This is a genomic window from Uliginosibacterium silvisoli, assembly GCF_036017035.1.
Classification (GTDB): domain Bacteria; phylum Pseudomonadota; class Gammaproteobacteria; order Burkholderiales; family Rhodocyclaceae; genus Viridibacterium; species Viridibacterium silvisoli.
This window is the reverse complement of sequence record NZ_JAYXHS010000002.1, coordinates 345,671-459,662: the sequence shown is the minus strand read 5'-3', so window position 1 is coordinate 459,662 and position 113,992 is coordinate 345,671. Positions and strand designations below refer to the sequence as shown.

Below are 113,992 nucleotides of genomic sequence, written 5' to 3'. Positions count from 1 at the left end.
ACCAGATCACGTCACCCTGCAGGCTCGAACTCAGCAAGGTCAATAACAGCATGGTGGCACCATAGGCCCACAAGCCGATCCCCGCCGAGGCGGTTGCCATATGACCCAGCTTGACCAGCGACACCACCACGCCAAGCATCAGTACCTCGACCATGGCCCAACTGGATACGGCCATCAACACGCGGAACAGCGGTGCGAAGCCCGGTGCACGAAAACCGAAGCGCAGCGGTAGCAGCAGCCACAGCAGCAGCCCCGTCAGAAGAGCGGGCGCCAGTACGGCAGTGACCAGCACCAGCAGCCCGACCACCGTCTCCCCCTGCGCATGCAGCTGCCAGATGGAGGCCAGCATGGTGGCGTCCATGCGCTGCGCCTGGAACTCCAATGTCATGACGGGGAAGATATTGCCGAGAAGGAAACTGACCACCGCCGTCAGCGCCAGCGCCACCGGTCGGTCGAGACCGTGCGCTACCCAGCGCAGCAAGGCGGCGTCACAGCGCTGGCAGTGCAGGCTACCACCGCGCGGCACGGCCTCCGCATGCTGCAACAGATCGCATTCGTGACAGACAATCGTGCGCAGCCGCGCGGGCACATCGCCACTGTTTTTATCTCGTTCGCCTCGATCCACGCATCACTCCCCACGACGAAATTCATTGAAGCACGACATCACCACGGGCACCAAGCTCTGCACGGGCGAACAGCGCGCCGCCGCAGCGACCATGCGCATTCCATGCAGCCAGCAGGGGCATTCGAGAGCGGGGAGAAGCGACGCTTTCGGCTAGAATCGAGCTGATTCGCGGCCATGCCTCCCCCGCTCTCCCTTTCCATCCGCACTTCACCCACACCATTACTTCGATTGCGCTTTGCAGGAATCAATAATGCCCACCACCCAGACACAGACCCACATCGACGATGTACGCATCCGGGAAATCAAGGAACTCGCCTCGCCCGCACAGGTGATGGAAGAGTTTCCTGCCAGCCAGCACACCGCCGATGTGACCTTTGCCGCCCGCAGCGCCATCCACCGCATCCTGCACGGCGCGGATGACCGCCTGCTCGTCGTCATCGGGCCCTGCTCGATCCATGACACGGCCGCCGCCATGGAGTACGCCCACAAGCTCAAGGAGCAGGCCGATCGCCTGCAACATGACCTGCTCGTCGTGATGCGTGTGTATTTCGAGAAGCCCCGCACCACGGTCGGCTGGAAAGGCCTGATCAACGACCCTTACATGGACGACAGCTTCCAGATCAACGAAGGTCTGCGTCTGGCGCGCAAGCTGCTGCGCGACATCAACGAATTGGGCCTGCCTGCCGGCACCGAGTTCCTCGACATGATCACGCCGCAATACATCGGCGACCTGATCGCCTGGGGCGCCATCGGTGCGCGCACGACGGAAAGCCAGGTGCACCGCCAGCTCGCATCCGGCCTGTCCTGCCCGGTCGGCTTCAAGAACGGCACCGAAGGCGACGTACGCATCGCCATCGACGCCATCAAGGCCGCCCAGGCGCCGCACCACTTCCTGTCGGTGACCAAGGCTGGCCATTCGGCCATCGTGTCCACCGCCGGCAATGAGGACTGCCACATCATCCTGCGCGGCGGCAAGGAGCCCAACTACGACGCAGCCAGCATCGACGACGCCTGCCGCAAGCTTGCAGCAGCCGGCGTGCCTGCCAAGCTGGTGGTCGACTTCTCCCACGGCAACAGCCGCAAGCAGTACGCGCTGCAGATCGAGGTCGGCAAGGACATCGCCGGGCAACTCGCCGCGGGCGAAGAACGCATCATGGGCATCATGTGCGAATCGCATCTCGTCGAAGGCCGTCAGGATCTGCTGCCGGGCAAGCCGCTCGAGTATGGCAAAAGCATCACCGACGCCTGTATCGGCTGGGACGCAACGGTCGGCCTGCTCGACATGCTGGCCGAAGGCGTACGCCAGCGCCGCGCCCGGGTTGCTGCCAGCGAGTAAGCGCATCCGCAACAAGCAATGAAACAACAAGGCCCGCTCATGCGGGCCTTGTCATATGGACGAAATCTTTGATGCCCCTTTTGAGGCCCGCGCGCGGCAAGTGCGACGAAACGTCAGCGGTGAAACATTTCTCCCGAATTGACGGACTTGCCTAAAATCAAACAATCCGTCTGGACGGATTCCCCTGCTGCACCGCAAAAGTCTAACATCACGACAGATCTGATCGCGCCGGCAAGGCGCCCCCCAGCCAACTCATCCGTGAAGACGCACATGCAAACATTCTTCGTTGCCCCTACCCGCCAGGACGTCGGCCTGACATCGATTTCTCTCGGCGTCATCCGCGCCCTGCAACGCGAAGGCCTGCGCGTGGGTTTCTGCAAACCGATTGCACAGGATGATTCGAAGACCGAGCTGTCGGCGCATTTCGTGCGGACGATCTGCAATATCGAAAGCCCGCCAGCCCTGGCGCCGTCGCGCGTCGTCGCCAAGATCGCCGCGGGCGGTACCGACGAGTTGCTCGAAGAAATCGTCAGCCTGTGCATGAGCGCCGCGCATGATGCCGACGTGCTGGTCGTCGAAGGCCTGCATACGGACAAGAGCAACAGCTTCCCCTCGCACCTGAACGTCGACATCGTGCGCAGCATGCATGCGGAGATGATTCTGGTCACCAGCGCCGAGGGCGACACCGCCATTGCCGAAGTGCTGCTCACGGCAGGCCAGTTCCGCAATGAGGGATGCAGCGTCGCCGGGGTGATCATCAACAAGGCCCCCACCGACTTCAAGGCCGGCGCCGCGCAGACTGCGCTGGGCGATTTGCCGCTGTGGGGCGTGGTGCGCTTCGACCCGGCACTGCTGGCACCGCGCACGCTGGACATGGCGCGCCACCTCGAAGCCGAGATTGTTGTAGCGGGCGAAATCGCGCAACGGCGCGTGCTCGACATCGTCGTCGCCGGCCGCTCGGCCCCGGAGGTGGTGAATCGCCTCAAGCCCGGCGCTCTCATCATCAGCTCAGGCGATCGCGAAGACATCATGCTGGCAACCGCTCTGGCGGCCAGTGGTGGCATCCAGCTCGCCGCCCTTGTGCTCACCCATTCCAGCGTCATCGACCCGCGCATCCGCAAGCTTGCCGAGCATGCCTTCGGCAGCGGCCTGCCCATCCTGCGCACACCGCGCGACAGTTTCGGCACGGCCAGCGTGATCAGCCGCTTCCCGACCGCGGTGCCGGAAGACGACACCGCGCGCATGGAAGCCGTGCTCGATTCGATTGCCGAACAACTCAATACCCAGGCCCTGATGACAGGTGTGCGCGTGCCGGCGTCCACCCATATGTCGCCGCCAGCCTTCCGCTATCGCCTGATCCAGCAAGCACGCGCGGCAAAGAAGCGCATCGTGCTGCCGGAAGGCGACGAGCCGCGCACGATTCGCGCCGCCATCATCTGTGAAGAAAAGGGCATTGCCGATTGCGTGCTGCTGGGCAAACGCGAAGTGATCGAGAGCGTCGCTGCAGCGCAGGGCGTTACCCTGCCGGAGACGCTGGAGATCGTCGATCCCGACACGGTGCGCGCGGACTACGTGGATGCCATGGTCGAGCTGCGCAAGAGCAAGGGCCTCACGCCGGGTCAGGCACTCGAGCAACTGGTCGATACCGTCGTGCTCGGCACCATGATGCTGGCCACCGGCAAGGTGGACGGCCTCGTGTCAGGCGCCGTGCACACCACGGCCAACACCGTGCGCCCTGCCCTGCAACTGATCAAGACAGCACCGGGCTCGTCCATCGTGTCGTCGGTATTCTTCATGCTGATGCCCGACCAGGTGCTGGTGTATGGCGACTGTGCGATCAACCCGAACCCCACCGCCGAGCAACTGGCGGACATCGCCATCCAGAGCGCTGACAGCGCACGAGCATTCGGCATCGACCCCAAGGTGGCAATGATCAGCTACAGCACCGGCGTGTCGGGTGCCGGTGAGGATGTCGAACGCGTGCGCGACGCCAAGGACATCGCTCTCGGCAAACGCGCCGACCTCGTCATCGACGGTCCGCTGCAATACGATGCGGCATCGGTCAAGGAAGTCGGCAAGAGCAAGGCACCGAACAGTGCTGTCGCCGGTCAGGCAACCGTCTTCGTCTTCCCCGACCTCAACACGGGTAACACCACCTACAAGGCAGTGCAACGCAGTGCCAACGTGGTGAGCGTCGGCCCCATGTTGCAGGGCCTGCGCAAGCCGGTGAATGACCTGTCGCGCGGCGCGCTGGTGGACGACATCGTGTTCACGATTGCGCTGACGGCGATCCAGGCGAAGATGGACGACACGGAGAAAAAAACGAAATAAGTAGCAGGCTCAAACCGTTTCCGCGCTGGTATCGTAATGGTCAATCGAATCAGCGCGGAGAGATGAGTTTCATGAGCGTGACCCGTATCAGCAACTTCGAAGCCCGTGCCGGCATGGCGGAAAAGTTGCATGCTTTCCTCAAAACCATCGTGCCGCTGGTGGAAAAAATGGCGGGCTGCCAGTCCTGCGAATTGCTGCGAAACCAGCAGAACCCCAGCGCCTTTGTTGTCGTCGAAAAGTGGAACTCGGTGGAAGAACACCGTGCCTCACTGAAGAACATACCGCCCGAATTGCTGAGCGAGGCCATGTTGCTGCTCGCCGGCCCGCCGACCGGCGCCTACTATGAGCCGCTACTTGCTGCGCAGTTTGCGAGGAGAGCCTAGCCCGGCACTGGCTTAAGCAGCGTCAGCTCATCACCTTGCCTTCCTCCTGCGCCACAGGGTGCGCAGCAGCCACACGCAGGGAACGGCTATGAGCAACCATGGCAACACTGCGGCAATGAAGGTGATCACACCGCCGATGCTGCTCATCAGTACGCGCCCGGCCTGATGCCATGCAGATACGACTGGCGCGAAGAAGCTTTGCTCGGCGATGGAAGGCCGCGCCTGGAACTGGATGTTCACCGCGACCTTCTCCGTCTGGTTCGCCAGCGCCTTGCGCAGACCGCGCATGCGGTCGAGCTTTGATTGCGTCTCGGCCAGCTCGCGTTCCACTTCCAGCACATCCTTGATACCGCCGGGCCGGCTCGCCAGCATGGCGCGCAAGCGGTCGCGCAACTCTGTCAGATTCGCGATGCGCGCTTCCGCATCCACCACCTCCCCTGTCTTGTCCTCCGCCTGGCGCTGGTGCTGGATCACCTTGCCGCCATTGTCCAGCCCGCCAAGGAAACCATTCAGCGCCTCCGGAGGAATACGCGCCGACAGGTTGGCCGATGGCGGTGCGTACGCATCGCCATGGGACAAGCTTGAACTCAGCACCTCGCACCCGGCAGCCTCGCAGCGCCGTATCGTGTCCTCGAAAACCCTCTGCAACACTGCGCTCTCCGTCTCGACCGTCAGCTGATGACTGAGCGCGATGAAGCGCTGCGCCGGAGCCTGCGCGAGCTTGCTCATGCCGCCTCCCGCGGCATCCCGAGACGCCATCGCAGGCGCCGGTGACGCTGCCGGTGCGGCTTCCGCCGCAGCGTTGGCAGGCATCGTGGAAACGTCCTCCCTGGCGCTACAGGCACACAGCAACATCACTACCGCCATGGCCAGACTTCTCGATACAGATTTCATGCAGGTCTCCGATAGGTCGGGCGCTTGTAGCAACCCGGATTGAATTCAATCATCGCGGCGCACGTCACGACTGCGCCGTCACACGTAAACGAACCAGCAGCCATGACGGGGTTAAACGGCCAGAAAAAATCCGCGGCCTCATCTGCATCGGTGGCACCTTGATGCAGCAGACTTCGCACTATCCAGCCTTCACTTGCGAAAACACTGGCGCCGCCATGGTGCATCGCAATACCCTTGCAACACCTTTCAGGCCTTAATCCGGTGCTTCGAGGCAGGACTCCCGCCCCGATTGGTGCATGCGCCGAGCGCACGCATCTTGCTTTAAGGCTAAAGCCATACATTTCCAGCGGAGAATCACGTGTCGATCCACGTCAAACTGACCCACGTCACCCACTACCGCTATGACCGCATGGTGGGCCTGAGCCCACACATCGTGCGTCTGCGTCCAGCTCCACACTGCCGTACGCCCATCCTTGCATACTCACAGCGCATCACTCCGGGGGAGCATTTCCTCAACTGGCAGCAAGACCCGCAGAGCAATTACATGGCGCGACTCGTCTTCCCCGAGAAGACACGCGAGCTGAAGGTCGAGATCGACCTCGTTGCAGAACTGTCTGTCATCAATCCATTCGACTTCTTCCTCGAGCCCTCTGCCGAGAAATTCCCGTTCCAGTACGAACCGGAACTCAAGCACGATCTGATGCCTTATCTGGCAAAGCTGCCCGCGACGCCGCGCTTCGCCAAATGCCTGAGCGGCATCAATGTGACGGCGACACCGACGGTCGACTTTCTTGTCTCCATCATCCAGCAGCTGCAGAACAACATCAGCTACCTGATCCGCATGGAGCCCGGTGTGCAGACGCCGGAGGAGACGCTGACCAAGCTCTCCGGCTCATGCCGCGATTCAAGCTGGTTGCTCGTACAACTGCTGCGGCATCTCGGCCTTGCCGCACGCTTCGTCTCTGGCTACCTGATCCAGCTCACGCCGGACGTGAAATCCCTCGACGGCCCGAGCGGCACCGAAGTCGACTTCACCGACCTGCATGCATGGTGCGAGGTCTATCTGCCGGGCGCGGGTTGGGTCGGCCTGGACCCGACCTCCGGGCTGTTTGCCGGCGAAGGCCACATCCCCCTTGCATGCACGCCGGAGCCCTCTTCTGCTGCACCAGTATTCGGCTTCAGCGACGAGGCCGAGTGCGAGTTCGAGCACATCATGAAAGTCGAACGCGTGTGGGAAGCCCCACGCGTCACCAAGCCTTACACGCCCGAGCAATGGGCTGCCATCGAAGCGCTCGGCCACACCATCGACGCCGATCTGGACAACAACGACGTGCGTCTCACGATGGGTGGCGAGCCGACCTTCGTGTCGGTCGACGATCGCGACGGTGACGAGTGGAACACCGCGGCGGATTCGCCGCCCGAGAAGAACACCAAGCGCCTGCTTGGCGCAGAGCTGCTGCATCGCCTCAAACCCAAGTACGCCCCGCAAGGCCTGCTGCACTATGGCCAGGGCAAGTGGTATCCGGGCGAGCAGCTGCCGCGCTGGTCGCTGACCTGCTTCTGGCGCAAGGACGGCGAACCCGTCTGGCATAACCCGGAAATGATCGCGGATGAGCACAAGGATTACGGTGCCGACCCGGCACTGTCCGCGCGCTTTCTCGCCGAGATTGCGGACACCCTCGGGGTAGATGCCAAGTACGTGTTCCCGGCCTTCGAGGACACCTGGTACTACCTGTGGCGCGAGCGCAAGCTCCCCACCAACGTCGACCCCTTCGATGCAAAGCTTGACGACGAAATGGAGCGGAAGCGTCTGCGCAAGATTTTCGAGCAGGGGCTGGACAAGACCGTTGGCCACATCCTGCCCATCGCACCCGCGCTGAACCGCATGACAGGTGCCCCGCGCTGGACCTCCGGCCCATGGTTTCTGCGCGCCGAGCGCTGCTACCTCGTGCCGGGCGATTCGCCCATGGGCTACCGCCTGCCGCTCGACTCCATGCCCTGGGTGAGCAAGGGTGAGTATCCCTATATCCACGCCATCGATCAGAGCGCGCCGCAAGCGCCGCTGCCACTCTACGCTGTCATTCGCCAACAGTTCCAGGTGCCCGGCGCGGTCGAGACAGATCGCCTGAAAGCCGACGCAGCAGCCGCAGCCAGCGCCGCCATCGCCGCGCTGGATGGCACTGCCCCTGCGCTCAACAGCAAGGCGACCACTTCGCTCTCGACCTTCGACCGCGTGCCGGCACCCAACGAGTCCGCATCGTGGATTACGCGCACCGCCATGTGCGTGGAAGCACGCAAGGGTCGCTTGTACATCTTCATGCCGCCGATGCAGCAACTCGAGGATTACCTCGAGCTTGTCGCTGCAGTGGAGTCTGTCGCGGAACGTCTTGGTGCCCCGGTCATCATCGAGGGCTACGAGCCACCGCGCGACACGCGCCTGGAGAGCTTCCGCATCACGCCCGACCCTGGCGTGCTGGAAGTCAACGTCCTGCCATCCTCGTCATGGGAGCAAATGGTCGATCGCACCAAGCACCTCTACGAACAGGCTCACCTCACACGACTGACGTCCGAGAAATTCATGCTTGATGGGCGCCACACCGGCACCGGCGGCGGCAATCACTTTGTTCTGGGCGGCGCCACCGTCAACGACTCTCCCTTCTTGCGTCGTCCGGACTTGCTGCGCAGCCTGATCTCGTACTGGCACAACCACCCGTCACTGTCCTACCTGTTCTCCGGCCTGTTTGTCGGCCCGACCTCGCAGGCGCCGCGCATCGATGAGGCGCGCAACGACTCCGTGTATGAGATGGAGATTGCCTTCCAGCAGATTCCTGCGCCGGGCAACTACAGCCCGCCGTGGCTGATCGACCGCATCCTGCGCAATCTGCTGATCGACTCCAGCGGCAATACCCATCGCAGCGAGTTCTGCATCGACAAGCTGTTCTCGCCTGACGGCCCGACCGGTCGCCTTGGCCTGCTCGAATTGCGCGCCTTCGAAATGCCGCCGCATGCGGAGATGAGCCTCGCGCAGCAACTGCTACTGCGCGGCCTGATCGCACGCTTCTGGCAGAAGCCGTATGCGCCGGAACGCCTGACACGCTGGAACACGGAGCTGCATGACCGCTTCATGCTGCCCTATTTCATCGACAAGGACTTCAACGACGTCATGACCGAGTTGCAGGAATTCGGCTACGACTTCAAGGCAGAGTGGTTCGCGCCACACCTCGAATTCCGCTTCCCCAAGTACGGCAGCTTTTCTTCGCAAGGCGCGAAGATCGAGCTGCGCATGGCCCTCGAGCCCTGGCACGTCATGGGTGAAGAAGGTTCCTCAGGCGGCACCGTGCGCTATGTCGACGCCTCGGTCGAGCGCTTGCAGGTGCATGTCAGTGGCCTGGCATCCAACCGCTATGTGCTCACTTGCAACGGTCGTTCGGTACCGCTGGCGGGCACGGGAAATATCGGAGAGTTCGTCGGCGCAGTACGCTACAAGGCGTGGGCGCCACCGTCGGCCCTGCACCCTACCATCGGCATGCATAGCCCGCTGGTGTTCGATCTCGTCGACACATGGATGGACCGCTCGATGGGCGGCTGCACCTATTACGTTGCTCACCCGGGGGGTCGGAATTTCGAGACATACCCGATCAATGCGTACGAGGCAGAAGGGCGTCGACTCGCAAGGTATGCCGCGATGGGCCACACGCCGGGCAAGATCACGGCGAGCAAGGAAGCGCTCAATCCGAACTTCCCGTTCACGCTGGATTTGCGCAGGTAGGCTGCATTCGCCACAAAAGAAAATGCCCGCTTGCGCGGGCATTTTCTTTTCAATCAGACATCAACATCTATGCAGCAACGCGTTTGCGACGACGTGACATCGCGACGCCTGCAACGCCCAGACCTGCCAATGCGAGAGTAGCCGGCTCAGGTACCGCTGCCGTGCCGTAGGAAACGTTGTCGAAGGCCGTGAAGGAATTGTTCGTCGTGATGGACAGGCTGGTGAATGCAGTATCGCTCGTAATACCGAAGAAGCCATACGAGGAAGATGGCGAGGTGAGCGCAAAGCTCAGCCCGTTGCTCAGCGTAATGCTCAGATTCACGGCATTGTCATAGAACGCACCGAAGTCGAAACTCAGCGCGTTGATAGCTGAGCCAAACGACATTCCGTGGGTGGAGCCCTCCATGTCAAGGTAACCGCTTGAATGGTAGGCAGCGTCGTAACTGATTCCGTAGACGGAATAGATAGTGCCATTCGTCGTGAAGTGGATGCCCGAGCTGTCATACGATGAACCGCGATAAGCCTGGTCACTCCCCGCATTGAAGTCAGCGGTCGTCACGGCAGAAGTGTTCGCAAGCCATGCAGCCCGGCTCGTGTAAACGATGGGCGTCGCGTGCGCGATGCCGACCATGAAGAGGCCAAAAATTGCGCTCGCTGCGAGTTTCTTTATTTTCATTATTCTTCCCTGAGGTTGGGTTGGTTGGGGGGCACGCAGATACACGCGTGATGCCTGAATGCTAACAAGGACCAAGCCTGGCCATGTCCCGGAACATGCGCGCCGCAGGAACTTTGTCACGCGGCGCGAATCTCGAACCTCAGGCTTCCGCCTTCGGCGGGCGACATGACGAATCCCCCGGGACTTGCCCCCACCCGCACGACCCGCGCCCCGGAAGATCCATTGATGACTCTCGTCAGATACAGGAGGCTGATGCTGCATGGCTGCGCGTCTCCCACCGCGAAACCTGAACACATCAACCTGGCTCATAGTCATAACGGCATCAGGAGGTACGTAGAGATGATCCGGATTGCCAGCGTGCTGGTGGCACTCGCGGGAATGCTGACCGGATGCAGCCTGCATGGTCTGCGCGAGCAACTTGCGGAGCCCCTGAAGCTGGCCGTGCTCGGTGGCCGCGTCGTCCCGTCGCAGCCTCTGCCACGGAATACGCCACTACGTGTCGCAGCAGTAAGTAGTGACACGGCAGCGCCTGTGCTTGCACACGACGTGCTGCTAAGAGAGGCAGGCGAGTTCGAACTATTCCTTCCCGCGGGCCGCTATCAACTCCTCGCTTTCGCGGATCTGAACAACGACGGACGCGCCACTCCCGATGAGCCCGCCGCGCGCCAGGAGGGCCTCACATTGAGCGTGGGCGAATGGCGTATGGATCTGGTGCTGCGCCTGGAAGATGCGCCTCCCGAGGAGCACCCGGCAGTCAGCACGCTTCACGCCAGACAAGACACGCTGGCCGGCGCACATGCCGTGCTCGAAGACCCGCGCTACGGTCACGACTACGCACTCGCCATGGGCTACTGGAACGGCGCGGCATTCCTGCGCGAGATGGGCAGCAATGTGCATGCGCTGCAGGTCTTCGACCCGGCACGCATCCCGGTACTGTTCGTTTATGGCGCGCGCGGAGATCCGCAGGACTGGCGTTACCTGATCGATCAGCTGGATCGCAAACGCTTCCAGCCCTGGTTCTACTACTACCCATCCGGGGTGCCGGCACGCATCACGGCGCCGTTGCTGGCGCGCAAGCTGGCCAGCCTGCAGCGTCAATACGATTTCGACCGACTGTACGTGGTGGCACACAGCGCAGGAGGACTGCTGGTTCGACACATGCTTGTAGAGTCAGCACCCATGCCATGGCTCACACGCTTCATCTCGATTGCAACGCCTTGGGGCGGCGAACCGATTTCCGCCTTCGGCCTGCGTCATTCGCCGGTCATCGTACCCGCGTGGGAAGACCTCGTGCCGGACGGGAAATTCATCGCGGAGCTCTATGAAAAACCACTACCACCGCACGTTGAACACAGCCTGCTCTACGGACAACGCAGCGGCTGGCCTCTCTTCCTGGATGACAGTGATGGCTCGATCCCGCTCAGCAGCCTGCGCGACAGGCGCGCACTATCTGGAGCGCAACGCGTAGAAGCCTTCGACGAGACGCATCGCAGCATCCTCGTCAGCGCATCAGTGGCAACGCGGCTCAACACCTTGCTACAAGCCCCATGAGCGGGACATTCGTGCTGCAGGCTCAGACGGGCGCGTACGAGAGGCGAAAAAAATCGCTGCCCCGGAAACCGGATGCAGCGACTTCTTGGGACCTCCAAGGGTCTCTTGGAACCTCTCCGCTCAGGGCAAGGTGATCGTCACATTCGCCATGCGTGGTGCGAGTTTGACGACCTGCTGATAGGCGCCAAGCGTCTGGCCGGTTTCGTGATCAAGATAGGCACGCAAGCCGATGAAACCAAGCACGCCCATCAAGGCCATGACGCTGGCGATCACCCACATCGGCACCTCGTTGCGCAGCGCATGCTTGACGCGGTCAGGGATCGCCCAGTGCGGCGCAAAGGCTGCACGCTTGCCCTTGTGATGCGCGACCTCGTCGCCCACGCGCGCAACGAGATAGTTGAGCTTCTCCGGCCCTTCCAGCATGTACTTGCCGCGAAAACCATGCAGCAGGCAATGATGGAACACCTCCAGCGCCTGCACGCGACGCGCGCCTTGCGCACGCAGCTCTTCGAGCTTCACGAAAAACTGCTCCCCCGCCAGCTGCTCGCCGAACAGGGTGAGCTGCAAGGGCTGACGCTCCCATGCATCGCGAATGCTGAAGCCTGAACCCAGCACCGCCTCATCGACCGCCGCGCAGAAAGCGTACTTGGCAACATAGATATCGTCCGTCGAGGCGTTGCTACGCCGCGCCTCTTTCTCGAAATCATCGAGGAAGCGCTTGATGCGTTCGCGAAAGGAGTCGACCTCGATCGGGGCACAGCGGTTGTTCAGCAGGAACAGCAGGTAAAAGCCGTCGTGCATCAGGTCGGCAAGGCTACGCGATGCGCGAGTCACGCCTTCTGGGCGGGCTTGCGCCGGCGCGTTGGCAAAAAGTGTTGGGGCAGACAAGCTCATTCAATCACCGCCATGAGTTCGAGTTTGAGTTCCTTGAAACCGGAAGGCACGTAGATCGCGATGCTCTGTGCCTGCAGCATGCGATCGAAGATCGGGCCGTGCGGTTCGATTGAGAAGTAATAGCTGCCGGGCCGTACTGGGATCGACGCAGGCACTTGCGGCGCCGCCATCAACTTCACGCCAGGCATGGCAGACAGGACGAGTTTTTCGACATCGTCAGGTGAGCCAAGCTTGAGTCGCATCGGCACGGCATCTACCAGTTCCGCCGGCGGCATGTCGGCGCCCACGGCGAGATACAGCGAAGCGCCGGACAATTTCTCCGACTCCAGGCGGCCATGGAAATGACCGGGCTTGGTCTCGCTAAGGTTGATCGTAACGAAGCGTGCGGAAATCACCGTGTTGATCAGCTCGCGGATGATCTTGTCCAGCGCGAGGAAAGCAGGCCCCGGCTCGAGATGGTCATACGGCGGCAAGTCTGTCAGCGCGTAGGCTTTCGAGAAAGTGAGTAGCTGACCAGCGAGTCCGAGCAGGCTTTGATACAAGCGCTCCGGGTGCAGCTGCGGATGATGGAAGTAATGCGACAGCTGTGCAAAGGCCGTACTGGCCGTGTGCAGCAACCAGAAGGAGGCCACATCGCCCGAGCGGAACTCGATGACGTGCTTAGATGGCTCGCGATGGTGGCCGTAAAGCGCATTGCACTTGGCCTGCAACATGTCCAGCGTATTGCGCAGGAGCATGCTCAAGGTCGGCAAGGCTTCGATACGCAGTGCCGGCGGCATGAACATCGCATCGAACTCGAAACCGCCCGTCGCAGTGCGTCGCACGCGCGCGATGGGAATCGACACGAACTGCTCGCGCGGTTCATGGTCGGCAAGAAGCCGTGCCTGCTTGCGCAGCACTGTCAGCTCGGTGCTCACCGCCTGCGTGTAGAGATCCGGCGCAGGCTCGCCACCTTGCGCATAGCGCGGCGTATAGGCACCTGAAGCGGCGCTACGACCTGACGCGCCGAAGTTGCCACCATCTTCGCGCAAGAAGGGCAGCGCCAGATGAAAAACCAGCCCATCGGCGGGGACGTCAATGTCGGCAAGATTGCGCGCCTCTGGCAATCCATCCACCTCCGGCGCATCGAGCGTGTCGCCATCCGGCCACACCACCTGCAGCTCCGAGAAACGCAGCACGCCGTTCTCCAAAGCGCGCCGATCGAGGCGCTGCGCAACCACCCCCCACAGATAGGGATGAGCCGCCCGCATGGCAGCCGCCACACGTTGCTCGTGATAGAGATCCTGTTGCTGGAAATGTTGAGGCTTCAGGAAGAGCCCCTCGCCCCACAGGAGCTTCTGCACAGTTTTCACGTAAGTACTTCCAGTATCAAAAACGACTCAGGGCTGACAGCGCACGCCTGTCAGCGAACTCACATCATTGATCTTCGCGCCTGACACGTTGCCCTGGGACACGGTCAGCGCGCAGCCATGCACGCCCACGATGACGCCCTTGGCATTGGCGGCATCCACCGGGAAGGTGTAGCGCCAACGCTCGGTGCTTGGCGCACGAAACAGTGCTGCCACTGCAAGGAATGCGGTGTCAGCGGGCAGCTTCTCCTTGAACTCCAGCTTCTGTCCGGGCACCAGCATCACCTCGCGCACATCGAGCAGGTCCTGTCCAAGCGTCGCCTTCTCACGCGCGGGATCCATCAGAGTCTCGTAAGACGTGCCCAGGAAGCTGGCGTTGTTGCGAAGTCGATAGAGCTTCACGACAACGGCATTCGAACGCCCTTGTGCATCCGTGTTCAGCCCCGCACCCGCGAAGATATTCAGCGGTACTTCCTTGAGAGCTTCGGGCTTGGCCTCGGAAGGTTTGACGAGGCCAACGATCTCGAGCGCCGTCGACGCCGCTGCAGTCGCAACCTGGATTGCACCCGTAGCCGCACAGCCGGAAATAAAAACACCAGAAACAACAACAATGGCGAATTTTATATTCATCTTTATATTATTTCGACTCGATACAAACGATCGTATGAATTACAGAATCTGGCAAAAATACAAACTCGCCTCCGGATCGTTCATCTTCACGGCGAATAAAAAAGTCAACTCGACAATAGCATTTTCAATAAAACCCGTCTTTTATCCTAAAAGCATATTCTGATTTTATGATGGCCTTACCGTTCATCGGCCAGATCAAACCGCTCGCGAAACAGGATTATTAGGCAACTCAAAAAAAATTCGATGTAAATAAATATCAAGAAGCGTTTTGATGTGAAATTAAATACATATACATCAACAACTTGAACAAAGATAAACGGTTACACACCAACACTCATCAAGCATCGTCAACAGCGCTACAGTCTGATCGGATACATCGTTTTTGTACACGCATGTGCCCAATGGAGCATATCTACATCGACTAATGCGAGTGCTATGATCGCCACCGAATTCGATTGCCAGCGTACTCATAAGTCATAAATAGCTGGCAGTTGTTGTTTTTATCAAATATGTCGGTGCAAGCATTTGTGATTCATTCAATTAAAAAACAGTCGCAGAATGCGATATTAATTTTTGTCGCCATGTGGGTGGCGGCATGCAGCTCCGTGCCGTCGGGCAATGAATTGCCCGACAGTGCGAAATTGATGCAGGAAGGCACCCAGCTTCTCGAACAGGGGCAGAAGGAAAAAGGGCTTGCCGTACTCTCTGCAGCAGCCCGGGCCAACCCAGCTTCGGCCGACCCTTGGGTCAAGACAGCACAGACTCAGTTCGACGCGGAGAACTATCCGGCCGCAATCGTCGCAGCAGACGAAGCACAGAAGCGCGACCCTGCCCGCAAGGAAACCAAGGCGATCGCCGTGGTTGCCAGCCTGCGTGTCGCTGTACGCGCCTTGACCGATATGCGCGAAGACTCGGCACTACGTGGCAACACCCGCTCCGAGGCAGAGAAACTCGCACGCATGCTGCGCGAGACGCTGGGGCAGGACGTGCTCGTGCCGATTCCGCAGCCGGAAGAGCCTCGCGCAGCAGTGAAGCGGCCGCCCGCTACCACCCCCGCGCCTGCCACACCGACACAGAGTTCGCGCAGCTCGAGAAAGGTCGAGCCTGCGCCGGCAAAACCCGCTGCGACGCCACCAGCGTCGGCAGGCGGCGATGCCAACCCGTTCAGCGTACTCAAGTAGCCATTCAGCGCTGCGCGCGCGAGTCAGCGCAGATAACAACATTTCGATTTTGCAAGAGGGAGAACCACCGTGGCCAAGTCCGAAAGTACCCAGAAGAAGCTCCAGCGTGTGCGTCCGCCACGCGTTCAACTGTCTTATGACGTCGAGATTGGCGACGCGATCGAACAGAAGGAGCTGCCTTTCGTGGTCGGTGTCCTTGGGGATTTCTCCGGCAATCCGGAAGAGCAGCAAGCACGCCTGCGTGACCGCAAGTTCGTCAGCATCGATGGCGACAACTTTGACGACGTCATGGAAGGCATGGCACCGCGTGCGGTATTCCGCGTGCCGAACAAGCTGTCAGACAAGGGCGGCGAGATTGGCATCGAACTCAAGTTCAAGGCCATGGAAGACTTCCGCCCCGAATCCGTCGTGCAACAAGTCGAGCCATTGAAGCAGCTGCTCGATGCACGCTCGAAACTGGCAGATCTGCGCGGCAAGCTGGCCGGCAACGAGAAGCTCGACGACATCCTGCAACAAGTCCTGACCAGCACCGAGCAACTCGCCGCGCTGAGCCAGGAAGCCGGCAAGAAGGAATAAGACATGAGCGCAGAATTCGCAACCATCCAACGCACGGAAGCTGCGGAGGAAACCAGCCTGCTGGATCGCATCGTCGCGGACAGCAAAGTCGCCAAATCAGCCGCGGAGCACACCCGCGCACGCGACCTGATCGGCGAACTCGTCTCGCAGGTGATGGAAGGCACCGTCGTCATCTCCGAGAATCTCTCGGCGACACTCGATGCACGCATTGCCGAACTGGATCACCTGATCTCCGAGCAACTGTCCGCCGTCATGCACGCACCGGAATTCCAGAAGCTGGAAAGCAGCTGGCGCGGGCTGGAGTATCTGTCGAAGCAGACCTCCACCAGCTCCACGCTGAAGATCAAGGTCTTCAACACGGCAAAGAAGGATCTGGTCAAGGACTTCAAGTCGGCCATCGATTTCGACCAAAGCGTGCTGTTCAAGAAGGTTTACGAGGAAGAGTTCGGCACATTCGGCGGCTCACCCTTCGGTGCGCTGATCGGTGACTTCGAAATCGGTCGCCAGCCCGAAGACATGTACTTCATCGACCAGATGTCGCATGTTGCTGCAGCTGCACACGCGCCTTTCATTGCCGGCTCCTCGCCCGAACTGTTCGGACTGGAGAGCTTCACCGACCTGGGCAAGCCACGGGATCTCGGCAAGGTGTTTGATACGGTCGAGTATGCAAAGTGGAAGTCTTTCCGCGAAGGCGAAGACTCACGCTACGTCGGCCTGACCCTGCCACACTTCCTCGGTCGCCTGCCCTATCACCCCAAGGACGGCACGCCGACCGAAGGCTTCAATTACGTCGAGGACGTAGACGGCACCGACCACAGCAAGTACCTGTGGGTGAACGCCTCCTACGCATTCGCAGCACGCCTGACGGACGCGTTCGATCTGTTCGGCTGGTGCGCAGCGATTCGCGGCGTCGAGGGTGGCGGTCTGGTTGAAGACCTGCCAACGCATACCTTCAAGACGGATGACGGCGAAGTCGCACTCAAGTGCCCGACGGAAATTGCCATCACCGATCGCCGCGAGAAAGAACTCTCGGACCTGGGTTTCATTCCCCTCGTGCATTGCAAGGGGACGGATTACGCCGCCTTCTTCGGTGCGCAATCCACGCAGAAAGCCAGGAAGTACAACACCGACGCTGCGAATGCCAACTCATCGCTGTCGTCGCAACTGCAGTACATCTTCGCCGTGTCGCGCATCGCCCATTACCTCAAGGCAATGATGCGCGACAAGATCGGCAGCTTTGCTTCGGCAGGCAACGTCGAGACCTATCTCAATAACTGGATTGCGCAGTACGTGCTGCTCGATGACGGCGCATCGCAGGAAGCCAAGGCCCAGTTCCCGCTGCGTGAAGCATCGATCCAGGTCTCTGAAGTGCCAGGACGTCCGGGCGTCTATCGCGCGGTCTCGTTCCTGCGCCCGCACTTCCAGCTCGACGAGCTTTCCGTATCGCTGCGTCTGGTTGCCGAGTTGCCGCAGTCGGCCAAGGGCGGCTAAACCGGCCTTCGAAATCCACACCCCACGTCCAATCGTTTTTCTCACACCGCAAGGGAGATGTAAGTGAAAGATATCTACATTCAGTTCAAGGGCAAGTTCGACATCAAGGGCGAGTCCCGCGATAACGACCACAAGGAGTGGATCGAAGTCGGCTCCTGGACACACACCATCGCCCAGCCGAAGTCGGCAACCGCTTCGACCGCCGGTGGCCACACTGCAGAGCGTTGCGAACATGGCGACATGGTCTTCGTGAAGGACATGGACCTGACCTCGCCACGCCTGTGGGAAGGTTGCTCAGCTGGTCACACCTTCGATGAAGTCACCATCGACTTCATGCGTGCCGACGGCGACAAGCGCGTCAAGTACCTCGAGATCAAGCTCAAGCACGTGCTGATCTCCTCGGTCACGCCGAGTGTTGGCGACGGCGGCATTCCCACCGAGAGCTTTGCGCTGACGTACGCTGCCGTGCAGTGGACCTACACCGCTCAGGACATCAAGGGCGGCACCAAGGGCAACAAGATGGCCAAGTGGAGCCTCGCGAAGAACACGGCAACTTACGACGTGTAATTCCACGTTCGCGAACTCTTACTGATCGCGATACGGCATGCCGCAGGAGTTCCCCCGCTTCTGCGGCATCGCCACCCGGCACTCGACAACATGCGTTGTCACCCGCTTCACCGCAACTCAATCTTCCTTAGAAACGACCTGGCCATGGCGGGATTCTTACCGACGCTCTTCGAGAGACTCTCCGATGACGCGCCACACCGCGAGGCCGAAACCAACCCGCTGCGTCGCTGGAATGTCGACGAACTCAAGGAGTCCGTCGCGCGCGACCTGGAGTCGCTCCTCAACACGCGCGCCTCGATGTTCGACACCCAGTTCGAGCGCTTTCCCGAGTCCCACAATTCGGTCGCCAGCTACGGCATGGGTGACTTCGTTGGGCTGAGTCTCGCCAATCCCACCGACCGCGATCTGATCTGCCGTACGCTCGAGCGCACCATCGCATTTCACGAGCCGCGACTGCGTCACGTAGAAGTGCGGCTCGAAGCAGACCGCAGCGCCATAGGCTGTCTGCAGTTCGGCATCAATGCCGTGCTCTACGTCAATCCCGCCAGCGAGCCCGTCACCTTCGACGCGCTGCTGCAGCCCAATACGCTGCAGTACTCCGTCGCCAAATCGCGCGGCATGGCAGGCATTCGCTGATGCGTGATCTGCTCCCCTACTACGAGCGCGAGCTGACCTTCCTGCGTCGTCACTCACGCGAGTTCGCTGCGAAGTACCCGAAGATTGCCTCGCGCCTGCTGATCTCCGGTGACTCCTGCGAAGACCCGCATGTCGAGCGCATGATCGAGTCATTCGCCCTGCTCTCTGCGCGCGTGCAGAAGAAGATAGAAGATGATTTTCCGGAGCTGACCACCTCCTTCATCGACGTGCTCTACCCGCACTACCTGCGGCCAATGCCGGCATGTTCGATTGCGCGCTTCGACATGGGCGGCGCCGACGCGCAACTGTCTGGTGTGTCATCAGTGCCACGCGGCACACAGCTGAACACACGTCCGGTCAAAGGCGTCGCCTGCAAGTTCCGCACGGCGTACGAAGTTGCGCTATCTCCGTTGCGCGTCGCCTCGGCGGGGTTCGAAGAGTCCTTCACGCCACCACGCGGCTATCTGCCACCCGTCGGGGCGAGTGCCGTCCTCAGCTTGCGTCTTGAATCCGCCTCCGAGCAACAGACGATCAACGAGTTACAACTCGATCAGCTTCGCCTGTTCATCGACGGCGAAAGCTCGCAAGTCGCGCAATTGCGCGAAGCCATGCTGACGCATGCCCTCGGCGTTGCCATCGAGATTCCCGGCGAGCATCGCTGGCGCGCGCTGAACCATCCCGTCGCGCATCCGGTCGGCTTCAAGCTCGAAGAGGAACTGCTCGAGTACGACGCACGCTCGCATCTCGCGTATCGCCTGTTGTCCGAGTTCTTCGCCTTCCCCGAAAAATTCAACTTCGTCGATATCGATCTCGCCAGCCTGCGTCCGCTGCTACCTGCAGGAACGCGATCATTGACGCTGCATTTCGTACTCAGTTCGCAACGCGATGCGGGCCGCGATGGCCGCCTGCTTGAACGCATCGGGCCGGCGAACTTCCTCACGCATTGCACGCCCATCGTCAATCTGTTCCGCCAGAGCGCAGAGCCGATTCGCCTGACGCATACCAAGTCGAGTTACCCCGTCGTGCCGGATGCGCGTCGCGCCCATGCCTTCGAGCTGTACGCCGTTGAGTCCGTGCGCAAAGTCGAGAAGACCACGCGTGGAGAACAGCAGGTTGAGTACCGTCCCTACTACGCGCTGCGTCACGGCGAAGCGCTGGAAGCTACGGGACGCTTCTGGCATTTGCGTCGCGATGAGCATGTCGCCGAGCTGAGCCCTGGCTTCGAATATGAAATGTCTGTCGTCGATCTGGACTTCGATCCGCGTGCCGAGAAAACGGAAACGCTATCCATCGAGCTGACCTGCACCAACCGCGATCTGCCTTCGCAGCTTCCCTTTGGCATGTCTGGTGGCGACCTGTTCATGGAAGGCGGTTCATTGGCCCGCAGCATCACGCTGATGCGAAAACCGACCACTACCGTGCGCATCGATCGCAACGGCTCGCACTGGCGCCTGATCTCGCACCTCGCGCTGAATCATCTGTCATTGACCGAGGCGGGCCTGTCTTCGCTGAAGGAGACGATGGCGCTGTACGACATCACGCGTTCGCCGGTAAATCGCAAGCTGATCGAGGGCCTGATGGGCATCCGCCACAAGGTCGTCACGGCGCGCATGGCAGGCAATCCGTTTCCGAGTTTCGTGAAGGGCATCGAGATCGAAGTCAGCGTCGATCCGCAGCACTTCGTCGGCACCAGCGTCGAACAATTCGCGCGCCTGCTCGATCACTTCTTCGGTCTATACGTCCACATCAACAGCTTCACCCAGCTGGTCGTCGTCGCGCACGACACCGGCGAGGAAATCATCAAATGCCTACCCCGCAGCGGCGACCAGATCCTGGTGTGATCGAGCGCCTGCGCGAGGCGCCCTATCGTTTCGAATTCTTCCAGGCCGTGCGCGTGCTCGTCGCGCACTTCCGCACGCAGAAGAACGATGGCCATCGCGCGGATGAAGATCCGGTCGGCGAGCACATCCGTTTCGGCAACTCGCTGAACATCGGGTTTGCGCCAAGCGAAATCGAGACGCTGCGCTTCGACTACCCGGATGGCGTGGAAGAGGATGCCGCCTGGCCGCTGCAGGCGAAGGCGCCAGAGAGCACGCACATAACACGCGCCACGCTGACACCGGCCTTCATCGGCCTGACCGGCAATCACGGCACGCTGCCGCGCTCCTACACCGAACAACTCATCTCGCGCGAAATCGTCAATCGCGATCGCGCGGCACGTGCCTTCCTCGACATCTTCTCCAATCGCGCCGTCGCACTGTTCTACCGCGCGTGGGAAAAGCATCGTCTCTATTTCGGCTACGAACGCAATCGTCGCGAGCGCTTCCTGCCAATGATGCTGTCGCTCGTCGGCGCTGGTGGCGAGAGCGTGCAGGAAGCCGTCTGCGATACATCGAAGACGCTGCTCGCCGAGACACTGGCCTACTACGCTGGCGCACTACGCCAGAGCGCGCGACCAGCGCATCTCATCGAGCGCATCGTCGCCGACTACTTCCGCGTGCCAGTGAAGCTGCACCAGTTCATGGGTCGCTGGCACGTGCTGCCGCCCGAGCACACCACCTGCCTCGGCATCTGCAATATCGAGCTGGGTGTGGATACGGCTTGCGGCGATCGCATGTGGCAAACACAGACATCCTTCGCGCTCGACATCGGCCCGCTCAACCGCGAACAGTTCGAACGCTTCCTGCCCGGCGGCGAAGCGGCGCAAGCCATCGGCAGCCTGCTTGCCATGCTGTCCGGCATCACGCTGGATTGCACCGTGCGCCCCATCCTGCGCAAGGAAGATGTGCGCCCGACGCAGTTGCACTCCGAGCATGGCAACGCACGGCTTGGCTTCAACACCTGGATGCTGACGCGCATGACGCATGAGCACCGCAATGACGTGGTCTACGAAGTAACGCACCAGGACGCGTTCGACGAGAGACCCACCGCAAGCTTCACCACTGTCTTCGAGCCCGATCCGGCGATACCGCTGGCACGCGCAGCCTGACGCCGACAACCGAACACCACCTACGAAAAAGCATCATGTCCAACAACCTCAAAGTCCTCGTCGGCAAGCTCAACACCACCTGTCGCAAAGCTGCCGAACGCGCAGCGTCGCTGTGCATGTCACGCGGCAATTTCGAAGTCGACATCGAGCATCTGTTCCTTGCACTGTGCGAGACCGACAACTCCGATTTCGCACGCATCGCGCGCAAGTCCGATGTCAGCCTCACCGCGCTGGAGCGTGACCTGACGGCCGAGATCGAACGCTTCAAGAACGGCAACACGCGCACACCAGTGTTCTCGCAGAACCTGCCGAGCCTGTTCGAGCATGCGTGGCTCATCGCCTCGCTCGATACTGGCAACGCGCAGATCCGCAGCGGCCACCTGCTGCTCGCCTTGCTGACCGCACCGGACCTGTCGCAACTCGCTTACCGAGGCTCCAAGCTGTTCGTCAAATTCCCGCTCGACGAGATCAAGCACAAGCTGACCGAGATGACGGTCGGTTCCGACGAAGCCGTGCAAGCTACGGCAGCCGCCACCGGGGCAAGCAACGAAGATGTGGATGCCGGTGACATGGCTGCCGCATCACAAGGCAATCCGCGCAGCCCCGCGCTGGATCAGTTCACCACCAACCTCACGCAGCGCGCTGCGGACGACAAGATCGATCCCGTAATAGGCCGCGACACAGAGATCCGCCAGGTCATCGACATCCTGATGCGTCGCCGCCAGAACAATCCCATCCTCACCGGTGAAGCAGGCGTCGGCAAAACGGCCGTCGTTGAAGGTCTTGCCCTGCGCATCGCAACGGGCGACGTGCCGCCACCGCTGCAAGGCGTCGCATTGCATTCGCTCGACATGGGCTTGCTGCAAGCCGGCGCCAGCGTGAAAGGCGAGTTCGAGAATCGCCTCAAGAACGTCATCGACGAAGTGAAGAAGAGCCCGACACCCATCATCCTGTTCATCGACGAAGCGCACACGATGATCGGTGCCGGCGGGCAAGCCGGCCAGAATGATGCCGCCAATCTGCTCAAGCCCGCACTCGCGCGCGGTGAACTGCGCACCATCGCCGCCACCACGTGGAGCGAATACAAGAAGTACTTCGAGAAGGACGCTGCCCTCGCCCGCCGCTTCCAGGTCGTCAAAGTCGAAGAGCCTTCGGAAGAACTGGCCAGCGCCATGTTGCGTGCCATGTCAGCGCTTATGGAAAGGCACTTCAACGTGCGCATCCTCGACGAGGCCATCACCGAAGCCGTGCGCCTCTCCGCGCGCTACATCACCGGCCGCCAGCTGCCAGACAAGGCCATCAGTGTGCTCGACACTGCCTGCGCACGTGTCGCACTCGGCCAGAGCGCCACGCCCGCGCGCATCGAAGATGTGGTGAAGCGTCTCGACCGCATCCAGTCCGAGCTCGCCTCGCTATCACGTGAACGCGCAACCGGCCACGATCATGCCGCGCGCATCAAGGAGCTGGAAGACGAACGTGCGCAGCTGAACACACAACTGGAAGCAGACCACGCGCGCTGGGAACAGGAAAAAGCGCTGGTCGAGAAGATCATCACGCAGCGCACGAGCCTTGAAGAAAGTGCAGCCATGAACGTAGGTCGGAAAAGCGAAGCCCCTTCCGACATCAAGCCGTCGAAGAAAGCCAAGACGCCCGAAAAAAGCGACGCGCACCAAGCCCTCGACTCCCTCGGGGCCGAACTGCGCGGCATGCAGGGCGAGACGCCGCTGGTACCGCTGCAGGTCGACGGCAATGTCGTCGCCGAGATCATCTCGAGCTGGACCGGCATCCCGCTCGGCAAGATGGTGAAAGACGAAATCCAGGCAGTGCTGACGCTCAAAGACTCGCTCGAAGCGCGTGTCATCGGTCAGCCATACGCCATCGAAGCCGTCTGCCAGCGCGTGCGCACAGCGCGTGCCAACCTTGAAGATCCGAACAAGCCGAAAGGCGTCTTCCTCTTCGTTGGCCCTTCCGGTGTCGGCAAGACCGAGACCGCGCTGGCCCTCGCCGAGTCGCTGTACGGTGGCGAGCGCAATCTCATCACCATCAACATGAGCGAGTACCAGGAAGCGCACACCGTATCCGGTCTTAAGGGCTCGCCCCCCGGCTACGTCGGCTATGGCGAAGGCGGCGTACTCACCGAGGCTGTGCGTCGCAAGCCGTATTCCGTTGTTCTGCTCGACGAAGTCGAGAAGGCACACCCCGACGTGCTCGAACTCTTCTTCCAGGTCTTCGACAAGGGTGTGCTGGACGACGCAGAAGGCCGCGAAATCGACTTCCGCAACACCATCATCATCCTCACGAGCAATGTCGCCTCGAGCACGCTCATGCAGGCCTGCCTCAACAAGTCCGAATCCGAGCTACCGTCACCGAACGAGCTGGACACGCAAATCCGCCCGCAGCTCAACAAGGCCTTCAAGCCGGCCTTCCTCGGTCGTCTCAAGGTCGTGCCCTACTACCCGATCTCCGACGACGTGCTTGAACTCATCATCCGTCTCAAGCTCGATCGCATTGCGCGTCGCGTCGCCGAGAACCACAACGCCAGCCTGAGCTACACCGATGATCTTGTCGAAGCCGTCCTCGCACGCTGCACCGAGGTCGACTCCGGTGCCCGCAATGTGGACAACATCCTCAACGGCACCATGCTGCCCGAGATCGCCGGCACGGTTCTGTCACGCATGGCGGAGGGCCGCGAAATCAGGAAGATCAAACTCAGCGCATCGGGCAGCGGCGAATTCAAGTACGCGATCAACTGACGAGTCGAAATCTCGGGAGAATTCTCATGGCGCTATCCGGAACGAAATTGAGCGAATTCCTGAACTGGAAGTGGGAGAACGAGAACACGCCCTATCCACTGCACGAATACCTCAAAGCGCCGGAGGCATTCGGCCTGTATGAGCTTGGTGAAATGGTGAAGGGCGTGTTCGTTGCGAAGTACGTCGGCCGCGCCGCAGGTGTCACGCTGCGCGGACGCCTGGCCAAACACTCCCGTCGCAGCCACAACCTGCAAGTGAGGGCCAGCGCGCACAAGCTGTTTTTCCGCTTTCGCGTCATCAACAGCGCGCCGCTCGCGTCCTACATCGAAGCGGTAAGCATCGTTGCACTCGACTACCCGTTCAACCGTCGCAACGAATGGCATCAGCACTGGGCGCTCGAGAGCTGATCCACGCAGACAGGTACATCCCATGGACATGCAAACGCTGGCACAGGAAGTCTTGAACGCCATCCGCTCCGGCCACAATGATGCAACGCGCCTTATCCGGTTACACACGGACAGCGCACTGGATCAGCTGCTCGTCGAGCGGCTCGATGGCGTCGAACAGATCGGGCCCGCAGCGCCTTCGGCCGAACAATGTGCGGCCGGCTTCCGGTTCACGCTCAGCGTGTTGTGCACCAACGCCAGCCTGGAAGCAAAAGACTGGCTCGGCAAAACCATCCTCATCGAGTTGCTCACCCAGCAATCGCGCATCGCACTGCGACCATTCCATGGACATATCACTGCCTTCGAAACACTGACTGCTGACGGCGGCTTCGGCTACTACAAGCTGACCGTCGAACCCTGGCTCGCTTTCCTCGATCATCGCGCTGACAGTTTCGTGTTTCACGACATGACGGTGCCGGAAATCATCGACAGTGTGTTCGCCGATTATTCCGGCACAGGAACCCTGGTGCCCGCATGGCGCTGGGCCTTGAGCGAAGACGTGACTTACGCCAAGCGCAGCATCACCACCCAGTACCGCGAATCCGACCTCGCCTTCATCGAACGCCTGTTCGCTGAAGAAGGGCTCTACTACTGGTTCGAGCACGATGCAGGTGGCGCAGCAGACAGCAACGTCGGCGCCTCACTACAGGACTCAAAGCACACGCTGGTGATCACCGACAACACCGACGCCTTCACCGACAACGAGCAGACGCGCATCCGCTTCCACCGCGCCAGCAGCACCGAGCAGTCGGACACCATCCAGCACCTTGCCAGCAGTCGCGCGCTCGCCACGCATTCCGTCGAGATCGCAAGCTGGGACTACCGCAGCCTTGATACGCGCACCAGCAGCCTCTCTGCGGAGGCAGACGAGGCAGCAACCGACATGCCCCTCTCCCGTTTCGACGCACCTGACGCCTACCTGTGGCCCGACCGCGAAACCGGCGAGCGCTACGCGGCAAGGCAGATCGAAGCACTCGACGCACAACGTCAATTGCTAACCGGCAGCGGCACCGTGCGCACTTTGTCCCCCGGCACACGCTTCGTGCTCGACGATCACTTCGACAGCGCGTTCGAGATGCTCAGCCCGGCGACAGACGATGCTGAGGCAACGAATCGCTACGCCGTGCTGCGCGTAAGCCACCACGCGCGCAACAACCTCTCGCCAAGCTTGGGGCAGGGTCTGGCTGCCAAGGCCCTCGATCTGCTCGGCCGCATCGCCAAGAACAAGAAGGACAAGCCGGCAAAGAATCAAAAGGAAGACCCGCTCTACACCAACACCTTCACGCTGCTGCCCGCCACCCTACCCTATCGCCCGATCACACAGAATGACTCCGGGATTGTCCTGCGTCCGCGCCCCATCGTCTCCGGCACGCAAACGGCCATCGTAGTCGGCGCGGCCAGCGAGCCCGTCCACACCGACCGCGACGGCCGCATCAAGATCCAGTTCCACTGGCAACGCGGCGCCAACAGCCACAGTCGCCTCGCTCATCCGAGCGGCGACGAGAACGCCACTGCCGATCAGGCCGCATGGGCCTGGGTGCGCGTCATGACGCAGTGGGCCGGCGCCAGTTGGGGCAGCAGCTTCATCCCGCGCGTCGGGCAGGAGGTGCTGGTCGACTTCATAGAAGGCAACATCGATCGCCCCGTCGTCATCGGCACAGCCTACAACGGGCAAGGCGCACAGGACGCACAGAACAACCAGACCGGCACGGGCGCTGGTGCCACAACGGGCAACGCGCCCAGCTGGTTCGCAGGTGGAGATGCGGGTAAGGATGGCGCCACAGAGTCCGGCAATACCGGCCCCAAACATGCCCATCGTGCCACGCTCGCAGGCATCAAGACTCAAGCACTGACGCAGAGTCAGCAAGGCGCTGGCGGGTTCAATCACCTCGCCTTCGACCTCACACCAAACGAACCGAGAACCCAGCTCGCCACGACCCAATTTGCATCATCGCTAACACTCGGCGCCAATCGCCACCAGAACGACAACCAGCGCACCGCTTACCGCGGCCATGGCGCAGAACTCGTCACAGCACAGTCCGGCGCCATCCGCGCGGGCAGCGGCCTGCTGATCTCGACCACTGCCCAAGCCAACGCCAGCGGCGCGCTACTCGACAGCCCGATTGCAAGTACGCAGCTCGACACGGCGCAAAGCCTCGTCAAGTCCTTGGCTGAGTCAGCGCAGAAACAGAAGGCCGACATCAAGGGCGAGCCCGCATCGGAAAAGCTCGCCGCTGCGGCAGGGCTGGCCAAGAGCCAGAAAATCCTCGAAGCGACGGAGACAGGTAGCTCGGCCGGCACAAACGTCAACGGCGGCACGGGCTCCGTACCCGCGTGGAGCGAGCCCATGATTGTCGCCGAAAGCCCAGCCGGCATCGCGGCGCTCACTCCGAAAGGCGCGGTACTCGTCGCAGGTAACACCCTCACCCTCGCCGCAACCGACATCCACATCGCATCGCAAGGCAAACAAGCCTGGGTCGCCAAGGACGGCATCGCCCTCTATACCTACGGCAAGCAATCAGATGGCGCACGTCCGATCAAGGACCTCGGCCTCAAGCTACATGCAGCCAAAGGGAAGGTCAGCGTTCAGGCGCAGACCGACAAGGCGGATTTCAATGCCGACAAGGCTGTGACGATCACCTCCACGACGGCAGATGTACTGCTGCAGGGGAAGGACAAGTTGATGCTCAGTGCGGGCGGGGCAGCCATCGAGATTTCGGCTGGGAATATCACGCTGACTGCTCCGGGCGTGGTGGATCTCAAGGCGGGGCAGCGGAATTTTACGAGTGCGAAGAGCTCACGCAATTCGATGTCATTGCCGGTACCGAGCGAATTGCTTCTGCAACCCGTCGAAGCACCGCACAGCTTGCGTTTTGCGGCATTGGGGGCAGACGATTTGCTGGCTCTTGGTTGGGCTGGCTCGCCATTTGCAATCGTGGACGATGAAGGGGAAACCCTTGCGCAAGGAGTCGTTGCTGAAGATGGTCGTCTGCCACGCATAACCACCGCTTCCGCGACGGAAGTCAAGCTGCGCCTTGGCGACACGCAGGGCGCGCAGTTGCTGCCAATACCAAGATCCACTGAATCTACCAATGTGGCGTTCACAGCGGAGGCGGAAAGTGACGACTTGACGGATTCCCATCCCCAGACATTTGACGAAGAAATTTCACAGACCAGCTCCAACGTAACCTCCAGTCGTTACTACCAAGAGGTTGTGAGCGCAACGACCCATCACAGCAGCGAGTTCTTGACTGTCTCGCAGATTCGCGAGCTTCTTGACAAAGCGGATAACTGATACACGGTGCACCAGAAAGGCCATATGACCACTTTTGTCAAAGCCACTTACCACCCTGAAATCAAGACAGCCGAGTTCATTGCCGACAATGGCCGCCATTTATTGCGGACAGGTGGCTCATTACCTTGGCGCACGAACAATGGAGGCAACCTGGTTTCTCCAATGACAGATGGCATTCCATCGCCCAAGAAGACCAAGGGCTATATTGGCTTTGCAAAAGCAGGCGTAAGCAATCATCACTTCTTCATATTCCCCGACTATGAAACTGGTCGCGAACAACTCAAAGCCAGTTTGCTACGCAAATACTCCGACAAAACACTGAGCGAAACTATTAATTTGTATGCACCTGCCAACGACAATAATGACACAGAGCGGTACATCAACGATCTCAGCAAAATAAGCGGGGTATCCTCTGACACCAAAATCAAGGATGTCAATGCGAAACAGCTTGAAGCTGTTATGGATGGTATCGAACAAATAGAGGGCTACCATGCCGATGCAAATACGCGGAAGGAAGTATGGGTGGACGTCACCCAGATTCAAGCCACCGATGGGGCCCGCCCAATCGCTGGAGAAAAGATCGTAGTGAAGAAAGACGGGAAAGAATCCACACTTACATCCAATGCGGTTGGGCAGTTTCCACCCATCGTGCACGGGAAGAGCCCAATAGAAGTGCAACACAAGACTGTTGATGGCAAAACAAAGTCCTTGGGACAGCTTCCTGCGGACAGTGGGCAGCACTGGAGCTTATTGACAAAGGTCACGGAATTTTTTGGGAAAACAGCCCCCGTAAAGCCAGTTCAAGCAGCTATTACAAAGAAACAACCCCTCCTATACACGGTTCAACCCGGCGATAGCTTGAGCAAAATTTCCGACAAATTCAAGATAAGCGTTGAACAACTCAAACAGGACAACCAACTCAAACGCGACCTGATATTGGCAGGGCAAGTTTTAGGTATCAATGGCCCTGCACCGACTGCACCTGCGACAACCTCCCCAAAAACGGCAGTACCACAAACACCCGCTAATAGCGCAAAGGTGAAGACCGACTCTCCCAAACCAAGCACGAAACTTGCGCCAACAGCCCAAAACAAGACAGTGACGGCACGAACGAAAAAGGGGGAAGGTGAGCCCATAGCACTGATCACGCCTGAAGATGGGGTTGTCCCTTGGATGAAATATGCCGTGGCAGAGGCGAAAAAATGGAGAGGAAAACTCGAAGGAGAAATAGAAAAAACAACTAATTATCACAAAGATGTACATGACGGTCAGCAGACCATGTCTTTGACAGTAAAAAAACAAAAAAACAAGGACGGTAAAGAAATAGCCATTGAAGATCATCACCCTTGGTGTGCCGCCTTTGCAAATTGGTGCTTAATGAAAGCAGGCTACCCGATAGACAACACAAATTTCTATGACCATCAAGCCGCCAAGGGAAGAGCCCATGGTTTCTATGAAGTCAAAGGCGAAAAGGCAAGTCCAAAGGATAAGGATGCCCCCACAGTCCGTAATCCTCTATTCGTACAAATTAAAAACCCTGTCTACGGTGCGATAGCCATGGTCACGGGGCGGAGCGGTCGTGGGCATCATGTTGGATTTGTCTATGCGCGCAACGGGGACGACGAACTCGTCCTGCTAGGTGGAAATCAGAAAGACACCGTGAAATTCAGTAACTATGTCATGATCGCCCGCAAGGCAGAGAAAGTAAAACTTCCCGATGGACGCACGAAAGTACTTCGAGAAAGTTCAGACCATCTAGTGTATTTTATACCCGCGGCTTACGTGGCTACGAATGAGAAAAATGGCTCAAAACCAGAGCTCGAAGATACAACTGCGCAGGCGCTGAATAAGTTATTCGAGATTGTTGATGATGAAAAGAAGGCCGAAACTCGACTGTGACGTGTGAAAAAATGACATCTACCAGATTTTTTGTGGCCGTCATGGCACTGGGCTTTGCATCGCTTGGCAACGCAGGAAATTCTGGAGGGCCAAACGTCGTATGGATAAACTTTGACGTCGCGGCCAAATCGGTGATGGATGAGAGAATCTCCGCCATTGTCTTGGCGGATAAACCTATGTGCTGGGAGGCTACCGAATCACATATATACATGACAAGGCGCCCGAAGGGGCTAACTGATGATCTAGCACGCAGAGCACTTATTGAGCGTAGCCGCACCGCCATCAGCAAGCTCAGCGCGATCCTGGCTAGTTACCGTGACGAGTATACGACCGGGTTGGATGGAGTAATTGCTTATATTCCAGGAAACCCTTCACGCATGGTCAGTTTAACTACAGGGAGTAAGAAGGTGAAAGCAGATACCATTGATATAAAAGATGATGTGAATGCCGTCGAATCCTCTTTTTGTATGGTTATGCCCGAAACAGTTAGAAAATCATAACCTTCAAGACTCAGGCGCTGAGCTAGCAAGGCGAGAGGCGAGAAATGGCCCTACGTATCGGCCGGGCCTTGGGTTAAATCGCTACGAATAAGCGCGTGGATCATAGATTTTCAAAAGAGCGGGACCGCTCGACTTTCCGTCTGGAGCGAAGTTCTTGTTTCCCGTCTCGTCATGCGTCCCCACAACTCATGAATCATCGTTGCAAACCCGCCAGAGCAATCAGCCCTTGGGTCGAAGCATCATAAGTTTCCGCGCTCGCCTCACCAGCAAGCACCTTCTCGATGCCCGTTGCGAGCTGCTTGCCTAGTTCCACCCCCCACTGGTCGAACGAGTTAACACCCCAGATCACACCCTGCACAAAGACCTTGTGCTCGTAAAGCGCGATCAGCGAACCAAGTGAGCGCGGACTCAGGTCGTCGAGGAGCATGGTGTTGCTTGGGCGATTGCCGGAGAAAACGCGATGCGGGATGGCAGCAGGAATCTCGTTGGCGTCCATGCCGCGTGCCGTGAGTTCGGCGCGCACTTCATCCGCATCCTTGCCGCGCATCAACGCCGCCGACTGCGCCAGACAGCTTGCGATCAAAGTGCGCTGATGGTTCGGTAAAGTGCCTTCTTGTTTCAGCGCGAGGATGAAGTCGACGGGAATCAGCGAGGTGCCTTGATGCAATAGCTGGAAATAGGCGTGCTGGCCATTGATGCCGGGTTCGCCCCAGATGACCGGGCCAGTGGCGTAGGCGATGCGTCCGCCATCGCGACGCACGCCCTTGCCGTTGGACTCCATGTCGAGTTGCTGCAGGAAGGCCGGCAGGCGATGCAGGGTCTGGTTGTAGGGGGCGATGACCTGCGAGCGTGCGCCGAGGAAGTTCACGTACCAGATGCCCAGCACGGCGAGCAGCACAGGCAGGTTTTCGCCCAGCGGTGCGCTGCGGAAATGTTCGTCCATCTCGTATGCGCCGACGAGCAGCTGGTCGAAATTCTCGGGGCCGATCGCGAGCATGATGGGCAGGCCGATCGCCGACCACAGCGAGTAGCGGCCGCCGACCCAGTCCCAGAAACCGAACATGTTGTTGGCATCAATGCCGAACGCCGTAACCTTCTCGCGATTGGTCGACACTGCAACGAAGTGCTTGGCGACGGCAGTTTCGTCACCACCGACGGCATCGAGCAACCATTGCCGCGCGCTGCGCGCATTGGTCAGTGTTTCGATGGTGGTGAAGGTCTTGGAGGCAATCACGAACAAGGTCGTCGCGGGGTTCAGTTCCTTCAGCGTGGCGACGATGTGGGCACTGTCGACATTCGACACGAAGTGCACGCGCGGCCCGCTGGCTTGCGGAGCCAGTGCTTCACACACCATCAGCGGGCCGAGATCCGAACCGCCGATTCCGATGTTGACCACATCGGTCATGCTCTGTCCGTCGAAGCCTTTCCACTCACCGCTGCGTACGCGACGTGCGAAGGCGTAGCAGCGTTCGCGCACTTCACGCACATCGGGCATCACGTCCTGCCCGCCTACGCGAACCGGCTGCGAGCCTTGATAGCGCAGGGCCGTGTGCAGCACAGCGCGATTTTCGGTGTTGTTGAAACTCTCGCCATTGAACATGGCATCGCGCTGCGCACCGAGCTGACAGGCGTCCGCCAGGGCGAGCAATTGCTCCAGCACCTTGTCATTGATGCGGTTCTTCGAGTAGTCGAGCAGGATGCCGCAGGCCTTGGTGCGGTAGCGTTCGGCTCGTTGTGCATCGACTTCGAAGAGCTGACGCATATGCGTGTTGCCCGTCTCGGTGGCCAGTGAAGAAAGGTTCTGCCAGGGTGTCGTCAATGTCGGGTTCATGGTTTCTGCACCGGGAGTGGCAAATGAATTAGCGGGAAAGGGATCGAAGAGAATTCTACGTGCGCAGGGCCTGTACCCAGCGACGATATAACTGTTCTGCCACACCGCGCATGACGGGCAAGGCGCGCGGCATTTCAGACAGCTGGAGCGCGGTAGTCTGTACCGAGGGCAACGCCTTGTTGACGTCGCATTCATCGGCCCAGTCCGTGTTCCAGTCGTGAATGAGCGCTTCCGTCATCTCGATGTGGAACTGCATGCCGAGGTGAATACCATCGCCTGGCCCGAGCACATAGGCCTGATTCGCGCAGTATTCGCCGCCGAGAATGCGCACTGCGCCTTCCGGCAGGCTGAAGGTTTCGCCGTGCCACTGATAGGCGTCAAATGCCTGCGTTGTGCCGAGCCAATGGCGCGCCGCGGATGTATCGGTGGCCTGCACCGCACCCCAGCCGATTTCCTTGACGGGGTTGCGCGTGACCTCGCCCCCAAGCGCCAGCGACATGAGCTGGCCGCCGAGGCAGTGGCCGATCACCGGCATGTCCGCAGCGATGGCCTGGCGAATCAACGCCAGCTCCTGCGGAATCCACGGCAAGCTGTCGTTGACACTCATCGGGCCGCCCATGAAACACAGGCCGCTGAATGCGTCGATACTTGCAGGTACGGGGTCGCCACGATCAACCGCGATGAGCTGCCAGGGAATCTGGTGTGCGTCGAGGAAGCTGGCAAAATGACCGGGCTGGACGTTATGACAATGCTGGAAGACTGCGACGGGCTTCATGCTGAGAATGCTTGAAAAGTGGGCCATGCACCAACTGCGAAACATCATTCTATGTGCGATTCCGTGCGCGATGGCGGCCAATGTGGGCGCGGGCGCTGCCGAAGTCGCACTGGTCGGAATCTTTCCCGGCAAGGCCGTTCTGACCATCGACGGCAGTGCCCCGCGCATCCTGGCACCCGGGCAAAGCGCCGGTGACGTCAAGCTGATCTCGATCGAGCGCGATGCGGCCACGATCGAATCCGCCGGCAAGCGCGAACGCCTGCAACTCGGCGGTCAACCCTACGCCGTCGGAGCGAGTGACAGCTCCGGTGGCGCGGTACAAAGCATCTCGCTGGTTGCCGATGCGCGCGGCCACTTCGTCACCCAGGGCAGCGTCAATGGCGCACCAATCACCTTCCTCGTCGATACAGGCGCCAGCTCGGTGGCACTGACGCCGGAGCAAGCCAAGCGGGCGGGCATCAACTACATGGCTGGCGAAACGGGCTATGCGCGCACCGCCAACGGCGTCGTACAGACCTGGCGCGTGAAGCTCGACAAGGTCACGATCAATGGCCTCACCTTGCAGGATGTGGAAGGCACGATCCTGCCCGTGGGCTCCGACGTCGCCTTGCTCGGCATGAGTTTTCTCAACCGGGTCAGCATGAGCCGCGATGGCAGTACCATGATCCTCAAGCGCCGCTATTGAGCCCCGGCAGCAAAACCCCATGACGCAAGATCAACTCCTCTCGACCCTCCACCAGCGCTTCGCGCGCAATGCGCAATTTGCGTGGGAAGAAGAGTGGCCATTGCAAGACGGCCAAAGCGGCGCTGGCGTCCTGATCGCGCTGACGCCAAAGCCTTACGGCCTCTCGGTACTCCTGACACGTCGCACAGATCATCTCTATAACCACCCTGGGCAGATTTCCTTCCCGGGCGGGCGCATCGAAGCCAGCGACGCCTCACCTGTCGACGCGGCCTTGCGCGAAGCAGAGGAAGAGATCGGCCTGCCTGCAGATCAGGTCGAAGTGCTCGGCGTGCTGCCCGATTACGGCACTTCATCGGGCTTCCGCGTAACGCCGGTGGTTGGTCTCACGCACTCTGGCTTCGTACCGAGGCTAGACGACTTCGAGGTGGCTGAGCTGTTCGACGTCCCGCTGCAGTTCCTCCTGCACACCGCCAACTACCAGCGCCATCGCGTGGAGCGACACGGCCAGGTCAAGCACTTTTACGCCGTGCCCTATCCCGGCCGCTTCATCTGGGGCGCGACGGCAGGCATGCTGGCGATGTTCGCCGCGTTCATGACGCATCCACTGGCCGGCCTTGAAAACGCAAGGGCAGATGGCCAGGAACTAGCAGGCGCGCGGCTGTCGGAGCGAGCCGACCTCGGGGCAACGACCCCGGCTGCCGCCGCGAGTGGCGTATACTCTGACTGACGCCATTGCCGACAGTTCGTCGAGCAAGACCAACGCACCACCCCGACAAGAACCTCCAGGCACCATGACGCTGTTCTCGCTCGTTCTCGCACTGCTCCTTGAGCAGTTCCGACCCCTCAATGCCTCCAAGGTGCTCTATCCGCCCCTGGAGGCGCTTGGCGACTTCTTCGAGAGCCGCTTCAACGACGGCCAGGCCCGTCACGGCATGATTGCCTGGTGGCTCATGGTGCTGCCCCCCGTCCTGCTAGTCGCCGTCATCTACTTTGTGCTGTACCACGCAGTGCATCCACTCGCCGCCTTCGTGTTCAACATTGCGGTGCTGTACTGCACGATGGGCTTCCGCCACGTCAGCCATTTCTTCACGCGCATCCATGCGGCCTTGCGCGCGCAAGACCTGCAGACCGCACGCAACCTGATCGGCGAATGGCGCGGCCATCTGCACGAGCAGAGCAGCTCGCAGGAAATCTCGCGCCTGGCAATCGAAAACGGCATCATCGGCGCGCACCGTCAGGTCTTCGCCATCATCATCCTCTTCGTGCCATTGGCCGGCCCTTGCGGCGCAGTGCTGTATAGGATGTCCGAGTTCTACGCGCGCTACTGGGGCAAGAGCAAAGACGCAGACATGCGCGAATTCGGCAGCTTTGCATACAAGGCTTTCTACTGGATCGACTGGCTGCCTTCGCGCATCTCCGCGATCTCATTCTCCATCGTCGGCGATTTTGAAGACGCGATTTATTGCTGGCGGACTCAGGCTGATCAGTGGCCGGAGCAGACCGAGGGCGTGTTACTTGCCAGCGGCGCGGGTGCGCTGGGTGTGCGGCTTGGTCAACCGATTCACCAGAGCGGCGAAATCATCGAGCGCCCGGAGCTGGGCACGGGCGACGAAGCAGAAGTCGAATACCTGCAAAGTTTCGTCGGCCTCGTACGTCGCACTCTGGTGTTGTACGTATTGCTGCTGCTGACAATGGGCATCACGCGACTGGTCAGCTAGCTGCTATCCACCGACGCACTGCCTTGATGACGCAGCCCTGTGCGTCGGTTTTCAAACTGTCGATTTCGATCAGATCTGGCCAGGTTTCGCGGAATTGCCGCAGCCAGGTCAGTTGGCGTTTGGCCAGCTGGCGTGTCGCGGCAACACCCTTGAAGCGCATCGTTGCGTAGTCATCGACCCCATCGATGTAGTCCCACATCTGGCGATAACCCACACAGCGCATCGAGGTCATCTCGAGCGCCAGCACATAACGCTGGCGCAGCTGACGCACCTCCTCCTCGAAGCCGTTTGCAAGCATCACATCGAAACGCCGCGCGATATTCGCATGGAGCACGGCGCGATCCGACGGCACGAGCGCCAGGGGCAGGAAATCGATCTGCGCTGCGGCACTTTCCTCCCGCTTGGCATAACTCTCAGCAAGCGGGCGTCCGGTCAAGATGACGATCTCCAGCGCGCGCTGGATGCGCTGGGCGTCGGTCGCATGCAGACGCGCTGCAGCAGCAGGATCGAGCGCAGCGAGCCGTGCATGCAGCACCGGCCAGCCGTGCTTGAGCGCGTCAGCATCGATCTGCGCACGCAATTCCACATCGGCCTGCGGCAGGTCGGACAAGCCTTCGCGCAGCGCCTTGAAGTACAACATGGTGCCACCAGCAAGCACCGGCAAATGCCCGCGCCCGTGAATCTCTCCGATCAACCGCGAGGCATCCTCAGAGAACCGCGCAGCGGAGTAAGCTTCTTCCGGGCTCACGATATTGATCAGATGGTGCGGGCAAATCGCCAGCTCAGCCGCGTCGGGCTTGGCCGTACCGATATCCATGTCGCGGAACACGAGCGCCGAATCGACACTGACGATCTCGATCGGCATGATGGGCGCCAACGCCAACGCGGCGGCCGTCTTGCCACTCGCGGTCGGACCCATCAGCATCAGCGCACGCGGATTTTTTCTAACACTCATGAAACCGGACAAGAAATGACGTCAATGACAAGCGCAAGCCTGCAACTTCTCCACCGCGCTGTTTTTCAGCGCATGTCACGCAAGCTGCGGCAAACGCTCGCAAGTCTCGCTGTGGCGTTGCTACTGCCTGCGGTACACGCGGCTGGCGAACCGCTACCGATGTGGGAAATCCGCAGCACGGCATCGAAGGGCGCAGTGTATCTGCTTGGCTCCGTTCACGTCTGTCGCGAGAGCTGCCTGCAGTTTCCTGAATCCGTACTGCGGCGCTTCCGCAGCAGTCAGGCACTGGCTGTCGAACTTGACCCGACCAACGCCGACCTCATGGGCAAGATGCTGGAAGCCATGTCGCTGCCGCAGGGCCAGACCCTGACCAGCAAGCTGTCTGTGGGCACTACACGCAAGATGCAGAACGTCGCGGGCAATCTAGGCCTGCCGATGATGCTGCTCGACAATATGCGGCCCATCATGGCGGCGACGATGCTCTCGACGATGGCGGCACAGCAGCAGGGGCTGAGCATGCAAAATGGCATCGATGTATGGTTCCTCCAGCAGGCGCGGGCCACGGGCAAACCCGTGCGCGAACTCGAAACCATCGAACGACAGTTGCAGGCGCTCACGGCCAGCCCGGAGCGAGATCAGATCAGCTCACTGGAAGAGGCGCTGGACATGATCGAGAAACGCCGCTTCGGCCCCTACCTGGAAGAGCTGATCCAGTCCTGGCAAACCGGCAATCTGAACAAACTTTCGAAGCTCATGAGCGAAGGCATGGGCAGCGGTAAAGCGCTTGAACAAGAGTTACTCGGCAAGCGCAACGTCGAGATGGCAGACAAGATCAGCGTCTGGCTGGCTCGCGGCGAACAGGTCTTCGTGGTCATCGGCGCCGGCCACATTACGGGCAAAGGCAATGTAGCGGAGTTGCTCGAACGCAAGGGCTACAGCGTGCGGCAAGCCAGCAACGACGAGTAAGACAAGCACCGGGCAACAAAAAACCCGCCGAGGCGGGTTTTTTGTTGAGTCATTCCTGCGCGCAACTATCAGCGCTTGCCCGACTGCTGGGCGTGCATGAAATCATCAAAACTCTTCTCGGCCACACGGAACCACAGCAATTCGTCGTCACGGAATTTCTTCCACGGCTCGTAGATCTTCTTCCACTTCGGGTTCTTGGCGGAATACTCGTTGTAGAGCTCGTCAGCCGCCTTGGCAGCCGCAGTCATGATCTCTTTCGAGAATGGGCGCAGCTGGGTGCCGGCAGCCACGAGACGACGCAGCGCATTGACGTTCTTCACGTCGTAGCGCGACTGCATTTCAAGGTGTGCATAAGCGCAGGCGTCCTCCAGAATCTGTTGGTACTCCTTCGGCAGCTCTTGCCACTTTTTCTGGTTCACATACAGCGATAGCTGTGCGCTGCCTTCCCAGAAACCCGGGTAGTAATAGTACTTGGCAACCTTGTTGAAGCCGAGCTTCTCATCGTCATACGGACCGACCCACTCCGTCGCGTCAATGGTGCCCTTCTCCAGTGCCGGATAGATGTCACCGCCAGCAATCTGCTGCGGCACGACGCCGAGCTTGGCCAGCACCGGGCCACCCAGGCCGCCGATGCGCATCTTCAGGCCCTGCATGTCCTTCGCTGTTTTCACTTCCTTGCGATACCAACCACCCATTTGCGTGCCGGTGTTGCCACAAGGGATGTTGTAGATGTTGTAGTCCTTGAAGAAGTCGCGCAGCAGTTCCATGCCGCCGCCCTCCCACAGCCAGGCAGATTGCTGACGGCTGTTCAGACCAAAAGGAATGGCTGCATCAAAGGCGAAAGTCGGGTCCTTGCCGATGAAGTAGTAACCCGCCGTATGGCAGCAATCGACAGTACCATCCTTGACCGCGTCGAGCACACCCAAGCCGGGCACCAGTTCGCCAGCAGCGAAGATCTGGATTTCGAACTTGCCACCAGTAGCCGTCTTGACGTGCTGCGACACCACTTCGGCCGCAGAAAAAATGGTGTCAAGACTCTTCGGAAAACTCGATGCCAAGCGCCACTTGATGGTCGGCGCGGACTGCGCAATAGCGGGCGCTGCAATCGCACCCGCAGCTACGCCCACGCTGGCTTTCTTCAAAAACGAACGACGTTCCACTTGAGTCTCCTCCCTGTTGGTGAATCAGCTTCTGACAACGCTTCTGATTGCATTCGTGCAACATTTGCCGGGCGATTATAGAAACTTTAAGCACGGGCACCGTGCGGGGTTAACCCGCACCGTTACTCACTTTGCTCAAGCTCCCGCGATGGTCATGCCTTCTATCAGCATCGATGGCGCCTGCTTGCCGCCACGTACGATGACGTCGTTACCGAGTGCCACGATGTTGTGGAACATGTCACGCATATTGCCGGCGATAGTAATCTCTTGCACCGCGTACTGTATGACGCCGTTCTCGATCCAGTAGCCGGCCGCACCGCGCGAGTAGTCACCCGTCACATAGTTGACGCCCTGCCCCAGCAACTCCGTCACCAACAAGCCACGCGGCACGCTGGCGATCATCTCGGCCAGACTCTGCTTGCCGGGTGCGAGGATCAGGTTATGACTGCCGCCCGCGTTGCCAGTGGTCTGCATACCCAGTTTACGCGCCGAATAGCTGCCCAGGAAATAGCCCTGCAGCACGCCATCCTTGATCACATCGCGCGGCGCCGTCGCAACCCCCTCATCGTCATAAGGCGTGCTCGCAACCGCGCCAGGCAAATGCGGGTTCTCTACGATATTGATGTGCGGTGCAAAGACCTGCTTGCCGATCGAGTCCAGCAGGAAAGAAGACTTGCGGTACAAGCTGCCGCCACTCACCGCATTGACGAAACTGCCGAGCAGGCCGCAGGCTTGCGGCGCTTCGAAAATAACCGGTACCGCACAGGTTGGCACACGTCGCGCACCGAGACGCGAAAGTGCCCGCCGAGCCGCGTAATCGCCAATCTCTTCGGGAGCCGCCAGCTTGTCGGCATTGCGACGCGAGCTGTACCAGTCGTCGCGTTGCATGTCCTCACCCTCGCCGGCAATCACCGAGCACGAGATCGAATGGCGCGAGGTCGAGAAGCCATGCAGGAAGCCATTGCTGTTACCGGAGATGAATTGCGACTCCTGGCGTGACACCGAAGCCCCTTCCGAATTACGGATCTCCGGACTCACCGCGAAAGCAGACGCCTCGCAGCGACGCGCAAGATCTACGGCTCCGTCAATCGACAATGTCCAGGGGTGATACAGCTGCAAGTCGTCGGTAAAGCTAGACGGCCCGTGCCACAACAGTTTTTCGTCGGCCAGGCCGGCGCAATCGTCCTTCGCTGTAAAACTTGCAATCGACAACGCAGCATCCACGGCTGCGCGCACGGCCGTGCGCGAAAAATCGGATGAACTGGCATGGCCACGCCGCTGGCCCAAGTACACCGAAACACCCAAGCCCTTGTCGCGGTTGTATTCAATAGTCTCGACCTCTCCTCGTCGCACGGTGACGGAATGGCCAAACCCCTCCGACACATCCGTCTCGCAGGCCGTGGCGCCGCGATGCTTCGCATAATCAAGCACTTCCTGAGCAATTTCCTGCAGCTGATCGCGGGAATAGCTGAAACCATCATTGTTACGAGGCATGCGTCTTATCCGGGAGGGAGGTTCTGTGAGGGCTATAATCTTAGCCTGTTAATGCACCTCGAACGTCATGCAAGAATCAGATCATCAGGAAGATTCAGGACCCAGCAAGTCACAACGCAAACGTGACATGCACGCCCTGCAAGAGTTAGGCGAAGAACTGGTCAAGCTGTCGAAGGAACGACTGGCAAAAATCGCCATCGACGACAACCTGCGCGAGGCCGTGCGCGACGCGCAACGCATTCCCGGCCGCAGCGAAGCACTTCGCCGGCAGATGCAGTACATCGGCAAGCTCATGCGCGACGCCGACCCCACGCCGATCAAGGCCGCGCTGGACGCCGTCAAGGGCGTATCACGTGCTGAGACCGCGCGCATGCATCGTCTGGAGCGTCTGCGCGAGCGCCTCATCGAAGACGAGAAAGTGATTGGCGAAATCGCCACACAATATCCGGGCGCTGATCTGCAGCAATTACGCCAGATGCGCCGCAATGCCATTCGCGAGAAAGAGCTCAACCGCCCTCCGCGCGCCTTCCGCGAAATCTACCAAGCGCTGCGCGAGCTCGACCTTGGAGGCGGTCGTCGCGACGACGATGAATATGTCATGCCCGACGAGGACGAAGCGGATGAGTAAGCCGCCGATCGCCGCCAGCAAAGATAATCCATTCGTCATCGGCCTTGTATCAATCAGCGACCGCGCCTCCGCCGGCGCCTATGAGGACAAAGGCATTCCGGCACTGCAGGAATGGTTCGACAAGGCACTCATCTCGCCCTGGCGTGCCGAGCAACGCCTGATCCCTGACGAACAGCCGCTCATCGAGCAGACGCTCATCGAACTGGCCGACCGGGCTGGCTGTCATCTGATTGTCACAACCGGCGGCACAGGCCCCGCTTTGCGCGACGTAACTCCCGAAGCCACGCTGGCCGTGGGTGAGCGCGAAATGCCCGGCTTTGGCGAAGAAATGCGCCGCATCTCGCGCCACTTCGTGCCCACCTCCATTCTTTCGCGCCAGACCGCCGTCATACGCGGAACAAGCCTCATCATCAATCTGCCGGGGCAACCCAAAGCGATTTGCGAAACACTTGAGGGCCTGCGAGATGCCAATGGCACATTAAGCGTCGAAGGCATCTTCGCCGCAGTCCCATACTGCATTGATTTGATAGGCGGTCCGTACGTGGAAACCCGCACCGAAATCAGCCGCGCTTTTCGCCCCAAAAGCGCCCCAAAGCCGGTGAGCGCCTGACCGTTCATCACAATTTACCTTCGAACGCAAATACCGCTTGCCAATTCGAAAAGTTGAGGCCATTATCACGGGTACGATTTTCAAGCAGTGTCGCAGTGTGTCTTGCAGTAGCGCCCGCAGTTTTGCAGGTCTTCTGGTTTGCCATCCCTCCTCTTGACCGTCGTAACCGGGCTTTTGCCCTTTTTTGCAATATTTTTAGGACACATCAACATGGCAACTGGTACCGTCAAGTGGTTCAACGACTCCAAGGGTTTCGGCTTTATTACTCCTGATGGCGGCGGCGAAGACCTCTTCGCTCACTTCTCCGCGATTCAGAACCAAGGCTTCAAGACCCTGGCCGAGAACCAACGCGTATCGTTCGATATCACCCAAGGCCCGAAGGGCAAGCAAGCTTCCAACATCCGCCCTGCGGAATAAGTTGGTTACAGATATCTGTACGAAAAGCCCGGTGCGCCGGGCTTTTTTTGTGGCATCCGCGGTTTCATGGAGCCACGACGCTCAGGCATCATTCGTGCGTCACACGAGCGTTACAATTACTCGCAAGAATTGATCAAACTCATTGATCAGTCGAAACAAGGAAATCAGCCTCAATGGCAAAAGAAGAACTTCTGGAAATCGAAGGCGTTATTGATGAAGTACTGCCCGACACGCGCTTCCGCGTGACGCTGGAGAACGGTGTTGTCGTCATTGCTTATGCCGCCGGCAAGATGCGCAAGCACCACATCCGCATGATCGCTGGCGACAAGGTCAGCCTGGAAATGTCGCCTTACGACCTGACCAAGGCACGTATCACCTTCCGTCACAAGACCACCACCGGTCCGGCACCAGCACCGCGTCAGAACAACTATCGTCGTTAAGCCTTACGGCATCACGCCGTAAGCCGCTTGGGGCGGATGGACAGAGGCTGCGCAAAGCGCCTCAGATGCCACCGCCCAGATCGAAAGTCCTGCTGTCCAGCAACGCATTCCCCTGAAAGACGCGCACATTCCGCGGGCGTAGCCATACCGTGTCGCCGCTGGCGATGCCCAGTTCGGTATGGCGCTCGCGCGTCAGCTCGACCTCGAATATCTCATGCTGGTGTTCGACCTCAACCCTCACCAGCGGACCGATGGCCTGCACGTGAAGCACGCGTGCTGACAGGGCATTGTCAGCAGATTCGCGCAGGATCTCGATGTCATGCGGGCGCACGAATGCCTGCGTGCCATCACCTTGCGCCGGCTCTTCGCTCTTGCCGCTACGATCTACCTCTGCCCAGCCGCCATGCACGCGATTGTGGAACACATTCACATTGCCAAGAAAGCGATACACGAATGGGCTTGCGGGCATGGTGTAGACCTCGTCCGGCGTACCAACCTGTTCGACGTGTCCCTTGTTCATGACCACGACGCGATCGGCAACCTCAAGCGCCTCTTCCTGATCGTGCGTGACGAAGACGGATGCAATATGCATTTCGTCGTGCAGGCGACGCAACCAGCGACGCAGCTCCTTGCGCACCTGCGTGTCGAGCGCGCCGAAAGGCTCATCCAGTAGCAACACTTTCGGTTCGACTGCCAGCGCACGTGCCAGTGCGATGCGCTGACGCTGACCCCCTGATAGTTGTGATGGATAGCGCTCGGCCAGCCAATCCAATTGCACGAGCTTGAGCAGATCGGTAACGCGTTTGCGGATCTGCGCTTCACTCGGGCGCTCATCACGCGGCTTCACACGCAGGCCAAACGCCACGTTCTCGAACACGCTCATGTGGCGGAACAGCGCGTAGTGCTGGAACACGAAACCGACCTTGCGCTCGCGCGTATGCACATGCGTGGCCTCTTCACCCGAAAACAGGATCTGGCCGTCGTCGGCTGATTCCATGCCGGCGATGATGCGCAGCAAGGTCGTCTTGCCACAGCCGGAAGGGCCGAGCAGCGCGACGAGTTCGCCTGTCGGGATGTCCAGCGAGACATTGTCGAGCGCTACGAAATTACCAAAGCGCTTGGTGATGTTGCGGATTTCGATACTCAAGATTCCACCCTCTCCGGCGGCAGCGCCGCATCCAGCATTGCCGTCTCCCGGTTCATGCGCCACTCGACGATCGTCTTGGCAATCAGCGTCACGAGTGCCAGCAGGGCCAGCACGGACGCCGACGCGAAGGCGCCGACCGAGTTGTATTCGTTGTAGAGAATTTCCACGTGCAGAGGCAAAGTATTGGTCTCGCCGCGGATATGCCCGCTGACTACGCTCACCGCACCGAACTCACCCATCGCACGCGCATTGGCGAGAATCACGCCATACAGCAGGCCCCACTTGATATTGGGCAGCGTGACGCGCCAGAACATCTGCAGCCCGTTCGCGCCGAGCGACACCGCGGCCTCTTCTTCGTCCTTGCCCTGCGATTGCATCAGTGGAATGAGTTCGCGCGCGATGTAAGGAAAGGTGATGAACAGCGTGGCGATGATCATGCCGGGCAAAGCAAAGATGATCTTGATGTCGTGCGCCTGCAGCCATGGCCCCAACCAGCCGTTGCGGCCGAAGATCAGGATGAACAGCAGACCGGCAACGACCGGGCTGACCGCAAAGGGCAAATCGATGAAAGTCAGCAGCAGGTTCTTGCCGCGAAACTCGAAGCGCGCGACCAGCCAGGCTGCGGCCAGGCCGAAGAGGATGTTGAACGGCAGCACGATGACCGCGATCAGCACCGTCAGCAGGATGGCATGCTGCGTATCGGAATCGCCCAGAGCCGCCCAGTACGGACCCAAGCCTTGGCGAAGCGCTTCGGCAAAGACCGCCAGCAGAGGCAGTGCGAGAAACAGGAACATGAAGCCCAGTGCCAGCGCGATGAGCGTGTAGCGCACGCCGCGCGATTCGGTATTGACGTGTGAATGCAGGCGGCTCATGCGGACTCTCCCGCCAACGGCTCGGCAGGCACTTCCCTGCCCTGCTTGTGACGATTGGCCGCCCACCACTGCAGCGTGTTGATCGCCAGCAGCAGCACGAATGAAATGACCAGCATCACCACGGCCAGCACGGTTGCGCCTGCCACGTCGTATTGCTCGAGCTTGCCGATGATCAGCAAGGGCGTGATTTCGGAAATCAGCGGCATATTGCCGGCGATAAAAACCACCGAACCGTATTCGCCCACGGCGCGTGAGAACGCCAATGTGAAACCCGTCAGCAACGCCGGGAACAACGCCGGGAACAACACGCGCGTGAAGGTCTGCAGACGCGTCGCGCCAAGCGTCGAAGCAGCCTCCTCCACTTCGGATTCGATGTCCTCGATCACGGGCTGCACGGTACGTACAACGAAGGGAATGCCAATGAAGATCAGCGCCACGACGATGCCCGCTGGGGTGAAGGCTACCTTGAAGCCGAGCGAGCCCTCGAGCCAGATACCGATCCAGCCGGTGTTGGCATAGAGCGTGGTCAGCGTGATGCCGGCCACTGCCGTCGGCAGCGCGAAAGGCAGATCGACCGCGGCGTCGACAAAGCGCTTGCCGAAGAATTCATAGCGCACCAACACCCAGGCCACGATGAGGCCGAAAACGGCATTCACGAGTGCGGCGATCAGCGAGCAGCCGAAGGTAACACGGTAGGCCGCGAGGGCGCGCTCGCTGGTTGCGATCTGCCAGAACTCGGGCCACGACAGGCTCATGCTGCGCGCGATCAGGCCACCGAGCGGGATCAGCACGAGCAGAGAGAGATAGACGAGCGCGTAACCCAGCGAGAGGCCGAAGCCGGGCAAGACGCGATGTGAAGACGATCGATTCATGGTTCGGGAAAAGAGAAACGGGCCGCCAGGAAACTGGCAGCCCGCCGCATTATGCCTGCCTGCGGGCCATTGCTGGCCCGTGGACACGCAAGCTTACCTGCTCAGTTATTTCGTTTGGTAAATCTGGTCGAAGCTGCCACCGTCCTTGAAGTGAGCGGCAGTCGCCTTTTCCCAGCCACCGAAAGTTTCGTTCACGGTGAAGGTCTTGATGGGTGGGAATTGCGCGGCGTACTTCTTGGCAATTTCCGCATCACGCGGGCGGATATAGTTCTGCGCCGCGTTTTCCTGGCCTTCCTTCGACCACAGGTACTCGAGGTAAGCCTGCGCCTGTTTGCGCGTACCGTGCTTGTCGACGTTCTTCTCGACGATGGCCACCGGCAATTCGGTCAAGATGGATTCTGTCGGGTACACCACTTCGAAATTGCCGCGACCGAATTCCTTGGCGATCAGTTCGGCCTCGCTTTCGAAGGTCAGCAGTACGTCGCCCTGACCACGTTGCATGAAGGTCGTCGTTGCATCGCGACCGCCCGAGGGGAACAGCGGCGCGTTCTTGAGCAACTGACCGACGAAGGTCGCAGCGGTCTTCTCATTGCCGCCAGGCTGATGCAGCGCCCAGCCCCATGCGGCGAGATAGGAATAGCGACCGTTACCCGTGTTCTTCGGGTGCGGAATGATGACGGCCACGCCCGGCTTAGCCAGATCGCTCCAGTCCTTCAAGGCCTTGGGGTTGCCCTTGCGCACGATGAACACCATGGTCGAGGTGTAAGGCGCAGCGTCATTCGGGAATTTCTTCGTCCAGTCCGGCGCAACCAGACCCTTGGTAACGAGGAAGTTGATGTCGGTCGCCTGGTTCATGGTGACCACATCGGCTTCGAGGCCGTCGGCCACGGCACGCACCTGACCGGTCGAACCGGCATGCGACTGCTTCACTTCCACGGTCTCACCGGTCTTGGCTTTCCAGGCGGCGATGAATTTCGGGTTGTAGTCCTTGAATACGTCGCGCGCGACGTCGTAGGACACGTTGAGCAAGCTGACTTGGGCCTGCGCAGCGAAGGACAGGCTGCCGAGAGCAACAACAAGCAACACGTGCTTGAGCGAACGGATTTTCATGGGGTACTCCTGATCAAGAGCAGTGATTATTCCAGTCATGCCCACCCGCCTCAAGCCGCAAAGACTGCAATGCTTAGATCGGCTGCGAATATGGAATCGTGCGTGGATTGGTGCGTGGGCCGGAATGGCAGCAAATGCGCTACACAACGTGCGAGATCTGCCCGAGGAATTCGTCGTCGAGACCGCCCTCTTCCTCACCCGGCCGCTGCAGAGCAATGCCCACAGTGAGGATGTCGATCACCAGCAGATGCAGGACGCGCGAAATCATCGCCATGAAGCGTGAGCTATCCTCCGGGTGATCTACGGCGATGCACAGCTGCGCCTTCTTCGCCAGCGGCGACTGCCCGGCCGTGATGGCGATGACGGAAGCGCCAGCGGCCTGCGCCAGCTCCACGGCCTCGATCAACTCGGCGACGCGCCCCGAGCTCGACACGGCCAGCACCACATCACCGGCGCCCAACGTACGTGCCGAGAGACGCTGCATATGGGTGTCGGAATAAGCCGTGCACGGAATGCGGAAACGGAAGAACTTGTGCTGACCATCCTGCGCGACGATTCCTGAATTGCCCACGCCATACAGCTCGATGCGCCGCGCGCTGCGCAACAGGTTCGTCGCTTCATCGATCGCCGCGGTATTCAGCGTGTCGCGCAGGCGCAGGATGGCGGACACGGTGTTGTCGAGCACCTTGGCGCTCACATCCGGCGTGCTGTCACTGTGGCGCACTTGGCTGTGGCGCACGGGCAGCGTGCCGGTGAGTCCTGATGCAAGCTTCAGTTTGAAATCCTGCAGCCCCTGAAAACCCAGCGAGCGACAGAAGCGTATGACAGTGGGTTGGCTGACGTCAGCCTGGCGCGCGATCTCGGCAATGGGATCGTTGAGCACGCTGCGCGGCCGCAACATGATCAGATCGGCGACCTGTTGCTCGGCACGAGAGAGCTGGTCGCGACTGCGGCGAATGAGATCGACCAGATGACTCTCCCCTGCTCGCCCATGCGTGCGTAGCGCATCGGCGAGAATGGCCGAAACGCCCAGCAGAGCCGGGTTTGGCGCCGAGATCACATAGGTCGGGATGCGCGACAGGTAATCCGCAAAGCGCCCCTTGGCCTCGAAGCGCCGGCGGAAAGGTGACTGGCGGAAGTGCTCGCCCAGACGCGGCACGATGCCGCCGCCGATATAGATACCGCCGACTGCGCCGAGCGTCATGGCGACATCCGCGGCCACGGTACCCAGCATCGCGCAGAAGCAATCCACGGTTTCGAGGCACAGCGCATCTTGCGAATTCAGCGCCGCGTCGACAATGGCCGCCGCCGACAGATTCTGCACGCCACGGCCAGCCTGAACGGATAGCGCTTCGTAGCACAGCTCCAGTCCGGAGCCGGACACCAGCCTCTCCGTCGACACGTGCGTGTATTTCTTCCAGGCGTACTGCAGCAGCGCGAGTTCACGCTCGTCATTCGGCGCGAAGCTGGCATGCCCGCCCTCGCTACCCAGCGTGACCCAGCGATCCTCCATCGGAATGAGGCCCGACACGCCGAAGCCAGTGCCAGGGCCCAGCAGTCCGATGACGGCATTTTCGCGTGGCGCCCCGCCACCGATCTTCGTGCGATCCGCATCGGCAAGACGCGGCAGCGCCATCGCCAGCGCGGTGAAATCATTCACCACCAGCAAGGTATCGAGCTTGAGTGCGACACGCGCAGCTTCGATTGAAAATGCCCAGTTACGATTGGTCATCTGCACGCGGTCGCCATCGATCGGATTGGCAATGGCAATCGCCGCATGCCTGACTTCGAGACCTTCCTGCGCGCTCAGGTAAGCGCGCGTGACATCCTCGAAACCGCGATAGTCGTCGCAGTTGAGGACGACGACGCGGTCAATGAGGTCGGGCGCGAATTCGAGCGCAAAGCGTGCGAAGGTTGCTCCGATGTCGGCAAGAAGGCGTGGGCCGTCAGGGTAGTTCTGCATGAAGAGTAGTAAGACTTACTTGATGCGCTGCTCGGTGGATGGATCGAAATAGACGACCTTGGAGAGGTCGAACATGAGCGCCATCTTCTCACCCGGCACGCCTGCGAAGTCGGGGCACACGCGACAAGTTACCTTGGCGCCGTTGATGTGCACCAATAGCAGCGTATCGGGCCCGGTTGGTTCGCTGAGCACGATGGGTAGAGACTGACGCACGACGCGCGGATCGTCGCCATGCGAGTCCACCACTTCGGTGATCTGCTCGGGGCGAATACCAACGATGACCTCGCGGCCTTTCCATGCAGCGAGGCCTTCGCCGTTGACGGCCGGGAAGGCGAAGCGCTCACCGCCACTTTCCATTTCCAAGCCGAGACCACTACCCGATTCACACACTTTCGCCTTGATGAAATTCATCGACGGCGAACCCATGAAGCCCGCGACAAAAAGATTCGCCGGGTTGCGATAGATGTCGCTTGGCGTACCGAACTGCTGCACCTCGCCCGCCTTCATCACAGCGATCTTGTCGCCCAGTGTCATGGCTTCGATCTGGTCGTGCGTGACGTAGACGATGGTCGTGCCGAGGCGCTTGTGCAGCAGCTTGATCTCGGTACGCATCTCGACGCGCAGCTTCGCGTCGAGGTTCGACAGCGGCTCGTCGAACAGAAAGAGTGCCGGGTTGCGCGCGATGGCGCGGCCCATGGCGACGCGCTGGCGCTGACCGCCGGAAAGCTGCGAGGGACGGCGATCGAGCAGGTGTTCGATCTGCAGGATCTGCGCGACGCGATCTACCGCAGCGTCACGCTCGGCCTTCGGCATCTTGCGGATCTCGAGCCCGAAGGAGATGTTCTCGCGCACCGTCATCGAGGGATACAGCGCGTAGGACTGGAACACCATGGCGATGTCCCTGTCCTTCGGCGACAGATCATTCACGCGACGGTCAGCGATGAACACATCGCCCGAAGTGATCTCGTCGAGGCCGGCAATCATCGACAGCAGCGTGGATTTTCCGCAGCCCGAGGGGCCAACGAGGATGAGGAATTCGCCCTGCTCGATATCGATGTCGATGCCCTTGAGAATCTCGACACCAGCGTAGGATTTGCGGACCTTGCGGATGGACAAAGCACCCATGTTCAACCTTTCACCGCGCCAGCCGTCAGGCCGCGCACAAAATATTTGCCTGCCACCACGTACACGAGCAGGGTCGGCAACGCGGCGATGACCGCCGCCGCCATGTCGACGTTGTATTCCTTCACGCCGGTCGAGGTGTTCACGAGATTGTTCAGCGCGACCGTGATCGGCTGGCGCTCGCCCGACGAAAACACCACGCCGAAAAGGAAGTCGTTCCAGATCTGCGTGAATTGCCAGATGACGGTGACGACGATGATGGGCCCCGAGATCGGCAGGATGATGCGACGGAAGATGGTGAGAAAATCCGCGCCGTCGATGCGTGCTGCTTTCACCAGCTCATCCGGAATCGCCACGTAGTAGTTGCGGAAGAACAGCGTGGTGAACGCCGTGCCATACACGACGTGCACGAAGATCAGACCCGGCACGGAGTTGGCGATACCCAGCTTGCCCAGCGTCTGCGCCATCGGCAGAAGAATCGACTGGAACGGGATGAAGCAGCCCAGCATCAGCGCCATGAAGAACCAGTCGGAGCCCTTGAAACGCCACATGGTCAGCACATAGCCATTGAACGCGCCGAGCAAGGTAGAGATGAGCACGGCGGGTACGACGATGGCAACGGAGGTCCAGAAGTAGCCGCGCAGGCCGTCGCAAGTGATGCCGGTGCAGGCGCTGCTCCAGGCCTTGACCCAGGGTTCGAAAGTGACTTGCGTCGGGAAGGCCATCAGGCTACCTGCCTTGAGCTCGTTCAAATCCTTGATGGAGTTGAACAGCATCACCGTCAGCGGCAACAGATAGTAGAGACAGCAGTACGTGATGAAGGCGTAGAGCGCGATGCGCCCGACAGTGATCTTTGGTTTAGCCACGGCGGGTACTCCTCAATTCGGAGTACATGAAGGGCACGATCACGGCCAGCACGATGCCCAGCATCACCGTCGCGGAAGCCGCACCCAGGCCGATCTGGTTGCGCGTGAAGGCATAGGTGTACATGAAAGTCGCCGGCAGGTCGGTCGAGAAGCCGGGGCCGCCACCGGTCAACGCCATCACCAGGTCGAAACTCTTGATGGCGATGTGCGCGAGGATCATGAAGCTGGAGAAGAACACCGGCCGCAGCGAAGGCAGGATGATGCGGCGGTAGATCATCGGCATCGACGCACCGTCGATCTTCGCTGCCTTGATGATGCTGTCATCGATACTGCGCAGCCCGGCGAGGAATAGCGCCATGACAAATCCGGAGGATTGCCAGATGCCTGCGATTACCACCGTGTAGATTGCCATGTCTGGATCCTTGATCCACTCGAACGTGAAGGACGTCCAGCCCAGATCGTTGAGCACTTTCTGCAGGCCGATGCTGGGGTCGAGAATCCACTTCCACGCTGTGCCGGTGACGATGAATGACAGCGCCAGCGGGTAAAGGAAGATCGAACGGATGAAGCCTTCTGCGCGCACGCGCTGGTCGAGCAAGATGGCAAGCAACAGGCCCATCACAAGGCACAAGAAAATGAACAGGCCACCGAAGATCGCGAGGTTCTTCAGCGCCAGCCACCAGCGGTCGTTGGCGAAGAGACTGGCGTACTGCTCGATGCCGACGAACTCGTAGCGCGGCAACATGCGCGACGGCGTCAGCGACAGCAGTGCTGTCCAGATGATGAAGCCGTAGAAAAACACCACGCAGATGACGAAGCTCGGCGCGAGCACGATCTTCGGCAGGATGCGCTCCAGCGTGTCCAGCCAGTTGGCGGACCTCGGCGGGGGACTCAGGGTTTGGGCTTGCATGGATGCTCCGTGTTGAGCGAGCTGGTTTGATGCTTGAGTACGGGACTTATGGAGAGACGCCCTCACCCGGCGCTGTCGCGCCACCCTCTCCCGCAAGCGGCAGAGGGGAAGGCAGACAGTGCGCAGTAAATCGAACTCGGGCCGCTCGTTGCAGTCCCCTCTCCCAAGCGTGGGAGAGGGTGCCCCGTCAGGGGCGGGTGAGGGCAAGCCTCCAAGCGAGGCCCGCCCTCACGCCAGCAACATCACTTCGTCTTGGCCGCTGCAGCCAGCTTCTTCACCGCATCCTTCGACGACTCATTCGAGTTGAAGAACGCCGTCACCACATCCTGGATCGCACCGGTGGTGGACGCAGGCACGGCCATCTGATGCGCAATCGAAGGCACCAGTCCGCCCGTCTTCGCCGTGCTCGCGAAGTCCTTCGCCGACAGCTTGGCGCAGTCGTCGAACTTGTCCATGCTCACATCCGTACGCACCGGGATCGAACCCTTGTTCAGATTGAAAACCTGCTGGAATTCAGGGCTCATCACAGCTGTCGCGAAGTCAGCCTGCGCCTTGCCGGCATCTGCAGCTTTCTGCTGGAACACGATGAAGCTGTCGATGTTGAACGTGAACGCTTGTTGCGTACCCGGTGCGGCGAGACACAGATAGTCCTTGCCCGGCACTTTGCCTGCGGCAGTGAACTCGCCCTTGGCCCAGTCGCCCATGAACTGCATCGCAGCCTTGCCGTTGATCACCAGGGCAGTAGCGAGATTCCAGTCGCGATTCGCAGCGTCCTTGTCGACGTACTTACGCACTGTGCGGAAGGTGTCGAAGGCCTTCTCCATGGTCGGGCTGGTAAGTGCCTTCTGGTCGAGTTTGACGAGGGCGTCCTCGTAGAATTTCGCGCCGCCGACACCGAGCACGACCGATTCGAAGACAGTGAAGTCCTGCCAGGGTTGGCCGCCGTGAGCGACAGCGATGAAACCGGCTTTCTGGATCTTCTCGGCTGCAGCGGGGAAGTCCGCCCAGGTCTTCGGCACTTCAGCGCCGGCCTTCTTGAAAACTTCCGGATTCACCCACATCCAGTTCACGCGGTGCACATTGACTGGCACTGCCACGTAGTTGCCTTTGTACTTCATGACATTGGCAACGACACCCGGCAGGAGCTTGTCCCAGTTACCGGCTTTGGCCGTCGCATCCAGATTGGCCAGCACGCCTTCAGCACCCCACTCCTGGATGCTCGGTCCCTTGACCTGCGCGGCGGTCGGCGCGGAGCCAGACACGACGCGGCTCTTCAGCACGGTCATGGCGTTCTCGCCACCACCGCCCGCGACCGCGAAGTCTTTCCACTTGTGACCCTTGGCCTCGACCATCTTCTTGAGCTCGGCAGCTGACTTGGCCTCACCACCGGCGGTCCACCAATGCAGCACTTCCACCTCGGCTGCCTGCACCGCAACTGCGCCCATGGCGGCAACGGCGGCCGCAAGCAATTTCATTCTGATCATCTCTGTCTCCTTCTGATTGATGCGGGCACATGAGCGTCGCGCATGTGCGTATCACGATCGGCCGCCCCAGAACGCAACTGGAACTATTCCGACAGCCTGAAACCTCACAAACTGTAGTTGGACTACATTGCTTAATCAAGCAAACGAGGAGCTCAGACAGTAAGGACTTTCCCGTAGAGAGTCGAAATCATCGAGTATCTATTGAGTAAAAAACGCCGCAGAGATTCTCTGGCGCAAGCAAAGTCTGAAATCCGCGCTTTCCGTATTTGAGAATATGTAATATTCCTTCATATACTCACAATCACGGCAGCCGGATGCGCCGCAGCACTCGGCTTGCGAGATGTCGCCAGAGGAGTGACTGACGCCAATGCCTGCAACCCCGCCAAGACACGGCGGCCGCGGTCGCGACACCGTTCTCCCTGTACGCTACGGGGGTTGGCAGCACTGACATCACGCAAGCAGGCGGCGCACGCAAGTTGCTGAGATGTGCCCACACGAGAGCCATGCAACAAGGCCTGCACCAACGAGAACCGGGAGCATTCATGAAGACACCTGATGCATTGCAGACCTGCGTGGTAGGCGATATTGGCGGGACGAATGCGCGCTTTGCGCGCCTGGCCGCAGACGGCTCGCTCGACCAGATCATGACCCTGCACGGCACTGACTATCCGGGACCAGCCGAAGCGCTGCAGGCCTATCTTGCCCAAACCACCGGTGCAGCACCTCGCACCGCCGCGATCGGCATTGCCAATCCGCTCACCGGCGATCGCGTGCAGATGACCAACCACACCTGGAATTTCTCGATCGAAGAAATGCGCCGGCAGCTTGACCTGGAGAAGCTCGAATTCCTCAACGACTTCACTGCGCTGGCGTTGTCGCTGCCACACCTGGGCGACGCCGATCGCCGCCAGGTCGGCCAAGGCAACGCCGTGCCACGCACAGCCATCGGCGTGATAGGCCCTGGCACGGGTCTCGGCGTCTCAGGCATGGTGCCGGCAGCGAAGGGCTATGCCTTTATCGAAGGCGAAGGTGGTCACGTCACACTCAGCGGCCAGACCGACGAGGAACTGGCTGTCATAAGCGCCATTGCCCGATCGTTTCCGCATGTGTCTGCCGAGCGAGCAATCTCGGGGCCCGGCCTGGAGAATCTGTATCGCGCACTCGCACAAGTGCGCGGCATAGCACCGCGCGCTTACGAAGCCGCCGACATCTCCACACATGCCACGCACGGCACCGACCCCTTGTGCGTCGCCACGGTCAATATGTTCTGCGCCCTCCTCGGCACCCAGGCCGCCAATCTCGCCGTCACGCTCGGCGCGCGCGGCGGCATCTACATCGGTGGCGGCATCGTGCCGCGCCTGGGCGAGTTCTTCCTGCGCTCGCCCTTCCGCCAGCGCTTTGAGGAGAAGGGGCGCTTCTCCGCCTATCTTGCAGCCATTCCCACCTGGATCATTACCGCCCCCTACCCTGCCCTGATCGGTGCTGCTGCCTTCTTGCGCACATCCTGATCGCACCACCGGCGTTGCCGACTGAACCAGATCGTTGGCACGCAGCCCACCACGCTCGACCACACCACAAGGAAGCCGAAGCAATGAAGCACGCAAGTCTGCGCTGGACCTGGATCGTCCCACTGCTTGCCATGCTCATCCTGCTGGTGACAGCGCTCCACCCTGGCGGGCTCACCCTCAGCTTCGCCGCCATCGCACTGCCTGGCGCGGTATTCGCGGCCGTACATCATGCCGAAGTCATTGCCCACAAAGTAGGCGAGCCCTTCGGCACCTTGATACTCGCGATTGCTGTCACCGTCATCGAAGTGGCATTGATTGTTTCCATCATGCTTTCCGCCGGGCCCGACAAGGCCGGCCTCGCACGCGACACGGTGTTCTCCGCCGTCATGATCGTCTGCAACGGCATCGTCGGTCTATGCCTGCTCGCCGGTGGCGTGCGTCATCACGAACAGGGCTTCCAGGTACAAGGCGCCAGCGCCGCACTGGGTGTGTTGTGTGCGCTGTCCGTACTGACGCTCGTCTTGCCCAACTTCCTGACCTCGGCGCCAGGCCCGGGCCTGACTTCAGCCCAGCTGGTTTTCGTCGGCATCATTTCGCTGGTGCTCTACGTGGTGTTCGTCTTCGTACAGACCGTGCGCCATCGCGACTATTTCCTCGCCAAGGGCCAGGATGCAGAAGAGCTACATCTGGCACCGCCCTCCGGCTCGGCGGCGCTGAGCAGCGCGGCGCTGATGTTCGTCTCGCTGGTCGCAGTCGTCGGCCTCGCCAAGATGCTGTCAGGCGTAGTCGAACAAACGGTGCAGAAAGCCGGCGCGCCGGAGGCTGTCGTGGGTATCGTGATTGCCGCATTGGTGCTGCTGCCCGAAGGCTTTGCAGCCCTGCGCGCGGCGCGCATGAACCGGCTGCAGAACAGCCTCAACCTGGCGCTGGGCTCGGCCCTTGCCAGCATCAGCCTGACCATCCCGGCCGTCGCCATCGTCTCGCTGGTGATGGGCCAACCCATCGCGCTTGGTCTGTCCGCCAAAGACAGCGTCATGCTCTGGCTGACGCTGCTGGTGAGCGTCATCACGCTGGGCACCGGCCGCACGACGGTGCTGCAAGGCGCCATTCATCTGATCATCTTTTCGTCATTCCTGTTTCTGGCCATAGTGCCATGACGGCCAGGCACTCTCCTGCGTGAACGAGGGAAAACACCTAGCTGAATTCTGACGAGCAGCACTTATGCTGCTGGACTACTTTTGTCAGGCAACTTCGCCCGCCAATGAGTATTCAGATCACGTCGTTCAGCATCGCCTCGTTGCAACCCCTCGCCACACCGCACCAGGAGAAGTCATGAAAACACTCGCGTTTCTGATGTTGATGGCCTTCGGCTCATCACAAGCAATTGCTGCCGTTGAACTGAAGCTCGGGCATTTCGCCGCGGACGGCACGCCGAACGCCATTGCCGCCCTGCAGTTCAAGACGAATGTCGAAAAGCGCACCAACGGGGAAGTGAAGATCAACGTCTTCGGCAACAACGCACTGGGCAGCCCGCCTGAAGTGCTGGAGCAAGTCATGCTCGGCGCAGTCGACATGAGCCTTTCCGGGCAGGACCAGCTGGCCAAGAATTTCCCCTTCTACGACACCATCAGCACGCCCTTCGCATTCAAGGATTACGCGATGGCCGACAAGATCATCGATGGCGACTTCAAGGCCTGGGCCGAACCCGAGCTCGCCAAGAAGGGCCTCGTCCACCTGTCTGACTGGGAATGGGGCTTCCGGCAGCTCACCAATTCCAAGAAGTCCGTGGTCGTGCCGGCTGACATGAAGGGCATGAAGATCCGCACCCCGCCAGCATTCGCCTATCAGGCTTTCGTCGAAGCGGCGGGTGGCAATGCCGTGACCATTGCTTTTCCGGAACTGGTGATGGCGATGAAGCAAGGCGTCGTTGATGGCCAGGAAAATCCGGTCGGCACGATCTACGCACTCAAGCTGTACGAGACACAGAAGTACATGACCATCCTCAACTACACGTACAGCTCGATGGTGCATGTGGTGAACAAGAGAAGCTGGGACAAGCTGACGCCCGCCCAGCAACAGATCGTGCGTGAGGAATCGGCCAGCGCTGCGAAGTTCGCACGCAAGACCGTGCGCGACGAAGAGGCCACGCAGTTGAAGGACCTCGAAACGACCAAGGGCATCGTCGTCTCGCGCCCCGACCTCGGCCCATGGAAAGCCGCGATGGGCCCAGCCTGGGAGAAGGTCAAGGCCAAGGTTGGCCCCGACAACTTCAATCGCTTCATGGGCATGGTCGACAAGAACAGCAAATAAGTCCGCCTGCCGATGACGGGCCGCCTGCGAAGGTGCGCCCGTCTTTCTTGCGCTTTTCGCCTTCCCGTTGAGCACGCCCCTTTCGCACGCAGGAGTCTGCCTGAATGCTGACGCTGTCCATCTTCGCCGTACTGCTGATCCTGTTGATGATCGACGTGCCCATCGCGGTCGCGATCGGGCTCACCGCAATCGCTTTTTTCGTCGGCATGGGGCAAAGCGATTTCCTCATGATGCTGCCGCAGCGCATGTATTCCGGCACCACCGGCTTCACCCTGCTGGCCATTCCCTTCTTCATTCTCGCCGGCAACCTGATGAATACCGGCGGCATCACGACGCGCATCTTCCGCTTCGCCGGTGCGCTGGTCGGGCATGTACCGGGCGGGCTCGGCCAGGTCAGCGTGATCTCGTCGATGATCTTTTCAGGCATGTCCGGTTCGGCCGTGGCGGACGCCGCAGGCCTCGGCCAGATCCAGCATCGCGCCATGGTTGATGCGGGTTACAAGCCTGGCATCTCGGCAGCCATCGTGGCCGGCGCGTCGACCATTGGCCCGGTGATTCCGCCTTCCATCCCCTTCGTGCTGTATGGCGCCATCACCTCCGTTTCGGTGAGCCGCCTGTTCCTGGCCGGTGCGATACCCGGCGTGTTGATGGGCATCGCCATGATGATAGGCATCTGGATGATGGCCGGCCCGCGCGGCTTGCCCAGCAGCCCACGCGCGCATCTGCGGGAAATCGTTGCCAGCTTCAAGGCCGCGTTCTGGCCGCTGCTGGCCCCCGTCATCATCATCGGTGGCATCACCACCGGCTTCTTCACGGCGACGGAAGCTTCCGTCATCGCCGCCCTCTACGCCCTTCTGCTGGGCTTCGCTTATCGCGATCTGCGCGTCAAGGATCTCCCACCCGTCCTGTTCGCCTCGCTCAAACAGACCTGCGGCCTGATGTTCATCATTGCCACGGCCAACTTCTTCGGCTGGTTCACCATCTTCGAGCGCATTCCCGATGCCCTCATCATGCAGCTGACCGCATTCGGCGCCTCGCCCGTCGCCTTCCTCTGGATCGTGATCGCCATCATCCTGGTGCTGGGCTGCTTTCTGGATGGCAATGCCATCTTCCTGATCACCTTGCCGATCTTCATGAAGCTCTGCCCCATCTACGGCATCGACATGGTGAATTTCGGCGTCGTCATGACCCTGCTGATCATGATCGGCAACCTCACGCCTCCGGTAGGCATGTGCCTGTTTGCGGTAGACAGTTTTGCCAAGGTCGGCGTATGGAAGCTGGCCTACGAATGCCTGCCCTATCTTGTTGCGATCCTTTTGGTCACCATCCTCTGCGCCTTTGTGCCGGAAATCTCGCTATGGCTGCCCAATCTCCTCATGGGCAAGGAAGGTTGAACATGAAAAACGCCATCATCAACAACCTCAACCGCTTCGATCGCGCCTTGACGCTGACACTTGAGTGGATCTGCATCGTGCTGTTTGCCGCGATTACGCTGATCCTGTCGCTCAACATCTTCGTCCGCTTCGTGCCACTGATGTCGATGCACTGGTTCGACGAAATCCTCGAGCTGCTATATGGCGCGCTGATCTTCTACGGTGCCGCCGCCGTGTGGGTTACGCACAGCCACTTCAGCGTCGGCGACTGGATCTCCAAATACCTGAAGAGCGTTCGCGCGCGCTTCATCTATCGGCTCATCATCGAGTTGCTCTCGCTGGCATTTGCACTGATTTTCGCCAAGTACGCACTTGATCTGACGATGCAGACGGAGGAGCAAACCACAGCCTTCGCCATGTCGAAGAAATGGCTCTATGCCTGCATGCCGATCACCGGTGCCATCATGATTCTCTACAGCCTCAAGAACATGTATATCGAGCTGGCAAAGATCGTGAATCCAGCGCTCGAGATCGACACGGGTCGTGAAGAGCTGAATCACTGAAGCCCGGCGCCATGCCAAAAAAAGGGCCGCCCACGCATCTCGCGTGGGCGGCCCTTTTTTCATCTACACAACCTCAGAGAGATACGTGTGGCGCCATGACACGCCGATAGAATTCATGGAAGTGCTGCATACCGTCCTCCATCGGCGACTGGTACGGCCCCCATTCATTTCGGCCTTCCTTGTATAGCGCCAGCCGGCCACGATCCATGCGCTCCGCAATCTCGTCGTCCTCGACCGCGGTTTCCATGTACGCCGCGCGCTCGGCCTCGATGAACTCGGGCTCGAATGCCGCGATTTCCTCGGGGTAGTAGAACTCGACCACGTTGAGCGTCTTGTCCACGCCTTGCGGAATGAGGTGACTGACAACCAGCACGTGCGGATACCACTCGACCATGATGTTCGGGAAATAGGTCAGCCAGATCGCACCATGCGGTGGCAACTCGCCACGATAGTAGTCGCGCACGGCATTCTGCCAACGCTCGTAGGTGGGGCTGCCCGCCTTGGCCAGATCGGTAATACCGACACGCTGCACGGAATACCAGTCACCAAACTGCCAGGCCAGATCGTCACAGGTGACAAAATTGCCGAGTCCCGGGTGGAATGGCGCAACGTGGTAATCCTCCAGATAGACCTCGATGAAGGTCTTCCAGTTGTAGTTGCAGACGTGGTGCTCGACATGATGCAGCACATAACCATCGAAATTCAGCTCGCTGGCTACGTTCATGCCGGCGAGATCCGAATTGGCTGAACGCGGGCCTTTGAACAACAGGCCATTCCACGATTCAAGCTTCTGGCGGTCGAGATTGAGGCAGGGATTGTCCGGAAACTGTGGCGCACCGATCAGCTGCCCATCGTTCTTGTAGGTCCAGCGATGGATCGGGCACACCACGTTCTGCGCCTGCCCCCGGCCTTCGAGCATGATGGCCTGGCGATGACGGCAGATGTTCGACATCAGGTGAACGCCATCATCGGCGTGCATCAACAGGCGAGCATGCCCCATCCAGCCCAGAGACTGGTAATCGCGACGCTCCGGCACCATCAACTCATGCCCTACGTACCCCGGCCCTGCATCGAAGAGCAGACGCTTCTCCAGTTCGAAGATCTTTTCGTCGAAATAGGCCGACACCGGCAGTTGTGACACGGCCGGTGCAAGTTGAGTACGTGAAGCGCTTTGGGACATCCGCTAAAACCTCCAGAACCCTGTCAAGAGTCGTACAAGACAGGAAGGCCCGTTCCAATATCCTCGCAATCAGCGAGGATGCTGGGAACAGGCCCGAACAATAAATTATAATCGCTGACCTCTCCCAAGGTAAGCGCGGCATGCCGGATTCGCCGAAAAGTGCGCGCCCCCTTGATAAAAGCAGCCCACGAAAGCAGTCCATGGCTCCGCCCAAAACCTCTCCGACCGCAAAACCGGACACCAAAGCTGCACTGCCAGAGCGTTTTGAAGATGCTGTCGGCGAGCTCGAACAGATCGTTGCCGCCATGGAAACAGGCACGCTCTCGCTGGAAGAATCGCTCGCGCGTTTCCAGCGTGGCACGCAATTGTTGCGCCATTGCCGGGGAGCACTGGAGTCAGCCGAACAACGTATTCGCGTCCTGCAGGACGGCGAACTACGCGACCTGCCTGCAGACACCGACGGCGAATGAGCCACAGAAACAGGATATGGATGTCAGCAGCATGAAATTCCCGGAATGGATGGCCAGCGTACAACGTCGCGTCGAACAGGCCCTTGAACAACGCCTCCCCGCCGCACAACTGGCGCCACAACGCCTGCACCAGGCCATGCGCTACGCCACCCTTGGTGGCGGCAAGCGCGTACGGCCCCTGCTCGCCTTCGCGGCTGGAGAGATGGCCGGTGCGACGCCCGAGCGTCTCGACGCCATCGCCTGTGCGCTGGAAAGCATTCACGTCTACTCACTGGTGCATGACGACATGCCCTGCATGGATGACGACGTCCTGCGCCGCGGCAAACCCACCGTACATGTGCAATACGACGAAGCGACCGCCTTGCTCGTCGGTGACGCGCTACAGACGCTGGCATTTGAACAGCTGTCGACACTCGGGCTTTTCGAGGATGCCGGCAATCAGCTGCGCGCCGTCGCGCTGCTTGCCAAAGCTTCGGGCTCACGCGGCATGGCCGGCGGCCAGGCTATCGACCTGGACTCTGTCGGCAAGTCGATCACGCGTGAAGAGCTGGAGTTCATGCACATCCACAAGACCGGCGCATTGATCCGCGCTGCCGTCATGCTGGGGGCACTGGCAGGCACGACGGACGATGCCACGCTCGAACGCCTTAACCATTTCGGCAAATGCATCGGCCTGCTGTTCCAGGTCGTCGACGACATCCTCGACGAAGTGGCCGACACGGCCACGCTGGGCAAGACTGCCGGCAAGGATGCCGCACAAGACAAGCCCACCTATGTCAGCATCATCGGCCTGACACCCGCTCGCACGCTGGCGCGCGAACTCGCCGAAGAGGCACACGGTACACTCGCGCCATTGGGCGCAGCTGCGCAGCGCCTCAAGGAAATCACCGATTACATTGTCAGCCGGCCATTCTGAGCGGCCACCCCAAGAAAACATGTCCTCCTCTTCTTCTGCTGCGCCTGTGGCTACGCCCCTGCTCGATACGATCAACTCGCCCGCCGAGCTACGCCAGCTTGAGCGCCGCCAGCTCACCACGCTTGCCGAAGAGCTGCGTGGTTTCCTGATCGAGTCTGTCTCGCAAACGGGCGGCCATCTGTCGTCCAATCTCGGCACCGTCGAGCTGACCATCGCCTTGCACTACGTCTTCAACACTCCTGATGACCGCATCGTGTGGGACGTCGGCCACCAGACCTACGGTCACAAGGTACTCACGGGACGTCGCGCAGGCATGGCCACACTGCGCCAGCACGAAGGTCTATCGGGCTTTCCGAAACGCAGCGAAAGTGACTACGACACTTTCGGTACAGCACATTCGTCGACCTCGATTTCCGCCGCACTCGGCATGGCGGTAGCTTCCAAGCGAAAAGGCGAAGACCGCCGCGCCATCGCCGTCATCGGCGACGGCGCGATGTCGGCAGGCATGGCTTTCGAGGCGCTCAATAACGCCGGAGTGATGGATGCGGACCTGCTTGTGGTCCTCAACGACAATGAGATGTCCATCTCCCCGCCCGTTGGCGCACTGACCAACATCCTCGCGCGCCTACTGTCAGGCAGGACCTACAACTTCGCACGTCGTGCCGGAGAGAAAGTCCTCGGCGTTGCACCAAGCGTGCTCGAGCTCGCCAAGCGGGTCGAAGAGCATGTCAAAGGCATGGTCACACCAGGCACACTGTTCGAAGAATTCGGCTTCAACTACATTGGCCCGATCGACGGCCATGATCTCGATACGCTGATCCCCACACTGCAGAATCTGAGCAAGCTAAAGGGCCCGCAATTCCTGCACGTCGTCACGCGCAAGGGCCAGGGCTACAAGCTCGCCGAGGCTGACCCCGTCCTCTACCACGGTGTTGGCAAGTTCGATCACAACGCCGGCATCCAGAGCAACAAGGGCACACCGAAGCTGACCTACACCCAGGTGTTCAGCGACTGGATCTGCGACATGGCGGCGCAGGACGAGCGCCTCATCGCCATTACACCGGCCATGCGCGAAGGCTCGGGCCTGGTCCGCTTCGAGAAGGAATATCCGCAACGCTATTTCGACGTCGGCATTGCGGAGCAACATGCCCTGACCTTCGCCGCAGGCATCGCCTGCGAAGGCATGAAGCCCGTGGTGGCGATCTACTCCACCTTCCTGCAACGCGCTTACGACCAACTCATTCACGACATCGCACTGCAGAACCTGCCTGTGATGTTCGCCATCGACCGAGGCGGCCTGGTCGGCGCCGACGGTGCAACACACCACGGCGCGTTCGACCTGTCCTACATGCTATGCGTGCCGAATATGGTGATCATGGCGCCAGCCGATGAGAATGAATGCCGGCAGATGCTCTACACCGCATACAAGCTGGATGCACCCACGGCCGTGCGCTATCCGCGTGGCGGCGGCCTCGGCACCACGCCGCAAAAGGAAATGACCGCCCTCCCCGTCGGCAAAGGTGAAGTTCGCCGCCAAGGTAAACGCGTCGCCCTCCTCGCTTTCGGCAGCATGCTTGGCAGCGCCCTCGTGGCAGCAGAGTCGCTCGACGCTACGGTCGCCAATATGCGCTTCGTCAAACCGATCGACGTCGAACTCGTGCTCGAACTCGCGCGCACACACGAGCTTCTGGTAACGCTGGAAGAAAATGCCGTCATCAGCGGAGCAGGTAGCGAGGTTGCGCGCGTCCTGGAAGAGGCAGGCATCGCCACCCAAACGCTGCGCCTCGGACTACCGGATCGCTTCATCGATCACGGCGACCAGCAACAGCTACTGGCAGAAATCGGGCTGGAAACCCAACAAGTGATCGAGCGCATCAACGCACGACTGGCCAGCCAGACATGATCGGCTGGACAGCCATCTCGCAGCCCCTCTGACGCCACGTCAATCCAATGGACATTCGGCTGCCGGGCAAGATCGAAACCGAGCGACTCGTCTTGCGCAGCCCACTCCTTGCAGATGCCGACGTAATCTTCGACGCATACGCACAGGATGCCGAAGTATGCCGTTACATGGTCTGGACACCCCACACAGACGCAGGCGCCACGCAACTGTTCATCGCCTCTTGCATCGAGGCCTGGCAGGCCAATCTTCGATTCGCATACATCATCACCGAGCGCGGCTTGAACACCCCCCTCGGCATGCTCGAAGCACGTCTGCTCAACACCACCATCGACATTGGCTATGTCCTGGCGCGAGCACATTGGGGCAAGAGCATGATGCCGGAAGCCATCGAAGCACTCTCCAGCATCGTATTGGCCAACCCCAAGCTGTTTCGCATCCAGGCCACATGTGACGTCGAAAACATTCCATCACAACGCACACTGGAGAAGGCGGGCTTTCTAAGGGAAAAACGACTTGAGCGACACACCATCCACCCGAATATCTCGCCCGAGCCACGCGCCTGCCTCATGTACGCAAAGACAAGGTAGTCATCAGTAACGGTAGTCGCCGCCCACAGGCCGCCGCAGCCAAGTCCGACCCAAAAACAAAAAGCCCGCATCTCTGCGGGCTTTTTGCTGAATCGGCATCTCGAAAAATTAACGCTTCGAGAATTGCTTACGACGACGCGCGCCGTGCAGACCGACCTTCTTACGTTCGACTTCACGCGCATCACGCGTTACGAAGCCAGCCTTCTTCAACGAAGACTTCAGTTCTGCATCGTAGTCGATCAGAGCGCGGGTAATACCGTGACGCACCGCACCGGCTTGACCGGACTCGCCACCACCCGTGACGTTCACGAGGATGTCGAAACGATCAGCATTCTGGGTCAATTCCAGAGGCTGACGAACGATCATGCGACCAGTTTCGCGCGAGAAGAACACGTCCAGTGGCTTACCGTTCACAACGATCTTGCCTGAACCTGCCTTGATGAAGACACGAGCCACTGCAGTTTTGCGGCGGCCGGTACCGTAGTTATATTGTCCGACGGGCATTTATTCGCTCCTCACTTAATCTCAAGTGCCTTGGGCTGCTGGGCGCTATGCGGATGGGTTGCACCGCTGTAGCACTTCAGCTTCTTGAGCATGGCGTAGCCGAGTGGGCCCTTGGGCAGCATGCCCTTGACAGCCTTCTCCAGCACGCGCTCCGGGAAGCGTTGTTGCAGCTTGGTGAAATTGGTTTCGTAGATACCGCCCGGATAACCGGTGTGGCGGTAGTACTTCTTGTCTTGTGCCTTGTTGCCGGTTACGCGCAGCTTGTCGACATTGACGACGATAATGAAATCGCCGGTATCCACGTGCGGAGTGTAAATAGCCTTGTGCTTGCCGCGCAGGCGGTGAGCAATCTCGCTAGCGAGGCGACCAAGCACTTTGTCAGTGCCATCAACCACATACCAGTCGTGAACGACTTCATGCGGCTTTGCTGAAAACGTACCCATCAGAGTTCCTTTACTTCACGTTTAGCTTCCTTGGGAAGCCTTTTTATTGTGGCTTGGAGCTGATCGGAAATCGCCCGAGGTTTGCACCTCGCGGATTTTCCAGCCAACCCGAAGCGGAAAGCCGGCGATTGTACGAGCACAATCACCGGGCTGTCAAAGCCTTTCGCGCACGACGTCCAACAGCGCGCGCATGACGCAAAGGCAAAATGCAAAAAAAAACGCAGCTCGGTTAGAGCTGCGCCAAGTCCACACCAAAGGAGGAGGGTGGAGGAGACACTGGTTGGAGGTAGCGCGACGAACTGAACTTGTCAGTTACTTCAGCTGCATCCCTCACACGATTTGAATTATGGCGATCCACTTTGTGCAACGCAAGAACTTTCACGGGGGATTTGCTCAAATGTTTCTATATGCCGATAAGTTATTGTTATTGGAATACAAGTCACAGAATTTATTGAACTAATTCTGACAAACTTCATCGCTTCGCAAGAGTGTGACATTCTTAACGCTCACACCAAGCCCGCCAGAAACTACATTTCCACGCGCAATTGCTGCATGGCAACACAAAAACTCGCGCGCCGACATGATTGATAATATTGAATTATTTTTCGATTTTATCGTTTCGAGCGCTATATGAAGCTGCCGAACTGTGCGCCACGTCAGGACGACAGTCGCGCGAAGACCCAATACATGTAGGCTCGCCCCTCTGAACCGGGGTCAGGAATTTCAAATGGCATTTGCAGACTTCCATCTGCGACATAAGACCCCGCAGGCGCAGTCACAAGGCCCGATCACCTTCCTCGCACCAACGCGCGCCGGCTCATTGCGTTACGAATAGTGCGAGCAGGACAGAGGCGGCCAGGAACCGACTCTCCGTCCACGAAGTTTCGTGAAAAACAAAGAGCCCTGGCCTTAGAAGTCCTTGAGCAAACAGAGTGCAAGCCGGGAATGGCCTGAGTCACGGTCCGGCCGTGCTGTCCCCTGGCTTGCCGAACCAGGCCACTGACTTCGCTCAAGAGAGAAAACATCGAGAGGGCGCCAGGCAGGTCCCCTCGGGAACGCTGAGTGCCACGCTTGAGGTCTTGGGCCTGCAAGGCCGTCGTGAGAGGCAGCAGCCATGCCCCTCAATAGCAGCCCTCGCCTTCAGGACCAAGCTGGCTGTGCTGATGTAGCCAGAAAGTTAACGTGGTGAGTTCAGGCGCGACTCTTCATATAACGCAAGCAAGCCATAGGTGCGCCCACGTCGCTGCAGAACATCAAGCATGGCTTGCGCCCACGGACGCGAGACAGCGGCACGGCTGGCCGGGATGAGAGTAGTGGCAACGACAGTCTTGCAGGATTGCTTGCTGAGCTTCATGGTGTGTCCTTCAATTCACGGTGTTACGGGGTATCTGGTATCGCAGCTTGGCAAAGCTCACGCAGAACCGAAATCGTCGCGGATCAGCCCGACGACCAGTCCTTCAATCGTCAGGCTCTGACGCTGTGGATCGACGATGATTGGTCGCATGCTGCTGTTCTCGGGCAGCAGTTCGACCATGCCTTTGCGCCGTTGCAGGCGCTTGACAGTCACTTCGTCATCGACACGGGCAACGACAATCTGTCCATTACGAACTTCGGACGTGCGATGCACGGCGAGCAGATCGCCTTCCATGATCCCCACGTCAACCATCGACAGACCATGCACCCGCAAGAGGAAATCGGCACGCGGCTCGAACATGCCGGGATCGACCCTCACCCGCTTGTCGATGCTGCCTTCAGACAGGATCGGCGACCCCGCTGCGACTCGACCAACTACCGGCAACCCCAGCGACTCCATGAGACGAATGCCGCGTGAGGCGCCCGCCTCCAGCAGGATCACTCCCTTTTTTGCAAGCGCCTTGAGATGCGCCTCGGCGGCATTCGGCGAAGCGAAGCCAAACGCGGTACAAATTTCGATGCGTGTCGGCGGCGCGCCGCTCTCTTCGAGCGTAGCGCGGATGAACGCCAGGATTTCCTGCTGTCGGGGGGTTAGATCGTCCATACCGGCGATTGCCCTGCTGTTTTTCGATAACTGTATTTATATACAGTTAAATTCAAAACTGCAAGTCGCTACGGAAAAAGTCACTGATGGAGCTGCTACGGCAATCGCGCAACTGCTACGCAAGCCCTGATCCGGAACGGGTATTTGTAAGTATGATGCCGCAAAGAACTACATCCCCCGCTTGAGCACGAGGCAGGAAGCATGGCGCAGCGATACAAGATTGTATTCCAGGGCGAACTTCTGGCAGGTTTTGATCCGATTCAGGTACGTGCCGATGCGGCCCGCTTGCTCAATGCGCAACCATCGCAAATCAGCCAGCTGTTTTCCGGCCGCCCGGTAGGCATCCGCAACAACCTGTCTGCCGCTGAAGCGGCTCGTTACCAGTCGAGTCTAAGCAGTATTGGCTTGCGCGTGCGGGCCTTGGCCAGCACTACCGACAACAATACCGCGAGCAAGCCTGCCAAATCACAGGCGAGCTTTCGCATCACGTACTCCGGTGGCGTGTTACCAGGCTTGAGCAGGGAGTCCGTCATGCAACGCGTGATGCATAAGTTACGGCTGGACGAAGCCCGGCTCGCGCGTCTTTTCTGCGGAAAACCCGCCATCCTGAAGAAGGGTCTGGATGCCATCGCAGCGGCGCGCTATCTCGCTGAAGCGACGCAACTGGGCATGCTGGCTAACATGGAGCCTGAACCGCCGACGAAGGAGATTGCGCCACACACGCCTGCTGGAACCGGGCAACGCTTCATGCAAAGCGCGGTGAAAACGCAGCTCTATTCACCGCGCGCGCCACTCTATGACGACGGCAGGCGTAGCGCAGAATTCTCCGAAGTGCGCACCAATGTCGATATCGATCTGATGCGCGCCTTGGCCGAAGAGCCCGTCGGACAGTCAAAGCAAGCGGCAGCCGAAGAGCCCCTGCCGCAGGTCAGACTCTGGCGACCACCCGCTCCGGAACAAGCCGTGACCGCAGAGACCACGCCTGCGCTGGCGACGCCAGCCGCAATCGCTCAAACACCCGAGCTGGCCTTGGGTTCAATCGCGCTGCACATGCCGACCAATACGTCAGCCGATATGCAGGTCTCCCCTGCGCCACGCCGCAAACCGGCGCTGCAACGCCTTGCAGAAATGGGCTCGCTGCTGCCTCGCGCGCTATCGCGCATCCTGCAATAAGCAACGCTCAGGGCGTAGAGCCTTCGCAGGCCTTTCCTGCCATGCGAACAGCATCCACGCCTTTACGCGCCAAAGCGTCGGCACGCTCATTCTCGGGATGCCCTGCATGCCCCTTTACCCAGAGCCATTCCACCTTGTGTCCTGCGGCCAGCTCATCAAGCTGGCGCCACAGATCTTCATTCTTGACGGGCTGCTTGTCAGCGGTTTTCCAGCCCCGCTTTTTCCAGCCTTGGATCCACTCCGTGATCCCCTTCTGCACGTACTGTGAATCAGTGTAGACACGGGCTGAAACCGGGCGTTTCAAGGCTCTCAGACCGCGGATGACGGCCATCATTTCCATGCGGTTATTGGTGGTTTGCGGCTCCCCGCCCCACAACTCTTTTTCGACATCGCCGCTGCGCAGTATGGCGCCCCAGCCGCCGGGGCCCGGATTACCGCTGCAGGCGCCATCCGTGAAGATGTCTACGGTTTCAATCGTGGTCATGTGCTGAATGAGATGTCTGGTAGGGGCGCGATTGTAGGCGAACGCGCCCGCGCAAAGTCATTGTTCGCCCGAGAAACCGTCGCGTCGGGAAACAGGTGCCATGGCTTTCTTGGGTCTGACCTGGGCGCGCCAGTCGGGCATGATCAGCCGCATGCCGCGCACGCGCTTCACTGCCTGCAGGATGTAGGCGCCGCCCGCGAAGTGCCACCAACGGTCACCCGCGGCATCCATGAATGACCATCGCCGCAACCACGCGTCCGACGAGACGGGTGGCGCATAACAACCGAACGAGCCGGCATGCGTCTCGAAACTGAGCAGAGTCAGCCAGTCCTTGAGGCGCGGCACGGAGAAATATTGCCCTTGCCAAGGCAATTCGCCAAGGTTGCCCGAGAACGAGCGGCGCAAGCCCCACAGACTGTATGGATTGAAGCCGGCGATCACCACGCTCCCCTCGGGCACCAGCACGCGTTCGACTTCGCGCAGCAGCTGGTGTGGATGAGCCGCAAATTCGAGCACGTGCGGCAGGATCACCAGATCCAGGCTTTGCGAAGCGAAAGGTAACTCCTCCGGGTCGCACAAGACCTTGGCAGGGCTCGTCACGCCGCAATGCAGACGATGCGGCATGCGGCTGCTACGCAGGAAGTCCTGTTTCGGCTGACCGATCTGCACGGCGTTGTAGCCAAAGATATCGGTAACCAGCTGATCGAACTTGCGATGCTCCCACGCCAGCAGATATTGCCCGCGAGGTGTATCCAGCCATTGTTCAAAACCAGGAATTGACATGCCGATTCATGCGCCGAGAATGTCGATCATGCAGATTGTTCCCCTTCCTGCCTTCCGCGACAACTACATCTGGGCTCTGATCGCGCATGGGCAATGTATCGTCGTCGATCCGGGCGAAGCCGCCCCGGTCTCGCGCTTCCTTGTCGAACAGGATTTGCAGCTAAGCGCGATCCTCGTTACGCATCGCCACAACGATCACGTCGGCGGCGTGGCGGAACTGCGCGAACGCTGGCCAGTACCTGTATTCGGGCCTGCAACTATCGGTGTCGTCACGCATCACGTCGGCGACGGTGATTTGCTGACACTGCCTGGCGTCGGCGGCACAGCAACCGTCCTTGCGGTACCGGGACATACCGAAGAGCACATCGCATTTCTACATGCAGGCCACCTTTTCTGCGGTGACACGCTATTTGCGGGCGGCTGCGGCCGCTTGCTTGGCAGCAGTACGGCGGGCGATCTGCACGCGTCCCTGCAACGCATTGCAGCGCTGCCGGGCGAGACACAGATCTGCTGCGCACACGAATACACGCTGAGCAATCTGCGTTTCGCGCGGGCCGTCGAGCCGGACAACGCTACCTTGCAGGCGCGCAGCGAAGCATGCATTGCACTACGCGAAGCCGGCCAAGCTACCCTGCCCTCGCGATTGGCAGATGAGCTCGCGACGAATCCCTTCCTGCGCACCATGCAGCCAAGCGTGCGGCACGCAGCCGAGCAACATGCCACGCAAGCCTTGACCGATCCGGCTGCCGTCTTTGCCGCGCTACGCGCCTGGAAGGATGTTTTTTAACAGGCTCCAGCCAAACGACAGGCCGCTGTCGATTTACTGCGACGCGGCAGGCACAGCCGCGGCCAACGCCTGGCGCACCGCATCGACTACACGTGCTGCATTGAAGGGCTTTACGACATAGCCACTGGCGCCGCCACGTATCGAGGCCTGCACGGTTTCCCGATCGGCCGAACCGGTAATCATGAGTACACGGACGTCCAACTGCGTCTTGCGGATTTCCTTCAGTACGTCCACACCATTGCTGTTGGGCATCAGCACATCGAGACACACCAGCTTCGGTTTGAGTTTGTCGCAGGCTGCTATCGCCCCCGGACCATCCTTGGCCTCGCCCACAACCTCGGCGCCCTCGTGACGCAGGATGCCGCGCAGCATGGCGCGCGTCGTGTCGTTGTCATCGACGATCAGAACGGTCAGGCCCTTGAGTCCAGCTGTATTCGACATATCGCTCCCGGTGCTGCTATTGGAATTCAGTGTTGGTGAGAGATTTCGGGCTCGGCCTCGACGCGATTGCGACCGGCCGCCTTGGCCTGGTACAGCGCATCGTCAGCAGCCTTGATAAGCGCGGCACCGCCGGGGCCGTTGCGGCCTGGCACACGACAGGCCACGCCAATGCTCAGCGTAACCACACCATTCGGGCTATTGCCGTGCGGTAGTGCAAGGCGCTCGATGTCGCTACGCATGGCCTCTGCCAGTTGTCGCGCTCCGTTCAGGTCCGTATCCGGCAGGATGACGGCGAACTCCTCACCGCCGTAGCGCGAGACCAGATCGGTCGGTCGCTTGACACGCGCTGCCAGCGTGCGCGCAACCGTTTGCAAACATTCGTCTCCTGCCTGATGCCCGTACAGATCGTTGTACTGCTTGAAGAAATCAACGTCGCACATGAGCACGGACAGATCCGTTTCATGCCGCGTACCACGCGCCCATTCGCGAGTCATGAATTCATCGAACTGGCGCCGATTGGCAATGCCGGTCAGGCCGTCAACCGCCGACAGACGCGTCAGCTCACGATTCGCTTCGTCCAGTCTGCGCGTCAGCACCAGCAGCGAGTAGCGCATCTGCGCGATGCGCTGCATGGCGCGCACCTTGGCCGTCAGCACGACCTCGGAAATGGGTTTGACGAGATAGTCGTCACCGCCCACGGCAATGCCGTGTTCGAGGTCTTCATCACTGGTGCGCGCCGCAAGCAGGATGATGGGCGTCCACTCCCCATCCCGTTCCAGCTGGCGGATCCGCTTGGCAACCTCATAACCATTGAGGCCGGGCATGACCACGTCAAGCAAGATCAAGTCCGGGCGGTGCTGCTTGAAAATCTCGATTCCCGTCGCGCCATCCTGGGCAACTAAAGGTTCGATCCCCATGCGCCGTAGTTGATGACTGACCAGCGTCAGACTCGTCAGCGTGTCGTCGATGACCAGCGCCTTCATCTGTACTCTCGTCCTTTCATCAGGGTTTTTCCTCTACAGCGGCAACGTCGGGCTATCGTAAAGCCTGACTGACTGCGCCGTTGTGAAGAGAAAGGCCTGTAAAGTCAGCCAGATATTCTTTTTAGTTCAGGGCTGGCGTCCCGTGCCAAATTGGTTAAAATTTGCGCAGCCCGAATTGGGGTAAACCGTTGGCCAATATACGGTTTGCGCAAATCCGGCCGCTCACCCACTTGCAGGAAGGGGTCTCATGAAGGCTACAGCCCTCCAGACACTGATTTTCTGCGCTGCCTTGTGTAGCGCAACCACCACAGTCGCAGCCGAGCAGGTTTTCTCGCTGCAGACTGCCACAAACATCAGCAGCGTACAGACCGCATCCGGTGTGATGCGTGACAGCGATACCGTTACGCCGCTCGACCATACCGCCCAGTCAGCAGACATCTGGGGGCGCGTGCGCAATGGCTTCGCCATGCGCGATCTCGAAAGCCCGCTGGTCGATGACCGCATGCGCTACTACCTGGCGCGTCCACAGCAGCTCAAGGTCATGTTCGAGCGCGGTCGCAAGTACATGTACCACATCGTCTCCGAGCTCGAAAAACGCGGCATGCCGACCGAGCTGGCCCTGCTGCCCATCGTCGAGAGTGCTTACAACCCGCAAGCCCTGTCCTCCGCCAAGGCGGCCGGACTGTGGCAGTTCATTCCATCCACCGGCAAGGACTTCCAGCTCGCCCAGAACTGGTGGGTCGACGAGCGTCGTGACGTTGTAGCCTCGACCGATGCCGCGTTGAAATACCTGCAAGCCATCTACGAGATGCATGGCGACTGGCAACTCGCGCTGGCCTCCTACAACTGGGGCGAGAATGCAGTGGCACGAGCCGTTGCCAACAACAAGGCAGCAGGCAAGCCGACCGACTACATGAGTCTGTCAATGCCGACGGAGACCCGTTACTACGTTCCCAAGCTGCAGGCGCTGAAGAACATCATCGCGCATCCCGAGCTGTACAACATCAGCCTGCCAGCCATTCCCGATCAACCTTACTTCACCTCGATCGAGAAGCGCCAGGGCATGGACGTAGCGTTGGCCGCCAAACTCGCCGAGATGCCGCTGTCGGAATTCCTCATGCTGAACCCGGGCTACAACCGTCCGGTCATGCCGGGCAGCGACAACGCCAGGCTGGTACTCCCGGTAGAAAACGCGCAGAAATTCCAGGAGAACCTTGCGCACCATGACGCGCCGCTGGTGACGTGGAAAACCTATTCCGTGCCTCGCACTGAACGCATCGAGCAGGTCGCGCGACGCCTGCGCCTGGCCGTGCAGGAAATTTGTAACGCCAACGGGCTGGGAGCTCGTGCACTGCTGGCTGCCGGTTACACCCTGCTGGTACCGAGCAGTGCGGTAGAAGTAGCTGTCGAGACGCCGAGCAAGGCTTCCGGCGGCAAACTACGCCAGGTCTCTGCTCCCACTACCCGTACGCGCACCACGACACGCAGTCGCGGATAAAGGAGCGCGGTGCATCGGGGCGTTGTCACGAGGCGTTTTTTTCTCCTGAGCCTGTTGTTGTGTCTGTTGCCAGGTTTCTTGTTATCGGCTTGCAGCAGCACCCGCCTCTCAAGCGAATGGCGCCAGCCAGACGACGTCGGCCCCTCTCCGCAGAAACTGGCCGTCATTGCTGTCGTCAAGGATGACTCCATCAGCCGCCTTGTCGAAGACGAGGCGGTCCGCCGCCTGCCACCGAGCACCCATGCCGTTTCAGCAAGGCAGCTTGGCTTCACGCCGGGAGCCGACATCGACGCCCTGCGTGGCAGCCTGCAGGAAGCCGGCTTCGATGCAGCCGTCATCACCCGGCTGGTCGCCATCGACGAGCGCGAGCTATACCACCCACCGCAAACCTATTTCATCGACAACCGCCCCTTGTATGGCATGGCACCGCTGTACTCGCCTTACTACCGCGACTTCTGGCGCTTCTATCCCTACGCCACCAGCGTCGCAGTCACCCCGGCATACAAGACCCGGGAGACGCGTTACATCACTGAAACCGTCCTGTACCGTTTACCTTCGGGCAAGCCGATATGGTCTGCAGTGACTGAAACCCTCAATCCATCCTCGACGCTCACACTCATCAACGAAGTCGTGCGTCTGGTACAGAAGCAAATGAACCGCGCGGGCGTGGTCGACGCGCGCTAAGCTGGCGCCCTGCCTCTGCCGAGTTTCAACTCCATCGTGTCGCCTCCTGCTCCGCTTCCCCCTTTCGCGTTGTTTGAAGACAACCTCAGCCAGCCGGCCAGTGGCCTGCTCTTGCAGCAATATCTGCAGAGCATCGACTGCCATGAAGCCACTCAGGTGGAGACATTCTTCGCCACGCTGGAGGCGCACATCCAGCAAGGCCACTGGATCGCGCTCATCGCCAATTACGAACTGGGGCGCGCCTTCGAGGCACGAGTCCCCAGCCGCGACACTCGCCTCGCCCGCGCGTTGGTATTTGCTGAGGCCATCTCGCTGGACGAAGCTGCACTGACTGCGTGGTGGCAGCAGTCAGTGGCCACGCTTTCCGCGCAGGAACGCGAAGCGGGATTGCTGCAGCTGTCACCACAACTCGATCCTGCCAACTATGCCATCCAGGTGCAGCGCGTGCTTGAATACATCCGCGCGGGCGACTGCTACCAGACCAACCTGACCTTCCCGATGACGGGCCAGTACTTCGGTCACCCACTGGCGCTGCAGGAACGGCTCCGTCGCACGCAGCCCGTCAAGCATGGCGCACTGGTCTGCGATGGCGAGGAGTGGCTCCTGTCACGCTCGCCCGAGCTGTTCTTCGAACGCAAGGGCAGCCAGCTGGTTTGCCGTCCAATGAAGGGAACGGCCCCGCGTGGCAACAGCCCGGACGAGGATGTGCGCAACGCGCAAGCGCTGCAACACTCCGAAAAGAACCGCGCCGAAAACCTGATGATCGTGGACCTCATCCGCAACGACCTTGGACGCCTTGCACAGGCCGGCGGCGTGCACGTACGCAGCTTGTTCGAGCTGGAACAGTACGCCACCGTTTTCCAGCTCACCTCAACCATCGAGGCCGGGCCGGTTGAAGCCGGCATCGGCCGCATTTTTCAGGCGCTGTTTCCGTGCGGCTCGGTGACCGGGGCACCGAAGGTACGCGCCATGCAGATCATTCACGAACTTGAAGACCAGGCTCGCGGCCCCTACTGCGGCGCGCTCGGCTGGATTGGGCCGGATGGCGACTGCAGCTTCAACGTGCCTATCCGTACGCTGCGCCTCCAGGCGGGTGGTAACTGCCGCATGGATATCGGCAGCGGCATCGTGGCCGACTCGGACGCCGCCTCGGAATATGACGAATGCCTGACCAAGGCACGCTTCGCATCCAACGACGCTTTGCAGCTGATCGAGACATTGCGCTGCGAGATCTACCCCGCAGGCAATATCGACAAATCCTTCCCGCTGCTGGCCTGGCACCTGCAACGCTTGTCGCGCTCTGCGCAGGCTCTCGGCTTCCGCCATGACGAAGAAGCCGTCCGCGCAGCCTTGATGGCTCACGCCACATCCCTGCCACCGGGCTTGCATCGCGTGCGCTTGTTATTGTCGCGCGACGGCACACTGGCCTTGGGCGGCGCGCCGCTGGATGCCCTCCGCGCGCAACCCACACTGGTCCTGGCGAGCCAGCGACTCAACCCCGATGACTTGCGACTGCAGCACAAGACCACGGCCCGCAACTTCTATGACTCAGCACTGCGTGAGGCCATGGTTGCCGGTCATTTCGACTTGCTCTACCTGAATACACGCAACGAAGTCTGCGAAGGTGCGCGCAGCAATATCTTCATCGAACGCGATGGCGACCTGCTGACCCCGCCAGTCTCGAGCGGACTGCTACCTGGCGTGATGCGAGCGCAACTATTGGCCGCAGGGGCCGCCCGCGAACACCTGCTGAGCATGGCCGACGTTCTGGATGCCGAACGCATTTTCGTTGGCAACGCCTTGCGTGGTCTCGTCGAGGTAAAGCTGGTGGATCAAGCGGGCACCTGAGCCCGGGCAGCAGCGTTCAGTCTGCGAGTCGCGGCAGGCCATGTCGCGCGCGCGCCTGGTTGCAGGCTTCATTCTGAATGCCATATATGCCGTGCGCGGCAAATTCGCGGCATGGATCGGGGCGATATTCGTAGATGCCGCATTTCACCGCCTCGCCGATCTTGCCAACCAACGCGACGCAGCGCGGCGCACTGCGATCCGTACCACGCATGCGACAGGTACTGGAAGTCTCTTCGTCCGCCAGCGCCTCAGGTACATAACCACCGGGCTCCGAGTCGAGCTGGCTGCGATGAAAGCTGACACGAAAGGTCGCGCAGCAAGCCCCGCACGACTGGCAAGGGCTGCTCATGATCGCCTTTCATCAAGACGCGAACGCACATCGCCAACTGACTGCCAGGCTTGGCGTTGCGGGCTGGCAAGCAACGCACGCGACTCTTCCGGCGTTTGCGCCATCAAGGTCTGCAGCAATCGCTCGAGCTGGGAAATATGGGGCAGCATCGGCCCGCAAAAAACAACGCTGGCGCCACGCTGGATGACGAGCGTCGGGAAATTATCGATGTCGATATCGCCGGCGACATCTGGCTCATCCTCGACATCTACCCACGCAAAACGCGTGTCAGGAAACGCCGTCGCCAGAGCCTCGAATGCCGGCCGATACTCGCGGCAGGCGCCGCACCACTGCGCGCACAGACAGGCCACCAGAAACTCCTGTCCCGTCTGCTGCATTGATCGTCCGCCCACCATGCCACTCACTTGCCACTGATCTTGCAAACAACCCTGTCGCGCACGAATCGCGTCAAGGCACCATCAGCGTCGGTGCATTGACCGCACCGGTCAGCACCAAGGCACGCGTCTTGGTATCACCATTCGGCAACTTGATCGATGCCGTCACGTTGCCACGCAGCTTGTTTTCAAGACTGACCTGAAAGCTGCCAGAGCCTTGCATGGCGCCACCATCAATACGGCGCATCGTCACCGAGGAAGGCTTGCCAACACCGCCTGCGAATGTGCCATCCAGCGACACAAACTTCGTCAGACCGCCGCCCGCCGGGCCGGACTCCTGACGCCGCAAGCCTTCGAGCAGACCGAAGCGATCGACGCTGCCGGAGCGCAAGCTGTACGTACCGCTCGCCGTCATGTTCTTGCTCAGGTCCGACAGGCTAGGCGCGCTGGCCGCAATCTTTACATTGGCCATGAGCAGGCCCTGCACGGTGTGGCCGGCATAAATACGCTTCAGCACCTCCACCGAGTTGAGCTTGTCGAGCTTCAACTCACCATCCACCGCAAACGCGTCGGTCACCGTCAAGCGCACCAGGCCCTCAACCGAACCACCATCGCCAGTCCCACCGATCTTGTCGAACAGGATGCGATCATCATTGATCTCGCCTTGGGCCACGACACTTTCGAAACGCAGCGCAGGCAGCACATCCCACTTCCAGTTGGTCAGCTGGGCAAGAATGGTCAGCTTGTCACCATGCGGCGTGACATCGAAGCGCATACCCTGCTCCGTCGCAATGCGCAGATGGGTCAGCGTGCCATCCTCGGCGAAATCCATTTCTCCGGATGGCAATGCAATCGCAGTTGCGCCCATCAGCAGTTTCAGTTTGGCAAAGCGCACGCCAGTGATCTTGTGCGTCGACTTGCCGTCGAAGCTGCCCAGTCTCAATAGCGAACTTGGCCGCGCAACGATTTCGTCTGCTTCGATGCGCACGCGATTGGTCTTGCCACTGGTGATCCATGCGTTCCAGTCTGGCGTTACCCAGGCCTTGGCAACCAGGATCGGATCCGGGGTGTGGATCTTCATGTCCTTGAGCGCCTGTGCCGGCCAAGGGTGGAAGGTATAGCCATCTTCGACATAGGTAACAGGCAGGCCCAGCCAGGTTTCGGGGCTGCCACCCTGCGCAACGCCAGACCACAGGAAATTGGCGAATACCAGTGCCGCAGCCGTAAGCAGGGCACTACCGTAAGACATCGACTTTGGAATTTTCTTCATGGCGGGACTCACTGTACCTGATCGAATTGCTCAGCCCAAATGGGCTCACGTCCTGTTTCGACGCGAACTATAAATGAAAACGAAAAGAACCTTTACAGAGGCGAAAACCCTGTCTATAATTCGCAGCCTCAATTGTTCCTCGATAGCTCAGTCGGTAGAGCGCCGGACTGTTAATCCGTAGGTCCCTGGTTCGAGCCCAGGTCGAGGAGCCACTATTCGAAAGCCAGCACCCCGGTGCTGGCTTTTGTCTTTTCAAGGTCAGCATTATCCCTTGCGGCAGGCGCGGCGTCCGGCCCTCCTGACTTCCACTGCTTCCCGTCTGTCGAAAGCGCAGGTCACCACGCTTTCGCATTGATGCCAGACGTCGGAAGAGGCCCGCCCTCCCTCCAGCCCTCACTTACTTTGGCGCAGGCTCGAGGTTGTACAGCGGCGAGCGCGGACCATACAGGATGCCATTCGGGCGCGCAGCGAGCAGACGCTGACTGGTCACGCCAGCGACACGATGCCCTTGGTCGCTGAGCGTATTCACGATCTGATCAATGGCGGCCTTGACCAGCATGCCGATCACGCCATTGCTGCCAGCACTCTGGTTCTCGCTGGTAGAGGCCGTTGCGGACCCCGTCCACAAAGTATCCCCGCTCCGCAGGTCGACCAGACGACCAGCTGCGGTGACGCGTGTATCGCTGGCAAACACCCGATAGCGAGTCCCGAAGTCCGTAATCTCGATGTACATCACCGTGTCTGCGCCGAAGATCTCTCTCAGTTTCGCGGGCGCCACGGCATGGATTTCTTCCGGCAGCGTCAGCCCGTTCTGGCGAAAAGTTTCGTCGACCACCGTAACCGGATAGACGTAGTAGCCGGACTCCGCCAGCGGGTAGCTGACGTAGGACATCACGCTATTGCTGGCCTTGATATCTGGCGACTTGTTCACCGGCGGCAACACGAGAATGGAGCGCGGCTGGGCGCGGCGGAAGGCCGTGTAATCGTAGCCGGGTTGATTGCTCACGCAACCCGCCGCCAGGACGATAGCCAACAACAAAAGCCCTCGCATCAGCGCGCTCATGATTTACCTCCTGCCAGTTTGGCGAGCAGGAAATCCATGAAAACGGCGGACTCTGGAAACAAGGTTTTCTCCGTCTCCAGCGCCTGACGTGCCAGCTCCGGCTTCCCTTCCGTAATCTGCAACAAGCCAAGGTGCGCGTGAAAGCCAGGCGGCACAGATTTGTTGGCAGCCTTCGCCTCTTCGATAATCCGCTGCAACGCAAGGATCTGTTCCGCGTGACTCGACCCCTCGTTCTTCAGATAGGCATAGAGCTGCGGCTGATAGTCACCCCAGTAATAAATCGTCGGTGTGCGGGTCGCGCATCCGCCAGCGAGCAGAGCGCCGGCCAGTAACAGGCCGGACACGAGCGTCCTTGCCATCATCAGTGGGGCCCCTTCAACGGGCAGGACGCCAGGCGCCGCCCTCAACGCCCCGCACGAGATTGTTCACCGCTTCGCGGATCGCCAGATCCAGCACCTTGCCATTGAGCGTCGAGTCATAGCTCGAAGCGCCTCCGAAGCCGACGATCTCGCGGCTGGACAAGCTGTACTCGCCCGCTCCCTGCACCGAGTAGACCACCTCGGAGGTCAGCACATTGACCACATTCAGATTCACCTTGGCGTAAGCCACCTGCTCGCGGCCCCGGCCGAGAATGCCGAAGAGCTGCATGTCGCCAACCTCCTTGCGGCCAAACTCGCTGACGTCCCCCGTAATCACGTAGTCAGCCCCTTTCAGGGTCTGCGCCTGCTTGTTGATGCCAGCCTCTTGCGCGATCTCCTGCATATTGTCGCGGTCCAGCACGACGAAACGACCGGTCTGCTGCAGGTGGGTGATGAGGATGGTCTTGGCCTGGCCGCCGAGACGGTCGACATTGTCAGAGAAGACGCCTCGCAAGTAGCTGGAGCGATTGTCGAACTTGCCTACCGACAACGGACTGCGGGCGCCAGCGTAAGGCTGACTGGCACTGTTAACCTTGGGCACATCGAGCGTGCGCGATGATTCCGTGGCACAGCCCGCCAGAACACACAGCGCAGTCAGCAACGGGAACAGGAATATCTTTGTCATTTTCGGACCGTCGGCAGAATGAAGGGAGTCGCATCGCCAGACATTCCATCCTGTGCGTAGCGAAGCCCGAAAGCATACCTGATCCGTCCTTGCCGCTTGCTCGCATGCGCCCGGAGGTTCGTTTCATGGTTCGCACAGACGGGCGTGCAGCACTACGGAATGGGCAGCCTTTCATCACGTGCCCGAGGCGCGCGACACGGATGGCTTGAGGGGCGTCCGCCATCAGCCGATAATGCAGGATTGGCTCCATAACCGTAGTTCACGTGACCCGCACTCACCACATTCCCCTCTCGTCCCTGCGTCGCATCGCCCGCGACGACGACGCAGTATCTGCGGCGCCCGTTGTCGCACCACACGATAGACTGGGGCGCCCACTGCGGGATCTGCGTATCTCGATTACCGACCGCTGCAACTTCCGCTGCACCTATTGCATGCCGCGCGAACGCTTCGGCCGCGAACACGCCTTCCTGCCGCGCAAATCACTGCTGTCCTTCGAAGAGATCACGCACGTCGCCCGGGTGTTTGCCGATCTCGGGGTGGAGAAGATCCGCCTGACCGGGGGGGAGCCTCTGCTGCGCAAAGACGTGCCGCGACTGGTCGCCATGCTTGCCGGAATTCCCGGACTGGAACTGACACTCACAACCAACGCGGCCTTGCTGGCACGCCAGGCTCAGGCGCTCAAAGACGCGGGCCTTGACCGCATCACCGTCAGCCTCGACTCACTCAACGAAACAGTGTTCCACCAGATGAGTGACAGCGATTTCTCCCTGCAAGAGGTCCTGCAAGGCATCGAAGCCGCCGAGGATGCAGGCTTCAAACCGCTCAAGATCAATATGGTGGTGAAGCGCGGCGTGAATGACGGCGAGATACTCGACATGGTTCGTCATTTCCGTCATAGCGGGCACATCCTGCGCTTCATCGAGTACATGGACGTTGGCGAAACGAACCGCTGGCGCATGGACGAAGTACTGACCGCACAGGAGATCATCGCGCGCATCGACGCCGAATATCCGCTCGAGGCAATAGGCGCGCATTACCCGGGTGAAGTCGCCAAGCGCTGGCGCTACCGGGATGGTGGCGGAGAGATCGGCATCATTGCCTCGGTCACACAGACCTTCTGCCACGAATGCACGCGCCTGCGCCTGTCGCCGGAAGGCAAGTTATTCACCTGCCTGTTCGCCACCCAAGGCCACGACCTCATGACGCGTGTGCGCGGCGTGAATGGCAAAGCCGGCGACTCGCCCGAACAGCTGGCCACGTGGGTCTCCACCATCTGGGCCGATCGCGGCGACCGCTACTCGGAGCTCCGCCAGACTGGCCTTGCCCCGGCAGGGGACAAGATCGAAATGTCCTACATCGGCGGCTGAGGCCATGGGTGTCACCGCACTGATCCTTGCAGGCGGCCTGGGCAGTCGCATGGGCGGCGCAGACAAAGGCTGGATCGAGTTCGACGGCACGCCTCTCGTGGAACGCCTGTTAGCCCAACTATCAGCCCAGGCGGACCACATCATCATCAGCGCAAACCGCAATCTCGACCGCTACGCAGCCTTGCCGGCCAGCGTGGTAAGCGATCTGCGACCCGACTATGCGGGCCCACTGGCGGGCATCGAAGCCGCATTGAGCGCTTGTGAAACAGAATGGCTGCTGACCAGCCCGGTCGACACACTCAAGCTGCCGCCGGATTATGCGCAGCGCATGCTTGAAGCGGGGCCATCAGTCGTCGTGCAGGGAGGCCGACTGCAACCCGTTTTCATGCTGATCCCTCGCTCGGCACTGCATGCCTTGCAACGCTTCCTCGACGCCGGAGAGCGAAAGGTCGGACTATGGGTTGAACAGCAAGGCCTGTCACGCGTCAGCTTTGACGATGCACCAGGCGCCTTCACCAATCTGAACGACTGGCAGGCCATGCAGCAGGCCCAGCAGTAAGCCTGCGCGTTGGCGTCACTCCTGCTCAGGCTCCGTCACCGACGCGCTCAATAACTGCGACACATCTTCAAGCTGGACTGATTCGATCTTCGCGAAGTGGCCGGATATCTTGCGGCTGCTGATGTGCACGTTCTGCACATCGTCGTGCGCCTGGCGGATGTGGTCGGCCAGCTTCTGCATACGCGTATCGAACAGGCTGAAATCCTTCGACAGCTTGCCCAGCGCGTCCTTGATGACGTGGATCTGCTTGCGCGTCTCGACATCCTTCAATACGGCACGCGCCGTATTGAGCACAGCCATCAGCGTCGTCGGCGAGACGATCCACACCCGCTTGTTCTGTGCATAGGCGACGAGATCCGGGTGATAGGCATGGATCTCGGCGAACACCGCTTCTGCCGGCACGAACATGACCGCACCATCGGCCGTCTCGCCCGCAATGATGTACTTGTTGGCAATCGCATCGACATGGCGCTTGATGTCCTGCTTGAACAGGCTGCTCGCCGCGTTACGCTCAAGCTCGGGCGTCCCGGTGTCAAACATGCGGTGATAGTTTTCGAGCGGGAACTTTGAGTCGACCGCCACACGACCGGTTGGCTCGGGCAGGGTCAGCACGCAGTCGGCACGCACGCCGGTGGAGAGCTGCGCCTGGAAGACATAGGCATCTGGGGGCAAGGCGTTCTGCACCAGGGCTTCCAGCTGCACTTCGCCGAAGGCGCCGCGCGCTTTCTTGTCGCCCAGGAGTTCCTGCAGGCTCACCACATTGACCGTCAGGTCGCCGATCTTCTTCTGTGCCTCGTCGATGGTCGCCAGACGTGCCATGACGTTGGCAAATGTTTCGTTGGTCTTCTTGAAGCCCTCGTCGAGACGTTGATTGACCACACCGGTGATCGCATCGAGACGTTCGTTCATGGTGCGCGTCAGCACTTCCGTCGTTGCCGTCTGCTGCAGCGCTGCTTTACGCAAACCGTCCTGCAGCAGTTCGCGATCCACGCGTGCGGTTTCGGCGAGTTTCTCCATCGTCTGCGTGAGCATTTCCGTTTTCAGCTGCTCCTGCTTCTGCGCCAGTGTTGTGGCGAGTTCCACCAGCTTCTCCGCAGTCTGCGCACCTTGCGTATTGATCAGCGCCTGCATGGCCAGTTGCAGGGCCTGCATGGCTTCACGCGTGACGCGCAGCTCTTCGCCAACGAGTGTGCGCAGCCGTTCCGCGCTGTCCGTCTGCGTCGCTGTCATGCGATCGCCAAGACGATCCAGGCCCGCATGCAAGTCGGCCAGCATGGCGCGATGGCCATTGCTCAAACCACTGCCAAGCTCGACTGTCATGCGCTGCGTGAGTTCGTCGAACCGCTTTGCTTGCAGGGCTGCTTGCCCGCCCAGACGCATGCCCAGCCAGACGACAGCCATCACGAGGATCGCAAGAACGACGGCGATAACAACAGTGCTCACAGCTTCTCCGATGGTTTGATGTTTGCAGCGGGCGCATGCGCGCCAGCGGCGTGGACGCTCCCGCCCTCCTTCTGCGCTCGCTTGATGTGATCGAGATCGCCCAGCAACTGCCAGGTCAGATGGTCGATGCGCTTGTGCAGATCTGCGATGGAGGACTCCGCCTTCAGATTCACCTCCAGGTCGCGAATCATGGTCAGTCGATCACGCGCGGCTTGGCGATTCTGCGACATCATGATGATGGGGGCCTGCAGCGCAGCCGTCATCGACAGCACGAGATTGAGGAAGACGTAGGGATAGGGATCAAAAGCGTGGTTGCGCAGAATCTCGGTGTTGAGCAAGGCCCAGCCGATCAATACCAGCGTGAACACGATGATGAATTTCCAAGAACCGCCGAATTCCGCGACGCGATCAGACAGGCGCTCGCCAAAGGTGATGCCTTCGTCAGCCAGCGGACCTGCATTGGGATCGGAATTGGTCGCCTGAATACGGCGCGCAATGCGCGTCAGCGCGCGCCGCTCCTGCTCGCTCAAGCCACCCACACCGGAGTGCAGCAGGTGTTCCGCAAAATGGCGGATCTGTCTGTCGTCACGTTTCATCCCAACCTCTCCTGCTGAGCGCTCAAGTAACCTGCCAGGCAGCCGCTCACTCCGCGGTGAGTTTCTGCGGCCTGATGGTGATCGTGTCGCGCTCGGCGGCCATCATCAACTCACCGTCCTGCAAGGTGCATTGCAGCTTCATGCCACGCTCGACAAGCGCCACCATCGCCGCGCAATCCTCGGCAGGAATCAACCACACCTCGAGCTTGTCCTGCTTGGCGAAAGCCTTGGCATTCTGCTTCCACCACATGTCGACGGCACGACCGTAGGCGTAGATGAGCACCTTGTCTGCGCGGCCGCAGGCCTTGCGGATGATGCGCTCATCCGGCTGGCCGACTTCGATCCAGGTCTTTATCGCGCCAGTCAGGTCTCTATCCCACAAGGCAGGCTCGTCATCGCTCGACAAACCTTTGCCGAACTCCAGCGATTCGCTGGCGTTGAGGATGAAGGCCAGCAGGCGCACCATCATGCGCTCGTCAGTTTCAGAGGGGTGACGCGCCAGCGTCAGGACGTGGTCCTGATAGTAGTGACGGTCGAGGTCGGCAATGCCGAGTTCGGCTTTGAATACGACAGAACGAAGTGCCACCGGACTACTTCCGGCGGATCAGGAAAACAAACTCGCCCGCTACCCCATCGGGAGACTGCTCGCCGGTCGATAACAGCTCATGCCCGGTCTGCCGTGCGAAAGCTGCAAAATCCTTGACCGTCCCCGGGTCGGTGGCCACCACGCGCAGCACCATGCCGGTCGTCATGTCGGCCAGCGCCTTCTTCGTGCGCAAGATGGGCAGCGGGCACTTGAGGCCGCGTACATCGAGCTCCAGATCGTTCATATGCATGGCAGTGCGTTTCCTGCTGTTCTGATGCCGCTATTCTAACTTGTTCGACTTCTGATCCTTCAGCCGCGCACGTAACTCGCGCAGGCGGGAATCGATGGCGGCCTGGGTAATGTGATCCCCTTCACCGCTGCGTTGTGCCAGCTGCAGTTGCTGGATCGCCGCCGGCAGATTGTCCCGCAAAGCAAAGAGCTCGGCCTGCGCCAGTTGCTGGTCCGCGGTCTTGCCTTGCGCCGCAAAAGCCTTGGCCTGCAGCAGATAGAGGCGCTCGTTGCCGGGCTCATCCACCAGCGCATCACGTGCCATCACGGCCACCTGCTGGGGCTTGCCGTCTTCCAGCAATTCATCTGCCTCCGCCAGCAGCAGGTAACGCGCAGCCGGATAGCGCTGCCAGCCCTCGCGGCAGATGCGCGCAGCCTCAGCATGCTTGCCCTGAGCGCTGGCCACCCTCGCTGCCAGCATCTCTACGAAGGGAGATTCAAATTGCATATCACGCAACTGGGCAAGTGCCTTGCTGGCCTCGACTGTGTTGCGATCACGCAAGGCTGCATGGGCGATCGCATACCAGCGCGCGGCCTGATCCTGGCGACGCATGGCGGTGCGGCTCTTCACGCGATTCAGAGCATCGCGCGGCAGTCCGGCTTCAGCGTCAAGCTTGGCGCGAAACAGCACGAAGTCATTGGAGTCTGCCACGACACGCGGCGGCCCTTCTTTGACGCGTCCCTGCATATCGGCCATACGCTCACGCGACAAGGGGTGAGTACGCAGGAAGGCTGTGTCCGCACGCTCCGGGCCCGAAGCCTTGCCGAGCCGCTCGAAGAAACTCACCATGCCCTGCGGGTCGAAACCCGTTGCCTGCATGGTTTGAAGGCCCACACGGTCTGCCTCACGCTCGAAGCTCTGCGAAAAGGTCAGCTGGCGTTGCATCGCAGCTGCCTGTCCGCCAACCAGTGCGGCTTCAGCCAGCGCCCCCCCACTGGATCCCCCACGCGAACCCGCCAGAATGGCCAGCAGCAGCGAGGCCAGCACCGTCGCCGTGGCCGTACCGCTCTGATCGACGGAGCGCGCAATGTGGTGCTGCTCCACGTGACCGATTTCGTGGCCAACCACGCCTGCCAGTTCCGATTCGGTCTGCGCCGCAAGCACCAGCCCGGAGTGCACCGCGATGTACCCACCAGGCATGGCAAAAGCGTTCAGTGTCGGATCGCGCAGGACAAAGAAATTGAAGTCTTCCGGTATGGCCCCCCCGGCTGCCGCGAGGCGACGCCCGAGCGAATTCATGTAGTACTCGACTTCGGGATCGTCGATATAGCTCGGCTCATGCAGGCGGATATCGCGCATGGCGATCTGGCCGATCTGCTTCTCCTTGGCTGCGGACAGCCCGGCACGCGCGGGATCTCCCAGGTCGGGCAATTGCGCCAGAACGGGCTGCAGGATCAGGCTGCCGATCAGGGCCAGAGCCAGGGCGCGGCGCGAAAAAGATTGTGCACTCATGCGGGTATGATAGCCGTCCGACGCCATCGTTCCGCAACGCCGGCCAGCTCCAGTTGTAACAAAACACGACTTTACGATTCAGCCAGAAATCATGACTTCCAAGCCGAGTTCAAACCCGGGTTCAGCCACGGGCCCGGGCCTTTCCCACTTCGACGCCAGCGGTCAGGCGCACATGGTCGACGTCGGCGCCAAGGCCGAGACGGCCCGCCGCGCTGTCGCCAGCGGGCTGATCCGCATGCTGCCGGAAACACTGGCGCTGGTACAGGGCGGCACTGCCAAGAAGGGCGACGTCATCGGCATCGCGCGCATTGCCGCCATCCAGGCATCCAAGCGCACCAGCGAGCTGATTCCGCTGTGCCACCCGCTACCGCTTACGCGTGTGGTCGTGGAGTTCGACATCGATGCCGACGAGAGTTCCGTTGCCTGCACGGTCACTGCCGAAACACTGGGGCGCACCGGCGTCGAAATGGAAGCGCTGACCGCCGTCAGCGTTGGCCTGCTGACGCTCTATGACATGCTCAAAGCCGTCGATCGTGGCATGTGCATCGAGTCGATCCGCCTGCTGGAAAAGGAAGGCGGCAAGTCGGGCACCTGGCGTGCTACGGAGGCCTGAGCAAGCTGCGATAGATGGATTCGTCATTGCTCGCTAGACTGCGGCCCACTACAACGACATCCGCACCGCAAAATGGCCCGTGAAATCGAACTCAAGCTGGCCTTCCCGCCCGAAGCGCTCAAGAGCATCACCCGCCATCCGCTGATCGCCGCGACCACACGCATCGGGCGTGCGCAAACGCTTGAAAACACCTACTACGACACGCCGGACGAAACGCTGGGCAAAGCGCTGATCGCAGTACGCACGCGCCGCATCGGCAATCGCTGGCTGCAGACCATCAAGAGCGCGAACGCCTCGGCAGGCGGGCTCTCCTCCCGACCGGAATGGGAGCAGCCCTTCAACCGCAAGACCAACCGCTTCGACTTCTCGGTGGTCGACGACGTCGCCACGCGCGAGCTGCTCGAAAAAAATGCTGAAAGCATCGCGCCGCTTTTCACCACCACATTCCGCCGCGAGACGCGCGAGTTCGCGCCGCACCCGGGTCTGCGCATCCTGTTGATGATCGACACCGGCACGGTGAGCAGTGGCAGCGCAGACAGCCTGCGCACCGCGCCGATCTCTGAACTCGAGCTGGAGCTGGCAGAGGGTGAAGCGAGCGACCTGCTCGACTACGCCCTGCAACTCGGCGCCGATCTGCCTCTCATGCCGGAAGACGTGAGCAAAGCGCAACGCGGCTACCAGTTGCTGCACAACGAGCCAGCCCGCGCCGTACGCGCCAGAAACGTCGCGCTCGACGCCGCCATGACGCCGCACGCCGCCTTCCTCGCACTGGCGTTCGAATGCTTGCAAGCCTGGCAAGCCAACGCGCTCGGCGCGCTGACGCACGACGATCCGGAGTTCATCCACCAGTTTCGCGTCTCGCTGCGCCGCCTGCGTACCCTGCTGCGGATTCTCAACCCCCAGCTCCCCTCCGGCTTCGCCGAACTCTGGCAGGAGCAACTGGGTCAGCTCGCCAATGACGTAGGTCAGGCGCGCGATCTGGACGTCATGCACGAGAGCTTGTTGCATGAGCCCGCCCAAGGCCCGGACGCACCGACCTTCGAGACGCTGATCCAGCATCTGGGCGATGCTTCGCAGACGGCACGCCTCGATGTACGCAACGTGCTGCACTCGCCATACTCGCGCATCCTGCTGCTGCAGTTCAGCAAAGCCCTGCACACGCTGGCAACCCCCACTGACGCGCCGGCCTTACAGGATTTCGCACGTGACAGCCTGCGCACGCTGCGCAAGCAGGTCGCCCGCCGCCTCGAACGCGCGCAGAAGACGAAGGAACGCGACGACCTGCACCGCGTGCGCATCGCCCTGAAACGCCTGCGCTACGCCCTGGAGTTCTTCGCTTCGCTATTCAGCGAAAAGCTCGCCAAGCCTTATCAACGCAAACTCGGCAAGATCCTGGGCGAACTCGGTGAATTGAACGACATTGCCGTTGGCCGCAACACCTTGCGGCAATGGGCGCAAACGCAGGAGAATCTGCGCGAAACCAGCATCTGGATCGCTGGCTGGCACGCCGCTCAAGAGCAGCGCCGCAGCCGCCGCGCCCTTGAAGGGACTGCTGCCTTGCTGAAGATGTCGGAGCCGTGGAAACGTCGTGGCAAAAATACCGTAACGTGAAGGCTGCAAAATGACGGCCTCTGCTGCTAACGGCGTCAACGCAGACGACGGCAAACAGCTGTCTTACCCGGAAAATACCTGATGGATCTTCTGCTCTGGCGCCACGCCGAAGCGGCCGACGGCAACCCTGACGCCTCCCGCCCCCTGACCGCAAAGGGCCTGCAACAAGCACAACGCATTGCGCGCTGGCTCGATGAGCATGCGCCCGGCGATCTGCGCATCCTCGTCAGCCCGGCCTTGCGCACCCAGCAAACCGTGAAAGCCTGGACCAAGCGATTCGAAACGACTGACGAAGTCGGCACCGAAGCCGATGCGCCGCAGCTACTCGCCGCGACCGGCTGGCCGACAGCGGGCGGTGCTGTCATGGTGGTCGGCCATCAGCCGACGCTGGGCCGCGCTGCTTCCTTGCTGCTTTCGGGTGTGGAGGAAGACCTGAGCTTCAGGAAAGGTGCGCTGTGGTGGTTCAAGCTACGCACTCGTGACGACGAAGAGCAGATGGTGCTGCGCGCCGTCGTGTCGGCGGACATGCTCTGATTGTGTGACGTAGGTCGGAAAAGCAAAGCGCCTTCCGACATTCCGGACATACATGAATGTCCGGCCCTTATTCGACGCGATGATGTCGGAAGGCGCTTTGCTTTTCCGACCTACGCTCGACTTACGCCTTCTCGCGTGTAACCAACCAGATCCCGCCGCACACCAGAACGAGCGCCACCGCGTTCTTCCACTCCATCACGCTCTCATCGAGGAAGATCGCCGACAGCACCGCGCCGAACACCGGCACGAGGAAATTGAACACGGTCACCAGGCCGACGCGGTTGTATTTCAGCAGCAGGCTCCACAGCGAAAAAGCGGCTGACGACAGCACGACGAGGTAGGCCAGCAGGGCGCTCGACTGCCAGGTAAAGCCGTGCAGCGTGCCACCGAAGGCATAGCCTGCCAGCACCAGGGCAACGCCACCGATGAGCAGTTGCCAGCCCGTCATCAGCACGCTGTCCATGTGCTGCGAAATACGTTTGCCATAGATCGACGCGGCGGCCAGAGCGAAGGCGGCGATCACGACGAAGCCCTCGCCCAGCAGCGTGAAGCTGAAATCCATCAGCTCGGGTTTGAAGTTCACCACCATCACGCCCGCGAAGCCGATCAGGCAGCCCGCCACACGCCTCACGTTGAGCTGGTCGTTGTGATAGATGAAGTGCGCCAGCAGCACACTGAAGAAGGTGCCGGTGGCATTCATGATCGAGCCCTTCACGCCCGTCGTGTAGGCCAGACCGACGTAGAAGAACACGTACTGGATCGAGGTCTGCGTCAGCCCGAGCAGGCTGATCTGGCCGAACTGCCGTGGCGTGAAATTGAAGATGCGCTTGCCGCCGATGGCGGACATCACGAGCAGCAGCAAGCCCGCGAAGATGAAGCGATAGCCTGCGAACACCATCTTCGAAGGAATGTCGGTCGCTTCGATATTGAACAGCGCGTAGCCATTCTTGATCGCCGGATAGGCGCTGCCCCACAGCAGGCAACACAGCGTGGCCAGCGAGAAAACGACCCATGGTTTGGTGAAAAAACGCGCGTTCACTTTTTGCCTCTGGGTTTCTTCACGTCGTCCAGAACGATCTCTTCCTGCGGGTCAGGACTGTTGTCATCCTTCACCGGCACTGCGGCGCGCTTCTCGGCAATCATCGCCTCACGCGATTGCGGCGTTTCGAGACTGATATTGCCGGTGACGCCGGTGCGGTAATCCTTGAGCAGGGCCATCGCCGCTTTCTCGATGTCGAGCGCCCCGCCCTTCTTGCGCCAGGCACGTTTGGTCGCGATCTTTTCGACCAGGCTGACACCATCGAGGCCCGCGATGTCGAAACCATAGCGACTCGCTACGAGCCCCGGGTAACGCTTGAGCAGCAGGTTGCCGAGGAAGTACGCCACCTCGTCCTCGAGCACGGCGTTGGTACCGATCGCGTGGCTCGCAGCGAGCATGTAGCCGTCGCTCTCAAGCTCGATCTTCGGCCACATCAGGCCGGGCGTGTCGAGCACGACGTGGCTGTTGTCGATCTCGAGGCGCTGCACGCTCTTCGTCACTGCCGGCTCGTCGCCGACAGCTGCAACCTTGCGTCCGAGCAAGCCGTTCATGAGCGTGGACTTACCCACATTGGGTATTCCCATGATCATCATGCGCAGTTGTTTGTCGGGTGAGCCGCGCGTCGGCGCGAGCGAACGGCACCAGCCGACCACCTTCGCCATGTCCGACTGTTTCTTGAACGACACCGCCATGGCCTTGAGGCCCGGAATGCCGTTGTAATGATCCAGCCAGACCTTCGTCGCTGCGGGGTCGGCGATATCGGCCTTGTTGAGCAGCTTGAGACAGGGACGCTGGCGGAACTTGCGCAGCTCGTCGATGAGCGGATTACTGCTGGCCGCGGGCAGACGTGCGTCGACGACCTCGATGAGGACGTCGGTGATCGCCATGTTCTCGGCCGCTTTCTTGCGGCCGGAATTCATGTGCCCGGGGAACCACTGGATGGATGGCATCAGAAAAGCTCAGTCGATACTTCTATGAAAGAAACAACGCTTGGCGCGCGTCTCAAAGAATGATGCCGCCGCCCAGACATACGCGGCTTTCATACAACACGACAGACTGCCCCGGCGTAACGGCCCACTGTGGCGCGGCGAAAGCAATTTCTGCCTCATCAGCGCTCACCGCATCGACCTCGCAGGGTTGATCAGGCGTGCGATAGCGCGGCTTGGCCGTGTAGACCCAATTGGTGCGCGGCGCGCGGCCTGCGATCCAGTTCAGGTCGATCGCTTTCAGACGTTCACGTTGCAGGGCGGGATGCGCATGGTTCTGCACGGCGTAGAGCACATTGGCCTGCATGTCCTTGCCCGCGACGTACCAGGCGTCATGATCGCCCGCGTTGTCATTGCCTTTGATGCCGCCGATGTGCAGGCCCTTGCGCTGGCCGATGGTGTGATACATCAGGCCTTGATGTTCGCCGATCACGCGATTGTCATCCAGCGAGCGGATTTCGCCCGGCTTGGTCGGCAGGTAGCGCATCAGGAATTCGCGGAACGGGCGCTCGCCGATGAAGCAGATGCCCGTCGAGTCCTTCTTGTCATGCACGTGGATGCCGGCCTTCTCGGCGATGGCACGCACGTCGCGCTTGTAGACGCTGCCCAGCGGGAAAATCGTCTTCGACAGCTGCGCCTGATTGAGGCGGTACAGGAAGTAGCTCTGGTCCTTGGTGCCGTCTTCAGCCTTCAGCAACTGGAACTCGGTGCGGCCGTCACTGGTCCATTCGCGCACGCCAGCGTAATGGCCGGTGGCGATCTTGTCGGCGCCAAGCTGCATGGCGTGATCGAGGAAGGCCTTGAACTTGATCTCGCTGTTGCAGAGGATGTCCGGGTTCGGCGTGCGCCCCGCTTCGTACTCGCGCAGGAAGTCGGCGAACACGCGATCCTTGTATTCCTTGCTGAAGTTGACGACTTCCAGATCCATGCCGATAACATCGCACACAGATGCGACGTCGACGAGATCCTGACGCGTCGAGCAGTACTCGTCGTCGTCATCGTCTTCCCAGTTCTTCATGAACAGACCGGTGACTTCGTAGCCGTGCTGCTTCAATAGCAGCGCCGCGACCGACGAGTCCACGCCACCGGACATGCCGACGACGACCTTCATGCCCTCACCGTCCTTCATTCCTTCTTTCAACACACCATCTTTGCTCATGAAAATCTTTACTCGTAATGCCGTATCAACTCGAGCGGATACGAGCGCCCTGCCAGAAAATCCGTCACGCATTGCATGACCAGCGGACTGCGATGACGCTCGGCCTGCGCTTCCAGCTCATCCGGCGTCAGCCACACCGCGCCGATGATGCCGGTATCCAGCGCCTTGCCCGTGGCAACGCCTGTCACTTCGGCGATGAAGGTGAAGCGCAGATAGGTCAGGTCGCGATCAGGCGGCCCCCATTGGTAGATGCCCAGCAGCGCGGTCGGCTCGACCATGTGCGCGGTCTCTTCCATCGTCTCGCGCACGCACGCTGCAAGCAGCGATTCGCCGTCCTCGAGGTGGCCGGCAGGCTGGTTCAGCCGCACCCCCATGTCGGTATGCTCTTCCACCAGCAGGAAGCGCCCTTCGCGATGCACCATCGCGGCCACAGTCACATTCGGTTTCCAGACCATCGCGGCCTCCGTTTGCGCAAAGGCGACATTCTACAGGCCCGGACAGCATGGGACAGCCAAGACTTGGCCCACGGAAAGCCGATTCCGCTGCGAGCTTTGCCCGGCATGCGCTAAAATCCCGCCTTTCCGCAATTTCTTCAAAGTTCATAAAGGGGTTTGGTTCATGTCGATGGCTGATCGCGACGGATTCATCTGGATGGATGGCAAGCTGGTGCCCTGGCGCGATGCGACCACGCACGTGCTGACTCACTCGCTGCACTACGGCCTGTCGGTGTTCGAAGGCGTTCGCGCTTACAACACCAATCGCGGCACCGCGATCTTCCGCCTCGAAGAGCACACCAACCGCCTCTTCAGTTCCGCGCACATCTACATGATGAAGATCCCTTTCTCGAAGGAAGAGATCAACGAAGCACAGAAGGAAGTCGTGCGCGCCAACAAGCTCGAGAGCTGCTACCTTCGCCCGATCGCGTTCTACGGCTCGGAAAAGATGGGCATCTCGACGCGCGGCGCCACCGTGCATGTCGCCATCGCCGCCTGGCCCTGGGGCGCTTACCTCGGCGCTGATGGCCTGGAAAAAGGCATCCGCGTGAAGACTTCGTCTTTCGCCCGTCACCACGTCAATGTGACCATGGCACGCGCCAAGGCCGCTTCGACCTACGCCAACTCCATCATCGCCAACCTCGAAGCCACGCAAGACGGCTACGACGAAGCGCTGCTGCTCGACACCGATGGCTTCGTCGCTGAAGGCGCAGGCGAAAATCTGTTCGTCATCAAGGACGGCGTGATCTACGAACCGGAAATCGCTTCGGCACTGATGGGCATCACGCGCAACACCATCCACACGCTGGCCAAGGAGCTCGGCTACACCGTGCAGACCCGCCGCCTGACGCGCGACGACATCTACATCGCCGACGAAGCCTTCTTCACCGGCACGGCTGCTGAAGTCACGCCGATCCGCGAACTGGACAACCGCCAGATCGGCAGCGGCTCACGCGGCCCGATCACGCAGAAGGTGCAGGCGCGCTTCTTCGACCTCGTGAACGGACGTCTCCCGGAACACGATGCCTGGCTGGCCTTCGTATAAGGAGTTCTGCAGATGCCTGAAAATCACGACAAGTCGCAAGTGATCGCCGTCGAGGCCAAGGATCTGCCGCTGCATTGCCCGATGCCGGGCGCACCGCTGTGGGCACGGCATCCGCGCGTGTTTCTCGACGTGACCAAGACGGGCGCGGCAAGCTGCCCGTATTGCGGCGCGAAGTATGCGTTTCACGGTGAAGCGCCGGCTGGCCACTAAGTCGTCAGCATAGATGCACAAAGGGCCGCTTGCGGCCCTTTTTACTTGATGAGCCTTTGACGGGACATGGCACGGAATATCGAAATCAAGGCACGCGTAGCCGATCCGGAAGCACTCGCAATGAAGGCCGCGGCGATCGCCGATGAAGGCCCCGTTGCCATCTTCCAGGACGACACTTTTTTCGCCTGCGCAACGGGCCGCCTCAAGCTGCGTGATTTCGGCAACGGCACGGGCGAGCTGATCTACTACCGTCGCGCCGACCAAAGCGGACCGAAGGAGTCTTTCTACTTGCTGTCGCCGACCTCGTCGCCAGAGAACCTGCGGGAGTCGCTCAGGCTTGCCAATGGCATTGCGGGGCGCGTGATCAAGCATCGCACGCTGTACCTCGTCGGCCAGACGCGCGTACATCTCGATCACGTTGAGAATCTCGGCCACTTCATGGAGCTGGAAGTGGTACTGAACGATGCAGAAACCATCGCTGACGGCACACGCATCGCGGAGGAGTTGATGACACGCCTTGGTATCGAATCGACAGCGCTGATCGAGGGTGCTTATGTGGATTTGTTGAATCGCGACCGCTCGCATCGACAATCAAGCGGAGTCCCCGCGTGAGCCGCATTCTCATCATCGCGCCCTCCTGGATCGGCGATACCGTGGCCGCGCAACCACTGTTCATGCGCCTGCGGACACAACATCCGGACGCGCAAATCGACGTGCTGGCGCCGCCCTGGGTGGCCGCCGTCCTGCATGCAATGCCGGAGATCGACGGCCAGGTCATCGACAATCCCTTTGCGCATGGCCAGCTGCGACTGCGCGACCGCTGGGCGCTGGCGCGCAAGTTGAAGCGCAACGGTTATGCCGCGGCTTATGTACTCCCCAACTCGCTCAAGTCAGCGTTGATTCCCTACTTCGCCGGCATCCCGAAACGGGTCGGCTTCACGGGCGAGTCACGCCTCGGCCTGATCAATGTGCGTCACACACTCGACGAGAAAGCGACGCCGCTGCAGGTCGAGCGCTACGCGATACTGGCCGAGAAACCCGGCCAGCCTTTGCCGAAGCCACTGCCCAATCCGCAGTTGCGCGTGGATACCGCCGCAGCGGCCAGCAGCCTGCAAAAGCTTGGCCTGAGCGACACGCCGGCGCCGGTCATCTTCTGTCCCGGCGCCGAGTACGGTCCAGCCAAGCGCTGGCCGGAACAACACTTCGCCGAACTGGCGCAGAAGCTCGCCGCGCAAGGTACGCCGGTATGGCTGCTCGGCTCGAAGAAAGATGCCCCGGTGGGCGATGAGATCGTGCAGCGCTCCGGCGGTGTCGCGCGCAATCTGTGTGGCGTGACCAATCTGGAGCAGGCCGTGCATCTGCTCTCCATTGCACGTCATGTGGTCACCAACGATTCCGGCCTGATGCACGTCACCGCGGCACTGGGTACACCCCTGACTGCGCTGTTCGGCTCTTCCAGCCCGGGTTACACGCCGCCGCTGTCGGACAAGGCGCAGACCATCTGGCTCAAGCTCGAATGCAGCCCCTGCTTCGAGCGCGAATGCCCGCTGGGCCATCTCAACTGCCTGCGCGAGATCAGCGCCGAGCGCGTCGCCGAAACTTTGGCCTGACCATGGTGTAGCATCCGCGCCTGTACCACGCTCTGATCAACGCCAGCCACCCGCCCCATGCCAAGAACCATCTACGCCACACCCGACGACGCCGAACAAGCCTTTTACGAGGCCCTGTCGCGCGGCGATCTGGAAGCGATGATGAATGTCTGGTCGGAAGACGAGGAAGTCGTCTGTGTGCAACCCGGTGGCTCGCGCTTCACCGGCCTCGCATCCATCCGCGAAGCCTGGCGCCAGCTTTTCGCCAGTGGCATGAAGATCAAGGTGCGCATCAGCCATCCGATCAAGACCCAGGCCATGCTGCTGTCCGTGCATTGCGTGCTCGAGCACGTGAACATCGAGGGCGATGACACGATCGCGCCGCCGATGATCGCCACCAATGTGTTCTCACGTGGCGCACAGGGCTGGCAGATGATCCTGCATCACACCTCGCCAGCACCCGATACTGAAGGTCTACTGCTGCAAGACACGCCGCGCATCGTGCATTAGCCACCGGAGCGCCGACGTATGGTCGTCACGCAGAACGTGACGATTATTATTCCAGACTGCCGTTTTTGGTCACATTTCGCTCTGGATTCCGTCATGCGCTACGAAGCCCCCGGCTGGCTACCCAACGCCCACCTGCAAACCATCTGGCCGCTCAGCATCAAAGGCAAGAAGCCGGCCCTCAAACGTCGTCGCTGGGACACGCCGGATGGCGATTTCATCGATGTCGACTCTCTTCCCAAGCAAGCCAAACAACCGCTTGTGGTGCTGTTCCATGGACTGGAAGGTTCGAGCAATAGCCATTACGCACGGGCCTTGATGCGCACCGTGGAAGAGCGCGGCTGGAATGGCTCGGTCGTGCACTTCCGCGGCTGTTCGGGTGCGCCAAACCGCCTTGGGCGCGCTTATCACTCGGGCGATGCCGACGAGATCGACTGGATCCTGAAGCGCTTCTCCGCAAAGTTCGCGAACGTGCCGATTTACGCCGTAGGTGTGTCACTGGGCGGCAATGCGCTGCTGTGCTGGCTGGGCAGTCGTCGTGAAGCTGCCTTCAAGATCATTACCAAAGCCGCAGCGATCTCGGCTCCGATGGATCTGACAGCGGCCGGCCTGCAACTCGCGCAAGGCTTCAACAAGGTCTACACACGTCACTTCCTGAGCAGCATGCGGCGCAATGCAAAGCAGAAGGCCGGTCAGTTTCCAGGGCTGTTCGACGCCGATCGCGCCACGCGCGCCAAGACTCTCTTCGATTTCGATGATGCCTACACTGCGCCGGTTCATGGCTTCAAGAATGTGCACGACTACTGGTCGCGTGCTTCTTCCAAGCCCCTGCTGACGCAGATCGCCGTCCCAACCCTGGTATTGAACGCCAAGAACGATCCGTTCCTGCCGCGCAAAGCGCTGCCGAAAAAGCGTGATGTCTCGCCGGTCGTGACGCTCGAGCAGCCAGAAGAAGGCGGTCACGTCGGCTTTGTCAGCGGCCGCTTCCCGGGCAACCTGGACTGGTTGCCGCAACGCATCGTCAGTTATTTCGACGCGCTCTGAGCGCCGCTGGGTGTCCAAAAAAAAGGGGCCGAGGGCCCCTTTTCCTTTTGCATCGTGCAGCCTGATCAGGCTTTGGTATTGATGATGCCGCCGGGCTGGCCGGGCGAAACCGGACGCGGCAGCGCTTCGATCAACTGCTGCGCCTGCTGTGCCTCGATATCGATGGCCTTCTTGAGCACCGAAACCTGCGCCTGCCCCTGTACGTCGGCCAGTTTCTCGGTCGTTAAACCCCGGGTGATGCTGCTGACTTCATCCATGCTGGTGCTCCTTGTTGCAGACGCACCAGCCGGACCCAGCCAATGCGTTATTCGCGGAAGTTGCCGAACTGCAGCGGGAAGTCGTCGATCGACTTTTTCAACAAGGCGATGGTTTCCTGCAACAGGTCACGCTTGGCGCCGGTCACGCGCACCTCGTCGCCCTGGATGCTGGCCTGGACCTTCAGCTTGCTGTCCTTGATGAGCCTGACGATTTTCTTCGCCAGTTCGGCATCAATACCAGCCTTAACGACAATCGTTTGCTTGGCTTTACCGCCGCCTATCGTCTCGATGTCCTTGCGTTCCATGCAGCGGATATCAACGTTCCGCTTGCCGAACTTCAGGCGCGCAACATCCCAGGCCTGACCGAGCTGGAACTCGCTATCGGCGTACAAAACGAGCGAACGCTCCTTGTCCTTGCCGGTAATTTCCAGGCGCGCATCCGAGCCTTTGAAATCGAAACGATTTGTGACTTCCTTATTGGTCTGGTCGACGGCATTACCCAGCTCGACCCAATCGACCTCGCTTGTTACGTCAAATGAAGGCATGGAGATTCCTTTTACAAGCCGGGAAAAATGCGGCGGCGCGCATCGCGAGCCAATGGCTGGCAAGGCGGCGCGCACAGACGTACACCTGTACGTCGAGCACGCCAAGGCGGGGCATTGGCGCAGTAGCGCAACGAGGTATTTTTAGCCGAAATGGCAGACGTAGTGGTAGCTATCAGTCACTTCAATGTCGAAGCTGGAGTTCGCGGGCACATCGAAAGACTGGCCTTCGCCATAGCTCTTCCACTCGGTCTCGCCCTTGAGGCGCACCTTGCAGCTGCCGGACACGGTTTCCATGACTTCCGGCGCGCCGGTATTGAAGGTCAGCTTGGCAGGCAGGATCACGCCCACGGACTTCTTGGTGCCATCGGCGAACACGATGGTGTGGCTGACGCACTTGCCGTCGAAATAGACATTGGCTTTCTTGACGACGGAAACGTTATCGAACTGGCTCATGGAGGCTCTCGAAAGGATGGAGAAAAAAACAGGCCCCGGATTATAACCGGAGCCCTCTCTTCTCTTCCTCACCCACCACTCGAATGCCCGTCCAGAACGGGCCGGCGCGGTTTGCTTACGCTGCGAGACTGACAAATACCGCCAACGCGGCGAAGACCACCATCACGGCCAGCCAGCCGCGCGCATCGCCTGGTTTGGAGGTGCCGCCTGCATGTTCTTTCGTTGTTTGCTTCATTGCCGATGCCATCCTGCTATCCCCGGGGTCCCGTTCCTGACGACCTGAATTCAGCCGTTTCGTTATCCGGTAAAAATAACACTTCGAGCGCAGCGGAAAGGTGAACCGGCAGTCGGTCCGACAGAAGCGGCCTGGCACATTTATTTGAGAATTTCGCCAGATTTACAGCACCCGGCGCGGGTATCCTCCAGAAACACCAGCCAGACGGAAAGCCTCGCTGCCAATGCGCAATAGTGCGTATTCCAGCGGGCACCTTGCTGTATGTATTTTCGGCTTTCCGCTACTCTTGGCCATAGTCTTGCTTGCTCCAGACCACCCGTCCTCCACGCACACCCCGCTCGCCGCCGAGTCGCTGCCGACAATGCCTTTGCTGGATCGCTACACCACTCCTGCTGATCGCTACGACGAGCTGCTGGCCGCCAATGGCAAGCCGCGGGCGCACTGGAGCGAGATCATCAAGCACCTGGACTGGATGGGCCCACGTGCGCTGCAGGAAGCGCGCGAAGCAATGCAGCAGCAGATCGCCTCCAACGGGGTGACCTACAACGTCTATGCCGATCCGCGCGGCGCCGATCGCCCCTGGGATCTGGACTTGCTGCCGCAAGTGTTGCCCGCCGAGGAATGGGAAGGCATCGCCGCAGCGATACGCCAGCGCGCCACGCTGCTCAACGCGATCCTGCGTGACCTCTACGGGCCGCAGAAGCTGATTGCTGAAAACCAGCTGCCAGCCAGCATCATCCAGGGCCACCCCGGCTTTCTGCGCGCCTGTCGCGGCATCGAAACGCCTGGCGGCATTCATCTTCACCTCTACGCGGCAGACATCGCACGCGCACCTGACGGTCAATGGTGGATCGTTTCCGACCGTACGCAAGCCCCTTCCGGTGCAGGCTATGCACTGGAAAATCGCGCGTTGATCGGCAGCCAATTTCCCGAGCTGTTGCGTACCCTGCGCGTACAGCCGCTCAATACTTTTTTCCAGACCTTCCGCGACTCACTGGCTCAATGGGCGCCACGGGACGACGAAGCGCCACTGATCGTGCTTCTGACTCCTGGCGCGCTCAACGAAACCTACTTCGAGCACGCCTACCTCGCGCGGCACATGGGCATCCCGCTGGTCGAGGGACAGGACCTCACCGTACGTAACGGCGCCGTCTTTCTCAAGACGCTGGCCGGCCTGCGTCGTGTGCACGCCATCATGCGGCGTACCGACGACAGCTGGTGCGACCCGATGGAGCTACGCCCGGAATCGGCGCTCGGCGTGCCGGGGCTGGTCGACGTGGCGCGCAAGGGCGGTGTGCTGATTGCCAATGCCTTGGGCAGCGGCTTGATCGAATCCGGCGCCTTGCTCGGCTTCCTGCCCTCCGTGTGCGAACACTTGCTTGGCGAAGAGCTACAGATGCCCTCGGTTGCCACGTGGTGGTGCGGCGAGGAACCCGCGCTCGAAGAAGTCGCTGAACGCCTCGACTCGCTCGTCATCAAGAACGCCTACGGCTTTGCCGCAGAAGGGCCGGTCTTTGGCGGGGACCTGGACGCAGAGGAACGCGAGGCGTTGATCAAGCGCATCCACGAACAGCCGCGCAATTTTGTCGGCCAAGAGATGGTCAGCATGTCGCGCGTGCCGATCTGGGCTTCGCGCAATGCCTCGCTCGAACCGCGCCTCACAGGGGTGCGCGTCTACGCTGCAGCCACCCCGAATGGCTACATCGTGATGCCCGGCGGCCTGAGCCGGGTAGCGGGCATCAAGGATACGCGCGTCATTACCATCCAGCGCGGCGGTGGCAGCAAGGACACCTGGGTGCTGGCCGGATCGCAGGAAGAATTACCGCTGCCCACACAGCCCAAGGCGGAGGACTATCCGACCATCGTCACCGAGCACGACCACGGCTCGCTGGCCAGCCGCACGGGTGAGAGCATGTTCTGGCTCGCTCGCTACGTGGAGCGTGCAGACTGCGCCCTGCGTCTCCTGCGCTGCGGCCTGCGTCAGCAACTCGCGGCAGACGATGCGGAGTGGCCAGCCTTGCACGCGGCGGGCTTGCGCAGCGGCGTCATCGCAAAAAGAACCACGCAGGACAAACCCCTCAGCCCGCAAGCAATCCTGCTGATCTCGCTCAAGGATGCAAACTTCCCGAGCGGCCCCATCAGCAATCTACAGAACGTGATCCGCCTTGCGCGCACACTGCGTGACCGCCTTGCGCCGGACAGCTGGCGCATCTACAACCGGCTCGACCGCCTGACCACATCGTGGATGCGCGGCACGCATACGCTCTCCGATGCACTGGAGTTTCTCGACCAGTCCCTGATGTGCCTGATTACGCTGTCCGGCTACAGCATGGAACACATGACACGCGACGCAGGTTGGCGCTTCCAGTCGATTGGTCGCCGTGTCGAGCGCATGCAATTCCTGTCCATCGCACTCGACTCGCTACTGGTACCGATCGAAGGCCCGCCCGCGCTGGCCAGCCTCATCGACCTGTCCGATGCGGTACTGACCTATCGCCGCCGCTACCAGCGCGCGCCGGAGCGTGGCCCGGTGTCTGAGCTGTTGCTGACCGACCGCGATAATCCGCGAGCCTTCCTGTACCAGCTCGAATCGCTGGCCGATCACGTCGGCCAGCTGCCGGGCCAGTTGCCCGCCGATATCAGCACACCATTACGCCTGCTGGCCGAGAATCTGCTGTCACGCAAACCGGAAGACTGGGTTGGCTCAAGCCAGGAAGGAACCGCTTTGCGCGGCCTGTTGCTCGCGGCATGGGAGGCAGGCAACGAATTGGCAAACGCATTGCAGAATCGCTACTTCAGCCACCTCGATGTGCGCACCACCATAAGCTGAACGAACCAGCGGCCAAGATGCTTTACAAGATCGAACACGTTACGCGTTACGCATACAGCAGACCGGTAGGCTTGAGCTTCCAGGTCGCCCACTTGCGACCGCGCGATGACGCCGAGCAAACCTGTCTGTCGAGCAAGCTGGTGGTCGTGCCGGCGCCTGAGCGCATCGACACGGACCTCGATTACTTCGGCAACGATCTGGCACGCTTTGAACTTGTCAGCCCACATCAAAAACTGATCATTACCGCCACCAGCGAGGTCGATGTCCGGCGCAAGCCGGAGATACCGGACAGTAGTGAGCCCTGGGAGGACGTGCGCCAGTATTTCGCCGAGACGCGCTGGGGACAGGATGCGGACAGCGCAGCGGCCGAGTTCCTGTTCCCCTCCCCGCTCGTGCCGTACGCCCCTGCGCTACGCGACTACGCCAGGGCCAGCTTTACGCCCGAGGCCGAGATCGTCGCGGCGGCGCTGGACTTGATGACGCGCATCCACGAGGAATTCGAGTTCGACCCGACAGCCACGCATGTCACGACGTCGGTAGAGACTGTGCTGGCTATCCGTCGCGGTGTGTGTCAGGACTTTGCCCATCTGATGATTGGTTGCCTGCGCGCGCTGGGCTTGCCCGCACGCTACGTCTCGGGCTATCTGCTCACGCAACCACCGCCGGGCCAGCCGCGCCTGATCGGTGCCGATGCATCACATGCCTGGGTGGCGCTGTACGTGCCGGGATACGGCTGGCTGGCGCTGGACCCGACCAACAACATGGTGCCCGGCGACAAGCACATCATGCTGGCATGGGGGCGCGACTTCGGCGATGTCTCGCCTTTGCGCGGAGTGATTCTCGGCGGCGGTGAGCACGAAGTGGATGTGGGCGTCACGGTCACGCCACTGGATGAAGAGATCGAGCCGGCAAGCGGCCTCGAAACCAGCACAGAAATTGATGAGGACACAGCCCAGGCCTCTGTCCCGGATGAAACAACACGGGACGAGGCAACGCCTGGCGCCTAGCCCTGCTCTTGCGGCGTGCAGACACCGCAGTGATTGATTTCGACGCTGACGTGATACAGGGCCGGCAGCTCCTTCAGCCAACCGCGCACCTGTTGCGGCTGCAGGTCTGCCCGATGCGTCACCAAGCCCACGATACAGGCGTAGCGCGCACGTCCGACGCGCCACACATGCAAGTCCGCAATCTCGATGTCGCCGCCATTGGCAGGCGCCAGCAAGGCAGCCCGAAGCTGTTCGACGATCGGGCCCTGCATCTCGCGATCCAGCAAGACAGCGCTGGTTTCGCGCAGCAGGCCGATCGCCCATACGGCCACCACGATAGAGCCAAACAAGCCAATGACCGGATCCAGCCATTGCCAACCGAGCAGGCTGCCGCCCGCCAGCGCGGCAATCGCCAGCACCGAAGTCATCGCATCCGTCAGCACGTGGACATAGGCTGATTGCAGGTTGACGTCCCGATGGGAAGCCTCATGCCCGTGAGCGTGATGCACATGATCACCATGTTCGTGATGATGATGGTGATCGTCCCCGTGTCCATGATCGTGCGCGCCGTGCAGGATCTTCGCACACACCAGGTTGACCGCCAGACCGATGGCCGCGACCCACATGGCCTCCCCGTAGTGGATCGGCAATGGCGCAACGAGACGCTCGACAGAGCTCCAGGCCATCATGCCGGCAACGCCTACAAGCGCAAAAGCGCTGGCAAATCCGCCGAGCACCTCTATCTTCCAGGTACCCCAGGCATAGCGTGCATCGTTCGCATGGCGACGTGCCATGGCGTAGGCAAAGGCCGCCATGCCGATGGCTACGGCATGCGAACTCATATGCCAACCATCGGCCAACAGCGCCATGGAATTGGTGAGGTAGCCAGCCACGATCTCAGCCAGCATCATCACCAAGGTGATGACTAGCACCCAGCGCGTGCCACGCTCGGCCGCAGGATTGCCCTCATCGAACTGATGCGGCATTTCCCAATCGTCGACGTGGTGCGACCTACCTGCGGAAGGCGCATGCGGCTCCGCGTTGGCATGTCCGTCTACGTGGAAGTGTGAATGGGAATGCATGGCCCCGCTCCAGTCAGATTCGCTTGACTACAAAAAGGGATTTCAAGAAAAGCGACAGGATGACGGAATCACGCGCGCGCGGCGATCAGCCGTGCGGAGCTACTTGATGATGCGCAAGTGCGGGCGCCCCGGCACGCCGGCTTTCGGCGCAGGCGGTTCGGGTTTGTCGTCCGAACCCGCGACCACATCGGGCTCGCCCATGCTATCGTCATCGGCAGCCTGGACGTCCGGGTCAGCATGCAGTTCGACGCCCACATCCTTGGCGCCAGCACCGACTTCGAATGCCATGCCCTGCCCGTTTTCACGCGCGTACACGGCCATCACATTGGCCATTGGCACCAACAGGGATTGCGCCACGCCGCCGAAACGCGCCTGACAGGTGATCTCGTCGTTGGAGATAGACAACTGATGCGTGGCGTAAGGCGCAATATTGAGCACGATTCGCCCGTCGCGGACGAAGGCCATCGGCACGCGAGTGTGCGCATCCACCGACACCATGATGTGTGGTGTGTAGCCGTTGTCCACGCACCAGTCGAAGATGGCGCGGATCAAGTACGGCTTGGTGGATGGGATATCGCTCATTGGATTACTACACGTTCAGAAAAACAATCGGCCTACGCTTCACAATAGCCCTGACCGAGATAAATACGCAGTGGCCGTAGCTAGTGGTCCGCGATTGAAACGAGGAGCAGAGCTGTACGAGAGTACAGCGAGCACCGGAGTTTCAAGCCCGGCCCGCGCAGTAGGCCAATGCGTGTTTATCGACGCATGGCGCGCTCGGAGGGAGTCAGCGCATCGATGAAGCCCTGACGCGAGAAAATCCGCTCCGCATACTTCGCCAATGGAGCAGCCGTTTTCGGCAGCTCGATCGCGTAGTGCTCAAGACGCCACAGCAAGGGCGCAATGGCCACATCCAGCATCGAGAACTCGTCACCCAGCATGAACTTCTGCTTGGCGAAGATCGGTGCCAGTTGGGTCAGCTGGTCACGCACATGCGCACGTGGCTTGTCGACACCCTTCTGGTTCTTCTCGAGCGCCTCGATGTGCGAGAACAGTTCAAGCTCCAGGGTATGCAGCAGCTGACGGGCGCGAGCGCGCATCAGCGGATCTGGCGGCATCAGTTGCGGATGCGGGAAGCGCTCATCGATGTACTCGTTGATGATGTTGGCCTCGTACAGCACGAGGTCGCGATCGACGAGGACGGGCACCCGACCATAGGGATTGGTGACAGCGAGGTCTTCCGGCTTGTTGAACAAGTCGACATCGACCACCTGAAAGTCCATGCCCTTCTCGAAGAGCACGATCCGGCAACGGTGAGAGAATGGGTCCGTTGTTCCGGAATAAAGATTCATCATTGCGGAATTACTCCAGGAATACTCAGTGTCGCGCACGATGCGACGCGAAGGCGTTACATCATGCTCGCGACTGGATAACAGCATCATTTCGGCTGCGACCTGATTAGTTGCGGGTGGGGTTACGGTTTTCGAAGTGCATTTCAGTGCACATCTTTCCAGAATGCTCGTTTGAGCATATAGCTCAGCACAGCCAGTACTGCCAGCACGGCAAGCACATACAAGCCGATCTGCTGACGCATCTCCTGGGCTGGCTCACCCATCCAGGCGATGAAGGACACGAGATCGGCAACCTCTTCGTCGAACTCTTCCTTTGACAACGTACCTGGCTGAACAATTTCCAGCTTTTCGAGATGTTTGGCAGCTACGCCATGCGCATCTGTCTTCTCTACGAAATGCGCAGCTTGCTGGCCCTGCAAAGTCCACAGAACATTGGGCATGCCCACGTTGGGGAAGACTGTGTTGTTCCAGCCGGTCGGACGCGAGTCGTCGCGGTAGAACTGACGCAGATAGGTGTAGATCCAGTCTGCACCCGTTCCGAATTCGCCGCTGCGCGCACGCGCGATCAGCGACAAATCAGGAGGTGCGGCGCCGAACCACTGCTTGGCATCCTCGCGACGCAAGGCGATCTTCATCAGATCACCCACCTTGTCCGCGGTGAACAGCAGGTTGTCACGGATCTGCGGATCGGTCAGCCCGATCTGTTGCAAACGGTTGTACCGCACGTAGCTTGCACTGTGGCAGTTCAGGCAGTAGTTGACGAACAGCTTGGCACCGTTCTGCAGCGAAGCGTTGTCGAACTGCAGGGGAGCCTTGTCCAGGCGCAATACGTCACCACTCGCAGCAGCCGGCAGCGACAAGCCCGCACACGCAGCACTCAACAATGCCGCCGCAACGAAACGGAAAGTCTTCGGGAACATCATTTTCATGGAGCTCATTCGGAGGTCACCCTTTCCGGCACGGGCAGAGTCTTGTCCATGCGCGAGTACCAAGGCATGAACGCGAAGAACGCGAGATACAGGATCGAGCAGACTTGCGACACGATCTTGCCGGTCGGCGAGGGAGGCAACACGCCAAGATAGCCGAGGATCAAGAAGCATACGACCCACACCGCCAGAATGCTCTTGAACAACGAACCCTTGTAACGAATCGACTTGACCGGGCTTTGATCCAGCCAGGGCAGCAGCGCAAACAACATCACCGAACCGCCCATCATCACGACGCCCCAGACCTTGGCCTCAAGCGTCAGCAAGCCCAACAACACAGCGATCGACAGTACTGCCGCAATGATACGCACCAGGGAGTTACGTGCGGTCAGCAGCGTCAAACCACCGGTTGCCGCAACCAGCGCCATCAGCCACGGCAGGAAGTCCGACGTCGTTGCGCGCAGGATCGAGTAGTAGGGTGTGAAGTACCAGACGGGAGCAATATGCGGAGGCGTCTGCAACTGGTCATACGGCACAAAGTTGTTGTACTCGAGGAAATAGCCTCCGCCCTCAGGCATGAAGAAGATGATCGCCGAGAACACCATCAGGAAGACCACCACGCCGAAGATGTCCTTCACCGTGTAGTACGGGTGGAAAGGAATGCCATCCAGCGGGATGCCGTTCGCATCTTTATGCTTCTTGATCTCGACGCCATCCGGATTGTTCGAGCCGACCTCGTGCAAGGCGATGATGTGAGCCGCGACCAAGCCGATCAGTACCAGGGGAATGGCAATGACGTGGAAGCTGAAGAAGCGGTTAAGCGTTGCGTCCGACACAACGAAGTCGCCACGGATCCAAATCGACAGATCCTTGCCGATAACAGGAATCGCTTCGAACAGATTCACGATCACCTGCGCGCCCCAACCCGACATCTGCCCCCAAGGCAACAGATAGCCGAAGAAAGCTTCGGCCATCAGGCACAGGAAGATACCGACGCCGAACAGCCAGATCAGCTCGCGTGGTTTGCGATACGAGCCGTAGAGAAGGCCACGGAACATGTGCAGGTACACCACGATGAAGAACGCCGAAGCGCCCGTCGAGTGCATGTAGCGGATGATCCAGCCGCCCGGCACATCGCGCATGATGTATTCAACGCTGGCGAAAGCGACCGGAATGCCGGAAGCGTTCAAGGAAGCGTCAGGCTTGTAGTGCATCACGAGGAAAATGCCCGTGACGATCTGAATCACCAGCACCAGCAGTGCAAGCGAGCCGAAGAAATACCAGAAGTTGAAATTTTTCGGAGCGTAGTACTCGGAGAGATGCTCCTTGTACATCTTGGTCGCCGGGAAACGGTCGTCCACCCAACCCATGAGTTGTTGCGCCAGCTTGTTCATCCCTTAGGCTCCCTTGCTGTCTTCGCCGATCAGGATCTTGGAATCCGACAGGTATTTGTGTGGCGGAATCGGCAAGTTGTCCGGCGCCGGCATGCTCTTGAGCACGCGCCCGGCCAAGTCGAACTGGGACCCGTGACAAGGGCACAGGAAACCACCGTGCCAGTCTGCACCCATTCCACCTTCGGCGCCCGGCGCCAGTTTGTCGCTCGGCGAGCAGCCGAGGTGGGTACAGATCCCGATACAGACCAGATACTCGGGCTTGATCGAACGCGCGTCGCCCTTGACGTACTCCGGCTGCTCCGAGCGCTTCGACTCAGGATCAGCGAGCAAGGGATCCGTGGCCTTCAGCGATGCCAGCATTTCCGGCGTACGGCGGATGATCCACACGGGCTTGCCGCGCCATTCAACCACCATCTTCTCGCCCGGCTTAAGGGCAGAAATATCTGCCTCGACCGGCGCGCCCGCAGCCTTGGCACGCTCTGATGGCGTGAAGCTGAGTGCGAACGGCACGGCTGCGCCGAGGCCGGCTGCGCCTCCGACCACGGCTGTCGCCGCGATCAGGTTGCGGCGGCTGCAATCGCTGCAGCCAGCGGTTTGAGCACCGGCCTCAGCGTTTTTGTCATCGCTCATTGAAAACCCCGAGTGGTAAGGAATCTTGAAAACTGCGCGAGTATAGCGAAAAGCACCAGGCGAATTAAAGCCTTGCCCTGCATCAAACCACGCAAACCCGCGCCAGCATTAACTCTCCGGGGAGCAGATAATTTGCGCAGGGCGTCACACAAGCCCTCCAGGACACTCCCGCGCTACACTTGGCGCTTTCCCTACACAACGAAAAATCAGGCAATCATGATCAAAGGCGTCATTTGCGACATGGATGGGGTCATCTATCGCGGCAAGAAACTCATCCCCGGAGCGCTCGAATTCGTGCAGCGCCTGCTCGCGGCACAAACCCCTTTCCTCTTCCTGACCAATAACGCTGAACAAACATCACTCGACCTCAAGCTGAAGCTTGAAGGTCTCGGCATCCATGGCCTGACCGAAGACAATTTCATTACCGCAGCCATGGCAACAGCCATGTTCCTCAAGGCGCAGAAGGATCGCGCCACCGCCTACGTGATCGGCGGCGGCGGCATCATCAGCGAGCTCTATAAGCTTGGTTTCTCGCTATCTGAAACGAATCCCGACTACGTTGTTGTCGCCAAGAGCACCTCCTTCAACTTCGATCAGCTCAAGAAGGCCGTGCACCTCATTGATGGTGGCGCCAAGTTCATCGGCACCAACCCGGACATGATCGACCCGGTCGAGGGCGGCAACGAACCGGCTGCCGGCACCATCCTCGCAGCCATCGCCGCCGCAACCGGCAAGAAACCCTACATCGTTGGCAAGCCCAATGCGCTGATGATGACTCTCGCCACCCGCAAGCTCGGCATTCACCCGGATAGCGCGGTGATGATCGGCGATCGCATGGACACCGACATCGTCGGCGGCATGGAGGCCGGCATGAAGACGGCGCTCGTACTGTCAGGCGTTACAACCCCTGAAATCATGGCGCACTTTCCTTACAAGCCGGACTACGTATTCAATAACGTGGGCGAGATCGATCTGGCGATTCTGTAGTCATCGAAACACGGCTTGGGCTGCTGTAGCTATTTCACCCGTATCCACGCTCTCGTCGACAGTTCTATCTGTCGGCGTTTCTTACACACCCCATCCCCCTCCAACTCCAAGCAGTTGATATACAAGTCGATTCTATAAAGGAATACAACTTGCTTATGGGGCAGCCAGCAATGTTACCGGTTGCAAACCGGTTTTCCTGTTCTGTTTTAACTTGCGCTGGGGTTGATGATGAAAACGAAAAATAAAATCTTGGTGGGCGTGGCAGCCGGTTTATTGACGATGGGGCAGTCATTTGCTGCTGCTCCTTTAGCTGGCGCCCAGATTCTTGGTACTTACAACGGTGACGGCAGTAGCATCTACGGTGCCGACTTTTTGCAGACATCCGAGGGAGTGCAAAACCTGACTGGACTTGCGGCATTTGAAGGCGCCGAGTTCATCACCGCCGACAGTCTGATTCAGATCAATTTCAATTCTGCGGGTTTGGTAACTTTCACTCTCGATAACGCGTCAAGCGCCCCTGCCAGCTTCGTGTTCGACTTCGGCAGCAGCCTGACCTCCTTGATCTCCGCCTTCAATATCACAGATATGTCGGCCGTCACTAGCGGTGCGCCGGTACTTTCCGTCATCAACGATCACCAGATCAGTGCCAATCTGAGCTCCGCCGTCGGTAGCGCGTCGGGTTACAGCTTCACCTCGCAACTGGTCTTCACTTCTGCCGTACCTGAGCCTGTCGCACCCGCCATGTTGCTCGCAGGTCTGGGCATCGTCGGCCTGATCAGCCGCAAGCGCCGCAGCTGATTCGAACACTCTAGAAAGCGCCGCTGCTTGACGGCGGTGCGACACGACAATCGAGGAGAGTCAAAGATGAGATATCTTGCTTTGAGAGCCGCGCTCTGCGCGACCCTGCTGAGCGCACTGTGTGGGCAAACGGCAGGTGCCGTAGACGCTGCGCAGCAGGCCGCACCCAACGACGGCTGGGCTAGCCAAGCCGGCGGTACGACGGGAGGTTCTGCGGCCACCAGCGCCAATATCTATACGGTCAGCAATCGCACCCAGCTGCTGAACGCAATTACCAATGGTGGCGCGCAACCAAAGATCATCAAGGTCGTCGGCATTATCGACATGAGCGAAGGTGTACCCTTTGCGAGCCACGCCGATCAAGCCACGCGTGGCGCTGTCAATCTCAAAAGCAACACCACACTCATCGGTGACGGCACCAATTCCGGCTTTACAAATGCGTTCGTCACACTGATCAATGTCAGCCAGATCATTATCCGCAATCTGAAGCTGGTGAACCCATGCGATGTCAGTCCAGTCTATGACGCCACCGACGGCGCGGGTGGCAGCTACAACTCCCAATTCGATGGTATTTCCATCAAGGGCTCTGATCACATCTGGATCGACCATAACAGCTTCACCGATGCGCCGGTGACAGATGACACCCTGCCGGTCGACACCTCCGTAAATCGCCTGAAGCAGTGCCACGATGGCGCGCTCGACATTACGGATGCATCAGACTACGTCACGATTTCTTTCAATAACTTCTCTCTCCATAACAAAAACAACCTCATAGGCAATTCTGATTCGGCCTCAGGTGATACCGGTCACCTTCGCGTAACCTTCAGCAACAACGTTTTCAGCAACGTCACGCAACGAGCTCCCCGCGTACGCTATGGGCAAGTTCATCTTTTCAACAACTACTACGTGGGTAGCCAGACCCATCCGGTCTATCCGAATGACTACAGCATTGGCGCGGGCTACGCATCGCAGCTTATCTCGGACAACAATGTCTTCGAGATCACATTCACCGGAAAAGCCGCCTGCGACAAAATCATTGTCAATCCAAATTCGTCGGCAGTTGCAGGCAAGTTCAAAGACACTGGCTCACTACTGAATGGAACCGCGCTCAGCGGCTGCTCCCTCTCCAGTGCTGTAACCTGGACAATTCCCTATGCCTACACACCGCGCGCAAGCTCGCTGGTCAAGCTATACAGTCTGCTTAATGCAGGCGGTGGCAAGTTGACGACTGCAATCAGCGGAACGGGCAATACATCCTCTACAAATTCGTCCAGCAGTTCATCGTCAACGAGTTCGACCAGCTCAGCCTCATCTGGCTGTACCAACGCCAACCTGTATTTCTGCGATGACTTCGAAACAGGCTCCGCCGATAAATGGGACCTGCTCCCGGTCAACGGCCCCAACGGCACCTTCTCGGTTGTTGCTGACCCATCAGGCGCAGGCAATGTCTTGCAGTACACAGCACAGTCGACTGGCGGCATTCTGGCCCTCGTCAAGACAAGTGCATTCACCGGAGTAACGTCTCCAGACTATTACGTCGAAGCACGCATTCGTCCGATGACGAATAGCACTACGAGCAACAAGTACCTGTTCCTCGTCACACGCTATGTGGATGCCAACAACTGGTATGGCGCAGGCCTCAATGTTCAAAGCTCAACATCCAGCACGAACGTCGAAATCGCAAAGATGCTTGCAGGCACGTTGACCCGCCCCAAACAAACCAAGAAGCCTATCGCCATGGATGCGCAGTTCTACACCGTGCGCTTTGAGGTGATTGGCACCAACCTTTCGGTATATCTGGATGGAGAGAAGATTGGCGCCGCGATTGTCGACTCGGCATTCGCCTCCCGTGGCTTGATCGGTCTGTACACTGCCAACAAATCGTTCATGATCGACGACGTCAAGGTGGGCGATCCAGCAATCAAGCCAGTCCAGCTCACGCTGAGCACGACCTCGACCACATGGGCTGCCGAAGCCGGCGATACGCCACTGACGACGACTGTCACGGCCTTGAAAAACGATGGTGTGACGGCAGACACCTTCTCGGTCGTGTCCAGCAACCCGGCAGCCGTCGCGGCATCTAAAGCCGGCAACGTCGTCACGCTGACACCGGTGGGTGAAGGTACGTCCACCATCACCTTCACCAGTGGCTCGGACTCTACGGTCACCCGCACCATTACGGCAACCATCGCGCCGCAGTTTGTACAATCGACTGAGACGTACAACCTCAGTGGTGTTGTGTCGCCTGCGGCCGGAGAACCCGCTGCATACATCGACGGTTCGCTGAAACTTGTCTTCGATACGCCACCGACGCTGGGCGCAGCCGGTTCGATCCGCATCTTCCGCAAGAGCGACAACGCTCTGGTTGACGTGATCAAGCCAAGCAGTGAAACCGATTCGATCGGCTACACGGGCCAGGACCAGATCCGCAAGGTGAACTTCAACCCGATCAAGATCGCCGGCAACACGGTGACGATTACGCCGCATAACAACAAGCTGGCATATGGCACGGAATACTACGTTGCCATCGCAAACGGCGTATTCACCGGCACGTCTCTCAATGGCAATGCGTTCCTGGGCATCGGTCTGGCTGGCAACTGGTCCTTCACGACCAAACCCGCCGTCTCGACAAGCCTTACGACACTCGCCGTGAATGACGACGGCATTGCCGACTTCCGTACCGTTCAGGGCGCTCTGAATCACCTGATGAAGAACGTCGCCAAAGCGACGCCAGTCACCATCAACGTGATGAACGGAACGTATGAGGAGCTGCTGTTCATTCGCGCCAAGGACAACGTCACCATCAAGGGAGAAAGCCGTGACGGTACGGTGATCCAGTACAAGAACTACGAAACGCTGAACGGCGGTTCGGGTGCCAGCCAGGCTGCAGGTTCGGGCTCGGCGGCCGGTGGTCGTGCAGTGCTGCTGATCGAGACATCTGATCTGCTCACGCTCGACACGCTGACACTGAAGAACACGACGCTGCGTTCTTCGAGTATCAGCGCACAGGCCGAGACACTGTACTTCAACAACGACGCAGGCCGTTTGATCGCGAAGAATGCAAACTTCTTCAGCGAGCAGGACACCATCCAGGTAAAGGGCTATTCGTGGTTCTACAACACCTTGATCGCCGGTAACGTCGACTTCATCTGGGGCAGCAACCGCGTCGCGCTGTTCGAAAACAGCGAGATCCGCTCGGTGGGTGACACCTCGAATGCAAGCTCGGGCGGCTACCTCGTGCAAGCCCGTACGGTTGCAGCCACGGACAAGGGTTTCGTGTTCCTGAACAGCTCCCTGACGCAAGGCGTGGGCCCCGGAGGTGTCGCATTGCCAAGCGGCGTCACTTATCTGGCGCGCAGTCCTGGCGGCACATCCTCGTGGGACAACGTGAGCTTCATCAACTGCAAGATGGACACGCACGTCGCACCTGTGGGCTGGGCATATACCGGCGTCAACGGCCAGCCAGCACCTAACCCCGTGACTGCAACAGCAGCCAGCGGTTGGCGCGAGTACGGCACGACGGATCTGGCCGGCACGCCGCTCAATCTTGCGACACGAGTGGGGGGTTATGCGCTGAATGCCAGTGACGTAGTAGCCAACTTCTCGACACGGGCGCAGATCTTCTCGGCGTTCAACAGTGGTGCCGGATGGAATCCTGCTCCGTAACCTACGCACTGCGTGACTGACGAGCAGGGGCCTCAAGGCCCCTGCTCTTTCTGGTGCCTGTCAGCGCATCGAGTCAGCCAACGCGCTGGCCCGGAAAATAAGCAATCTGGATCAGGCAAATCACCTTCGCAACACCTAATCTCGCAGCAGCTTGAGAGCCCAAGTAGATTGAAAAAATGGGCCTATGGCAGACCATCTGCCCAACAAGAATCACCGAGGGAGTTACCGTGCTGAATACACGTATCACGGCGCCATTGCGGCGCGCGCTGCTGGGGGCCGCTCTGCTCGTTTCCCTACCTGCTTTTGCCGTAGATCCGGCGCAGCAGCCCGCCCCTGCAGATGGCTGGGCCAGCCAGAACGGCGGCACGCTTGGTGGCTCAGCAGCCACCACGGCCAACATCTATACCGCATCCAATCGGGCCCAACTCCTTAATGCGCTAGCCAACGGTGGTAGCGCAGCCAAGATCATCAAGATCGTCGGCGTGATCGACATGAGTGAAGGCCAGGCCTTTTCCATCCACGCGGATCAGGCCGTGCGCGCAGCCATCACGCTGCCTGCCAATACGACCCTTATCGGTGACGCTGCCAGCGCGGGCATCGTCAATGGCTACATCAATATCAGCAACACCTCGCAAGTCATCATCCGCAACCTGAAGATCGTCGCACCATGTGACGTCACACCCACATGGGATAGCACGACGAGCACCTGGAACTCCTCCTTTCAGGCCATACAGGTCAGCGCCTCGCATCATGTCTGGATTGACCACAATACGTTCACTGACACGCCCGTAACCAATGACACGCTCGCCATCGATAGCGGCAAGGTCAAGGAGTGTCACGATGGCGCGCTCGACATCAAGAACGCGTCAGACTATGTGACGGTGTCGTACAACCTGTTCAATCTGCACAACAAGAACAATCTCATTGGTGCAAGTGATACCGCGACGGGTGACGAAGGCCACCTTACGGTGACCTTCAGCAACAATGTGTTCAGCAATGTGTCGATGCGTACGCCGCGGGTGCGGTACGGTCAGGTACATCTGTTCAACAATTACTACACGGGCAGCAAGACCCACCCGGTCTATCCACACTCCTACAGTGTCGGCGCCGGCGTCGCCGCGAAGATCCTGTCGAACAACAATGTGTTCGAGATCGCAGGAGCTGCGGTATGTGACGATGTCATCACCAATCCGAACTCCTCAACCGCGGCAGGTGCTTTCAAGGACGCTGGCTCGCTACTCAATGGCGGCACTCTCGCAGGCTGCCTGCTCTCGAACGGCGTGACCTGGACTGTGCCCTACATCTACACGCCACGGGCTGCTTCACTCGTCAAACTATATGCCCTGCTCAATGCAGGAGGCGGGAAGCTCACAACTG

110 protein-coding genes and 1 tRNA gene (2 of these 111 cut by a window edge) are annotated in these 113,992 nt (G+C 60.2%); 58 read left to right on the top strand and 53 right to left on the bottom strand.

From position 1 onward, the window contains the following. On the bottom strand, positions 1–625 hold the 5' portion of the coding sequence (locus VVD49_RS11725) for a paraquat-inducible protein A (RefSeq protein WP_327599363.1). It extends 77 nt beyond the left edge of the window; 625 of the gene's 702 nt are visible here — the first part of the coding sequence; its start codon is at positions 623–625; its stop codon lies beyond the left edge, outside the window. Positions 626–875: 250 nt separating this feature from the next. On the opposite strand from VVD49_RS11725, the gene aroG reads away from it, so the two are divergent. The 3 genes from aroG (at position 876) to VVD49_RS11710 (ending at position 4,675) form a co-directional block, all read left to right on the top strand. Then, a complete protein-coding gene (gene aroG / locus VVD49_RS11720; RefSeq protein ID WP_327599362.1) occupies positions 876–1,961 on the top strand; it encodes a 3-deoxy-7-phosphoheptulonate synthase AroG in 1,086 nt (361 codons plus the stop codon). A 270-nt stretch (positions 1,962–2,231) separates the two neighbouring features. Beyond that, entirely contained in the window at positions 2,232–4,292 is a 2,061-nt protein-coding gene (gene pta / locus VVD49_RS11715; protein WP_327599361.1) for a phosphate acetyltransferase, read from the top strand. A gap of 71 nt (positions 4,293–4,363) precedes the next feature. After that, entirely contained in the window at positions 4,364–4,675 is a 312-nt protein-coding gene (locus VVD49_RS11710; protein WP_327599360.1) for a putative quinol monooxygenase, read from the top strand. 30 nt (positions 4,676–4,705) lie between these two features. On the opposite strand, the gene VVD49_RS11705 is transcribed toward VVD49_RS11710, so the two are convergent. Beyond that, complete coding sequence (locus tag VVD49_RS11705; RefSeq protein ID WP_327599359.1) at positions 4,706–5,404, bottom strand: DUF4349 domain-containing protein; 699 nt, start codon at positions 5,402–5,404, stop codon at positions 4,706–4,708. Between VVD49_RS11705 and VVD49_RS11700 the strand changes: the two genes are divergently transcribed. Next, positions 5,403–5,612, top strand: a complete 210-nt coding sequence (locus VVD49_RS11700; protein ID WP_327599358.1) for a hypothetical protein — start codon at positions 5,403–5,405, stop codon at positions 5,610–5,612. The two genes, VVD49_RS11705 and VVD49_RS11700, sit on opposite strands and share 2 nt — an antisense overlap. Positions 5,613–5,927: 315 nt before the next feature. Next, positions 5,928–9,338 carry a transglutaminase family protein gene (locus VVD49_RS11695; protein WP_327599357.1) on the top strand — a complete coding sequence of 1,137 codons (3,411 nt, stop codon included), beginning with the start codon at positions 5,928–5,930 and terminating at the stop codon, positions 9,336–9,338. 67 nt (positions 9,339–9,405) lie between these two features. Here VVD49_RS11695 and VVD49_RS11690 read toward each other — a convergent pair whose 3' ends face one another. Beyond that, positions 9,406–10,014, bottom strand: a complete 609-nt coding sequence (locus tag VVD49_RS11690; protein ID WP_327599356.1) for a PEP-CTERM sorting domain-containing protein — start codon at positions 10,012–10,014, stop codon at positions 9,406–9,408. A 339-nt stretch (positions 10,015–10,353) separates the two neighbouring features. Here VVD49_RS11690 and VVD49_RS11685 point away from each other — a divergent pair, with 339 nt between their 5' ends. Then, entirely contained in the window at positions 10,354–11,565 is a 1,212-nt protein-coding gene (locus VVD49_RS11685) for a hypothetical protein (RefSeq protein WP_327599355.1), read from the top strand. A 120-nt stretch (positions 11,566–11,685) separates the two neighbouring features. Here the strand turns inward: VVD49_RS11685 and icmH are convergent, their stop codons facing one another. From icmH to tssJ, 3 genes are read right to left on the bottom strand one after another with little or no spacing between them, the layout of a single operon-like run. After that, positions 11,686–12,459 (bottom strand): type IVB secretion system protein IcmH/DotU, encoded by a 774-nt coding sequence (gene icmH / locus VVD49_RS11680; RefSeq protein WP_327599354.1) that lies wholly within the window; start codon positions 12,457–12,459, stop codon positions 11,686–11,688. Beyond that, positions 12,456–13,811: a type VI secretion system baseplate subunit TssK gene (gene tssK, locus VVD49_RS11675; protein WP_327599353.1), complete on the bottom strand. Its 1,356-nt coding sequence runs from the start codon at positions 13,809–13,811 to the stop codon at positions 12,456–12,458. The genes icmH and tssK overlap by 4 nt, the downstream gene beginning before the upstream one ends. A 27-nt stretch (positions 13,812–13,838) precedes the next feature. Continuing rightward, on the bottom strand, positions 13,839–14,438 hold the full coding sequence (gene tssJ, locus VVD49_RS11670) for a type VI secretion system lipoprotein TssJ (protein WP_327599352.1): 600 nt from the start codon (positions 14,436–14,438) through the stop codon (positions 13,839–13,841). Between the two features lie 644 nt (positions 14,439–15,082). On the opposite strand from tssJ, the gene VVD49_RS11665 reads away from it, so the two are divergent. From VVD49_RS11665 to VVD49_RS11610, 12 genes are all read left to right on the top strand, one after another. Beyond that, entirely contained in the window at positions 15,083–15,619 is a 537-nt protein-coding gene (locus tag VVD49_RS11665; protein ID WP_327599351.1) for a tetratricopeptide repeat protein, read from the top strand. Positions 15,620–15,688: 69 nt separating this feature from the next. Continuing rightward, entirely contained in the window at positions 15,689–16,195 is a 507-nt protein-coding gene (tssB, locus tag VVD49_RS11660; protein ID WP_327599350.1) for a type VI secretion system contractile sheath small subunit, read from the top strand. Positions 16,196–16,198: 3 nt separating this feature from the next. After that, a complete protein-coding gene (gene tssC / locus VVD49_RS11655; protein ID WP_327599349.1) occupies positions 16,199–17,686 on the top strand; it encodes a type VI secretion system contractile sheath large subunit in 1,488 nt (495 codons plus the stop codon). A 63-nt stretch (positions 17,687–17,749) separates the two neighbouring features. Continuing rightward, positions 17,750–18,253, top strand: a complete 504-nt coding sequence (locus VVD49_RS11650) for an Hcp family type VI secretion system effector (RefSeq protein ID WP_327599348.1) — start codon at positions 17,750–17,752, stop codon at positions 18,251–18,253. Positions 18,254–18,397: 144 nt separating this feature from the next. Continuing rightward, positions 18,398–18,889 carry a type VI secretion system baseplate subunit TssE gene (gene tssE, locus VVD49_RS11645; protein ID WP_327599347.1) on the top strand — a complete coding sequence of 164 codons (492 nt, stop codon included), beginning with the start codon at positions 18,398–18,400 and terminating at the stop codon, positions 18,887–18,889. Beyond that, complete coding sequence (gene tssF, locus VVD49_RS11640) at positions 18,889–20,730, top strand: type VI secretion system baseplate subunit TssF (RefSeq protein ID WP_327599346.1); 1,842 nt, start codon at positions 18,889–18,891, stop codon at positions 20,728–20,730. Before tssE ends, tssF begins: the two co-directional genes overlap by 1 nt. After that, the gene (gene tssG, locus VVD49_RS11635) at positions 20,694–21,878 is read left to right on the top strand and encodes a type VI secretion system baseplate subunit TssG (protein ID WP_327599345.1); all 1,185 of its coding nucleotides are present in this window, start codon (positions 20,694–20,696) and stop codon (positions 21,876–21,878) included. The genes tssF and tssG overlap by 37 nt, the downstream gene beginning before the upstream one ends. A gap of 35 nt (positions 21,879–21,913) precedes the next feature. Then, complete coding sequence (gene tssH / locus VVD49_RS11630; RefSeq protein ID WP_327599344.1) at positions 21,914–24,631, top strand: type VI secretion system ATPase TssH; 2,718 nt, start codon at positions 21,914–21,916, stop codon at positions 24,629–24,631. 26 nt (positions 24,632–24,657) lie between these two features. Continuing rightward, entirely contained in the window at positions 24,658–25,038 is a 381-nt protein-coding gene (locus VVD49_RS11625; protein ID WP_327599343.1) for a hypothetical protein, read from the top strand. Between the two features lie 22 nt (positions 25,039–25,060). Further along, positions 25,061–28,372 (top strand): type VI secretion system Vgr family protein, encoded by a 3,312-nt coding sequence (locus VVD49_RS11620; protein WP_327599342.1) that lies wholly within the window; start codon positions 25,061–25,063, stop codon positions 28,370–28,372. A gap of 24 nt (positions 28,373–28,396) precedes the next feature. Next, positions 28,397–30,271, top strand: a complete 1,875-nt coding sequence (locus VVD49_RS11615; RefSeq protein WP_327599341.1) for a LysM peptidoglycan-binding domain-containing protein — start codon at positions 28,397–28,399, stop codon at positions 30,269–30,271. A gap of 11 nt (positions 30,272–30,282) precedes the next feature. Then, a complete protein-coding gene (locus VVD49_RS11610) occupies positions 30,283–30,771 on the top strand; it encodes a hypothetical protein (protein WP_327599340.1) in 489 nt (162 codons plus the stop codon). A gap of 193 nt (positions 30,772–30,964) precedes the next feature. Here VVD49_RS11610 and pgi read toward each other — a convergent pair whose 3' ends face one another. Beyond that, positions 30,965–32,602 carry a glucose-6-phosphate isomerase gene (gene pgi, locus VVD49_RS11605; protein WP_327599339.1) on the bottom strand — a complete coding sequence of 546 codons (1,638 nt, stop codon included), beginning with the start codon at positions 32,600–32,602 and terminating at the stop codon, positions 30,965–30,967. Between the two features lie 55 nt (positions 32,603–32,657). Further along, entirely contained in the window at positions 32,658–33,377 is a 720-nt protein-coding gene (locus tag VVD49_RS11600; protein WP_327599338.1) for a type 1 glutamine amidotransferase, read from the bottom strand. Positions 33,378–33,402: 25 nt separating this feature from the next. Here VVD49_RS11600 and VVD49_RS11595 point away from each other — a divergent pair, with 25 nt between their 5' ends. The 3 genes from VVD49_RS11595 to VVD49_RS11585 are packed head-to-tail and all read left to right on the top strand — an operon-like array spanning position 33,403 to position 35,780. Further along, positions 33,403–34,062 (top strand): retropepsin-like aspartic protease family protein, encoded by a 660-nt coding sequence (locus tag VVD49_RS11595; protein WP_327599337.1) that lies wholly within the window; start codon positions 33,403–33,405, stop codon positions 34,060–34,062. 19 nt (positions 34,063–34,081) lie between these two features. Continuing rightward, a complete protein-coding gene (locus tag VVD49_RS11590; RefSeq protein ID WP_327599336.1) occupies positions 34,082–34,789 on the top strand; it encodes a CoA pyrophosphatase in 708 nt (235 codons plus the stop codon). Beyond that, positions 34,770–35,780 carry a CobD/CbiB family protein gene (locus VVD49_RS11585; protein WP_327599335.1) on the top strand — a complete coding sequence of 337 codons (1,011 nt, stop codon included), beginning with the start codon at positions 34,770–34,772 and terminating at the stop codon, positions 35,778–35,780. The genes VVD49_RS11590 and VVD49_RS11585 overlap by 20 nt, the downstream gene beginning before the upstream one ends. On the opposite strand, the gene miaA is transcribed toward VVD49_RS11585, so the two are convergent. Continuing rightward, a complete protein-coding gene (gene miaA, locus VVD49_RS11580; protein WP_327599334.1) occupies positions 35,773–36,735 on the bottom strand; it encodes a tRNA (adenosine(37)-N6)-dimethylallyltransferase MiaA in 963 nt (320 codons plus the stop codon). The two genes, VVD49_RS11585 and miaA, sit on opposite strands and share 8 nt — an antisense overlap. A gap of 15 nt (positions 36,736–36,750) precedes the next feature. Between miaA and VVD49_RS11575 the strand changes: the two genes are divergently transcribed. Beyond that, positions 36,751–37,701, top strand: a complete 951-nt coding sequence (locus VVD49_RS11575; protein WP_327599333.1) for a TraB/GumN family protein — start codon at positions 36,751–36,753, stop codon at positions 37,699–37,701. Positions 37,702–37,769: 68 nt separating this feature from the next. On the opposite strand, the gene VVD49_RS11570 is transcribed toward VVD49_RS11575, so the two are convergent. Both VVD49_RS11570 and pmbA read right to left on the bottom strand, forming a co-directional pair. Further along, positions 37,770–38,861, bottom strand: coding sequence for a TRAP transporter substrate-binding protein (locus tag VVD49_RS11570; RefSeq protein WP_327599332.1), 1,092 nt, complete (start codon positions 38,859–38,861; stop codon positions 37,770–37,772). Positions 38,862–38,996: 135 nt separating this feature from the next. Beyond that, positions 38,997–40,355 (bottom strand): metalloprotease PmbA, encoded by a 1,359-nt coding sequence (gene pmbA / locus VVD49_RS11565; RefSeq protein ID WP_327599331.1) that lies wholly within the window; start codon positions 40,353–40,355, stop codon positions 38,997–38,999. Positions 40,356–40,422: 67 nt separating this feature from the next. Between pmbA and yjgA the strand changes: the two genes are divergently transcribed. The 4 genes from yjgA to infA all read left to right on the top strand — a co-directional run bounded on the left by yjgA (position 40,423) and on the right by infA (position 42,450). Beyond that, on the top strand, positions 40,423–40,983 hold the full coding sequence (gene yjgA, locus VVD49_RS11560) for a ribosome biogenesis factor YjgA (RefSeq protein WP_327599330.1): 561 nt from the start codon (positions 40,423–40,425) through the stop codon (positions 40,981–40,983). After that, entirely contained in the window at positions 40,976–41,593 is a 618-nt protein-coding gene (gene mog / locus VVD49_RS11555) for a molybdopterin adenylyltransferase (RefSeq protein WP_327599970.1), read from the top strand. Before yjgA ends, mog begins: the two co-directional genes overlap by 8 nt. A 210-nt stretch (positions 41,594–41,803) precedes the next feature. Further along, the gene (locus tag VVD49_RS11550) at positions 41,804–42,010 is read left to right on the top strand and encodes a cold-shock protein (RefSeq protein WP_327599329.1); all 207 of its coding nucleotides are present in this window, start codon (positions 41,804–41,806) and stop codon (positions 42,008–42,010) included. A gap of 173 nt (positions 42,011–42,183) precedes the next feature. After that, a complete protein-coding gene (infA, locus tag VVD49_RS11545) occupies positions 42,184–42,450 on the top strand; it encodes a translation initiation factor IF-1 (RefSeq protein ID WP_327599328.1) in 267 nt (88 codons plus the stop codon). 61 nt (positions 42,451–42,511) lie between these two features. Here the strand turns inward: infA and VVD49_RS11540 are convergent, their stop codons facing one another. From VVD49_RS11540 to VVD49_RS11500, 9 genes are all read right to left on the bottom strand, one after another. Next, entirely contained in the window at positions 42,512–43,597 is a 1,086-nt protein-coding gene (locus VVD49_RS11540; protein WP_327599327.1) for a sulfate/molybdate ABC transporter ATP-binding protein, read from the bottom strand. Beyond that, the gene (gene cysW / locus VVD49_RS11535) at positions 43,594–44,469 is read right to left on the bottom strand and encodes a sulfate ABC transporter permease subunit CysW (protein WP_327599326.1); all 876 of its coding nucleotides are present in this window, start codon (positions 44,467–44,469) and stop codon (positions 43,594–43,596) included. Before cysW ends, VVD49_RS11540 begins: the two co-directional genes overlap by 4 nt. Continuing rightward, complete coding sequence (gene cysT / locus VVD49_RS11530) at positions 44,466–45,341, bottom strand: sulfate ABC transporter permease subunit CysT (protein WP_327599325.1); 876 nt, start codon at positions 45,339–45,341, stop codon at positions 44,466–44,468. The genes cysW and cysT overlap by 4 nt, the downstream gene beginning before the upstream one ends. Before the next feature lie 105 nt (positions 45,342–45,446). After that, positions 45,447–46,451, bottom strand: coding sequence for a sulfate ABC transporter substrate-binding protein (locus tag VVD49_RS11525; RefSeq protein WP_327599324.1), 1,005 nt, complete (start codon positions 46,449–46,451; stop codon positions 45,447–45,449). 139 nt (positions 46,452–46,590) lie between these two features. Continuing rightward, the gene (locus tag VVD49_RS11520) at positions 46,591–48,414 is read right to left on the bottom strand and encodes a glucokinase (RefSeq protein ID WP_327599323.1); all 1,824 of its coding nucleotides are present in this window, start codon (positions 48,412–48,414) and stop codon (positions 46,591–46,593) included. A 15-nt stretch (positions 48,415–48,429) separates the two neighbouring features. Beyond that, on the bottom strand, positions 48,430–49,539 hold the full coding sequence (locus VVD49_RS11515) for an ABC transporter ATP-binding protein (protein ID WP_327599322.1): 1,110 nt from the start codon (positions 49,537–49,539) through the stop codon (positions 48,430–48,432). A gap of 2 nt (positions 49,540–49,541) precedes the next feature. Continuing rightward, positions 49,542–50,402 carry a carbohydrate ABC transporter permease gene (locus tag VVD49_RS11510; RefSeq protein WP_327599321.1) on the bottom strand — a complete coding sequence of 287 codons (861 nt, stop codon included), beginning with the start codon at positions 50,400–50,402 and terminating at the stop codon, positions 49,542–49,544. Beyond that, the gene (locus VVD49_RS11505) at positions 50,395–51,312 is read right to left on the bottom strand and encodes a carbohydrate ABC transporter permease (protein ID WP_327599320.1); all 918 of its coding nucleotides are present in this window, start codon (positions 51,310–51,312) and stop codon (positions 50,395–50,397) included. Before VVD49_RS11505 ends, VVD49_RS11510 begins: the two co-directional genes overlap by 8 nt. 242 nt (positions 51,313–51,554) lie before the next feature. Continuing rightward, positions 51,555–52,796 (bottom strand): ABC transporter substrate-binding protein, encoded by a 1,242-nt coding sequence (locus tag VVD49_RS11500; protein WP_327599319.1) that lies wholly within the window; start codon positions 52,794–52,796, stop codon positions 51,555–51,557. A gap of 542 nt (positions 52,797–53,338) precedes the next feature. Between VVD49_RS11500 and VVD49_RS11495 the strand changes: the two genes are divergently transcribed. The 5 genes from VVD49_RS11495 to VVD49_RS11475 all read left to right on the top strand — a co-directional run bounded on the left by VVD49_RS11495 (position 53,339) and on the right by VVD49_RS11475 (position 58,550). Beyond that, positions 53,339–54,304: a glucokinase gene (locus VVD49_RS11495; protein WP_327599318.1), complete on the top strand. Its 966-nt coding sequence runs from the start codon at positions 53,339–53,341 to the stop codon at positions 54,302–54,304. 83 nt (positions 54,305–54,387) lie between these two features. After that, the gene (locus tag VVD49_RS11490; protein WP_327599317.1) at positions 54,388–55,461 is read left to right on the top strand and encodes a calcium:cation antiporter; all 1,074 of its coding nucleotides are present in this window, start codon (positions 54,388–54,390) and stop codon (positions 55,459–55,461) included. Between the two features lie 175 nt (positions 55,462–55,636). Beyond that, positions 55,637–56,614 carry a TRAP transporter substrate-binding protein gene (locus VVD49_RS11485; protein WP_327599316.1) on the top strand — a complete coding sequence of 326 codons (978 nt, stop codon included), beginning with the start codon at positions 55,637–55,639 and terminating at the stop codon, positions 56,612–56,614. A gap of 104 nt (positions 56,615–56,718) precedes the next feature. Beyond that, positions 56,719–58,008, top strand: coding sequence for a TRAP transporter large permease (locus VVD49_RS11480; protein WP_327599315.1), 1,290 nt, complete (start codon positions 56,719–56,721; stop codon positions 58,006–58,008). A gap of 2 nt (positions 58,009–58,010) precedes the next feature. Continuing rightward, the gene (locus tag VVD49_RS11475; RefSeq protein ID WP_327599314.1) at positions 58,011–58,550 is read left to right on the top strand and encodes a TRAP transporter small permease; all 540 of its coding nucleotides are present in this window, start codon (positions 58,011–58,013) and stop codon (positions 58,548–58,550) included. Between the two features lie 73 nt (positions 58,551–58,623). On the opposite strand, the gene VVD49_RS11470 is transcribed toward VVD49_RS11475, so the two are convergent. Beyond that, positions 58,624–59,730, bottom strand: coding sequence for an aromatic ring-hydroxylating oxygenase subunit alpha (locus tag VVD49_RS11470; RefSeq protein ID WP_327599313.1), 1,107 nt, complete (start codon positions 59,728–59,730; stop codon positions 58,624–58,626). 200 nt (positions 59,731–59,930) lie between these two features. Here VVD49_RS11470 and VVD49_RS11465 point away from each other — a divergent pair, with 200 nt between their 5' ends. The 4 genes from VVD49_RS11465 to VVD49_RS11450 are packed head-to-tail and all read left to right on the top strand — an operon-like array spanning position 59,931 to position 63,606. Beyond that, positions 59,931–60,200: an exodeoxyribonuclease VII small subunit gene (locus VVD49_RS11465; protein WP_327599312.1), complete on the top strand. Its 270-nt coding sequence runs from the start codon at positions 59,931–59,933 to the stop codon at positions 60,198–60,200. Positions 60,201–60,231: 31 nt separating this feature from the next. After that, positions 60,232–61,116 (top strand): polyprenyl synthetase family protein, encoded by an 885-nt coding sequence (locus VVD49_RS11460; RefSeq protein ID WP_327599311.1) that lies wholly within the window; start codon positions 60,232–60,234, stop codon positions 61,114–61,116. A gap of 19 nt (positions 61,117–61,135) precedes the next feature. Further along, positions 61,136–63,019 (top strand): 1-deoxy-D-xylulose-5-phosphate synthase, encoded by a 1,884-nt coding sequence (gene dxs, locus VVD49_RS11455; RefSeq protein WP_327599310.1) that lies wholly within the window; start codon positions 61,136–61,138, stop codon positions 63,017–63,019. 47 nt (positions 63,020–63,066) lie between these two features. After that, entirely contained in the window at positions 63,067–63,606 is a 540-nt protein-coding gene (locus tag VVD49_RS11450) for a GNAT family N-acetyltransferase (RefSeq protein ID WP_327599309.1), read from the top strand. A gap of 108 nt (positions 63,607–63,714) precedes the next feature. Here the strand turns inward: VVD49_RS11450 and rpsI are convergent, their stop codons facing one another. The 4 genes from rpsI to lexA all read right to left on the bottom strand — a co-directional run bounded on the left by rpsI (position 63,715) and on the right by lexA (position 66,570). Beyond that, entirely contained in the window at positions 63,715–64,110 is a 396-nt protein-coding gene (gene rpsI / locus VVD49_RS11445; RefSeq protein WP_327599308.1) for a 30S ribosomal protein S9, read from the bottom strand. An 11-nt stretch (positions 64,111–64,121) separates the two neighbouring features. Next, positions 64,122–64,553 (bottom strand): 50S ribosomal protein L13, encoded by a 432-nt coding sequence (gene rplM, locus VVD49_RS11440; protein WP_327599307.1) that lies wholly within the window; start codon positions 64,551–64,553, stop codon positions 64,122–64,124. A gap of 1,177 nt (positions 64,554–65,730) precedes the next feature. Beyond that, a complete protein-coding gene (locus tag VVD49_RS11435) occupies positions 65,731–65,907 on the bottom strand; it encodes a hypothetical protein (protein ID WP_327599306.1) in 177 nt (58 codons plus the stop codon). A gap of 57 nt (positions 65,908–65,964) precedes the next feature. Then, a complete protein-coding gene (lexA, locus tag VVD49_RS11430) occupies positions 65,965–66,570 on the bottom strand; it encodes a transcriptional repressor LexA (RefSeq protein WP_327599305.1) in 606 nt (201 codons plus the stop codon). A gap of 201 nt (positions 66,571–66,771) precedes the next feature. On the opposite strand from lexA, the gene VVD49_RS11425 reads away from it, so the two are divergent. Then, positions 66,772–67,743: a hypothetical protein gene (locus VVD49_RS11425; RefSeq protein ID WP_327599304.1), complete on the top strand. Its 972-nt coding sequence runs from the start codon at positions 66,772–66,774 to the stop codon at positions 67,741–67,743. Positions 67,744–67,750: 7 nt separating this feature from the next. On the opposite strand, the gene rnhA is transcribed toward VVD49_RS11425, so the two are convergent. After that, on the bottom strand, positions 67,751–68,218 hold the full coding sequence (gene rnhA / locus VVD49_RS11420) for a ribonuclease HI (RefSeq protein ID WP_327599969.1): 468 nt from the start codon (positions 68,216–68,218) through the stop codon (positions 67,751–67,753). A gap of 66 nt (positions 68,219–68,284) precedes the next feature. Then, complete coding sequence (locus VVD49_RS11415) at positions 68,285–69,010, bottom strand: class I SAM-dependent methyltransferase (protein ID WP_327599303.1); 726 nt, start codon at positions 69,008–69,010, stop codon at positions 68,285–68,287. A gap of 28 nt (positions 69,011–69,038) precedes the next feature. Between VVD49_RS11415 and gloB the strand changes: the two genes are divergently transcribed. Beyond that, positions 69,039–69,797 (top strand): hydroxyacylglutathione hydrolase, encoded by a 759-nt coding sequence (gene gloB / locus VVD49_RS11410; RefSeq protein WP_327599302.1) that lies wholly within the window; start codon positions 69,039–69,041, stop codon positions 69,795–69,797. 33 nt (positions 69,798–69,830) lie between these two features. Here the strand turns inward: gloB and VVD49_RS11405 are convergent, their stop codons facing one another. Continuing rightward, positions 69,831–70,238 carry a response regulator gene (locus VVD49_RS11405; protein WP_327599301.1) on the bottom strand — a complete coding sequence of 136 codons (408 nt, stop codon included), beginning with the start codon at positions 70,236–70,238 and terminating at the stop codon, positions 69,831–69,833. Positions 70,239–70,264: 26 nt separating this feature from the next. Continuing rightward, positions 70,265–71,221: a diguanylate cyclase gene (locus tag VVD49_RS11400; protein WP_327599300.1), complete on the bottom strand. Its 957-nt coding sequence runs from the start codon at positions 71,219–71,221 to the stop codon at positions 70,265–70,267. Between the two features lie 247 nt (positions 71,222–71,468). Here VVD49_RS11400 and VVD49_RS11395 point away from each other — a divergent pair, with 247 nt between their 5' ends. The 3 genes from VVD49_RS11395 to pabB are packed head-to-tail and all read left to right on the top strand — an operon-like array spanning position 71,469 to position 75,251. Further along, positions 71,469–72,719, top strand: coding sequence for a transglycosylase SLT domain-containing protein (locus tag VVD49_RS11395; RefSeq protein WP_327599299.1), 1,251 nt, complete (start codon positions 71,469–71,471; stop codon positions 72,717–72,719). A gap of 57 nt (positions 72,720–72,776) precedes the next feature. After that, positions 72,777–73,403, top strand: coding sequence for a hypothetical protein (locus VVD49_RS11390; RefSeq protein ID WP_327599298.1), 627 nt, complete (start codon positions 72,777–72,779; stop codon positions 73,401–73,403). Between the two features lie 36 nt (positions 73,404–73,439). After that, positions 73,440–75,251 (top strand): aminodeoxychorismate synthase component I, encoded by a 1,812-nt coding sequence (pabB, locus tag VVD49_RS11385; protein WP_327599297.1) that lies wholly within the window; start codon positions 73,440–73,442, stop codon positions 75,249–75,251. 16 nt (positions 75,252–75,267) lie between these two features. Here pabB and VVD49_RS11380 read toward each other — a convergent pair whose 3' ends face one another. The 3 genes from VVD49_RS11380 to VVD49_RS11370 form a co-directional block, all read right to left on the bottom strand. Next, the gene (locus VVD49_RS11380) at positions 75,268–75,600 is read right to left on the bottom strand and encodes a YkgJ family cysteine cluster protein (RefSeq protein WP_327599296.1); all 333 of its coding nucleotides are present in this window, start codon (positions 75,598–75,600) and stop codon (positions 75,268–75,270) included. Then, positions 75,597–75,977: a thioredoxin family protein gene (locus VVD49_RS11375; protein WP_327599295.1), complete on the bottom strand. Its 381-nt coding sequence runs from the start codon at positions 75,975–75,977 to the stop codon at positions 75,597–75,599. The genes VVD49_RS11380 and VVD49_RS11375 overlap by 4 nt, the downstream gene beginning before the upstream one ends. A gap of 70 nt (positions 75,978–76,047) precedes the next feature. After that, positions 76,048–77,244: a hypothetical protein gene (locus VVD49_RS11370; RefSeq protein ID WP_327599294.1), complete on the bottom strand. Its 1,197-nt coding sequence runs from the start codon at positions 77,242–77,244 to the stop codon at positions 76,048–76,050. 136 nt (positions 77,245–77,380) lie between these two features. On the opposite strand from VVD49_RS11370, the gene VVD49_RS11365 reads away from it, so the two are divergent. Continuing rightward, a tRNA-Asn gene (locus tag VVD49_RS11365) sits at positions 77,381–77,456 on the top strand. Positions 77,457–77,641: 185 nt separating this feature from the next. Here VVD49_RS11365 and VVD49_RS11360 read toward each other — a convergent pair. Genes VVD49_RS11360 through VVD49_RS11350 form a run of 3 tightly spaced genes read right to left on the bottom strand, consistent with a single transcriptional unit; the run spans position 77,642 to position 79,351 of the window. Further along, positions 77,642–78,307: a DUF799 domain-containing protein gene (locus VVD49_RS11360; protein ID WP_327599293.1), complete on the bottom strand. Its 666-nt coding sequence runs from the start codon at positions 78,305–78,307 to the stop codon at positions 77,642–77,644. Beyond that, positions 78,304–78,669, bottom strand: a complete 366-nt coding sequence (locus tag VVD49_RS11355; RefSeq protein WP_327599292.1) for a DUF4810 domain-containing protein — start codon at positions 78,667–78,669, stop codon at positions 78,304–78,306. The genes VVD49_RS11360 and VVD49_RS11355 overlap by 4 nt, the downstream gene beginning before the upstream one ends. 13 nt (positions 78,670–78,682) lie before the next feature. Next, complete coding sequence (locus VVD49_RS11350) at positions 78,683–79,351, bottom strand: CsgG/HfaB family protein (RefSeq protein WP_327599291.1); 669 nt, start codon at positions 79,349–79,351, stop codon at positions 78,683–78,685. 296 nt (positions 79,352–79,647) lie between these two features. Between VVD49_RS11350 and moaA the strand changes: the two genes are divergently transcribed. Then, positions 79,648–80,718 (top strand): GTP 3',8-cyclase MoaA, encoded by a 1,071-nt coding sequence (moaA, locus tag VVD49_RS11345; protein WP_465189021.1) that lies wholly within the window; start codon positions 79,648–79,650, stop codon positions 80,716–80,718. A 4-nt stretch (positions 80,719–80,722) separates the two neighbouring features. After that, entirely contained in the window at positions 80,723–81,277 is a 555-nt protein-coding gene (gene mobA / locus VVD49_RS11340) for a molybdenum cofactor guanylyltransferase MobA (RefSeq protein WP_327599290.1), read from the top strand. Positions 81,278–81,292: 15 nt separating this feature from the next. On the opposite strand, the gene VVD49_RS11335 is transcribed toward mobA, so the two are convergent. From VVD49_RS11335 to VVD49_RS11315, 5 genes are read right to left on the bottom strand one after another with little or no spacing between them, the layout of a single operon-like run. Then, complete coding sequence (locus VVD49_RS11335; RefSeq protein ID WP_327599289.1) at positions 81,293–82,720, bottom strand: DNA recombination protein RmuC; 1,428 nt, start codon at positions 82,718–82,720, stop codon at positions 81,293–81,295. Beyond that, positions 82,717–83,316: a DUF1003 domain-containing protein gene (locus VVD49_RS11330; RefSeq protein ID WP_327599288.1), complete on the bottom strand. Its 600-nt coding sequence runs from the start codon at positions 83,314–83,316 to the stop codon at positions 82,717–82,719. Before VVD49_RS11330 ends, VVD49_RS11335 begins: the two co-directional genes overlap by 4 nt. 46 nt (positions 83,317–83,362) lie before the next feature. Beyond that, positions 83,363–83,902: a YaeQ family protein gene (locus tag VVD49_RS11325; protein ID WP_327599287.1), complete on the bottom strand. Its 540-nt coding sequence runs from the start codon at positions 83,900–83,902 to the stop codon at positions 83,363–83,365. Positions 83,903–83,906: 4 nt separating this feature from the next. After that, positions 83,907–84,152: a sulfurtransferase TusA family protein gene (locus tag VVD49_RS11320; protein ID WP_416384897.1), complete on the bottom strand. Its 246-nt coding sequence runs from the start codon at positions 84,150–84,152 to the stop codon at positions 83,907–83,909. 30 nt (positions 84,153–84,182) lie between these two features. Next, positions 84,183–85,643 (bottom strand): beta-barrel assembly-enhancing protease, encoded by a 1,461-nt coding sequence (locus VVD49_RS11315; protein WP_327599286.1) that lies wholly within the window; start codon positions 85,641–85,643, stop codon positions 84,183–84,185. 91 nt (positions 85,644–85,734) lie between these two features. Here VVD49_RS11315 and moaC point away from each other — a divergent pair, with 91 nt between their 5' ends. From moaC to VVD49_RS11300, 3 genes are all read left to right on the top strand, one after another. After that, complete coding sequence (moaC, locus tag VVD49_RS11310) at positions 85,735–86,256, top strand: cyclic pyranopterin monophosphate synthase MoaC (protein ID WP_327599285.1); 522 nt, start codon at positions 85,735–85,737, stop codon at positions 86,254–86,256. Between the two features lie 72 nt (positions 86,257–86,328). Continuing rightward, positions 86,329–87,867: a CYTH and CHAD domain-containing protein gene (locus VVD49_RS11305; protein ID WP_327599284.1), complete on the top strand. Its 1,539-nt coding sequence runs from the start codon at positions 86,329–86,331 to the stop codon at positions 87,865–87,867. Positions 87,868–87,948: 81 nt separating this feature from the next. Continuing rightward, positions 87,949–88,401 carry a SixA phosphatase family protein gene (locus VVD49_RS11300; RefSeq protein ID WP_327599283.1) on the top strand — a complete coding sequence of 151 codons (453 nt, stop codon included), beginning with the start codon at positions 87,949–87,951 and terminating at the stop codon, positions 88,399–88,401. 121 nt (positions 88,402–88,522) lie between these two features. Here VVD49_RS11300 and VVD49_RS11295 read toward each other — a convergent pair whose 3' ends face one another. Genes VVD49_RS11295 through VVD49_RS11280 form a run of 4 tightly spaced genes read right to left on the bottom strand, consistent with a single transcriptional unit; the run spans position 88,523 to position 92,040 of the window. Next, positions 88,523–89,440: a DMT family transporter gene (locus VVD49_RS11295; protein WP_327599282.1), complete on the bottom strand. Its 918-nt coding sequence runs from the start codon at positions 89,438–89,440 to the stop codon at positions 88,523–88,525. Beyond that, positions 89,437–90,390, bottom strand: a complete 954-nt coding sequence (ylqF, locus tag VVD49_RS11290; protein WP_327599281.1) for a ribosome biogenesis GTPase YlqF — start codon at positions 90,388–90,390, stop codon at positions 89,437–89,439. Before ylqF ends, VVD49_RS11295 begins: the two co-directional genes overlap by 4 nt. Positions 90,391–90,442: 52 nt before the next feature. Further along, complete coding sequence (gene mnmA / locus VVD49_RS11285) at positions 90,443–91,585, bottom strand: tRNA 2-thiouridine(34) synthase MnmA (protein WP_327599280.1); 1,143 nt, start codon at positions 91,583–91,585, stop codon at positions 90,443–90,445. Positions 91,586–91,593: 8 nt separating this feature from the next. Beyond that, a complete protein-coding gene (locus VVD49_RS11280) occupies positions 91,594–92,040 on the bottom strand; it encodes an NUDIX hydrolase (RefSeq protein WP_327599279.1) in 447 nt (148 codons plus the stop codon). 163 nt (positions 92,041–92,203) lie between these two features. On the opposite strand from VVD49_RS11280, the gene VVD49_RS11275 reads away from it, so the two are divergent. The 6 genes from VVD49_RS11275 to VVD49_RS11250 all read left to right on the top strand — a co-directional run bounded on the left by VVD49_RS11275 (position 92,204) and on the right by VVD49_RS11250 (position 96,474). Then, the gene (locus tag VVD49_RS11275) at positions 92,204–93,124 is read left to right on the top strand and encodes a branched-chain amino acid transaminase (RefSeq protein ID WP_327599278.1); all 921 of its coding nucleotides are present in this window, start codon (positions 92,204–92,206) and stop codon (positions 93,122–93,124) included. A 12-nt stretch (positions 93,125–93,136) separates the two neighbouring features. Beyond that, complete coding sequence (locus VVD49_RS11270) at positions 93,137–93,334, top strand: zinc-finger domain-containing protein (protein WP_327599277.1); 198 nt, start codon at positions 93,137–93,139, stop codon at positions 93,332–93,334. 66 nt (positions 93,335–93,400) lie between these two features. Further along, positions 93,401–93,946, top strand: coding sequence for a class IV adenylate cyclase (locus tag VVD49_RS11265; protein WP_327599276.1), 546 nt, complete (start codon positions 93,401–93,403; stop codon positions 93,944–93,946). Continuing rightward, a complete protein-coding gene (gene waaF, locus VVD49_RS11260) occupies positions 93,943–94,944 on the top strand; it encodes a lipopolysaccharide heptosyltransferase II (RefSeq protein WP_327599275.1) in 1,002 nt (333 codons plus the stop codon). Before VVD49_RS11265 ends, waaF begins: the two co-directional genes overlap by 4 nt. Before the next feature lie 57 nt (positions 94,945–95,001). Then, complete coding sequence (locus tag VVD49_RS11255; protein ID WP_327599274.1) at positions 95,002–95,433, top strand: YybH family protein; 432 nt, start codon at positions 95,002–95,004, stop codon at positions 95,431–95,433. Between the two features lie 93 nt (positions 95,434–95,526). After that, positions 95,527–96,474 carry a hydrolase gene (locus VVD49_RS11250; protein ID WP_327599273.1) on the top strand — a complete coding sequence of 316 codons (948 nt, stop codon included), beginning with the start codon at positions 95,527–95,529 and terminating at the stop codon, positions 96,472–96,474. Between the two features lie 65 nt (positions 96,475–96,539). Here the strand turns inward: VVD49_RS11250 and VVD49_RS11245 are convergent, their stop codons facing one another. From VVD49_RS11245 to ppnP, 3 genes are all read right to left on the bottom strand, one after another. Then, positions 96,540–96,731, bottom strand: coding sequence for a YjfB family protein (locus VVD49_RS11245; RefSeq protein WP_327599272.1), 192 nt, complete (start codon positions 96,729–96,731; stop codon positions 96,540–96,542). A gap of 47 nt (positions 96,732–96,778) precedes the next feature. After that, complete coding sequence (locus tag VVD49_RS11240; protein WP_327599966.1) at positions 96,779–97,276, bottom strand: YajQ family cyclic di-GMP-binding protein; 498 nt, start codon at positions 97,274–97,276, stop codon at positions 96,779–96,781. A gap of 141 nt (positions 97,277–97,417) precedes the next feature. Next, complete coding sequence (ppnP, locus tag VVD49_RS11235; protein ID WP_327599271.1) at positions 97,418–97,729, bottom strand: pyrimidine/purine nucleoside phosphorylase; 312 nt, start codon at positions 97,727–97,729, stop codon at positions 97,418–97,420. A gap of 533 nt (positions 97,730–98,262) precedes the next feature. Between ppnP and VVD49_RS11230 the strand changes: the two genes are divergently transcribed. Together VVD49_RS11230 and VVD49_RS11225 are read left to right on the top strand one after the other, a co-directional pair. Next, positions 98,263–100,794, top strand: a complete 2,532-nt coding sequence (locus tag VVD49_RS11230) for a circularly permuted type 2 ATP-grasp protein (RefSeq protein WP_327599270.1) — start codon at positions 98,263–98,265, stop codon at positions 100,792–100,794. A 17-nt stretch (positions 100,795–100,811) separates the two neighbouring features. Then, positions 100,812–101,801: a transglutaminase family protein gene (locus VVD49_RS11225; protein WP_327599269.1), complete on the top strand. Its 990-nt coding sequence runs from the start codon at positions 100,812–100,814 to the stop codon at positions 101,799–101,801. Here the strand turns inward: VVD49_RS11225 and dmeF are convergent. The 6 genes from dmeF to petA form a co-directional block, all read right to left on the bottom strand. Next, a complete protein-coding gene (gene dmeF, locus VVD49_RS11220; RefSeq protein WP_327599268.1) occupies positions 101,798–102,862 on the bottom strand; it encodes a CDF family Co(II)/Ni(II) efflux transporter DmeF in 1,065 nt (354 codons plus the stop codon). The genes VVD49_RS11225 and dmeF overlap by 4 nt on opposite strands. Positions 102,863–102,961: 99 nt before the next feature. After that, positions 102,962–103,444 (bottom strand): ClpXP protease specificity-enhancing factor, encoded by a 483-nt coding sequence (locus VVD49_RS11215; RefSeq protein ID WP_327599267.1) that lies wholly within the window; start codon positions 103,442–103,444, stop codon positions 102,962–102,964. Positions 103,445–103,620: 176 nt separating this feature from the next. Beyond that, entirely contained in the window at positions 103,621–104,217 is a 597-nt protein-coding gene (locus VVD49_RS11210; protein WP_327599266.1) for a glutathione S-transferase N-terminal domain-containing protein, read from the bottom strand. 140 nt (positions 104,218–104,357) lie between these two features. Further along, positions 104,358–105,143: a cytochrome c1 gene (locus VVD49_RS11205; RefSeq protein ID WP_327599265.1), complete on the bottom strand. Its 786-nt coding sequence runs from the start codon at positions 105,141–105,143 to the stop codon at positions 104,358–104,360. A gap of 5 nt (positions 105,144–105,148) precedes the next feature. Beyond that, a complete protein-coding gene (locus VVD49_RS11200) occupies positions 105,149–106,534 on the bottom strand; it encodes a cytochrome b (RefSeq protein ID WP_327599264.1) in 1,386 nt (461 codons plus the stop codon). A 3-nt stretch (positions 106,535–106,537) separates the two neighbouring features. After that, positions 106,538–107,164, bottom strand: coding sequence for a ubiquinol-cytochrome c reductase iron-sulfur subunit (gene petA / locus VVD49_RS11195; protein ID WP_327599263.1), 627 nt, complete (start codon positions 107,162–107,164; stop codon positions 106,538–106,540). 216 nt (positions 107,165–107,380) lie between these two features. Between petA and VVD49_RS11190 the strand changes: the two genes are divergently transcribed. The 4 genes from VVD49_RS11190 to VVD49_RS11175 form a co-directional block, all read left to right on the top strand. Continuing rightward, the gene (locus VVD49_RS11190; RefSeq protein ID WP_327599262.1) at positions 107,381–108,151 is read left to right on the top strand and encodes an HAD-IIA family hydrolase; all 771 of its coding nucleotides are present in this window, start codon (positions 107,381–107,383) and stop codon (positions 108,149–108,151) included. Positions 108,152–108,376: 225 nt separating this feature from the next. Then, positions 108,377–108,949 carry a PEP-CTERM sorting domain-containing protein gene (locus VVD49_RS11185; RefSeq protein WP_327599261.1) on the top strand — a complete coding sequence of 191 codons (573 nt, stop codon included), beginning with the start codon at positions 108,377–108,379 and terminating at the stop codon, positions 108,947–108,949. 66 nt (positions 108,950–109,015) lie between these two features. Continuing rightward, the gene (locus VVD49_RS11180; RefSeq protein ID WP_327599260.1) at positions 109,016–112,615 is read left to right on the top strand and encodes a pectinesterase family protein; all 3,600 of its coding nucleotides are present in this window, start codon (positions 109,016–109,018) and stop codon (positions 112,613–112,615) included. A gap of 227 nt (positions 112,616–112,842) precedes the next feature. Next, positions 112,843–113,992, top strand: the beginning of a protein-coding gene (locus tag VVD49_RS11175; protein WP_327599259.1) for a pectate lyase family protein. It continues 1,721 nt past the right edge of the window; only the first 1,150 of its 2,871 coding nucleotides appear in the window; the start codon lies at positions 112,843–112,845; its stop codon lies beyond the right edge, outside the window.

Excerpts from the sequence above, each read along its gene's own strand:
- aroG (WP_327599362.1), top strand. The coding sequence starts at position 876 with ATGCCCACCACCCAGACACAGACCCACATCGACGATGTACGCATCCGG.
- pta (WP_327599361.1), top strand. The coding sequence starts at position 2,232 with ATGCAAACATTCTTCGTTGCCCCTACCCGCCAGGACGTCGGCCTGACA.
- VVD49_RS11710 (WP_327599360.1), top strand. The coding sequence starts at position 4,364 with ATGAGCGTGACCCGTATCAGCAACTTCGAAGCCCGTGCCGGCATGGCG.
- VVD49_RS11700 (WP_327599358.1), top strand. The coding sequence starts at position 5,403 with ATGCCGCCTCCCGCGGCATCCCGAGACGCCATCGCAGGCGCCGGTGAC.
- VVD49_RS11705 (WP_327599359.1), bottom strand. The coding sequence starts at position 5,404 with ATGAGCAAGCTCGCGCAGGCTCCGGCGCAGCGCTTCATCGCGCTCAGT.
- VVD49_RS11690 (WP_327599356.1), bottom strand. The coding sequence starts at position 10,014 with ATGAAAATAAAGAAACTCGCAGCGAGCGCAATTTTTGGCCTCTTCATG.
- VVD49_RS11685 (WP_327599355.1), top strand. The coding sequence starts at position 10,354 with ATGATCCGGATTGCCAGCGTGCTGGTGGCACTCGCGGGAATGCTGACC.
- icmH (WP_327599354.1), bottom strand. The coding sequence starts at position 12,459 with ATGAGCTTGTCTGCCCCAACACTTTTTGCCAACGCGCCGGCGCAAGCC.
- tssJ (WP_327599352.1), bottom strand. The coding sequence starts at position 14,438 with ATGAATATAAAATTCGCCATTGTTGTTGTTTCTGGTGTTTTTATTTCC.
- VVD49_RS11665 (WP_327599351.1), top strand. The coding sequence starts at position 15,083 with ATGCAGGAAGGCACCCAGCTTCTCGAACAGGGGCAGAAGGAAAAAGGG.
- tssC (WP_327599349.1), top strand. The coding sequence starts at position 16,199 with ATGAGCGCAGAATTCGCAACCATCCAACGCACGGAAGCTGCGGAGGAA.
- tssE (WP_327599347.1), top strand. The coding sequence starts at position 18,398 with ATGGCGGGATTCTTACCGACGCTCTTCGAGAGACTCTCCGATGACGCG.
- tssF (WP_327599346.1), top strand. The coding sequence starts at position 18,889 with ATGCGTGATCTGCTCCCCTACTACGAGCGCGAGCTGACCTTCCTGCGT.
- tssG (WP_327599345.1), top strand. The coding sequence starts at position 20,694 with ATGCCTACCCCGCAGCGGCGACCAGATCCTGGTGTGATCGAGCGCCTG.
- tssH (WP_327599344.1), top strand. The coding sequence starts at position 21,914 with ATGTCCAACAACCTCAAAGTCCTCGTCGGCAAGCTCAACACCACCTGT.
- VVD49_RS11625 (WP_327599343.1), top strand. The coding sequence starts at position 24,658 with ATGGCGCTATCCGGAACGAAATTGAGCGAATTCCTGAACTGGAAGTGG.
- VVD49_RS11620 (WP_327599342.1), top strand. The coding sequence starts at position 25,061 with ATGGACATGCAAACGCTGGCACAGGAAGTCTTGAACGCCATCCGCTCC.
- VVD49_RS11615 (WP_327599341.1), top strand. The coding sequence starts at position 28,397 with ATGACCACTTTTGTCAAAGCCACTTACCACCCTGAAATCAAGACAGCC.
- VVD49_RS11610 (WP_327599340.1), top strand. The coding sequence starts at position 30,283 with ATGACATCTACCAGATTTTTTGTGGCCGTCATGGCACTGGGCTTTGCA.
- pgi (WP_327599339.1), bottom strand. The coding sequence starts at position 32,602 with ATGAACCCGACATTGACGACACCCTGGCAGAACCTTTCTTCACTGGCC.
- VVD49_RS11600 (WP_327599338.1), bottom strand. The coding sequence starts at position 33,377 with ATGAAGCCCGTCGCAGTCTTCCAGCATTGTCATAACGTCCAGCCCGGT.
- VVD49_RS11595 (WP_327599337.1), top strand. The coding sequence starts at position 33,403 with ATGCACCAACTGCGAAACATCATTCTATGTGCGATTCCGTGCGCGATG.
- VVD49_RS11590 (WP_327599336.1), top strand. The coding sequence starts at position 34,082 with ATGACGCAAGATCAACTCCTCTCGACCCTCCACCAGCGCTTCGCGCGC.
- miaA (WP_327599334.1), bottom strand. The coding sequence starts at position 36,735 with ATGAGTGTTAGAAAAAATCCGCGTGCGCTGATGCTGATGGGTCCGACC.
- VVD49_RS11575 (WP_327599333.1), top strand. The coding sequence starts at position 36,751 with ATGACGTCAATGACAAGCGCAAGCCTGCAACTTCTCCACCGCGCTGTT.
- pmbA (WP_327599331.1), bottom strand. The coding sequence starts at position 40,355 with ATGCCTCGTAACAATGATGGTTTCAGCTATTCCCGCGATCAGCTGCAG.
- yjgA (WP_327599330.1), top strand. The coding sequence starts at position 40,423 with ATGCAAGAATCAGATCATCAGGAAGATTCAGGACCCAGCAAGTCACAA.
- mog (WP_327599970.1), top strand. The coding sequence starts at position 40,976 with ATGAGTAAGCCGCCGATCGCCGCCAGCAAAGATAATCCATTCGTCATC.
- VVD49_RS11550 (WP_327599329.1), top strand. The coding sequence starts at position 41,804 with ATGGCAACTGGTACCGTCAAGTGGTTCAACGACTCCAAGGGTTTCGGC.
- infA (WP_327599328.1), top strand. The coding sequence starts at position 42,184 with ATGGCAAAAGAAGAACTTCTGGAAATCGAAGGCGTTATTGATGAAGTA.
- cysW (WP_327599326.1), bottom strand. The coding sequence starts at position 44,469 with ATGAGCCGCCTGCATTCACACGTCAATACCGAATCGCGCGGCGTGCGC.
- cysT (WP_327599325.1), bottom strand. The coding sequence starts at position 45,341 with ATGAATCGATCGTCTTCACATCGCGTCTTGCCCGGCTTCGGCCTCTCG.
- VVD49_RS11525 (WP_327599324.1), bottom strand. The coding sequence starts at position 46,451 with ATGAAAATCCGTTCGCTCAAGCACGTGTTGCTTGTTGTTGCTCTCGGC.
- VVD49_RS11520 (WP_327599323.1), bottom strand. The coding sequence starts at position 48,414 with ATGCAGAACTACCCTGACGGCCCACGCCTTCTTGCCGACATCGGAGCA.
- VVD49_RS11515 (WP_327599322.1), bottom strand. The coding sequence starts at position 49,539 with ATGGGTGCTTTGTCCATCCGCAAGGTCCGCAAATCCTACGCTGGTGTC.
- VVD49_RS11505 (WP_327599320.1), bottom strand. The coding sequence starts at position 51,312 with ATGCAAGCCCAAACCCTGAGTCCCCCGCCGAGGTCCGCCAACTGGCTG.
- VVD49_RS11500 (WP_327599319.1), bottom strand. The coding sequence starts at position 52,796 with ATGATCAGAATGAAATTGCTTGCGGCCGCCGTTGCCGCCATGGGCGCA.
- VVD49_RS11495 (WP_327599318.1), top strand. The coding sequence starts at position 53,339 with ATGAAGACACCTGATGCATTGCAGACCTGCGTGGTAGGCGATATTGGC.
- VVD49_RS11490 (WP_327599317.1), top strand. The coding sequence starts at position 54,388 with ATGAAGCACGCAAGTCTGCGCTGGACCTGGATCGTCCCACTGCTTGCC.
- VVD49_RS11485 (WP_327599316.1), top strand. The coding sequence starts at position 55,637 with ATGAAAACACTCGCGTTTCTGATGTTGATGGCCTTCGGCTCATCACAA.
- VVD49_RS11480 (WP_327599315.1), top strand. The coding sequence starts at position 56,719 with ATGCTGACGCTGTCCATCTTCGCCGTACTGCTGATCCTGTTGATGATC.
- VVD49_RS11475 (WP_327599314.1), top strand. The coding sequence starts at position 58,011 with ATGAAAAACGCCATCATCAACAACCTCAACCGCTTCGATCGCGCCTTG.
- VVD49_RS11470 (WP_327599313.1), bottom strand. The coding sequence starts at position 59,730 with ATGTCCCAAAGCGCTTCACGTACTCAACTTGCACCGGCCGTGTCACAA.
- VVD49_RS11465 (WP_327599312.1), top strand. The coding sequence starts at position 59,931 with ATGGCTCCGCCCAAAACCTCTCCGACCGCAAAACCGGACACCAAAGCT.
- VVD49_RS11460 (WP_327599311.1), top strand. The coding sequence starts at position 60,232 with ATGAAATTCCCGGAATGGATGGCCAGCGTACAACGTCGCGTCGAACAG.
- dxs (WP_327599310.1), top strand. The coding sequence starts at position 61,136 with ATGTCCTCCTCTTCTTCTGCTGCGCCTGTGGCTACGCCCCTGCTCGAT.
- VVD49_RS11450 (WP_327599309.1), top strand. The coding sequence starts at position 63,067 with ATGGACATTCGGCTGCCGGGCAAGATCGAAACCGAGCGACTCGTCTTG.
- rpsI (WP_327599308.1), bottom strand. The coding sequence starts at position 64,110 with ATGCCCGTCGGACAATATAACTACGGTACCGGCCGCCGCAAAACTGCA.
- rplM (WP_327599307.1), bottom strand. The coding sequence starts at position 64,553 with ATGGGTACGTTTTCAGCAAAGCCGCATGAAGTCGTTCACGACTGGTAT.
- VVD49_RS11435 (WP_327599306.1), bottom strand. The coding sequence starts at position 65,907 with ATGAAGCTCAGCAAGCAATCCTGCAAGACTGTCGTTGCCACTACTCTC.
- lexA (WP_327599305.1), bottom strand. The coding sequence starts at position 66,570 with ATGGACGATCTAACCCCCCGACAGCAGGAAATCCTGGCGTTCATCCGC.
- VVD49_RS11425 (WP_327599304.1), top strand. The coding sequence starts at position 66,772 with ATGGCGCAGCGATACAAGATTGTATTCCAGGGCGAACTTCTGGCAGGT.
- VVD49_RS11415 (WP_327599303.1), bottom strand. The coding sequence starts at position 69,010 with ATGTCAATTCCTGGTTTTGAACAATGGCTGGATACACCTCGCGGGCAA.
- gloB (WP_327599302.1), top strand. The coding sequence starts at position 69,039 with ATGCAGATTGTTCCCCTTCCTGCCTTCCGCGACAACTACATCTGGGCT.
- VVD49_RS11405 (WP_327599301.1), bottom strand. The coding sequence starts at position 70,238 with ATGTCGAATACAGCTGGACTCAAGGGCCTGACCGTTCTGATCGTCGAT.
- VVD49_RS11400 (WP_327599300.1), bottom strand. The coding sequence starts at position 71,221 with ATGAAGGCGCTGGTCATCGACGACACGCTGACGAGTCTGACGCTGGTC.
- VVD49_RS11395 (WP_327599299.1), top strand. The coding sequence starts at position 71,469 with ATGAAGGCTACAGCCCTCCAGACACTGATTTTCTGCGCTGCCTTGTGT.
- VVD49_RS11380 (WP_327599296.1), bottom strand. The coding sequence starts at position 75,600 with ATGAGCAGCCCTTGCCAGTCGTGCGGGGCTTGCTGCGCGACCTTTCGT.
- VVD49_RS11375 (WP_327599295.1), bottom strand. The coding sequence starts at position 75,977 with ATGCAGCAGACGGGACAGGAGTTTCTGGTGGCCTGTCTGTGCGCGCAG.
- VVD49_RS11370 (WP_327599294.1), bottom strand. The coding sequence starts at position 77,244 with ATGAAGAAAATTCCAAAGTCGATGTCTTACGGTAGTGCCCTGCTTACG.
- VVD49_RS11360 (WP_327599293.1), bottom strand. The coding sequence starts at position 78,307 with ATGAGCGCGCTGATGCGAGGGCTTTTGTTGTTGGCTATCGTCCTGGCG.
- VVD49_RS11355 (WP_327599292.1), bottom strand. The coding sequence starts at position 78,669 with ATGATGGCAAGGACGCTCGTGTCCGGCCTGTTACTGGCCGGCGCTCTG.
- VVD49_RS11350 (WP_327599291.1), bottom strand. The coding sequence starts at position 79,351 with ATGACAAAGATATTCCTGTTCCCGTTGCTGACTGCGCTGTGTGTTCTG.
- mobA (WP_327599290.1), top strand. The coding sequence starts at position 80,723 with ATGGGTGTCACCGCACTGATCCTTGCAGGCGGCCTGGGCAGTCGCATG.
- VVD49_RS11330 (WP_327599288.1), bottom strand. The coding sequence starts at position 83,316 with ATGAAACGTGACGACAGACAGATCCGCCATTTTGCGGAACACCTGCTG.
- VVD49_RS11320 (WP_416384897.1), bottom strand. The coding sequence starts at position 84,152 with ATGCATATGAACGATCTGGAGCTCGATGTACGCGGCCTCAAGTGCCCG.
- VVD49_RS11315 (WP_327599286.1), bottom strand. The coding sequence starts at position 85,643 with ATGAGTGCACAATCTTTTTCGCGCCGCGCCCTGGCTCTGGCCCTGATC.
- moaC (WP_327599285.1), top strand. The coding sequence starts at position 85,735 with ATGACTTCCAAGCCGAGTTCAAACCCGGGTTCAGCCACGGGCCCGGGC.
- VVD49_RS11305 (WP_327599284.1), top strand. The coding sequence starts at position 86,329 with ATGGCCCGTGAAATCGAACTCAAGCTGGCCTTCCCGCCCGAAGCGCTC.
- VVD49_RS11300 (WP_327599283.1), top strand. The coding sequence starts at position 87,949 with ATGGATCTTCTGCTCTGGCGCCACGCCGAAGCGGCCGACGGCAACCCT.
- ylqF (WP_327599281.1), bottom strand. The coding sequence starts at position 90,390 with ATGCCATCCATCCAGTGGTTCCCCGGGCACATGAATTCCGGCCGCAAG.
- mnmA (WP_327599280.1), bottom strand. The coding sequence starts at position 91,585 with ATGAGCAAAGATGGTGTGTTGAAAGAAGGAATGAAGGACGGTGAGGGC.
- VVD49_RS11280 (WP_327599279.1), bottom strand. The coding sequence starts at position 92,040 with ATGGTCTGGAAACCGAATGTGACTGTGGCCGCGATGGTGCATCGCGAA.
- VVD49_RS11275 (WP_327599278.1), top strand. The coding sequence starts at position 92,204 with ATGTCGATGGCTGATCGCGACGGATTCATCTGGATGGATGGCAAGCTG.
- VVD49_RS11270 (WP_327599277.1), top strand. The coding sequence starts at position 93,137 with ATGCCTGAAAATCACGACAAGTCGCAAGTGATCGCCGTCGAGGCCAAG.
- VVD49_RS11265 (WP_327599276.1), top strand. The coding sequence starts at position 93,401 with ATGGCACGGAATATCGAAATCAAGGCACGCGTAGCCGATCCGGAAGCA.
- VVD49_RS11255 (WP_327599274.1), top strand. The coding sequence starts at position 95,002 with ATGCCAAGAACCATCTACGCCACACCCGACGACGCCGAACAAGCCTTT.
- VVD49_RS11250 (WP_327599273.1), top strand. The coding sequence starts at position 95,527 with ATGCGCTACGAAGCCCCCGGCTGGCTACCCAACGCCCACCTGCAAACC.
- VVD49_RS11245 (WP_327599272.1), bottom strand. The coding sequence starts at position 96,731 with ATGGATGAAGTCAGCAGCATCACCCGGGGTTTAACGACCGAGAAACTG.
- VVD49_RS11240 (WP_327599966.1), bottom strand. The coding sequence starts at position 97,276 with ATGCCTTCATTTGACGTAACAAGCGAGGTCGATTGGGTCGAGCTGGGT.
- ppnP (WP_327599271.1), bottom strand. The coding sequence starts at position 97,729 with ATGAGCCAGTTCGATAACGTTTCCGTCGTCAAGAAAGCCAATGTCTAT.
- VVD49_RS11225 (WP_327599269.1), top strand. The coding sequence starts at position 100,812 with ATGCTTTACAAGATCGAACACGTTACGCGTTACGCATACAGCAGACCG.
- dmeF (WP_327599268.1), bottom strand. The coding sequence starts at position 102,862 with ATGCATTCCCATTCACACTTCCACGTAGACGGACATGCCAACGCGGAG.
- VVD49_RS11215 (WP_327599267.1), bottom strand. The coding sequence starts at position 103,444 with ATGAGCGATATCCCATCCACCAAGCCGTACTTGATCCGCGCCATCTTC.
- VVD49_RS11210 (WP_327599266.1), bottom strand. The coding sequence starts at position 104,217 with ATGATGAATCTTTATTCCGGAACAACGGACCCATTCTCTCACCGTTGC.
- VVD49_RS11205 (WP_327599265.1), bottom strand. The coding sequence starts at position 105,143 with ATGAAAATGATGTTCCCGAAGACTTTCCGTTTCGTTGCGGCGGCATTG.
- VVD49_RS11200 (WP_327599264.1), bottom strand. The coding sequence starts at position 106,534 with ATGAACAAGCTGGCGCAACAACTCATGGGTTGGGTGGACGACCGTTTC.
- petA (WP_327599263.1), bottom strand. The coding sequence starts at position 107,164 with ATGAGCGATGACAAAAACGCTGAGGCCGGTGCTCAAACCGCTGGCTGC.
- VVD49_RS11190 (WP_327599262.1), top strand. The coding sequence starts at position 107,381 with ATGATCAAAGGCGTCATTTGCGACATGGATGGGGTCATCTATCGCGGC.
- VVD49_RS11185 (WP_327599261.1), top strand. The coding sequence starts at position 108,377 with ATGATGAAAACGAAAAATAAAATCTTGGTGGGCGTGGCAGCCGGTTTA.
- VVD49_RS11180 (WP_327599260.1), top strand. The coding sequence starts at position 109,016 with ATGAGATATCTTGCTTTGAGAGCCGCGCTCTGCGCGACCCTGCTGAGC.